115 protein-coding genes and 2 tRNA genes (2 of these 117 cut by a window edge) are annotated in these 112,847 nt (G+C 59.3%); 61 read left to right on the top strand and 56 right to left on the bottom strand.

Features of this window, described 5'->3' with window-relative positions; genetic code table 11:
* From M5G26_RS02400 to pcaR, 4 genes are all read right to left on the bottom strand, one after another.
* Positions 1–564, bottom strand: partial view of a CoA-transferase subunit beta gene (locus M5G26_RS02400; RefSeq protein ID WP_273914344.1) — the 5' portion only. The gene continues 216 nt to the left of window position 1, outside the view; 564 of the gene's 780 nt are visible here — the first part of the coding sequence; it begins with the start codon at positions 562–564; the stop codon falls past the left edge of the window.
* Positions 564–1,421: a CoA transferase subunit A gene (locus tag M5G26_RS02395; protein WP_099758203.1), complete on the bottom strand. Its 858-nt coding sequence runs from the start codon at positions 1,419–1,421 to the stop codon at positions 564–566. Before M5G26_RS02395 ends, M5G26_RS02400 begins: the two co-directional genes overlap by 1 nt.
* A gap of 262 nt (positions 1,422–1,683) precedes the next feature.
* Positions 1,684–3,030: an MFS transporter gene (locus tag M5G26_RS02390; RefSeq protein WP_038358202.1), complete on the bottom strand. Its 1,347-nt coding sequence runs from the start codon at positions 3,028–3,030 to the stop codon at positions 1,684–1,686.
* A 294-nt stretch (positions 3,031–3,324) separates the two neighbouring features.
* On the bottom strand, positions 3,325–4,167 hold the full coding sequence (pcaR, locus tag M5G26_RS02385; RefSeq protein WP_007917109.1) for a pca regulon transcriptional regulator PcaR: 843 nt from the start codon (positions 4,165–4,167) through the stop codon (positions 3,325–3,327).
* A 653-nt stretch (positions 4,168–4,820) separates the two neighbouring features.
* Between pcaR and M5G26_RS02380 the strand changes: the two genes are divergently transcribed.
* Positions 4,821–5,021, top strand: a complete 201-nt coding sequence (locus tag M5G26_RS02380; protein ID WP_008080067.1) for a hypothetical protein — start codon at positions 4,821–4,823, stop codon at positions 5,019–5,021.
* A gap of 373 nt (positions 5,022–5,394) precedes the next feature.
* A complete protein-coding gene (locus tag M5G26_RS02375; RefSeq protein WP_007917114.1) occupies positions 5,395–6,870 on the top strand; it encodes an inorganic phosphate transporter in 1,476 nt (491 codons plus the stop codon).
* Between the two features lie 910 nt (positions 6,871–7,780).
* Here the strand turns inward: M5G26_RS02375 and ccoM are convergent.
* The 3 genes from ccoM to M5G26_RS02365 all read right to left on the bottom strand — a co-directional run bounded on the left by ccoM (position 7,781) and on the right by M5G26_RS02365 (position 8,659).
* On the bottom strand, positions 7,781–7,894 hold the full coding sequence (gene ccoM / locus M5G26_RS29460) for a cytochrome c oxidase subunit CcoM (RefSeq protein WP_003222396.1): 114 nt from the start codon (positions 7,892–7,894) through the stop codon (positions 7,781–7,783).
* Between the two features lie 145 nt (positions 7,895–8,039).
* On the bottom strand, positions 8,040–8,201 hold the full coding sequence (locus tag M5G26_RS02370) for a hypothetical protein (RefSeq protein WP_273914343.1): 162 nt from the start codon (positions 8,199–8,201) through the stop codon (positions 8,040–8,042).
* A 116-nt stretch (positions 8,202–8,317) separates the two neighbouring features.
* Positions 8,318–8,659, bottom strand: a complete 342-nt coding sequence (locus M5G26_RS02365; protein ID WP_003222394.1) for a hypothetical protein — start codon at positions 8,657–8,659, stop codon at positions 8,318–8,320.
* 251 nt (positions 8,660–8,910) lie between these two features.
* On the opposite strand from M5G26_RS02365, the gene rapA reads away from it, so the two are divergent.
* Positions 8,911–11,757, top strand: coding sequence for an RNA polymerase-associated protein RapA (gene rapA, locus M5G26_RS02360; RefSeq protein ID WP_273914342.1), 2,847 nt, complete (start codon positions 8,911–8,913; stop codon positions 11,755–11,757).
* A 192-nt stretch (positions 11,758–11,949) separates the two neighbouring features.
* Here the strand turns inward: rapA and M5G26_RS02355 are convergent, their stop codons facing one another.
* Positions 11,950–13,299 (bottom strand): spinster family MFS transporter, encoded by a 1,350-nt coding sequence (locus M5G26_RS02355; protein WP_134176812.1) that lies wholly within the window; start codon positions 13,297–13,299, stop codon positions 11,950–11,952.
* A gap of 301 nt (positions 13,300–13,600) precedes the next feature.
* On the opposite strand from M5G26_RS02355, the gene M5G26_RS02350 reads away from it, so the two are divergent.
* Both M5G26_RS02350 and M5G26_RS02345 read left to right on the top strand, forming a co-directional pair.
* A complete protein-coding gene (locus M5G26_RS02350; protein WP_038358192.1) occupies positions 13,601–13,969 on the top strand; it encodes a YkgJ family cysteine cluster protein in 369 nt (122 codons plus the stop codon).
* Positions 13,970–14,119: 150 nt separating this feature from the next.
* Positions 14,120–16,402, top strand: a complete 2,283-nt coding sequence (locus tag M5G26_RS02345; RefSeq protein ID WP_273914341.1) for a putative bifunctional diguanylate cyclase/phosphodiesterase — start codon at positions 14,120–14,122, stop codon at positions 16,400–16,402.
* Here M5G26_RS02345 and M5G26_RS02340 read toward each other — a convergent pair.
* Entirely contained in the window at positions 16,293–17,189 is an 897-nt protein-coding gene (locus tag M5G26_RS02340; RefSeq protein WP_273914340.1) for an NAD(P)-dependent oxidoreductase, read from the bottom strand. The two genes, M5G26_RS02345 and M5G26_RS02340, sit on opposite strands and share 110 nt — an antisense overlap.
* Before the next feature lie 196 nt (positions 17,190–17,385).
* On the opposite strand from M5G26_RS02340, the gene M5G26_RS02335 reads away from it, so the two are divergent.
* On the top strand, positions 17,386–19,584 hold the full coding sequence (locus M5G26_RS02335; protein ID WP_007918508.1) for a hypothetical protein: 2,199 nt from the start codon (positions 17,386–17,388) through the stop codon (positions 19,582–19,584).
* A 303-nt stretch (positions 19,585–19,887) separates the two neighbouring features.
* Here the strand turns inward: M5G26_RS02335 and M5G26_RS02330 are convergent, their stop codons facing one another.
* A complete protein-coding gene (locus tag M5G26_RS02330; RefSeq protein WP_038358184.1) occupies positions 19,888–20,208 on the bottom strand; it encodes a DUF2288 domain-containing protein in 321 nt (106 codons plus the stop codon).
* A gap of 352 nt (positions 20,209–20,560) precedes the next feature.
* Between M5G26_RS02330 and M5G26_RS02325 the strand changes: the two genes are divergently transcribed.
* The 9 genes from M5G26_RS02325 to M5G26_RS02285 all read left to right on the top strand — a co-directional run bounded on the left by M5G26_RS02325 (position 20,561) and on the right by M5G26_RS02285 (position 28,280).
* Positions 20,561–21,688 carry a branched-chain amino acid ABC transporter substrate-binding protein gene (locus M5G26_RS02325; protein ID WP_007918518.1) on the top strand — a complete coding sequence of 376 codons (1,128 nt, stop codon included), beginning with the start codon at positions 20,561–20,563 and terminating at the stop codon, positions 21,686–21,688.
* 231 nt (positions 21,689–21,919) lie between these two features.
* On the top strand, positions 21,920–22,843 hold the full coding sequence (livH, locus tag M5G26_RS02320) for a high-affinity branched-chain amino acid ABC transporter permease LivH (RefSeq protein ID WP_007918526.1): 924 nt from the start codon (positions 21,920–21,922) through the stop codon (positions 22,841–22,843).
* A complete protein-coding gene (locus M5G26_RS02315) occupies positions 22,840–24,096 on the top strand; it encodes a high-affinity branched-chain amino acid ABC transporter permease LivM (protein ID WP_038358181.1) in 1,257 nt (418 codons plus the stop codon). The genes livH and M5G26_RS02315 overlap by 4 nt, the downstream gene beginning before the upstream one ends.
* Entirely contained in the window at positions 24,093–24,860 is a 768-nt protein-coding gene (livG, locus tag M5G26_RS02310) for a high-affinity branched-chain amino acid ABC transporter ATP-binding protein LivG (protein ID WP_027621149.1), read from the top strand. The genes M5G26_RS02315 and livG overlap by 4 nt, the downstream gene beginning before the upstream one ends.
* On the top strand, positions 24,861–25,562 hold the full coding sequence (locus tag M5G26_RS02305; RefSeq protein WP_007918536.1) for an ABC transporter ATP-binding protein: 702 nt from the start codon (positions 24,861–24,863) through the stop codon (positions 25,560–25,562).
* 271 nt (positions 25,563–25,833) lie between these two features.
* Positions 25,834–26,139 carry a BufA1 family periplasmic bufferin-type metallophore gene (locus M5G26_RS02300; protein ID WP_273914339.1) on the top strand — a complete coding sequence of 102 codons (306 nt, stop codon included), beginning with the start codon at positions 25,834–25,836 and terminating at the stop codon, positions 26,137–26,139.
* 25 nt (positions 26,140–26,164) lie between these two features.
* Positions 26,165–27,052 (top strand): MNIO family bufferin maturase, encoded by an 888-nt coding sequence (gene bufB / locus M5G26_RS02295; RefSeq protein ID WP_273914338.1) that lies wholly within the window; start codon positions 26,165–26,167, stop codon positions 27,050–27,052.
* Positions 27,049–27,807 (top strand): HvfC/BufC N-terminal domain-containing protein, encoded by a 759-nt coding sequence (locus M5G26_RS02290; protein ID WP_273914337.1) that lies wholly within the window; start codon positions 27,049–27,051, stop codon positions 27,805–27,807. Before bufB ends, M5G26_RS02290 begins: the two co-directional genes overlap by 4 nt.
* The gene (locus M5G26_RS02285; protein ID WP_273914336.1) at positions 27,804–28,280 is read left to right on the top strand and encodes a DoxX family protein; all 477 of its coding nucleotides are present in this window, start codon (positions 27,804–27,806) and stop codon (positions 28,278–28,280) included. Before M5G26_RS02290 ends, M5G26_RS02285 begins: the two co-directional genes overlap by 4 nt.
* A gap of 115 nt (positions 28,281–28,395) precedes the next feature.
* On the opposite strand, the gene M5G26_RS02280 is transcribed toward M5G26_RS02285, so the two are convergent.
* Entirely contained in the window at positions 28,396–29,310 is a 915-nt protein-coding gene (locus tag M5G26_RS02280) for a LysR family transcriptional regulator (RefSeq protein ID WP_102902694.1), read from the bottom strand.
* Positions 29,311–29,415: 105 nt separating this feature from the next.
* On the opposite strand from M5G26_RS02280, the gene M5G26_RS02275 reads away from it, so the two are divergent.
* The 3 genes from M5G26_RS02275 to M5G26_RS02265 all read left to right on the top strand — a co-directional run bounded on the left by M5G26_RS02275 (position 29,416) and on the right by M5G26_RS02265 (position 32,439).
* Positions 29,416–30,015 (top strand): short chain dehydrogenase, encoded by a 600-nt coding sequence (locus tag M5G26_RS02275; RefSeq protein ID WP_122600752.1) that lies wholly within the window; start codon positions 29,416–29,418, stop codon positions 30,013–30,015.
* A 59-nt stretch (positions 30,016–30,074) separates the two neighbouring features.
* Positions 30,075–30,728 (top strand): COG3650 family protein, encoded by a 654-nt coding sequence (locus M5G26_RS02270; protein ID WP_273914335.1) that lies wholly within the window; start codon positions 30,075–30,077, stop codon positions 30,726–30,728.
* 97 nt (positions 30,729–30,825) lie between these two features.
* Entirely contained in the window at positions 30,826–32,439 is a 1,614-nt protein-coding gene (locus tag M5G26_RS02265) for an NAD(P)/FAD-dependent oxidoreductase (protein ID WP_134176824.1), read from the top strand.
* A gap of 115 nt (positions 32,440–32,554) precedes the next feature.
* Here M5G26_RS02265 and M5G26_RS02260 read toward each other — a convergent pair whose 3' ends face one another.
* A complete protein-coding gene (locus M5G26_RS02260; protein ID WP_273914334.1) occupies positions 32,555–33,649 on the bottom strand; it encodes a PLP-dependent cysteine synthase family protein in 1,095 nt (364 codons plus the stop codon).
* Positions 33,650–33,900: 251 nt separating this feature from the next.
* Here M5G26_RS02260 and nhaA point away from each other — a divergent pair, with 251 nt between their 5' ends.
* The 7 genes from nhaA to M5G26_RS02225 all read left to right on the top strand — a co-directional run bounded on the left by nhaA (position 33,901) and on the right by M5G26_RS02225 (position 38,457).
* Complete coding sequence (nhaA, locus tag M5G26_RS02255; RefSeq protein ID WP_108225273.1) at positions 33,901–35,088, top strand: Na+/H+ antiporter NhaA; 1,188 nt, start codon at positions 33,901–33,903, stop codon at positions 35,086–35,088.
* Between the two features lie 122 nt (positions 35,089–35,210).
* Positions 35,211–35,480, top strand: coding sequence for a hypothetical protein (locus M5G26_RS02250; RefSeq protein ID WP_034154984.1), 270 nt, complete (start codon positions 35,211–35,213; stop codon positions 35,478–35,480).
* Positions 35,477–36,217, top strand: a complete 741-nt coding sequence (locus M5G26_RS02245; RefSeq protein WP_038358152.1) for a zeta toxin family protein — start codon at positions 35,477–35,479, stop codon at positions 36,215–36,217. The genes M5G26_RS02250 and M5G26_RS02245 overlap by 4 nt, the downstream gene beginning before the upstream one ends.
* Positions 36,218–36,406: 189 nt before the next feature.
* A complete protein-coding gene (locus M5G26_RS02240; RefSeq protein WP_273914333.1) occupies positions 36,407–37,621 on the top strand; it encodes an S-type pyocin domain-containing protein in 1,215 nt (404 codons plus the stop codon).
* A gap of 7 nt (positions 37,622–37,628) precedes the next feature.
* Positions 37,629–37,883, top strand: a complete 255-nt coding sequence (locus M5G26_RS02235; RefSeq protein WP_273914332.1) for a colicin E3-like toxin immunity protein — start codon at positions 37,629–37,631, stop codon at positions 37,881–37,883.
* Positions 37,884–37,934: 51 nt separating this feature from the next.
* Entirely contained in the window at positions 37,935–38,180 is a 246-nt protein-coding gene (locus M5G26_RS02230) for a colicin E3-like toxin immunity protein (protein ID WP_273914331.1), read from the top strand.
* 25 nt (positions 38,181–38,205) lie between these two features.
* Positions 38,206–38,457, top strand: coding sequence for a pyocin S6 family toxin immunity protein (locus M5G26_RS02225; protein WP_273914330.1), 252 nt, complete (start codon positions 38,206–38,208; stop codon positions 38,455–38,457).
* Between the two features lie 75 nt (positions 38,458–38,532).
* Here M5G26_RS02225 and M5G26_RS02220 read toward each other — a convergent pair whose 3' ends face one another.
* Entirely contained in the window at positions 38,533–38,997 is a 465-nt protein-coding gene (locus M5G26_RS02220; RefSeq protein WP_007918566.1) for a glycine zipper 2TM domain-containing protein, read from the bottom strand.
* 180 nt (positions 38,998–39,177) lie between these two features.
* Here M5G26_RS02220 and M5G26_RS02215 point away from each other — a divergent pair, with 180 nt between their 5' ends.
* Entirely contained in the window at positions 39,178–39,414 is a 237-nt protein-coding gene (locus M5G26_RS02215) for a hypothetical protein (RefSeq protein WP_273914329.1), read from the top strand.
* Positions 39,415–39,419: 5 nt separating this feature from the next.
* Here the strand turns inward: M5G26_RS02215 and pdxH are convergent, their stop codons facing one another.
* The 5 genes from pdxH to dinG all read right to left on the bottom strand — a co-directional run bounded on the left by pdxH (position 39,420) and on the right by dinG (position 47,369).
* Positions 39,420–40,067 carry a pyridoxamine 5'-phosphate oxidase gene (gene pdxH, locus M5G26_RS02210; protein WP_273914328.1) on the bottom strand — a complete coding sequence of 216 codons (648 nt, stop codon included), beginning with the start codon at positions 40,065–40,067 and terminating at the stop codon, positions 39,420–39,422.
* Positions 40,068–40,091: 24 nt separating this feature from the next.
* Complete coding sequence (locus M5G26_RS02205) at positions 40,092–41,198, bottom strand: OmpA family protein (protein ID WP_273914327.1); 1,107 nt, start codon at positions 41,196–41,198, stop codon at positions 40,092–40,094.
* A 113-nt stretch (positions 41,199–41,311) separates the two neighbouring features.
* Positions 41,312–42,457, bottom strand: a complete 1,146-nt coding sequence (locus tag M5G26_RS02200; protein ID WP_273914326.1) for a serine hydrolase domain-containing protein — start codon at positions 42,455–42,457, stop codon at positions 41,312–41,314.
* A gap of 191 nt (positions 42,458–42,648) precedes the next feature.
* Positions 42,649–45,129, bottom strand: coding sequence for a beta-galactosidase (locus tag M5G26_RS02195; RefSeq protein WP_273914325.1), 2,481 nt, complete (start codon positions 45,127–45,129; stop codon positions 42,649–42,651).
* A gap of 95 nt (positions 45,130–45,224) precedes the next feature.
* Positions 45,225–47,369 carry an ATP-dependent DNA helicase DinG gene (gene dinG, locus M5G26_RS02190; protein WP_273914324.1) on the bottom strand — a complete coding sequence of 715 codons (2,145 nt, stop codon included), beginning with the start codon at positions 47,367–47,369 and terminating at the stop codon, positions 45,225–45,227.
* 99 nt (positions 47,370–47,468) lie between these two features.
* Between dinG and M5G26_RS02185 the strand changes: the two genes are divergently transcribed.
* Entirely contained in the window at positions 47,469–47,933 is a 465-nt protein-coding gene (locus tag M5G26_RS02185) for a CopD family protein (protein ID WP_273914323.1), read from the top strand.
* Positions 47,934–48,153: 220 nt separating this feature from the next.
* On the opposite strand, the gene M5G26_RS02180 is transcribed toward M5G26_RS02185, so the two are convergent.
* From M5G26_RS02180 to M5G26_RS02165, 4 genes are all read right to left on the bottom strand, one after another.
* Positions 48,154–48,912: a collagen-like protein gene (locus M5G26_RS02180; protein ID WP_150749385.1), complete on the bottom strand. Its 759-nt coding sequence runs from the start codon at positions 48,910–48,912 to the stop codon at positions 48,154–48,156.
* A complete protein-coding gene (locus M5G26_RS02175; RefSeq protein ID WP_273914322.1) occupies positions 48,905–49,186 on the bottom strand; it encodes a DUF1145 domain-containing protein in 282 nt (93 codons plus the stop codon). The genes M5G26_RS02180 and M5G26_RS02175 overlap by 8 nt, the downstream gene beginning before the upstream one ends.
* Positions 49,187–49,348: 162 nt before the next feature.
* Positions 49,349–50,071, bottom strand: a complete 723-nt coding sequence (locus M5G26_RS02170; RefSeq protein ID WP_273914321.1) for an OmpA family protein — start codon at positions 50,069–50,071, stop codon at positions 49,349–49,351.
* Between the two features lie 91 nt (positions 50,072–50,162).
* Positions 50,163–50,858 carry an OmpA family protein gene (locus M5G26_RS02165; RefSeq protein ID WP_273914320.1) on the bottom strand — a complete coding sequence of 232 codons (696 nt, stop codon included), beginning with the start codon at positions 50,856–50,858 and terminating at the stop codon, positions 50,163–50,165.
* Positions 50,859–51,057: 199 nt separating this feature from the next.
* Between M5G26_RS02165 and M5G26_RS02160 the strand changes: the two genes are divergently transcribed.
* From M5G26_RS02160 to M5G26_RS02145, 4 genes are all read left to right on the top strand, one after another.
* The gene (locus tag M5G26_RS02160) at positions 51,058–51,555 is read left to right on the top strand and encodes a DUF6231 family protein (protein ID WP_273914319.1); all 498 of its coding nucleotides are present in this window, start codon (positions 51,058–51,060) and stop codon (positions 51,553–51,555) included.
* A 4-nt stretch (positions 51,556–51,559) separates the two neighbouring features.
* A complete protein-coding gene (locus M5G26_RS02155; protein WP_273914318.1) occupies positions 51,560–52,036 on the top strand; it encodes a YchJ family protein in 477 nt (158 codons plus the stop codon).
* 112 nt (positions 52,037–52,148) lie between these two features.
* Positions 52,149–52,643: an LEA type 2 family protein gene (locus M5G26_RS02150; protein ID WP_273914317.1), complete on the top strand. Its 495-nt coding sequence runs from the start codon at positions 52,149–52,151 to the stop codon at positions 52,641–52,643.
* Complete coding sequence (locus M5G26_RS02145) at positions 52,640–52,843, top strand: SEC-C metal-binding domain-containing protein (RefSeq protein ID WP_034154967.1); 204 nt, start codon at positions 52,640–52,642, stop codon at positions 52,841–52,843. Before M5G26_RS02150 ends, M5G26_RS02145 begins: the two co-directional genes overlap by 4 nt.
* A gap of 147 nt (positions 52,844–52,990) precedes the next feature.
* Here the strand turns inward: M5G26_RS02145 and M5G26_RS02140 are convergent, their stop codons facing one another.
* Positions 52,991–53,548 (bottom strand): cysteine hydrolase family protein, encoded by a 558-nt coding sequence (locus tag M5G26_RS02140; RefSeq protein WP_273914316.1) that lies wholly within the window; start codon positions 53,546–53,548, stop codon positions 52,991–52,993.
* Between the two features lie 191 nt (positions 53,549–53,739).
* Between M5G26_RS02140 and M5G26_RS02135 the strand changes: the two genes are divergently transcribed.
* The 10 genes from M5G26_RS02135 to pdeM all read left to right on the top strand — a co-directional run bounded on the left by M5G26_RS02135 (position 53,740) and on the right by pdeM (position 67,236).
* Positions 53,740–56,190, top strand: a complete 2,451-nt coding sequence (locus tag M5G26_RS02135; protein WP_273914315.1) for a penicillin acylase family protein — start codon at positions 53,740–53,742, stop codon at positions 56,188–56,190.
* 477 nt (positions 56,191–56,667) lie between these two features.
* Positions 56,668–57,702, top strand: a complete 1,035-nt coding sequence (locus M5G26_RS02130) for a ligase-associated DNA damage response exonuclease (RefSeq protein ID WP_134176844.1) — start codon at positions 56,668–56,670, stop codon at positions 57,700–57,702.
* The gene (locus tag M5G26_RS02125) at positions 57,699–59,387 is read left to right on the top strand and encodes an ATP-dependent DNA ligase (protein ID WP_273914314.1); all 1,689 of its coding nucleotides are present in this window, start codon (positions 57,699–57,701) and stop codon (positions 59,385–59,387) included. Before M5G26_RS02130 ends, M5G26_RS02125 begins: the two co-directional genes overlap by 4 nt.
* A 337-nt stretch (positions 59,388–59,724) precedes the next feature.
* Positions 59,725–60,507 (top strand): transporter substrate-binding domain-containing protein, encoded by a 783-nt coding sequence (locus tag M5G26_RS02120; protein ID WP_007918608.1) that lies wholly within the window; start codon positions 59,725–59,727, stop codon positions 60,505–60,507.
* A 56-nt stretch (positions 60,508–60,563) separates the two neighbouring features.
* Complete coding sequence (locus M5G26_RS02115) at positions 60,564–61,292, top strand: ABC transporter permease (RefSeq protein WP_007918609.1); 729 nt, start codon at positions 60,564–60,566, stop codon at positions 61,290–61,292.
* Entirely contained in the window at positions 61,289–61,999 is a 711-nt protein-coding gene (locus M5G26_RS02110; RefSeq protein ID WP_016986412.1) for an ABC transporter permease, read from the top strand. The genes M5G26_RS02115 and M5G26_RS02110 overlap by 4 nt, the downstream gene beginning before the upstream one ends.
* A gap of 13 nt (positions 62,000–62,012) precedes the next feature.
* Positions 62,013–63,131 carry a succinylglutamate desuccinylase/aspartoacylase family protein gene (locus M5G26_RS02105; protein ID WP_273914313.1) on the top strand — a complete coding sequence of 373 codons (1,119 nt, stop codon included), beginning with the start codon at positions 62,013–62,015 and terminating at the stop codon, positions 63,129–63,131.
* Positions 63,132–63,144: 13 nt separating this feature from the next.
* Positions 63,145–63,909, top strand: coding sequence for an ABC transporter ATP-binding protein (locus M5G26_RS02100; RefSeq protein WP_007918612.1), 765 nt, complete (start codon positions 63,145–63,147; stop codon positions 63,907–63,909).
* Between the two features lie 184 nt (positions 63,910–64,093).
* Positions 64,094–66,583, top strand: coding sequence for a ligase-associated DNA damage response DEXH box helicase (locus tag M5G26_RS02095; protein ID WP_273914312.1), 2,490 nt, complete (start codon positions 64,094–64,096; stop codon positions 66,581–66,583).
* Positions 66,580–67,236 (top strand): ligase-associated DNA damage response endonuclease PdeM, encoded by a 657-nt coding sequence (gene pdeM / locus M5G26_RS02090; RefSeq protein ID WP_038358102.1) that lies wholly within the window; start codon positions 66,580–66,582, stop codon positions 67,234–67,236. The genes M5G26_RS02095 and pdeM overlap by 4 nt, the downstream gene beginning before the upstream one ends.
* Positions 67,237–67,282: 46 nt before the next feature.
* Here the strand turns inward: pdeM and M5G26_RS02085 are convergent, their stop codons facing one another.
* The gene (locus tag M5G26_RS02085; RefSeq protein ID WP_038358100.1) at positions 67,283–67,492 is read right to left on the bottom strand and encodes a hypothetical protein; all 210 of its coding nucleotides are present in this window, start codon (positions 67,490–67,492) and stop codon (positions 67,283–67,285) included.
* A gap of 106 nt (positions 67,493–67,598) precedes the next feature.
* On the bottom strand, positions 67,599–68,165 hold the full coding sequence (dcd, locus tag M5G26_RS02080) for a dCTP deaminase (RefSeq protein ID WP_007918616.1): 567 nt from the start codon (positions 68,163–68,165) through the stop codon (positions 67,599–67,601).
* Between the two features lie 355 nt (positions 68,166–68,520).
* Between dcd and M5G26_RS02075 the strand changes: the two genes are divergently transcribed.
* Complete coding sequence (locus M5G26_RS02075; RefSeq protein ID WP_002554837.1) at positions 68,521–68,730, top strand: cold-shock protein; 210 nt, start codon at positions 68,521–68,523, stop codon at positions 68,728–68,730.
* 163 nt (positions 68,731–68,893) lie between these two features.
* Here the strand turns inward: M5G26_RS02075 and M5G26_RS02070 are convergent, their stop codons facing one another.
* Positions 68,894–69,901: a DUF481 domain-containing protein gene (locus M5G26_RS02070; protein ID WP_038358096.1), complete on the bottom strand. Its 1,008-nt coding sequence runs from the start codon at positions 69,899–69,901 to the stop codon at positions 68,894–68,896.
* Between the two features lie 137 nt (positions 69,902–70,038).
* Here M5G26_RS02070 and M5G26_RS02065 point away from each other — a divergent pair, with 137 nt between their 5' ends.
* The 4 genes from M5G26_RS02065 to M5G26_RS02050 all read left to right on the top strand — a co-directional run bounded on the left by M5G26_RS02065 (position 70,039) and on the right by M5G26_RS02050 (position 74,838).
* Positions 70,039–70,419 carry an MGMT family protein gene (locus M5G26_RS02065; protein ID WP_401045952.1) on the top strand — a complete coding sequence of 127 codons (381 nt, stop codon included), beginning with the start codon at positions 70,039–70,041 and terminating at the stop codon, positions 70,417–70,419.
* Between the two features lie 43 nt (positions 70,420–70,462).
* On the top strand, positions 70,463–72,022 hold the full coding sequence (locus tag M5G26_RS02060; RefSeq protein ID WP_134176850.1) for an AmpG family muropeptide MFS transporter: 1,560 nt from the start codon (positions 70,463–70,465) through the stop codon (positions 72,020–72,022).
* A gap of 129 nt (positions 72,023–72,151) precedes the next feature.
* Complete coding sequence (locus tag M5G26_RS02055) at positions 72,152–73,867, top strand: proline--tRNA ligase (protein ID WP_034154951.1); 1,716 nt, start codon at positions 72,152–72,154, stop codon at positions 73,865–73,867.
* 17 nt (positions 73,868–73,884) lie between these two features.
* A complete protein-coding gene (locus M5G26_RS02050; protein ID WP_016985278.1) occupies positions 73,885–74,838 on the top strand; it encodes a hypothetical protein in 954 nt (317 codons plus the stop codon).
* A gap of 102 nt (positions 74,839–74,940) precedes the next feature.
* Here M5G26_RS02050 and dinB read toward each other — a convergent pair whose 3' ends face one another.
* A complete protein-coding gene (gene dinB, locus M5G26_RS02045) occupies positions 74,941–76,002 on the bottom strand; it encodes a DNA polymerase IV (RefSeq protein WP_134176851.1) in 1,062 nt (353 codons plus the stop codon).
* A gap of 280 nt (positions 76,003–76,282) precedes the next feature.
* Between dinB and M5G26_RS02040 the strand changes: the two genes are divergently transcribed.
* The 5 genes from M5G26_RS02040 (at position 76,283) to M5G26_RS02020 (ending at position 81,854) form a co-directional block, all read left to right on the top strand.
* Positions 76,283–76,359: transfer RNA gene (locus M5G26_RS02040), tRNA-Met, on the top strand.
* A gap of 221 nt (positions 76,360–76,580) precedes the next feature.
* Positions 76,581–76,657: transfer RNA gene (locus tag M5G26_RS02035), tRNA-Met, on the top strand.
* A 279-nt stretch (positions 76,658–76,936) separates the two neighbouring features.
* The gene (mprF, locus tag M5G26_RS02030) at positions 76,937–79,576 is read left to right on the top strand and encodes a bifunctional lysylphosphatidylglycerol flippase/synthetase MprF (protein WP_095119227.1); all 2,640 of its coding nucleotides are present in this window, start codon (positions 76,937–76,939) and stop codon (positions 79,574–79,576) included.
* On the top strand, positions 79,576–80,871 hold the full coding sequence (locus M5G26_RS02025; RefSeq protein WP_095119228.1) for a virulence factor family protein: 1,296 nt from the start codon (positions 79,576–79,578) through the stop codon (positions 80,869–80,871). The genes mprF and M5G26_RS02025 overlap by 1 nt, the downstream gene beginning before the upstream one ends.
* Before the next feature lie 656 nt (positions 80,872–81,527).
* The gene (locus M5G26_RS02020; RefSeq protein WP_273914311.1) at positions 81,528–81,854 is read left to right on the top strand and encodes a DUF3077 domain-containing protein; all 327 of its coding nucleotides are present in this window, start codon (positions 81,528–81,530) and stop codon (positions 81,852–81,854) included.
* Positions 81,855–82,016: 162 nt separating this feature from the next.
* Here M5G26_RS02020 and M5G26_RS02015 read toward each other — a convergent pair whose 3' ends face one another.
* Positions 82,017–83,858: a potassium transporter Kup gene (locus M5G26_RS02015; RefSeq protein ID WP_443218371.1), complete on the bottom strand. Its 1,842-nt coding sequence runs from the start codon at positions 83,856–83,858 to the stop codon at positions 82,017–82,019.
* 350 nt (positions 83,859–84,208) lie between these two features.
* Here M5G26_RS02015 and rimO point away from each other — a divergent pair, with 350 nt between their 5' ends.
* The 6 genes from rimO to tsaA all read left to right on the top strand — a co-directional run bounded on the left by rimO (position 84,209) and on the right by tsaA (position 89,672).
* Positions 84,209–85,546, top strand: coding sequence for a 30S ribosomal protein S12 methylthiotransferase RimO (gene rimO, locus M5G26_RS02010; RefSeq protein ID WP_095188906.1), 1,338 nt, complete (start codon positions 84,209–84,211; stop codon positions 85,544–85,546).
* Between the two features lie 459 nt (positions 85,547–86,005).
* Positions 86,006–86,479: a GNAT family N-acetyltransferase gene (locus M5G26_RS02005; RefSeq protein ID WP_273914309.1), complete on the top strand. Its 474-nt coding sequence runs from the start codon at positions 86,006–86,008 to the stop codon at positions 86,477–86,479.
* Positions 86,480–86,635: 156 nt separating this feature from the next.
* Positions 86,636–87,346, top strand: a complete 711-nt coding sequence (locus M5G26_RS02000) for an rRNA pseudouridine synthase (RefSeq protein ID WP_077571376.1) — start codon at positions 86,636–86,638, stop codon at positions 87,344–87,346.
* A gap of 72 nt (positions 87,347–87,418) precedes the next feature.
* A complete protein-coding gene (locus M5G26_RS01995) occupies positions 87,419–87,889 on the top strand; it encodes a DUF1456 family protein (RefSeq protein WP_007908719.1) in 471 nt (156 codons plus the stop codon).
* A gap of 129 nt (positions 87,890–88,018) precedes the next feature.
* The gene (locus tag M5G26_RS01990; protein ID WP_093436415.1) at positions 88,019–88,789 is read left to right on the top strand and encodes an SDR family oxidoreductase; all 771 of its coding nucleotides are present in this window, start codon (positions 88,019–88,021) and stop codon (positions 88,787–88,789) included.
* A 184-nt stretch (positions 88,790–88,973) separates the two neighbouring features.
* Positions 88,974–89,672 (top strand): tRNA (N6-threonylcarbamoyladenosine(37)-N6)-methyltransferase TrmO, encoded by a 699-nt coding sequence (tsaA, locus tag M5G26_RS01985; RefSeq protein ID WP_273914308.1) that lies wholly within the window; start codon positions 88,974–88,976, stop codon positions 89,670–89,672.
* A gap of 165 nt (positions 89,673–89,837) precedes the next feature.
* On the opposite strand, the gene fpr is transcribed toward tsaA, so the two are convergent.
* Positions 89,838–90,617 carry a ferredoxin-NADP reductase gene (fpr, locus tag M5G26_RS01980; protein ID WP_007908723.1) on the bottom strand — a complete coding sequence of 260 codons (780 nt, stop codon included), beginning with the start codon at positions 90,615–90,617 and terminating at the stop codon, positions 89,838–89,840.
* 133 nt (positions 90,618–90,750) lie between these two features.
* On the opposite strand from fpr, the gene M5G26_RS01975 reads away from it, so the two are divergent.
* A complete protein-coding gene (locus tag M5G26_RS01975; RefSeq protein ID WP_038358063.1) occupies positions 90,751–91,677 on the top strand; it encodes a LysR family transcriptional regulator in 927 nt (308 codons plus the stop codon).
* On the opposite strand, the gene M5G26_RS01970 is transcribed toward M5G26_RS01975, so the two are convergent.
* The gene (locus tag M5G26_RS01970) at positions 91,674–92,036 is read right to left on the bottom strand and encodes a diacylglycerol kinase (protein ID WP_003222276.1); all 363 of its coding nucleotides are present in this window, start codon (positions 92,034–92,036) and stop codon (positions 91,674–91,676) included. The genes M5G26_RS01975 and M5G26_RS01970 overlap by 4 nt on opposite strands.
* Positions 92,037–92,110: 74 nt before the next feature.
* Positions 92,111–92,761, bottom strand: a complete 651-nt coding sequence (erdR, locus tag M5G26_RS01965; RefSeq protein WP_093436424.1) for a response regulator transcription factor ErdR — start codon at positions 92,759–92,761, stop codon at positions 92,111–92,113.
* On the opposite strand from erdR, the gene M5G26_RS01960 reads away from it, so the two are divergent.
* The gene (locus tag M5G26_RS01960; protein WP_157786312.1) at positions 92,754–92,912 is read left to right on the top strand and encodes a hypothetical protein; all 159 of its coding nucleotides are present in this window, start codon (positions 92,754–92,756) and stop codon (positions 92,910–92,912) included. The two genes, erdR and M5G26_RS01960, sit on opposite strands and share 8 nt — an antisense overlap.
* Before the next feature lie 72 nt (positions 92,913–92,984).
* On the opposite strand, the gene M5G26_RS01955 is transcribed toward M5G26_RS01960, so the two are convergent.
* Positions 92,985–93,731 (bottom strand): tRNA-uridine aminocarboxypropyltransferase, encoded by a 747-nt coding sequence (locus tag M5G26_RS01955; protein WP_273914307.1) that lies wholly within the window; start codon positions 93,729–93,731, stop codon positions 92,985–92,987.
* Between the two features lie 189 nt (positions 93,732–93,920).
* Between M5G26_RS01955 and M5G26_RS01950 the strand changes: the two genes are divergently transcribed.
* On the top strand, positions 93,921–94,346 hold the full coding sequence (locus M5G26_RS01950) for a PA3611 family quorum-sensing-regulated virulence factor (RefSeq protein ID WP_008077172.1): 426 nt from the start codon (positions 93,921–93,923) through the stop codon (positions 94,344–94,346).
* Here M5G26_RS01950 and M5G26_RS01945 read toward each other — a convergent pair whose 3' ends face one another.
* Positions 94,347–94,541, bottom strand: coding sequence for a hypothetical protein (locus M5G26_RS01945; RefSeq protein WP_034154934.1), 195 nt, complete (start codon positions 94,539–94,541; stop codon positions 94,347–94,349).
* Between the two features lie 350 nt (positions 94,542–94,891).
* Here M5G26_RS01945 and M5G26_RS01940 point away from each other — a divergent pair, with 350 nt between their 5' ends.
* Complete coding sequence (locus tag M5G26_RS01940; protein ID WP_273914306.1) at positions 94,892–96,010, top strand: TIGR00730 family Rossman fold protein; 1,119 nt, start codon at positions 94,892–94,894, stop codon at positions 96,008–96,010.
* A gap of 54 nt (positions 96,011–96,064) precedes the next feature.
* On the opposite strand, the gene recX is transcribed toward M5G26_RS01940, so the two are convergent.
* The 23 genes from recX to M5G26_RS01825 all read right to left on the bottom strand — a co-directional run.
* Positions 96,065–96,535 (bottom strand): recombination regulator RecX, encoded by a 471-nt coding sequence (gene recX, locus M5G26_RS01935; protein WP_273914305.1) that lies wholly within the window; start codon positions 96,533–96,535, stop codon positions 96,065–96,067.
* Positions 96,536–96,543: 8 nt separating this feature from the next.
* Complete coding sequence (gene recA / locus M5G26_RS01930) at positions 96,544–97,599, bottom strand: recombinase RecA (protein ID WP_007908746.1); 1,056 nt, start codon at positions 97,597–97,599, stop codon at positions 96,544–96,546.
* 83 nt (positions 97,600–97,682) lie between these two features.
* Complete coding sequence (locus M5G26_RS01925; RefSeq protein WP_273914304.1) at positions 97,683–98,183, bottom strand: CinA family protein; 501 nt, start codon at positions 98,181–98,183, stop codon at positions 97,683–97,685.
* A gap of 67 nt (positions 98,184–98,250) precedes the next feature.
* Positions 98,251–98,769 (bottom strand): lysis system i-spanin subunit Rz, encoded by a 519-nt coding sequence (locus M5G26_RS01920; protein ID WP_273914303.1) that lies wholly within the window; start codon positions 98,767–98,769, stop codon positions 98,251–98,253.
* Positions 98,748–99,314, bottom strand: coding sequence for a glycoside hydrolase family 19 protein (locus M5G26_RS01915; RefSeq protein ID WP_273914302.1), 567 nt, complete (start codon positions 99,312–99,314; stop codon positions 98,748–98,750). The genes M5G26_RS01920 and M5G26_RS01915 overlap by 22 nt, the downstream gene beginning before the upstream one ends.
* A gap of 36 nt (positions 99,315–99,350) precedes the next feature.
* The gene (locus M5G26_RS01910) at positions 99,351–99,569 is read right to left on the bottom strand and encodes a hypothetical protein (protein WP_095119244.1); all 219 of its coding nucleotides are present in this window, start codon (positions 99,567–99,569) and stop codon (positions 99,351–99,353) included.
* Positions 99,570–99,579: 10 nt separating this feature from the next.
* Positions 99,580–100,782 (bottom strand): carbohydrate-binding protein CenC, encoded by a 1,203-nt coding sequence (locus tag M5G26_RS01905; protein ID WP_273914301.1) that lies wholly within the window; start codon positions 100,780–100,782, stop codon positions 99,580–99,582.
* A gap of 32 nt (positions 100,783–100,814) precedes the next feature.
* Complete coding sequence (locus M5G26_RS01900) at positions 100,815–101,255, bottom strand: phage tail assembly chaperone (protein WP_273914300.1); 441 nt, start codon at positions 101,253–101,255, stop codon at positions 100,815–100,817.
* A gap of 2 nt (positions 101,256–101,257) precedes the next feature.
* Positions 101,258–102,178 (bottom strand): gp53-like domain-containing protein, encoded by a 921-nt coding sequence (locus M5G26_RS01895; RefSeq protein WP_273914299.1) that lies wholly within the window; start codon positions 102,176–102,178, stop codon positions 101,258–101,260.
* A 121-nt stretch (positions 102,179–102,299) separates the two neighbouring features.
* Positions 102,300–102,866: a tail fiber assembly protein gene (locus tag M5G26_RS01890; protein WP_273914298.1), complete on the bottom strand. Its 567-nt coding sequence runs from the start codon at positions 102,864–102,866 to the stop codon at positions 102,300–102,302.
* A 7-nt stretch (positions 102,867–102,873) separates the two neighbouring features.
* Entirely contained in the window at positions 102,874–103,971 is a 1,098-nt protein-coding gene (locus tag M5G26_RS01885; protein WP_273914297.1) for a phage tail protein, read from the bottom strand.
* Between the two features lie 57 nt (positions 103,972–104,028).
* Entirely contained in the window at positions 104,029–104,454 is a 426-nt protein-coding gene (locus M5G26_RS01880; protein ID WP_141128791.1) for a phage tail assembly chaperone, read from the bottom strand.
* A 1-nt stretch (position 104,455) separates the two neighbouring features.
* Positions 104,456–105,187 (bottom strand): hypothetical protein, encoded by a 732-nt coding sequence (locus M5G26_RS01875; protein WP_141128792.1) that lies wholly within the window; start codon positions 105,185–105,187, stop codon positions 104,456–104,458.
* A gap of 14 nt (positions 105,188–105,201) precedes the next feature.
* The gene (locus tag M5G26_RS01870; protein ID WP_122608703.1) at positions 105,202–105,801 is read right to left on the bottom strand and encodes a YmfQ family protein; all 600 of its coding nucleotides are present in this window, start codon (positions 105,799–105,801) and stop codon (positions 105,202–105,204) included.
* Positions 105,789–106,835, bottom strand: coding sequence for a baseplate J/gp47 family protein (locus M5G26_RS01865; protein WP_273914296.1), 1,047 nt, complete (start codon positions 106,833–106,835; stop codon positions 105,789–105,791). Before M5G26_RS01865 ends, M5G26_RS01870 begins: the two co-directional genes overlap by 13 nt.
* Positions 106,825–107,223, bottom strand: coding sequence for a phage GP46 family protein (locus tag M5G26_RS01860; protein ID WP_134176877.1), 399 nt, complete (start codon positions 107,221–107,223; stop codon positions 106,825–106,827). Before M5G26_RS01860 ends, M5G26_RS01865 begins: the two co-directional genes overlap by 11 nt.
* On the bottom strand, positions 107,223–107,732 hold the full coding sequence (locus M5G26_RS01855; protein WP_122600811.1) for a phage baseplate assembly protein V: 510 nt from the start codon (positions 107,730–107,732) through the stop codon (positions 107,223–107,225). The genes M5G26_RS01860 and M5G26_RS01855 overlap by 1 nt, the downstream gene beginning before the upstream one ends.
* 114 nt (positions 107,733–107,846) lie before the next feature.
* A complete protein-coding gene (locus M5G26_RS01850; protein ID WP_273914295.1) occupies positions 107,847–108,893 on the bottom strand; it encodes a phage baseplate assembly protein in 1,047 nt (348 codons plus the stop codon).
* 3 nt (positions 108,894–108,896) lie between these two features.
* On the bottom strand, positions 108,897–110,132 hold the full coding sequence (locus M5G26_RS01845; RefSeq protein WP_077571352.1) for a DNA circularization protein: 1,236 nt from the start codon (positions 110,130–110,132) through the stop codon (positions 108,897–108,899).
* Positions 110,119–111,894, bottom strand: coding sequence for a phage tail protein (locus tag M5G26_RS01840; protein WP_273914294.1), 1,776 nt, complete (start codon positions 111,892–111,894; stop codon positions 110,119–110,121). The genes M5G26_RS01845 and M5G26_RS01840 overlap by 14 nt, the downstream gene beginning before the upstream one ends.
* Positions 111,895–112,024: 130 nt before the next feature.
* Positions 112,025–112,321, bottom strand: coding sequence for a phage tail assembly protein (locus M5G26_RS01835; protein ID WP_007908778.1), 297 nt, complete (start codon positions 112,319–112,321; stop codon positions 112,025–112,027).
* A complete protein-coding gene (locus tag M5G26_RS01830) occupies positions 112,318–112,665 on the bottom strand; it encodes a phage tail tube protein (protein ID WP_007908779.1) in 348 nt (115 codons plus the stop codon). Before M5G26_RS01830 ends, M5G26_RS01835 begins: the two co-directional genes overlap by 4 nt.
* A gap of 67 nt (positions 112,666–112,732) precedes the next feature.
* Positions 112,733–112,847: the end of a phage tail sheath subtilisin-like domain-containing protein gene (locus tag M5G26_RS01825; RefSeq protein WP_122608697.1), read on the bottom strand. The gene runs 1,382 nt beyond the window's last position; only the last 115 of its 1,497 coding nucleotides appear in the window; its start codon lies beyond the right edge, outside the window; its stop codon occupies positions 112,733–112,735.

Here is a 112,847-nt window from a genome sequence, read left to right as displayed (position 1 = left end):
GCACAGGTCGGTGATGATCCCGACTGGACCGGCGCCCGGCAGGCCCAGACGTTTGCGCGAATCGCCGCCCTCGCCGTGACCGACCGAGGTGATGAAATCGAGCTTGTCGACAAACGAGCGCGCCGACTGTTTAAGGATGATCAGAACGCTTTTCGCCGAACCGGCAATTTCCGGCGCGCCACCGGCACCCGGCAGGCGCACTTTCGGCGAGAAGTAATCGCCAACCACGGTGGTGTTGATGTTGCCGAAACGGTCGACCTGCGCGGCGCCGAGAAAACCGACGTCGATGCGCCCGCCCTGCAACCAATAGCGAAAAATCTCACCGGTCGGTACGACGGTGTCGGCAGTTTCCGCCAGTTCGCCGTCACCGATCGACAGCGGCAGCACGCTTGGCTTGGCGCCAATCGGACCCGATTCGTAGATCAGCACTACGTCCGGCGAAGAAGTCAGGCGCGCCAGGTTGGCGGCTTTCGACGGCAGGCCGATGCCGACGAAGCACACCGAGCCGTTCTTCAGACGACGGGCCGCAGCGACGGTCATCATTTCATTGGTGGTGTAAGTCATTACTTGGCCTCCGAAGCAGCGGCCAACTTGGCCTGGAACGCGCTGAAATCAGCGCAGCCATGGATGTATTCGTTGATCCACGCAGTAAACGTCTCACGGTCACGGGCAATCGGATCCCACGCCTGATAGAAACGATTGTCACGCTCGGTGTAACCGTGGGCGTAGGACGGGTGCGCGCCGCCAGGTACGTGGCAGACCGCGCTCAAGGCCCAGGTCGGCAGGACACAGGCGTTCATCGGCGCGTTGAGGTCATCGACAATTTCTTCGACGGTGACGATGCAGCGCTTGGCGGCCAGTGCGGCTTCTTTCTGCACACCGAGAATGCCCCACAGCAGCACGTTGCCCTGGCGGTCGGCTTTCTGCGCGTGGATCACGGTCACGTCCGGACGCACCGACGGCACCGCCGCCAGTACTTCACCGGTGAACGGGCAGGTCACGGTTTTGATCAGCGGATTGACCTTCGGCAGGTCGGAGCCAGCGTAGGCACGCAGCACCGCGAATGGCAGGCCGGATGCGCCTGCGACGTAGGCATTGGCCAGGTCGGCGTGGCTGTGCTCTTCGATTTCGAGAGCGTGCGGCCATTGCTTCTCGACCGCGTCACGCAGACGGTGCAGCGAACCCACACCCGGGTTGCCGCCCCAGGAGAAAATCAGTTTGCGTGCGCAACCGGCGCCGATCAGTTGGTCGTAGATCAGGTCAGGCGTCATCCGCACCAATGTCAGATCTTTCTTGCCCTGACGAATGATTTCATGACCGGCGGCCGTAGGGATCAGGTGAGTGAAGCCTTCGAGTGCGACGGTGTCGCCGTCGTTGACGAATTGCTTCACCGCGTCGTGCAGCGAAAGGATCTCAGCCATGGAGCGGGCTCCTGTTTTTGTAATGAATCGCCAGTGATAAAAAGGCGCGAGGTTCAGCGCCGAAGTCACTGCAGATTAAGCCTGGGAAAATCGCCAAACAATCCGATAATCGACTGAGTGTTCGTTTATCGAACAGATTGTTGTCAGCCTATCGGTTCGTGTTGCCTGCAAAAGATCGCAGCCTTCGGCAGCTCCTACAGGGTTACGCGTTCACATGTAGGAGCTGCCGAAGGCTGCGATCTTTTCGCTTTACATCGAAATATCAGGTCGCATCCGCATGACTGACCATGCCTTTGATCACCACCGCCGTGGTGGCCAACGCCGCCGGAATCACCAACGCCGTCAACACCTGCTCGAAATTCCAGCCCAGCCCCAGCAACGTAGCGCCCATCCACGCTCCGAGAATCGCGCCAAAGCGGCCAATCCCCAGCATCCACGAGACCCCGGTCGCCCGCCCCTGAGTCGGATAAAACCGCGCCGCCAGTGATGGCATCGCCGATTGCGCGCCGTTCACGCACATCCCCGCCACCAGTACCAACGTCGCCAGCAACGTAATGTTGCCCAGGCTCTGCCCCACCGCGTAGGCAAACACCCCGGCCAGCAGGTAGAACGTGCCGATGACCTTGTGCGGATTGAAGCGGTCCATCGCCCAGCCCACCGCCACTGCGCTCAATACCCCGCCGAACTGGAACAACGCACCGATAAATGCCGCCTGTTCCATGCTCGCGCCGCTGTCACGCATCAGCGTCGGCAGCCAACTGGTCAGCAGATAAACAATCACCAGGCCCATGAAATAGGTCAGCCACAGCAACAAGGTGCCGGTGCTGTAGGTGCCGGAGAAGATCACCGCGAACACATTGCGCGCCTTGACGGTTTTTTGTTCCGGCACGCTGAAGCTTGCGGCCTGGGCGACGGTGGCCGGATCGATCGGCGCCAGGGTTTTGCGGATTTTGTCGGTGCCACGGTTGCGGACTACAAGGTAGCGCGCCGATTCCGGCAGCCAGAACAGCAGCACCACGGCGAGGATCAACGGCAGAACCCCGCCAATCAGCAACAGACTGTGCCAGCCGAATGCCGGAATCAGTTTGGCGGAAATAAACCCGCCACCGGCCATGCCGAGGTTGAAGCCGCAGAACATGCTGGTCACCAACAGCGACTTCTTGCGCTCCGGGGTGTATTCCGAGAGCAGTGTGGTGGCGTTGGGCATGCCGGCGCCCAGACCCAGACCGGTGAGGAAACGCAACACCAACAGTTGTTCGACGTTGGTGCTGTACGCCGACGCCAGGCTGAAGGCACCGAACAGCACCACAGCGCCGACGAGTACGACTTTTCTCCCAAAGCGGTCAGCCAATGGACCGGAACCCAGTGCGCCGAAGACCATGCCGATCAACGCAGCGCTCATCACCGGGCCGAGGCTGGCGCGGTCGATACCCCAGTCCTGCGACAACGCCGGGGCAATGAAGCCCATCGCGGCAGTGTCGAGGCCGTCGAGGAAGACAATCAGGAAACACAGAATCACCACCCGCCACTGGTAGCGCGAGATCGGTTGGGCATTGATGAAGGTCTGCACGTCGAGGCAGTTACCTACAGCGGACTGAGGCTGGTTCATTATTTTTATTCCACGCAGAAAACGCAGTCGAACGGCGGCCGGCCAAAACGCGGCACGGTCACAAGAATAGAAGGTCTGGATCAGGCGTTGCGGGAAACCCGGCAACAGCGGGTGGAGCGGAGACAGTCGGGGAGCATGCGCATGGTGAGTTGCCTCTTGTCATTATTATGGGAGTCGACAGTCCGGCGGGCTCATTCACATCAGCGCCGGATGACGCTGCCGCGACATTAATGATCCGAGGGTTTTAGCGTCAATTCGATAAACGCAACACTGTGCGTTTATCGAACAGCTTCATCAGGCGAACAGCTGTGCACTGAGGTCGCGACTGGCACTGAGCAGGCCCGGCAGGAAGCGCTGCTCCAGCTCGGTGCGACTGACGCGACCGGCGTGGGTACTGACGTTGAGCGCCGCGACCACCTGGCCGGAAGCGTCGTAGACCGGCACGGCAATCGAACGCAGGCCCTGTTCCAGTTCCTGGTCAACGATGCACCAGCCCTGCTGCCGCACTTCCTGCAGGCATTCGAGCAACGCATCAGGGGTGTGGATCGTGCGGCTGGTCTTGGCGACCAGTTCGGCATGATCGAGGTATTCACGCAGCGACGTGTCGTCCAGCGCCGCCAGCAGAATCCGCCCCATCGACGTGCAGTACGCCGGCAAACGACCGCCCACCGACAAGTCCACCGAAATCAGCCGCTGGGTGGTTGCCGAGCGGGCGATGTAGAGAATGTCGTCGCCTTCGAGCGTGGCCATGTTGCAGGCTTCGTGCAGTTGCTCGCTCATGCGGTCGAGGTACGGCTGGGCCGACACCGCCAGCGGCGTCGAAGACAGATACGCGTGGCCGAGGGTCAGCACTTTGGGCAGCAATGAATAAGTGCGACCGTCCGTGGTGGCATAGCCAAGTTTGATCAGCGTGTGCAGGCAGCGCCGCACGGCCGCGCGGGGAATCTCGGTGCGGTGGCTGATTTGCGCGATGGTCAGATGCCGTTTGCGCTCCTGAAAGGCCTGCACCACCGCCAGACCACGGGCCAGCGAGGTCATGAAATCCGGATCACCGGTCAACGCCTGGATGCGTTTGGCCGGTGAGGCGACGATCGGCGGCGCCACGGAGGTGAAAGAGTTGCGCATCTGATCGTTCATTTATTGTCCTTTTATCCGGCACGGATCAATGGGCTATACAAGCGGCTCGTCGAGAAATGCACAAGCGTCGAACCAGCAACATTGGGCGATTATCGAACCGTCGCCCGATAATCGCAATCGACTATGCGGCTCGTGGCAAACGCTCCAAGGGTTCGGCTGAACTTTGGCTTTTATCTGAATCACGGCCTTAGTTGTTCGACTAAATGGCGCCAAAAACAGATCGCTCGCTAAATAGTGGTCGTCCTGCACTTCAACTTGCGAGAAAAGTTGCGAGTAACAAAACAATCACACATCCGGAACCGTTTTTAACTTGGCAAAGATAGTCATTCCCGAATCGACCGCTATAATGCACCTCAGTGGCGCCTCGTTTTTAATGGCCGAGGTCGCCACCCGCTGAGGCGATGTCCATCGCCAACAGCCCGGCAAGCGCCTGACGCGCATCACTCATGCAACGCCTGCGCTCGCTGAAAACAGGAAACTGATGCTGCGTCAGTTTTTATCTGGTGCCGTAGCCGCCTGTAACACGGAAGTCTTGATCGCCCCACCGATTACACCAATGCCTTTTCCGGCGTTGAACTCGCGGTGGCCCCGTTCAATCGATTCGTTGCAGTGCGTTTCACCAGACACTTAACTCAACTCATACAGGTAGCACTGTGACGAAAGACGAACTGCGCGCGGAACTTGAGCGCCAGGAACAACGTTACAAGGAAGTTTACGGCGGGGAAGTCACCACCTACGCCGCTCAGCCCGAACCGGAACGCAAAGCATGGCGTAAACGCCCTACCGTTCAGGATCAGGTCTTCAAGCAAGAAATCGAAAAGATCGAAAAGGAACTCAAAGCCGAAGAGCCTTGAGCGACGGTTTTCGAATCTTTTGAGGTTTGCGTCCACACCGGTTACAAGCGCGGTGGAACGACGATGCCTTGCGCGCCCGCTACCCGCGGGCAGCGGCCATCAACCGGTCTGGCAGACTGAGGACGGGCGTCCTACACGTTTCACAGATATTTCAGACAAGCGTTTGAGACCCTTGCGCATGGCCGAAATCACCTGCAAAACAATGCTTTTACTAACAAAATCAATGGCTTGAAAAACCCTGCAAAACGCTAGGTTTTCATGTGCTGCAACAAATTAAATCGAAGAAGTGTGTAACCGATGAGCAGGTAGGGGATCGATTTCCAGTCTTTTCTGGCATAATCGCGCCCCCTTACGACCGGGTCAGAAAACCTTCATGATCGATTTATTCAGCGGACTGGATGCTTGGGTGCTTGTGAGCCTCTTGCTCGCCCTGACGTTTGTCCTCGCCTTCGAGTTCATCAATGGATTTCATGACACCGCTAACGCGGTAGCCACTGTTATCTACACCAAAGCCATGCCGCCCCACCTGGCGGTGTTCTTTTCCGGTGTGTTCAATTTCCTCGGCGTGCTGCTGGGCGGCGTTGGCGTGGCGTATGCCATTGTCCATTTGCTGCCGGTTGAGCTGCTGATCAATGTGAACACCGGCCATGGCCTGGCGATGGTGTTCTCGTTGCTCGCCGCGGCAATCGCCTGGAACCTTGGCACCTGGTACTTCGGTATCCCGGCTTCCAGCTCGCACACCTTGATCGGCTCGATCCTCGGTGTCGGCCTGGCCAACGCCCTGATCAACGATATTCCGTTGGCCGACGGCGTGAACTGGCAGAAAGCGATCGACATCGGCGCCTCGCTGGTGTTCTCGCCAATGGCCGGTTTCCTGATCGCCGCACTGATCCTGATCGGGCTGAAGTGGTGGCGTCCGCTGTCGAAGATGCACAAGACACCGGAACAGCGCCGCAAGATCGACGACAAGAAGCACCCGCCGTTTTGGAACCGCCTCGTTCTGGTGATCTCGGCCATGGCCGTAAGCTTCGTGCACGGTTCCAACGATGGCCAGAAAGGCATCGGCCTGATCATGCTGGTGCTGATCGGTATCGTCCCGGCGCAGTTCGTCCTCGACCTGAACAGCACCACGTATCAGATCGAACGCACCCGCGATGCGACCCTGCACCTAAGCCAGTTCTACCAGCGCAACGCCGATTCGCTGGGTGAATTCCTGGCCCTGGGCAAGAGCGTGGAAGGCGACCTGCCGGAGAAATTCCGCTGCAACCCGCAGCAGACCGAACCGACCATCAGCGCCCTGCTGCACACCCTTAAAGGTGTAGCGGACTACCACTCGCTGTCGTCGGAAAGCCGCATCGAAGTGCGTCGTTACCTGCTCTGCCTGGACGACACCGCGAAGAAGGTTGGCAAGCTGCCTGGCCTGGAAGCTCGTGAAAAGGCTGACCTCGACAAGCTGCGCAAAGACCTGACCACCACCACCGAATACGCCCCGTTCTGGGTGATTCTGGCGGTTGCTCTGGCTCTGGGCCTGGGCACCATGGTTGGCTGGAAGCGCGTGGTACTGACCATCGGCGAGAAGATCGGCAAGCAAGGCATGACCTATTCCCAGGGCATGTCGGCACAGATCACTACTGCCAGTTTGATCGGTATGGCCAACATCTTCAGCCTGCCGGTGTCGACCACGCACGTTCTGTCTTCGGGCGTGGCGGGCACCATGGTCGCCAACAAGAGCGGCCTGCAGGGTGGCACGGTGCGCACCATTCTGTTGGCGTGGGTGTTGACCTTGCCGGCGACTGTTGCGCTGTCGGCTGGCTTGTTCTGGCTGGCGTCGAAGGCGCTGGGTAGTTGATAGATAGCGGGACATGAGAAAGGCGCGATTCGAGAGGATCGCGCCTTTTTTTGTTTTTGGTTTTTTGGGATTGGGGGCATATCCGTTGCTGCGGGTGTTGCCGCTGGCGGTTTCGCTCTTACAGCGAGTCACCTTTTCCAAACGCCGGAGTGCCGGCCCAGCGAAAAGGTAACCCAAAAGGCTTTGCCCCGGCGTACGGCACTTCGCTGAGGCTCAGTGTTCCCTCGCTACGGTGTCCATCCGGGGGCATCGCCTACGGTTTGCTTCGCTGCACCTCCTCTCGATGAATGCGGCTTCGCCGCACGGCGCTGCGCGCCTAACCCCCGGATGAACACCTCCACTCGGCCTGCCGAAGGGGCAAAAGATCAAAAGCCAAAGCCAGAGCAAGATCAAAAACCAGATCAAGAGCCCCTCACCCTAGCCCTCTCCCAGAGGGAGAGGGGACTGACCGTGGTGTTTGGGGAAGGTACGCCGACGTGCGATTCCGCGTTGAACTCAGATCTTGAAAAGCCCACAAATCGGCTCCCTCTCCCTCGGGAGAGGGCTGGGCGGGCGGCGTTCCGATGAGGGGCAAACCCACCACAAATCGAAAGACAAACATCCGCTCTTCACCACTCAATAGGCCGAGTGTCAGCTCGCCTGCTCTTGATCTTGATCCACGGGCGACGTCGGAAGGCTGAGTGGAGGGATTGATCCGGGCGTGGGGAGCAAGCCTTTTGGGTTACCTTTTCGGCGTTTGGAAAAGGTGACCCGCCGTAAGGGCGGAACCCTAAGCCGCCATCACCCAAAAAACGGATATACCCCCAAAACCACCCAAAGCATGGTCGGCCCAAAGGCCGCCAAGACACAAAAAAAAAGGGGCAACCGAAGTCGCCCCAAAATGCCTTGCGTGCTCATCAATCCAGAAGAATCACTTCTTGCGCTTATTCGCATCCTTCCAGATAAAAAATCCAAACCCTGCAAAAAACAGAACCATCAGCCCTACAGTCAGGACCCCGGCAAACACCACGTTATCGAAAAACATGACTGGCCTCCTGGCCCCTGCTCTGCTGCGATGGAACTAAGTTACCAAACACACAGGCGCACAAATTGACCGGGATCAATACCAGCAACGAAGGAGAGTAAAGGAGGAAAAATAACTGACCTGCATCAACGGATGCAGGAGGAGATCAACGCTTTTTCGGCTTGTTTTTCGACTTTTTCCTGGCTTTTCCCAACGGCATCGCCTGTTCGAACGCCTGGCGCACTTCGTTCAGCCGCTTCTCGTTGAGGTCGTGCACACGCTTGGCGCGCTCAGTGCTGAGGTCAATCAGTTTGTCGTCTTGGCTCATGGCGTCAGTACATCACTTGAAAGAATCACAACTGCCACATCACCGGCAGGACTGCGCCAATAATGCAGCCTCAGCCGCGCGCTGACCAGTCGGCTAGCCTCACGCGGTACAACGACTCAGATCTCGATATCGACCCACAAGCCCTGACGCGGCTGATCTTCCATCAGCGGAACCACCGGCACGGTGTTGTCGGCGTTCAGTTCGGTGCCGGGCACGGCGAGATGTTCTTCCGGGTCCTCATCGGCTTCGCGACGACGGCGATCACGTTCTTGCTGACGGCGCTGCTCTTCACGCGCCAGCAATCGATCCTCTTCCGGATCGCGCTTTTGCAGATCGATCGTGCTTTCGTTGGAGCTTTCCTGCACCGGCACCACCGGAGGAATGTCCGGCCGCTGGCGGATCGGATCCTGCTGGGAAGTGATCGGCACAGCGCTCAGGGGGAGCATCGGTGGCAACATATAAAGGGTCTCCTGTCAGCAGGCTATCGGCTGCGGCAAAGGCGCCTTGAGCCATCGGTCGCAAATCTGTGACGCACTTGGCACCTGTAGGAGCTGCCGCAGGCTGCGATCTTTATCAGACAGCTCAAACCTCAAGGGTTCTCAAAGATCAAAAGATCGCAGCCTTCGGCAGCTCCTACCCAGTAATCTTTGGCCCTGAGGCCCTCATTCCGTTAAGATAGCCCGCTTTTTCAAGGTGGGAGTCAGGCAGCATGGCGCAGCAGTATCAACCGGGGCAACGCTGGATCAGTGACAGCGAAGCAGAGCTTGGTTTAGGCACCGTTCTGGCACAGGACGGCCGCTTGTTGACCGTGCTTTACCCGGCCACTGGCGAAACCCGCCAGTACGCGCTACGGAATGCGCCCCTGACCCGCGTGCGGTTCTCGCCGGGCGACAGCATTACCCACTTCGAAGGCTGGAAGATGACCGTGCAGCAAGTCGACGATGTCGACGGCCTGATGGTCTATCACGGCCTCAACGGGCAGAACGAAGCCGTCACCCTGCCGGAAACCCAGCTGTCGAACTTCATCCAGTTCCGTCTGGCCAGCGACCGTCTGTTCGCCGGCCAGATCGATCCGCTGGCGTGGTTCTCGCTGCGTTACAACACCCTCGAACACACCAGCCGCCAGCTGCAATCTTCGCTCTGGGGCCTGGGTGGCGTTCGCGCGCAGCCAATCGCACACCAATTGCACATCGCCCGTGAAGTCGCCGATCGCATCGCGCCGCGCGTTCTGCTGGCGGACGAAGTGGGTCTGGGTAAAACCATCGAAGCCGGTCTGGTGATCCATCGCCAACTGCTCTCGGGCCGCGCCAACCGCGTGCTGATCCTCGTTCCGGAAAACCTCCAGCACCAGTGGCTGGTCGAAATGCGTCGCCGCTTCAACCTGCAGGTCGCGCTGTTCGACGAAGAACGCTTCATCGAAAGCGATGCCGCCAACCCGTTCGAAGACACCCAACTGGCGCTGGTCGCGCTGGAGTGGCTGGTCGACGACGAGAAGGCGCAAGACGCGCTGTTCGCCGCCGGTTGGGATTTGCTGGTGGTCGACGAGGCGCACCACCTGGTCTGGCACGAAGAGAAAGCCAGCGCCGAATACTCGCTGGTCGAGCAACTCGCCGAAGTCATCCCCGGCGTGCTGCTGCTCACCGCCACCCCGGAACAACTCGGTCAGGACAGCCACTTCGCCCGTCTGCGCCTGCTCGATCCGAACCGCTTCCATGACCTGGCCGCGTTCCGTGCCGAGAGCGACAACTATCGCCCGGTGGCTGAAGCCGTTCAGGAGCTGCTCGACAAGGGCCGTCTCTCGGCCGAAGCGCACAAAACCATTCAGGGTTTCCTCGGCAACGAAGGCGAAGCGCTGCTGACCGCGGTCAACGATGGCGACACTGAAGCCAGCGCCCGCCTCGTGCGTGAACTGCTTGACCGTCACGGCACCGGCCGCGTGCTGTTCCGTAACACCCGCGCCGCCGTGCAGGGTTTCCCGGAGCGCAAACTGCACCCGTACCCGCTGCCGTGCCCGGACGAATACCTCGAACTGCCGCTGGGCGAACACGCCGAGCTGTACCCGGAAGTCAGCTTCCAGGCGCAACCGGAGGCCAGCGAAGAAGAGCGCTGGTGGAAATTCGACCCGCGCGTCGAATGGCTGATCGATCAGCTGAAAATGCTCAAGCGCACCAAAGTGCTGGTGATCTGCGCCCACGCCGAAACCGCGATGGACCTGGAAGACGCCCTGCGCGTGCGTTCCGGCATTCCGGCCACGGTGTTCCACGAAGGCATGAACATCCTTGAGCGTGACCGCGCCGCCGCTTACTTCGCCGACGAAGAATTCGGCGCGCAAGTGCTGATCTGCTCGGAAATCGGCAGTGAAGGTCGCAACTTCCAGTTCGCTCACCACTTGGTGCTGTTCGATCTGCCGTCGCACCCGGACTTGCTCGAGCAGCGGATCGGGCGTCTCGACCGGATCGGCCAGAAACACATCATCGAACTGCACGTGCCGTACCTGGAAACCAGCCCGCAAGAGCGCCTGTTCCAGTGGTACCACGAAGCGCTGAACGCGTTCCTCAACACCTGCCCGACCGGCAACGCCTTGCAGCATCAGTTCGGCCCGCGCCTGCTGCCGTTGCTCGAAGAAGCCGACGACAGCGAGTGGCAAGCGCTGATCGACGAAGCGCGCACCGAGCGTGAGCGTCTGGAAGCCGAGCTGCACACCGGTCGTGACCGTCTGCTGGAACTCAACTCCGGCGGCGCCGGCGAAGGTGAAGCGCTGGTCGAGGACATCCTCGAACAAGACGATCAGTTCGCCCTGCCGATCTACATGGAAACCCTGTTCGACGCGTTCGGCATCGACAGCGAAGACCATTCGGAAAACGCCCTGATCCTCAAGCCGAGCGAGAAGATGCTCGACGCCAGCTTCCCGCTGGGCGACGACGAAGGCGTGACCATCACCTACGACCGCAATCAGGCGCTGTCGCGCGAAGACATGCAGTTCATCACCTGGGAACACCCGATGGTGCAGGGCGGCATGGATCTGGTGCTGTCCGGTTCGATGGGCAACACCGCCGTCGCGCTGATCAAGAACAAGGCGTTGAAGCCGGGCACCGTGCTGCTGGAACTGCTCTACGTCAGCGAAGTGGTCGCGCCGCGTTCGCTGCAACTGGGCCGTTACCTGCCGCCGGCCGCCCTGCGCTGCCTGCTCGATGCCAACGGCAACGACCTGTCTCCACGGGTCTCGTTCGAAACGCTGAACGATCAGCTGGAAAGCGTGCCGCGTGCCAGCGCCAACAAGTTCATCCAGGCGCAGCGCGATCAGCTGACGCCACGGATCAACGCCGGTGAAGACAAGATTGCCCCGCGTCACGCCGAGCGCGTGGCCGAGGCCCGTCGCCGTCTGGCGGCCGACACCGACGAAGAACTGGCGCGCCTGACCGCGTTGCAAGCGGTCAACCCGACTGTACGTGACAGCGAACTGGATGCGTTGCGCCAACAGCGTGAGCAGGGTCTGGCGATGCTGGATAAGGCTGCGTTGCGTCTGGAAGCGATTCGGGTGTTGGTGGCGGGCTAAACCGCCCTGCTCCACAGCTGAAAACAGAAAGGCCCGCAGTGATGCGGGCCTTTTTTGTTTGCCTGTGATTTTTCAGCTGATGCTGATGGCCTCATCGCTGGCAAGCCAGCTCCCACAGGTTTCGGGTCGTTTACAGATTATGTGTACGACTCGGTCACTGTAGGAGCTGCCGAAGGCTGCGATCTTTTGATCTTAAGCAGTCGCTACTGCAACCTCTGGCTCAACCACAGCCACCAACCCTTCCTTCATCCGCTGCGCATCGCGCACAAAACACCGCGCCGCCAGAAACAGAAACACCATCGTCAAAAACAGCGCCACCGGAATCAGGTACATCGCATCATGCAGCCCGACTGCCTTGAACGCCTCGGTCATCTGCTCAGCCCCCGCCGCCGCCATCGCGGTATGCGCAAAGTGATCGGACAAACCACCGACCACCACCGGCCCCAAACCACCACCGAGCAAATACAACCCGGCAAAGAACAACGCCATCGCCGTGGCCCGCAGGCGCGGTTCGACGACGTCCTGAATCGCCGTATAAACACAGGTATAGAAGTTGTAGGCAAACAGCCAGCCAACACTGAACACCGCGACAAACACACCAATCTCGATGCGCCCGGAATGCAGCGCCCACGCCGTGCACAACGTCGAAACAATCAGACTGAACGCGGCGAACAACAGCCGCCCGTTGGCCACGCGCTGGTGAATCTTGTCAGCAATCCAGCCACCCAAGGTCAAGCCGACCAGCCCGGTCACACCAACAATGATCCCGGTCGCCACCGCCGCTTCCTGCAACGGCATGAGGAAATAGCGTTGCAGCATCGGCACCAGAAACGAGTTACAGGCATAGGTGGCGAAGTTGAAGCACAACCCGGCCATCACCAGCCAGAGAAAGGTCGGCACCGCCAGAATCCGGCGGATTGGCTTGTCGACTTTCTCTTGCGAAACCTGCACGGTCTCCGCGGCGCCGCGCTTCGGCTCTTTGATAAAGAACATGAAAATCGCCAGAAGCAGACCCGGCACCGCTGCAATAAAGAACGGCGCCCGCCAGCTGTCAAACGCCTTCACCATCCAGCCAATGGTGAAGAACGCCAGCAACAGGCCCAACGGCAAACCGAGCATGAAGATGCCCATCGCCCGCGCCCGCCGGTGCGCCGGAAACAGATCGCCAATCAGCGAGTTGGCCGCCGGTGCATAACTGGCCTCGCCGATGCCGATGCCCATGCGCACGATCAGGAAGCTCCAGAAACTGCCGACCAGACCGTTGACGGCGGTCAGCGCACTCCACGTTGCCAGGCCCCAGCCCATCAGTTTGCTGCGCGAACCGGTATCGGCCATCCGCCCCAATGGCAGGCCGGCAATGGCATAAACGATGGTGAACGCGGTGCCGACGATGCCCAGTTGAAAGTCGCTGAGGTGCCATTCCATGCGGATCGGCTCGATGATGATCGCCGGAATGGTGCGGTCGAAGAAGTTGAACAGGTTGGCGAGGAACAGCAGGAACAGAATGCGCCAGGCATTCGCCGCTTGGGTCGAGTTCTGCATGGGTCCGTCTCTTTATTGTTATGGGGCTTCACTGCCAACGCATCCGAGCCCGGAACCTGCAATCTAGTCAGCCATGAGAAGCCTGTCTGTGATCATTCGTCTGCCTGATATCGGGCCATGGCACTGTAACGAAACGTAAGCCTTTGATAAGCCTGTAATCCCCCGAAAACCGGGGCTTTTGCGGCAAAACCTTGCCACAAAAAAATAGTTTCGCGCCCCCCTTCCCAAGTTCGTGGCGAAGCCTAGAATGGCGGCCGGATCCGTCCGGATCTCCCGATCAATCCCTTTGATACCCTCGCCCATGTCTGAAGTCAGTCCGTGTCTGAATTGCGGTGCCTGCTGTTCCCATTTTCGCGTGTCTTTCTTTTGGGGTGAGTGCTCATCTTCCGGCGGCACGGTGCCAGATGAGCTGGTCACGCAAATCAGCCCGAGCCGGGTGGCGATGAATGGCACCGACTGCAAATCGCCGCGCTGCACGGCGTTGGTCGGCGAAGTGGGCAGCGAGGTGAAGTGCTCGATTTATGAATTGCGCTCCAGCCCCTGCCGTGAATTCGAATCGTCCTGGGAAAACGGCGAACAGAATGTCGACTGCGATAAGGCCCGCGCGCGTTTCGGCTTGCCGCCGCTGCAACCGGACTGGGCGCAAATCCCTTTAGAACAGATCGCTTGAGCCTTTTAGCGCCAATCGCTATGACGCTAATGCCGAAATCATTAGCGCCAATGTGCCACTACCCCTTGCACCCCGAAATCGGCCTCTATACTCCTGACATTCAACTGCGTTCAACGCGCACTCGGGACGACTTCAGAAACGGGGCATGCTATGGAGTGGCTTGGTTTGCAGTTTGTTACCGAGCTGCCGGAGAGCGGGCAGGTCATTTTAGATTGCACACATAATCCCTTGTTGGTGCTGGTGGCCTATCTGGTCGCCTGTGCGGCGAGCTTTGCCACTCTCGACATGGCCGAACGGGTCGCGCACGCAGAAGATCCCGGCTCGCAACGCCTCTGGCGCTGGATCGGCGCGACCTGTCTGGCCGGCGGCATCTGGGCCATGCATTTCATCGGCATGCTGGCGTTCCAGGCGCCGATCGAAATCCACTACGATCTGCCCATCACGCTGTTCTCCCTACTGATCGCCCTGCTCGCCTCATGGCTGGCCATGCACACGCTGAGTGAACCGCAGCCCAGTCTTTTGCGGTACCTGAAAACCGCCATCGTCATCGGTCTGGGCATCGCCGGCATGCATTACGTCGGCATGGCGGCGATGGAGTCGAGCGCCACGGCCTACTACCAGCCAACGCTGTTCGTGCTGTCGATCGCCATTGCCATCGGCGCCAGTTTCGCCGCGCTGTGGGTCGCCGGTTATTTGCGTGAAGGCAGCGGTCTGGGTCATCAGATGCTCAAGTACAGCGCCGCACTGATTCTCGGCGCCGGTATTTTCAGCATGCATTTCACCGGGATGGCCGCGCTGAATCTGGTCTTGCCAGCCAACAGCCTGCCGTCGATAGCGGCCGAAACCAGCCATATGCAGTTGGGCCTGACGGTCGCGCTGATCACTTTGCTCATCCTTGGCAGTGCGATCAGTGCGGCGCTGGCCGACAAGAAACTGCAGAACAAAGAAGAGGATCTGCGTCGCGTCAACGCCCTGCTCAGCCAGCTCGATCAGGCGCGCATGTCGCTGCAACAAGCGGCCAACTACGACGCCCTGACCAACCTGATCAACCGCCGCGGGTTCAACCAGATCTTCGCCGAGAAACTCTGCCAGAAAGCCACCGAGGGCGGCATGCTCGCGGTGATGTTTCTCGACATCGACCACTTCAAGCGGATCAACGACAGCCTCGGTCACGACGCCGGTGACGAACTGCTTAAGGTTATCGCCAATCACATCAAAGGCTCGGTTCGCAGCCATGAAGACGTGGTCGCGCGCTTCGGTGGCGACGAGTTCTGCATCCTCATTAACCTGCGTGAGCGCGAAGAAGCCCGCAGTATGGCGCAGCGCATCATGCTCAAAATGAAGGAGCCGATCGAACTGGCCGGGCGCCGCATGGTGATGACCACCAGCATCGGCATCAGTCTGTTTCCGGAGGACGGCAGCACCTGCGAGGAACTGCTCAAGCACGCCGATCTGGCGCTGTATCAATCCAAAGGCGCAGGGCGCAACGGCCTGCATTTTTTCAGTTCCAACCTCAAGACCCGCGCCAGCTTCGAGCTGCAACTGGAAGAAGAATTGCGCCACGCCTTGCGCGAAGAAAACGGCCTGACGCTCTATTACCAACCGATCTTCGAACTGAAGACCGGTCGCGTCACCAAGCTCGAAGCGCTGATCCGCTGGCAACATCCGCTGCACGGTTTGCTGACCCCGGATCGCTTTATCTCCATCGCCGAAAACAACGGCTTGATCGCCGAACTGGACAACTGGGTACTGCGCCGCGCCTGCAAGGATCTGGGCGAATTGTCGCGACATGGCTGCGAAGAACTGAAAATCGCCTGGAACTGCTCGCCGCTCAATCTCGCCCGGGAAGAACTGGCCACTGAAATCGAAAGTGCCTTGCGCACTGCAGGGGTGGCGCCGGAGCGGCTGGAGCTGGAAGTCACCGAAAATGCGTTGATGGGCAACATCGCCAACACCCTGGTGCTGCTGCGGCAGATTCGTGCCTTGGGCGTCTCACTGTCGATCGACGACTTCGGCACCGGCTACTCGTCGCTGGCCTACCTCAAGCGCCTGCCACTCAACACCTTGAAGATCGACCGCTCGTTCATCCTCGATATTCCCACGGCGACCGCCGACATGGAGATCGTCCAGGCGATCATCGTCATGGCGCACACCCTGCATTTGCAGGTGGTCACCGAAGGCGTGGAAAGCCTGGAACAGTACGAATTCCTTGAACGCTCAGGCTGCGACTTCATTCAGGGTTACCTGCTCAGCCGCCCGGTGCCGCTGGACGAACTGCGCCCGGTACTGGAAGAAATCAATCAGCGCAAACACTCACACGCGGTCAATCCGTTGATTCTGGCGCGCGGTACATTTGCACCAGTGTCGCTGGATCCTGCGCCAAATAGCCTTGCGCCCCATGCAGGCGCATCAGTTGTGCGGCCAATCCGCTGATCGGCGTCGCCGAGCCCTGCTCGCGTGAGAACTTCACAGCAGTGTCGAGATCCTTGAGCAACGTGCGTACGTGCCACTTGATCGGCTCGAAACGGCTTTCGGCCATTTGCGGGGCGAGGATCTGCAACGGTTTCGAATCGGCGAAACCGCCGGCCAATGCTTCGGCGATCAGACTCGCATCGACCCCGGCCTGCTCCGCCAGCGCCACCACTTCGGCGATCACCAGTGCGTTGCAAGCGACGATCATCTGGTTGCAGGCCTTGGTCACCTGCCCCGCGCCGACGCCGCCCATGTGCGTGACACGTTGACCGAGGTTGAGCAATACCGGGCGCACACGCTCCAGATTTGCCGCATCGCCGCCGACCATGATCGCCAGACTGCCCGCCTCGGCACCGCCCACGCCGCCGGACACCGGTGAGTCCAGCCAGGCCATGCCGGTTTTCTCCGCAAGCGTCGCCGCCATTTCGCGAGTGGCCGTCGGTTCAAGGCTGGAAAAATCCACCAGCAACTGGCCGCTTTTCGCCCCTTCGGCGATACCGCCAGCGCCAAACACCACCTCACGAACCACTGTCGTATCGGCCAGACACAACATCACCACGTCGGCGTGTTCGCACAATTCAGCGGCGGTCGCCACCTGCCGGGCACCGGCCTCGACCAGTGGCGCGCACTTGGCCGGGTTGCGATTCCACACGGTCAGCGGGTAACCCGCGGCCAACAAACGGCGGCACATGGGCAGGCCCATCAGACCGATTCCGGCGAACCCCAACGAAGGTAGCGTTGACATCATTTTGCCTCTTTTCGATTAAAGATCGCCGAATAATGGCCGATTCATCAACGATCAGGAAAGGATTCCCCCCAGCGATAGTCAGGCCAAAACCCTGACGCTCGGGCTCAATTCGCGCAATTAAAAGACGCGAGATCTTATTCCGTGAGGTTCGTAGGCAAAGGCCAGCGAGCCAACCAGTCCAGGTATATGGCGCACAATGACTTCTAAAAATAATCCCGCCACTGCGGTATCCGATCTGACTTTGAGCCCCGCCGCCAACAGCCCGTCATCGTCAAAGCCATTGGTCCCGTCGCGTCCGCTGTCGACTCAGCAATACCTGTACTTCACCGAAACCAATACCGACCGCATCCTCGACAACCTCGACGGCCTGCGTGATCTGGTGTTCCCGCGCCCACCGCACCTGGAAGGCGACAACGAACAGCACAACGACCAGGAATTCCCCTCGGTGTGCCTGATCGGCCTCGGTCGCTGCGGCTCCAACATCGCCCTCGACGTCGCGGAGCTGGTGTACAACGCGCGCAAGTTCTACCTCAACGAGTTCAATAACGAAGACCGCGCGGCGGATCGCCGACTGGCCGACAAGGGTTACAGCCCGGCGCAGTGGATCAAGAACAACCTGCGCATCGGCCCGAACAAATCGACCAAACCGGTGTTTCTGGTCGAACCGCTGGTGATGCTCGGCGACCTCGACAAGGACATCGCCGGGCGCATCCGTTTCTCGCGCAAGGGCGAGAAAAGCGGCTTCCTGCGCGACTACAGCAAAATGAAGATCATGGACTTGTCCGAAGTCCACGCCGGTGGCGCCGGTAACGCGCCGATCCTCGGCCAGTACCTGGCGAAGATCATCCTCAACAAGGACACCCAGCGCTTCTCCAGCCCTGACTGGAAAATGATCCACTCGTACCTGATCGACAGCTGCGGCATCAAGGCCAACCAGTCGCGCCTGTATTTCTCGATCTTCAGTGCCGGCGGCGGTACCGGTTCCGGCATGGCTTCGGAATTCGGTCTGGCCCAGCAGCACTCGTACATGAACAAGACGTTCGACACCAAACCGATGGACGAGCATGACGGCAAGAGTGGTCATTCGTTTGTGTTCGAACCGATCTTCACCAGCGGCATCTGCGTGCTGCCGAACATTTCCGATCACCGCAGCGAAATGTCCGAGGCGCTGCACATCAACGCCGGTCGCCTGCTGTGCAAATACCTTTCGGAAGAATGGGATTTCTCCTACAACTTCGCCAATGAAGACAGCAGCGAAGCCAGCGTCATGGGGCGTATCCGCCCATGGAACGCGATGATGCTGATCTCCAACGACATCATGCGTTACGCCGAAGAAAGCGATGACGGCAACATCCAGAACATTGATGTCAATGCGATGGAAAAGCACGCTAACCAATACATCTCGCAGCAGATCTTCAACATTCTCACGGCACAGGCCGTCACCACGGACTACGACCAGAACTACTTCCGCCGCGCCGGCATCGACATTGGCGAAACCATTCGCCTCGACGCCAACGACCTGTTCATGAGCCTGGCCGGCCCGGTGGCGATTGCCTACGCCGAATCGGTGGTGCCGGAAACGCCGCCGCCGAGCAGCGACAAATTCAAGGTGTTCGACAAAGAGCCGCAGCGCCTGAACATCGACGACCTGTTCTTCCGCTCGATCGACCTGCCGCACTTCAACAAGGTCACGCAGGCCATCGAAGGCATCAGCCTGTTGCCGATCGAGTCCAAGCGTTATCGCGCTTCGCTGGAGCAGTACAAGAATTCCGGCTACGACGCCGCCGCGCTGCACGACCTGCACTTCTTCAAGAACTGCTCGTCGGTGGTCTCGATCGTTTCGCTGCCGAAAGACTACAAGCTGTCGTACATGGACCTGAACCGGTTGAAGACTCACCTCAACAGCCTGTTCCCCAACACCACGCTCAAGCGTTACGCACTGGTAATCGGCGCCTCGGCCAATCTCTCGCTGACCACGCTGATTGCGAAGAGCCCGTGCCTGTCGGACGACTTCCTGACCCTGATCGTCGCGTTTATCAAGCGTTGCTTCGCGAAGAACCCGTACCGTTTCGACGAGACGCTGGACAACTCGATTCTCGATTTCATCATTAACGAGGAGTTCGACGAAGACCGCATCGACGACCTGCTCAACGAGTTCGAAAACCCGGCGAAGATCCTCGACACCAACTGGTATGCGATCAAACCGATGTACGAGAAGAAGTACCGCGAACTGATCAACGACAAAGAGAAGTTTGTCTCGATCAATGACATTCGTTTGTCGCGCGATTGCGTGAAAAAGTCGATCAAGTATTTGCGCGAGATCTATCGTCACCGGATTGGCAAGACCAAGGTTATTTCGCTGAATAACCATACCGGCAAGTCGTTTTCGGTCTGATCGAAGGCCGAGTCGCCGCAATCACTGGCAAGCCAGCTCCCACAGGGTCCGGGTTTACACAATTATTGTGTAAACCACAAAACCTGTGGGAGCTGGCTTGCCAGCGAAGAGGCCCTGAAATTTACTGAAGATTTCAGCCTTTCCAATATCCAGAAACAATTAAGCAGCCGTTAGGCTGCTTACTAAACTGTTCCCGTTACGTTTACGTCACCGTGAGGCCACCCGCGCTTGTGGTGTTTCTCTACGGCAACGTGCCATCACGCTACTCCGCTACACACTTTTCGCTGACGACAGGTCGCACCATCAAGGTGCAACGTCAGAAGCGACTGCCCTTTCCTGGATCAGAATCCACGGCGAAACCACCACCGCCCACAACTGTGGATCGCGTTCGAAAAGATCCAGCGCCCGCGTTTCAGAGAGCTTGGCGACTTTGTCTGCGGCCAGCCACGCGGCCACTTTCTCGCCCTCATCCGAAGCCACGGCCTCGGCCGCCGCGATCAAATCCAGGTCAGGGTCGACCCACAATAGGGCACCCTTGGCGAAGAACGGCTCCAACTCTTTCCAGGTAATAGATGCGGTTTCACCAAGCAGCTTGGCATAGAGGGTGCTAGGTTCTTGATTCATGGGTGCTGTCCGGAAAAGAAATCGACGCGAATAATAACGTCGGTGGTCCGCCAGCAAAACCCGGTTGCAAATGGCTGCACCGAACGAAAAGAGCAGGAACGCCAGGGAATGCTGCTGATTGGGCTATATGCCCACGAACGCCCCGCCGCAATTCTGTCTTTTTCATTCAAAAATGCGACACCCCCAAGTTTTGCCCCTCGGCGCCCGCTTCCCAGGCTGACAACCGGCGCTCTACACTGTACCGGTACAGTTGCCGGGGGCATTTCCGGAGGGTATCGCAAAGATATCTGACCCGGTTCTGCTGCTACGGCGCCAGAACTCAAAAAAATTACAACAGTAAGAGTGGAGCACTATGACTAAGGCTACTAAGCAGATTTCCAAACTGTTTGCCGCTATGGTTCTGGCCGGGGTTGCCAGCCATTCGTTCGCAGCTGACACCATCAAAATCGGTATCGCCGGTCCTAAAACCGGTCCAGTAGCCCAGTACGGCGACATGCAGTTCAGTGGCGCAAAAATGGCCATCGAGCAAATCAACGCCAAGGGCGGCGTCGACGGCAAGAAACTCGAAGCCGTTGAATACGACGATGCCTGCGATCCAAAACAAGCGGTAGCGGTCGCGAACAAGGTCGTCAACGACGGCGTCAAGTTCGTGGTCGGTCACCTGTGCTCCAGCTCCACTCAACCGGCTTCGGACATCTACGAAGACGAAGGCGTGATCATGATCACCCCGGCTGCCACCAGCCCGGACATCACCGCCCGTGGTTACAAAATGGTCTTCCGCACCATCGGTCTGGACAGCGCCCAGGGCCCTGCCGCCGGTAACTACATTGCCGACCACGTGAAACCGAAAATTGTCGGCGTCCTGCACGACAAGCAACAGTACGGTGAAGGCATCGCCACCGCGGTGAAATCGACCCTCGAGAAGAAAGGCACCAAGGTTGCCGTGTTCGAAGGCGTCAACGCCGGCGACAAAGACTTCTCGGCGATCATCGCCAAGCTCAAGCAAGCCAACGTCGATTTCGTCTACTACGGCGGCTACCACCCGGAGCTGGGTCTGATCCTGCGTCAAGCACAGGAAAAGGGCCTGAAAGCCAAGTTCATGGGTCCGGAAGGCGTGGGTAACGACTCGATCACTCAGATCGCCAAGGACGCGTCCGAAGGCCTGCTGGTGACCCTGCCGAAATCCTTCGACCAGGATCCAGCCAACATCGCCCTGGCCGATGCATTCAAGGCGAAGAAAGAAGATCCGAGCGGTCCGTTCGTGTTCCCGTCCTACTCGGCGGTTGAAGTGATTGCCGAAGGCATCAAGGCAGCCAAGTCCGAAGACGCGACCAAAGTGGCTGAAGCCATTCACGCCGGTACCTTCAAGACCCCGACTGGCGACCTGAGCTTTGACGCCAAGGGCGACCTGAAAGACTTCAAATTCGTGGTTTACGAGTGGCACAACGGCAAACCTAAAACTGAAGTTTCGCCTCAGTAAGGCGCTGCCTGACTGACTGCCAATAAAGCCCACGGCGTGCCGTGGGCTTTGTTTTACGAATGTATTGGGCCGCGCTGGCGTGATCCGCCAGTCTCCCCACCTGAAAATCTCAAAACCGTCATCAGCGGTTCGCTGGCAAAACCCGGATTCGAAGTGGATAAAGATCCACGGGGCCGGGCGGGAAAATGACTCCACCAGTGAAATGCGTATCAGGTTTTTAGGAGCGCTGTAATGCCTGACATCTATCACTTCTTCCAACAGCTGGTTAACGGCCTGAACGTTGGCAGCATGTATGCCTTGATCGCCATCGGCTACACGATGGTTTACGGCATCATTGGAATGATCAACTTCGCCCACGGCGAGGTGTACATGATCGGCTCTTACGTGGCGTTCATCGCCATCGCCGGGTTGACCATGATGGGACTCGACAGTGTCCCGCTGTTGATGACGGCGGCGTTCATCGCCAGCATCGTCGTCACCAGTTCCTACGGTTACAGCATCGAACGGATCGCCTACCGCCCCCTGCGCGGCAGCAACCGTCTGATCCCGCTGATTTCCGCGATCGGTATGTCGATCTTCCTGCAGAACACGGTTCTGCTGGCGCAAGACTCCAAGGACAAAGCTATCCCCAACCTGATTCCGGGCAACATTGCCTTCGGTCCAGGTGGCGCACAAGAAGTGCTGATTTCCTACATGCAAATCGTGGTGTTCGTGGTGACCCTGATCGCCATGCTCGGCCTGACGCTGTTCATCTCCCGCTCTCGCCTGGGTCGCGCCTGCCGCGCCTGCGCCGAAGACATCAAGATGGCCAACCTGCTCGGCATCAACACCAACAACATCATCGCCCTTACCTTCGTCATTGGTGCCGCGCTGGCAGCCGTTGCGGCTGTGCTGCTGAGCATGCAATACGGTGTGATCAACCCGAACGCCGGTTTCCTCGTCGGCCTCAAAGCCTTCACCGCCGCAGTATTGGGCGGGATTGGCAGCATCCCCGGCGCCATGCTCGGCGGGCTGGTGCTTGGGGTGGCAGAAGCCTTTGGTGCCGATATCTTCGGCGACCAGTACAAGGATGTCGTGGCTTTCGGCTTGTTGGTTCTGGTGCTGTTGTTCCGTCCGACCGGCATTCTGGGCCGTCCGGAGGTTGAGAAAGTATGACTAGGAATCTTAAACAGGCACTGTTCAGTGCCTTGCTGGTGTGGGCCGTGGCCTACCCGGTACTCGGTTTGAAACTGACCATCGTCGGCATCAACCTGGAAGTGCACAACACCAGCCCGACCGTGCTGGCGACCATCGCCATCTGTTCGGTGCTGATGTTCCTGCGCGTGCTGTTCAACCAGCAGATCAGCAAAGCCTGGCGTGCGTCGCCGGGCCTGCCGCTGATTCCGGCCAAGGCGAGCAACTTCCTCACCCTGCCAACCACCCAGCGCTATTTCATCATTGCGCTGATCCTGGTGGCGCTGGTGTGGCCGTTCTTCGGCTCCCGTGGCGCGGTGGATATCGCGACGCTGATCCTGATCTACGTGATGCTCGGCCTCGGTCTGAACATCGTCGTCGGTCTGGCCGGTCTGCTCGACCTCGGTTACGTCGGTTTCTACGCCGTCGGCGCCTACAGCTACGCGCTGCTGTCGCACTACTACGGCCTGAGCTTCTGGATCTGCCTGCCGATTGCCGGCCTGATGGCGGCGACGTTCGGCTTCCTGCTGGGCTTCCCGGTGCTGCGTTTGCGCGGTGACTATCTGGCGATCGTGACCCTTGGTTTCGGTGAGATCATCCGTCTGTTCCTGCGTAACCTGACCGACATCACCGGTGGCCCGAACGGCATCAGCAACATCGAGAAACCGACGTTCTTCGGCCTGACCTTCGAACGTAAAGCGGCGGAAGGCATGCAAACCTTCCACGAATATTTCGGCCTGCAATACAACTCGATCAACAAGGTGATCTTCCTTTACCTGGTTGCGCTGTTGCTGGCGCTGGCGGCGCTGTTCGTCATCAACCGCCTGCTGCGCATGCCGATCGGCCGTGCGTGGGAAGCACTGCGTGAAGACGAAATCGCCTGCCGTGCGCTGGGTCTGAATCCAACGATCATCAAGCTGTCCGCGTTCACCCTCGGTGCTGCGTTTGCCGGTTTCGCCGGTAGTTTCTTCGCTGCCCGTCAGGGTTTGGTGACGCCGGAGTCGTTCACCTTCATCGAGTCGGCGATCATCCTCGCCATCGTCGTATTGGGTGGCATGGGCTCGCAGTTGGGCGTGATCCTGGCGGCCGTGGTGATGATCCTGTTGCCGGAAATGATGCGTGAGTTCAGCGAGTACCGCATGTTGATGTTCGGTGCGCTGATGGTATTGATGATGATCTGGCGTCCACAAGGTCTGCTGCCGATGCAACGCCCACACATGGAGTTGCGAAAATGAGCCGCGAGATCCTTAAAGTCGAAAACCTGAGCATGCGCTTCGGCGGTTTGCTCGCGGTCAACGGTGTGGCCCTGACCGTCAAAGAGAAACAGGTGGTTGCATTGATCGGGCCGAACGGCGCGGGCAAGACCACCGTGTTCAACTGCCTGACCGGTTTCTACAAGCCATCTGGCGGCAGCATCCTGCTCGATGGCGAACCGATCCAGGGCCTGCCGGGCCACAAGATCGCCCTCAAAGGCGTGGTGCGTACCTTCCAGAACGTGCGCCTGTTCAAGGACATGACGGCGGTCGAGAACCTGTTGATCGCCCAGCACCGTCACTTGAACACCAACTTCCTGTCCGGCCTGTTCAAGACCCCGGCGTTCCGCAAAAGCGAGCGCGAGGCCATGGAGTTCGCCGAGTACTGGCTGGAAAAGGTCAACCTCAAAGAGTTCGCCAACCGTACCGCCGGCACGCTGGCCTACGGTCAGCAACGACGTCTGGAAATCGCTCGCTGCATGATGACCCGTCCGCGGATCCTCATGCTCGACGAACCGGCGGCCGGTCTGAACCCGAAGGAAACCGAGGATCTCAAGGCGCTGATCAGCGTTCTGCGCGAAGAGCACAACGTCACCGTGCTGCTGATCGAACACGACATGAAACTGGTCATGAGCATTTCCGACCACATCGTCGTGATCAACCAGGGCACACCTCTGGCTGACGGCACGCCGGAACAGATCCGCGACAATCCTGAAGTGATCAAAGCCTACCTGGGGGAAGCGTAAATGCTGCAGTTCGAAAACGTTTCCACCTTCTACGGCAAGATCCAGGCCCTGCACAACGTCAACGTCGAAGTCCGTCAGGGCGAGATCGTGACCCTGATCGGCGCCAACGGTGCCGGCAAGTCCACACTGCTGATGACGCTTTGCGGTTCGCCGCAGGCGCACAGCGGCAGCATCCGCTACATGGGTGAGGAACTGGTCGGCCAGGACTCTTCGCAGATCATGCGCAAGAGCATCGCCGTGGTGCCGGAAGGTCGTCGGGTGTTTGCCCGTCTGACCGTTGAAGAAAACCTGTCCATGGGCGGCTTCTTCACCGACAAGGGCGACTATCAGGAGCAAATGGACAAGGTCCTCGGCCTCTTCCCACGCCTGAAAGAACGCTTCAACCAGCGCGGCGGCACCATGTCCGGCGGCGAACAGCAAATGCTCGCCATCGGCCGGGCGCTGATGAGCAAGCCGAAACTGCTGCTGCTTGACGAGCCGTCGCTGGGCCTGGCACCGATCATCATCCAGCAGATTTTCGACATCATCGAAATGCTGCGCAAGGATGGTGTGACGGTGTTCCTGGTCGAGCAGAACGCCAACCAGGCGCTGAAAATCGCTGACCGGGCGTACGTTCTGGAGAACGGCCGCGTGGTCATGCAAGGCACTGGTGAAGCACTGCTGACCGACCCGAAAGTACGCGAGGCGTACCTCGGCGGTTGATGCATTTCGCTGAACAAAAAAACGGCCTTCGGGCCGTTTTTTTATGCCTGCGAAATCCCCCTGTAGGAGCTGCCGAAGGCTGCGATCTTTTGATCTTGATCTTAAAAACAAAGATCAAAAGATCGCAGCCTTCGGCAGCTCCTACAGGTGATGCGCGTTTTTTCTGAAAAAGATCTGGTTGGGCTGTAACGCATCGCCATGAGCTTTCTCTAGAGGGACAAGCAAGCGCAATCGCGCTTGTAAAAACCCTGAACAAAACTGGAGAAACACCATGACTGCTACCACCCGCACCCTGTCCGCTACCGCCCTGGTTCTGGCCCTCGGTTCCGCTCTGAGCATCGCCACTGTTTCCACCGCCCAGGCCGCCGACGCCAACATGGAAAAATGCTTCGGCGTGGCCATGAAAGGCAAAAACGATTGCGCCGCTGGTGCAGGCACCACCTGTGCCGGCACCGCAAAAATGGACTATCAGGCCAACGCCTGGAAACTCGTTCCAAAGGGCACCTGCGCTACCACTGAAAGCAAAACCTCGCCGACCGGTTTCGGTCAGATGGAAGCCTTCAAAGCCAAGTCCTGATCGTTGGCCTGCCTGAGTGACGATCATGTTCACTATCAATGACCATGCCCAATCCCGCACTCAGGCAGCCCGCACCGGGCTCCCGTCCCGTGCCGGGCTGGGACTCAAGACCGGGCACTTTCGTGAAGTGCTCGGCTCACAACCGGACATCGGTTTCTTCGAAGTCCACGCCGAAAACTACATGGTGGCCGGCGGTCCGTTTCATCATTTTCTCGGTTTGATCCGCGAGCAGTATCCGCTGTCGTTGCACGGTGTCGGCTTGTCCATCGGTGCTGAAGGGCCGCTGGATAAACAGCATCTTCAACGCCTTGCCGAGCTGATTCAGCGCTATCAACCGCAAGCCTTTTCCGAACATCTGGCTTGGTCGAGCCATGGCCCGGTGTTTCTCAATGATCTGTTGCCGCTGGCCTATGACACGCCGACGCTGAATCGCGTCTGCGAGCATATCGATCAAGTGCAGAACACGCTCAAACGGCCCATGTTGCTGGAGAATCCGGCAACCTATCTGGCGTTTCAACGCTCAACCCTCGATGAGGCAGATTTCATCGCTGAGGTCATCCGCCGTAGCGGCTGCGGCCTGCTGCTGGACGTCAACAATGTCTACGTTTCTTGCGTGAACCATCAGCGTGACCCACTGGCGTATCTCGATGCGCTGCCACTACACACGGTGGGTGAAATTCATCTGGCCGGGTTCGCCGAAGATAGCGACAGCCTTGGCGATCGCTTGCTGATCGACGATCACGGCGCGCCGATCGATCAAGCCGTCTGGGGTTTGTACCGGCAAGTGCTGCAACGCATCGGCCCGGTGGCGACGTTGATCGAGCGCGACAATCACGTGCCGGCGTTTGCGGTGCTACTGGCGGAAGCTCAGCAAGCTGATGCACTTTTGCTGGATGCTGGAGCACGCACATGAGCACTCAACGCGCTTTCGCTGCCGCGCTCATCGACACGCGACTACCCTGCCCCGAAGGCCTGTGCAGCGCCAACGGTGCTGATCCGGCGAGCCGTTTCGCGGTGTATCGCAACAACGTACAGGGTTCGCTGATCAATGCGTTGAGCGACAGTTACCCGGTGGTTGCGCAATTGGTCGGCGATGAATTCTTTCGCGCCATGGCGGCCGTTTTCGTCCAACAGCAGCCGCCGCAGAGTCCGTTGATGAATCGCTACGGCGAGGTATTTGCGGACTTCATTGCAGCGTTTGAACCGGCCGGCGGCGTGCCTTATCTGGCAGACGTGGCGCGTCTTGAGCACTTGCGCACCCTCGCCTACCACGCGGCCGACGCCCTGCCCGTGCGCGCGGAACAGATCACGGCAGCACTGGCTGATGTGCAAACGCTGAGTGAGCTGCGCCTCAACCTTCATCCCTCCCTTCACCTGCTCGACTCAGCCTATGCCGTAGTCGCGATCTGGGGCGCACATCAACACGACTCGACGCTGGAGGGGATCGACGTCAACCAAAGGCAACACGCGCTGGTGTTGCGCAATGGCCTGGACGTCGAAGTGTTCGCCCTCGAACCCGGCGCCAGCGTGTTTATCCGCAATCTGATCGATGGACAGCCTCTCCTGGCAGCCGCTGAACACAGCCCTGAATTCGACCTCGCGCAAACCCTCGGCCTGCTGATCGCACACAACGCGATCACCCAAATGAACAACAAGGAATCGCCATGAGCCGCCTCATCACCCGCGCCATCGCGCTGCTGGAAAAAATCCCTCACAGCCTGATCGCCTTCATTGCGCGTTTCTCGATAGCCGCGGTGTTCTGGAAATCAGGGCAGACCAAGGTTGAAGGCCTGGCCATTGACCTGATCGACGGCAGCTTACAACTCGGCTGGCCACGTCTGGCCGACTCGACGATTCCGTTGTTCAAGAGCGAATACCACGTACCGCTGCTGTCGCCAGAGATTGCCGCGCACATGGCGGCGTTCGCCGAGCATTTCTTTCCGCTGCTGATTCTGATTGGCTTCGCTACGCGGTTTTCGGCGCTGGCATTATTGGGCATGACCCTGACCATTCAGCTTTTTGTCTACCCAGATGCCTATCCGACTCACGGTACCTGGGCGGCGGTGTTGCTGTACCTGATGGCGACGGGGCCGGGCAAGTTATCGATTGATCATCTGATCGCCCGCCACTTGGCCAACTGAACGCCGACCTGTAGGAGCTGCCGAAGGCTGCGATCTTTTGATCTTGCTTTGAAAAAAACAAAATCAAAAGATCGCAGCCTTCGGCAGCTCCTACATGGGGTTTATGTTCATATGATCAGCGCTGAAGTCGATCCAGCGCCTCGCCGCTGCGCTTGAACCAGCCGATCAGATAGTCAGCGAGTACCTGCGTGCGTTTTGGTAATCCGCCCTGATACGGATGCACCAGGTACATCGGCATACGCCGGGTCTGAAAGTCACGCAGGAGCCAGCGCAATCTGCCGTCAGCCAATTCCGCCTGCAGCAAGTAGGAAGGCAACCTCGCAATCCCGGCGCCACTGAGTGCAGCTTTCTTCAGCAAGTTGTAATGGTTGCTGGCAAACGGTCCTGATACTCGCACCCGTAACAATTCATGCTGCTGGTGATACAGCCATTCCTCACGCCCGCTGTAGTGGCTGTTGAGCAAACAGCGATGTTCGGCCAGAGCCTGTGGCGTCAGCGGTTCTCCGAAGCGCTCGAGATACGCCGGGCTGGCGCAGGTCATTTCCTGCCAGGCCAACAACGGCTTGGCCACTAGTCGTTCGTCATTGGCCACCTCGCTGCGGATCCCCAGATCAAAGCCGTCCCGGGACAGATCGCGGTAACTGTTGTTCAGCTCCAGCTCAATCTGCACCTCAGGGTATTGATGCGAGAACTCCAGCAACAAACCCTCAAAGAAGGTTTCACCCAGCGACACCGGCACCGTCATGCGCACCGGACCGGCCATATCGTCCTTCAATCGCGCCAAGGCCTGACGCGCCCTTTCCACCTGGACGACCAGCGCCTGGGCCTGCGGCAACAATGCTGCGCCGGCGGCGGTCAGGCTCAAGCGCCGGGTGGTGCGTTGCAACAACACCACAGAAAACTGCGCTTCGAGCTGGCTGATGCGTTTCGACAGCTGGCCCTTGCTGCAGCCCAATTGCTGCGCTGCCAAGGTGAAACTGCCCGCTTCAATCAACACCGCGAACGCCGCCAGATCATCCATCTCGCTCATGGATTGTTTCCATTTGAAAACCAAAGGTTGCCCATTAGTGCGCTTATCCGCAGAAAAAACCACTCTAGACTGAAACCTCGTTCAACCACTTGAGGTACAAGCTCGATGAAGATTCTGTTGATAGGCGCTGGCGGCACTATTGGTTCGGCGGTGGATAAAGAACTCTCGCAACGCCACGAAGTCATCCGTATCGGGCGCAGCAGCGGTGATTTGCAGGTGGATATCAGCGACAGCGCATCAATCCGCAAACTGTTCGAAAAAACCGGCAAGTTCGATGCACTGGTCTGCGCCGCCGGCAACGTCACCTTCGCCCCACTGGGTGAGATGACGGAAGACAGCTTCGCTCTCGGCCTCAAAGACAAGCTGATGGGCCAGGTCAATCTGCTGCTGATCGGCCGCGAATTCGCCAACGACGGCGCTTCGTTCACCTTCACAACCGGCGTGCTCAGCCACGATCCGATCCGCAGCGGCGCATCGGCAGCGCTGGTCAACGGTGCTCTGGACAGCTTCGTTCGCGCCGCCGCCATCGAATTGCCACGCGGCCTGCGAGTGAACTCGATCAGCCCGACCGTGCTGCTCGAAGCGATGGGCAGCTACGCCCCGTATTTCCGTGGCTACAAGCCGGTTCCTGCGGCAGATGTGGCATTGGCCTACGCGAAAAGTGTCGAAGGCCTGCAAACCGGTCAGACGTTTCACGTGGGCTAAACCCTTGTGATGAACGGTCAGGCTGCGTAACGTGGCGGCACTTGTCTGGAGAGCCGAAAATGCGTGTTGCCCGTTCGTTGGTCGTTGTTGCCCTGCTGCCGTTGTTTGCCGCTTGCCAGTTGTTCGATGGCCAGCGAGAAAGTGCCTCGCACGTCGGGCAGACGCGGATGCAGGGGCAACTGACCGCTGCTGACGGCAAACTGGTGTTCCAGCCATGTCAGGATCAGCGTCAACTGGTGGTCAATGACATCGGTGGCACCAGTATTCTGCAAGAGGCTGCTACCCTCGCCGACGAGCAAGGCAAACTTTTCGCCGATGTTCGCGGCAAAGTCGCCGGCGATCGACTCGACCTCACGCAGTTGTATCGCGTCGAGCGCTCCGGCACTGCCTGCGATGATCCGAATTTCAAACTGCTGATCCTGCGTGCCGCCGGCCATGGCCCGGAGTGGAATGTCAAAGTCAGCGGCAAAGGCATGGTCATCGACCGCGAAGGTCAGCCGCCACTTGCCGTGCCGTATATTGAAGATCAGTTGGGCGATGGCCGCTTCAATCTGAGCAGCGAAGTCAACAACCAGCGCATCGAATTGTGGGTCGCGCCGCAGCGCTGCGTCGACAGCAGCACCGGTAGCGTGCAGCACATGAGCGCCGAGTTGCGCATCGACGGCCAGGTGCAGCGTGGTTGCGGGTATTTCGGCGGATCGCGCAACGACTGAGCGTTTTAGCCTCACCGGATCCGGCCTTTGCGGCTTATAATCGCGGCCTTCAAACGCCCTGGCGCAGTTGTGCGCCCCGCGAACCCGGATCCTCGCCATGTTACGAATCACTGAACTCAAGCTGCCAATCGACCATCCCGAAGAAGACCTGCGCGTTGCCATCGTGCAACGTCTGGGCATCGCCAGCGATGATCTGCTCGATTTCACCTTGTTCAAGCGCAGCTACGACGCGCGCAAAAAGTCCTCCGAACTGTGCTTCATCTACACCATCGACCTCGAAGTGCGCGACGAGGCCAAGGTGTTGGGCAAGTTCGCCGACGACCGTAACGTCAACATGGCGCCGGATGTCAGCTACAAATTCGTCGGCCAGGCACCAAGCGACCTGAGCCAGCGCCCGATCGTTGTCGGTTTCGGCCCGTGTGGCATCTTTGCTGGCCTGCTGCTGGCGCAAATGGGCTTCAAGCCGATCGTCCTCGAACGCGGCACCGAAGTCCGCCAGCGCACCAAAGACACTTGGGGCCTGTGGCGTAAAAGCGTGCTCAACCCCGAGTCCAACGTGCAGTTCGGCGAAGGCGGCGCGGGCACGTTCTCCGACGGCAAGCTATACAGCCAGATCAAGGATCCGAAGTTCCTCGGCCGTAAAGTCCTGCACGAGTTCGTCAAGGCCGGCGCGCCGGAAGAAATCCTCTACGTCAGCAAGCCGCACATCGGTACATTCCGTCTGACCGGCATGGTGGAAAACATGCGCGAGCAGATCCGCGAACTGGGCGGCGAAGTGCGCTTCCAGGAACGCGTCACCGACGTGCTGATCGAGGACGGCCAATTGGTCGGCGTACAACTGGCCAGCGGCGAAACCCTGCATTCGAAACACGTGGTTCTGGCCCTCGGCCACAGCGCCCGCGACACTTTCCGCATGCTCCACAGCCGTGGCGTGTTCATGGAAGCCAAGCCGTTTTCGGTGGGTTTCCGCATCGAACACCCGCAATCGCTGATCGACCGTGCACGTCTGGGCAAATACGCCGGGCACCCGAAACTCGGCGCTGCCGACTACAAACTGGTGCACCACGCCAAGAACGGCCGTTCGGTCTACAGCTTCTGCATGTGCCCGGGCGGCACCGTGGTCGCGGCGACGTCCGAGCCGAACCGCGTGGTCACCAACGGCATGAGCCAGTACTCGCGTAACGAGCGCAACGCCAACTCCGGCATCGTCGTCGGCATCACCCCGGAAGTCGATTATCCGGGTGGCCCGCTGGCCGGGATCGAGTTGCAGGAGCGTCTTGAATCTCACGCGTTCATTCTTGGCGGCAGCGATTACAAGGCGCCGGCGCAACTGGTTGGCGACTTCATCAACGACATTCCATCGACCGAACTGGGTGAAGTCGAGCCGTCGTACAAACCGGGCGTGGCGCTGGGCGATCTGGCCCTGGCCTTGCCGGATTTTGCCATCGAGGCAATCCGCGAAGCCTTACCAGCGTTCGAGAAGCAGATTCGTGGTTACTCGCTGCACGATGCAGTCTTGACCGGGATCGAGACGCGTACTTCGTCACCGCTGCGCATCACTCGTAACGAAACGCTGCAGAGCATGAATGTGAAGGGCTTGTTCCCGGCCGGTGAAGGCGCGGGTTATGCGGGCGGGATTCTGTCGGCGGGTGTTGACGGGATTCGCATTGCAGAAGCCGTGGCGCGCGACATCCTCGGCCTCACTGACTGACACAAAACCCTGTAGGAGTGAGCCTGCTCGCGATAGCGGTAGTCCATTCAACATCAATGTTGAATGTTATTACGCCATCGCGAGCAGGCTCACTCCTACAGTTGATTTCGGTGTGTCAGATATTCGCGCGCAGGACTGAAGTCGGCAGCGGCTCACCGCGCTCGGCACTCGCAGTCACTGCTTCGATCAACCCTGCCAACTCATACCCCTGCGCCTTCAGCCAAACCTGATCGTAATAAGTGTCGGCATACCGCTCGCCACCATCGCACAAAATCGCCACGATCGACCCCGACTCCCCCGCCGCCTTCATCTGTTGCGCCGCCATCAAGGCGCCGATCAGATTGGTCCCGCTCGACCCGCCGACATGCCGTCCCAGACGTTTCGCCAGATAATGCATGGCCGCCAGTGACAAGGCGTCCGGCACTTTGACCATCGCATCGATCACCTTGGGCAGAAACGACGCTTCGACCCGTGGCCGGCCAATGCCTTCAATGCGCGAACCGCAATCCAGACGCAAACTCGCATCGCCGGTCTGGTAGTAATCGAAGAACACCGAACGCTCGGCATCCGCGCACAGCACGCGAGTGCAATGCTGGCGATAGCGCACGTAACGACCGAGCGTTGCGGTGGTGCCACCAGTGCCGGGGCTGGAAATCAGCCAGCTCGGTTCCGGGTGTTGCTCATAGCGCATCTGCTGGAAGATCGATTCAGCAATGTTGTTGTTCGCCCGCCAGTCAGTGGCACGTTCGGCGTAGGTGAACTGGTCGATAAAGTGGCCGCCATGTTCGCGGGCGAGACGCTCGGATTCGGCGTAGATCTGCGTCGGATCTTTCACCAGATGGCTCTGGCCACCGTAGAACGCGATCTGCGCGATCTTCTCTTTGGACGTGGTCGCCGGCATCACCGCAATAAACGGCAAGCCCAGCATCCGCGCGAAATACGCTTCGGAAATCGCCGTCGAACCGCTGGACGCCTCGATCACCGGCGCGCCGGGCTTGAGCCAGCCGTTACACAACGCATAGAGGAACAACGAACGGGCCAGGCGATGTTTGAGGCTGCCGGTCGGATGGCTGGATTCATCCTTGAAATACAACTCGATGCCCGCAAAACCCGGCAGCGGCAAAGGAATCAGGTGGGTGTCGGCGCTGCGCTGAAAATCCGCTTCGATGATGCGGATCGCTTCGCGGGCCCACTGTCGGTTGTCGCTCATGGTGATGGTTCTCGTTGAATCGGGCAGGAGATGAATGTGTACAAAAGGCTCACTCATCAGCTTAGGAAAAATCCTATAGCGCGCACAGATACAGCTGAGTCTCAATATGTCAGGCAACTGCTAGGCTCAGCGTGGCTTGAGCCAGACACCTTGTAACGACATATAACAAAAAAGAATATAACTTTTGTTTTAACAACTAACAGTACGGGTTAGGGTGTCCCACCTTTTTACTTTATCGATGGAGAGCGACCTTGCCTCTGCGTAGCACTTTCACGCGTTTCTTTCAGTTGGAAGCTGCCAGCGGTCTGTTATTGATCGCCGCGGCCATCCTGGCGCTGATTATCAACAACTCGCCACTGTCGTGGCTGTACACCGGCCTGCTCGACACTCCGGTGGTGGCGCAGATCGGTGCGTTGAAAATCGCTAAACCCCTGCTGCTGTGGATCAACGACGGTCTGATGGCGATGTTCTTCCTGCTCATCGGCCTGGAAGTTAAGCGCGAAGTCCTCGACGGCCAGTTGTCCAAGCCGTCACAGATCGTCCTGCCCGGTGCAGCCGCTATCGGCGGCATGCTGGTGCCAGCGCTGATTTACTGGTTCCTCAACCGCGACAATCCGGCAGCGCTCGACGGCTGGGCGATCCCGACCGCGACCGACATCGCCTTCGCCCTCGGCGTGCTGGCCTTGCTCGGCAAGCGTGTGCCGGTATCGCTGAAGCTCTTCCTGATGACCCTGGCAATCATCGATGACCTCGGCGCCATCGTGATCATTGCGATCTTCTACTCCGGCGAACTGTCGACCCTGTCGCTGGGTCTGGCGGCAGCGTGCATTGCAGCGCTGGTGGCGATGAATCGCTTGGGCGTGGTCAAACTCGGGCCGTACATGATCATCGGTTTGATTCTTTGGGTCTGTGTACTCAAGAGCGGTGTGCACGCCACGCTGGCGGGCGTAACCCTGGCCTTCTGCATTCCATTGCGCACGAAAAACGCAGAGCCGTCGCCGCTGCTGACCCTCGAACATGCGCTGCACCCATGGGTGGCCTACGGCATTCTGCCGCTGTTCGCCTTCGCCAACGCCGGCCTGTCACTGAGCGGTGTCACCGTGGAAAGCTTCACCCATCATGTGCCGATGGGCATCGCGGTAGGCCTGCTGTTGGGCAAGACCGTCGGCGTGTTCGGTCTGACCTGGCTCGCGGTCAAAACCGGCATCGCCGCCCTGCCCCAAGGCGCCAACTGGGGTCAGGTGCTGGGCGTGGCGATCCTCTGCGGCATTGGCTTCACCATGAGCCTGTTCGTTGGATCGCTGGCGTTTGAGCCTGGTGTGAGTGATTACGCTGGCATGGACCGAATGGGGATTTTGACCGGGTCGATTCTGGCGGCGCTGATTGGTTATGCGGTGACGGCGGCGGCGAGTCGCCGGAATACTCTGAAAAACGCTTGAGACGCATTTTTCTACAAAAGTCGAGGCCCTTCTATCCAGAGGGGCTTGGCTCTGAACCTCGCAAGTGTGCTATATCTTTGGTCGACAGCCGCACCTTCTCAGCACCGATTCTGGAGTCATCCATGTCACGTAAAGCAGAAAAACGCCCAATGACGGACGATCAGATTTCCATACAGGAGTCTCGGATTCCGGACATCGCTCTGAAGGCATTCAGCAACGCCTACAGAATGGCGCTCGCCAATGGTGCTGCAGTGCTCGTTGCTAAAGATGGTCAGCTATTTGAAGTGACAGAGAAGAGTTCTGTTGCTTTGCGCACAATAGGCACCTACGGAAATCTGAAAAGCGGCACTCGCCTGCACATCAACAAATCCTCGAAACAGGTTATTTCTTGAGCACACCGAGAATACGGATATTCGCAGGCCCGAACGGGTCAGGAAAAAGCACCTTCAATCGACTGGTTCCAGCGCATTTGCTGGGAAATTACATAAATCCTGATGACATAGAACGCTCAATCAAAGATACAGGGTATTTTGACTTCACCTCCTATCGCATCGAAGCTCACAAAGAAGACATCTTTGAATTCTTTCGTGAGCACGCTCTACTCAAGAAATCCCCTCACTCATTGGCAAAGCTGGATTCCCTGAAAATCGACGGTGAAAGGCTTAGCTTCGCAAATACTGTAATCGACTCCTACGTCGCATCAGCCCTTTCCGACTTCATACGAAGATCTTTGATCAAAGAGCGAATCAGCTTTACGTTTGAAACTGTCATGTCGTCCTCTGACAAGGTCAAACTGCTCGCCGAAGCTCATGCTTCCGGTTACCGGGTTTATGTTTACTACGTCGCTACCGCCGACCCTCAGATCAACATTGCCAGGGTTGCGTATCGTGTCAAACAAGGTGGGCACAGCGTTCCTCCTGAAAAGATAGAGGCACGGTACTGGAGATCTTTGGAGCTTCTGTCTGATGCCATCCTGACCTCCAACAGAGCCTACATTTTCGACAACTCGGATGAAGGTAGCGAAGGTCTCACCCAGATTGCGGAGATCACCGATGGCGATCTGATTGAGATCAAATCAGATACTCAGCCACCTTGGTTCAAAGAGTTCGTGCTCGACAAATTACTGTAGTGCGCTGAACAAATTTTTCCTGCGGGCTCAGTCCTCTGAGTCTCGAACAACAGCCAATCTACAAATCAGCATCCGTCGAACAATCCCCACGTCTTTAGCGACGCGTCCTACAGCCACCATTTTCCTGCTTCGTTAACGTTGCGCAGCCCTTTGCGAAGGGCTGTCGACGGATGAACGAAAGGACGATCAGTGGCTGGCAACAAGGACATTCCCCGGGTTTCCAACCCACCGCAAGGCGACGGGCATCACGTCACCTACCGCTACATGACGGCCACTGAACTGGCCGAACGCGACGCCAGACAGAACGCTTACGACGCCATGCTGGCGCGGCAGGAGGCTTTCGAGCGCAGCCGTGAGGTGGCGGTCAAAAAAGCCGATCCCGTGCGCGCTGGCTGCGTATTCGCCAAGTCCTGCAAATTGCCGGATGCGATTATCGATTACTCCAATCCTTCGGGGATGGTGCCGACTGACAGCCTGAAGGATTACGGCGAGCTGATTCTGTTGGGTGCGCGTGAGGCCGATGAAAGCGGCGCAGTTCCGCTCAAGAAAATCGGCGCAACCGCTATTCCGGCCGGATTTGGCAGTCTGGCTCTGGCGGGATCGGTGTTTGAAGCACTGCCCGCCGTGGTATCCAGCGCGGCTATTGCGCCTTTGGTTGGTTTGGTTGCGCTGTTCATGCCATCGAGCCTTGGTGACAGCGCGCTCTATACCGACGAACAACTGCGTGGACTTGCACAGGCGCGAACGCGTGTTCGGTTGAGGGTCGAACAGCAGGCCGACGGCAGCCTGAAGGGCTACGGCTTCTACACCGGCAAGAATCGCGATTGGGAAATGGTCGATGTCGCGCAGTTCACCGCGCGAGACAGCCAGTTCATTGCGGATCTGGGCGAAGGCGTCGAGCTGATCTGGACGCCTGCCGAGGATGGCTCAGATATCCTCGGTATTCCCGCGCTGGAGGCTGCACCGCAGGCACCGCACATCTGGGTTTATCCGCCGACGAAAGCGGCGGTTGGAATTCTGGTCAATCCGGTTTATCCGCCGGAGTACCGGGATTTCATTTTGGTTTTTCCCGTGGGGTCGGGAGTAAAACCGATTTACATTGTTGTCAGCGCTGCGAAAGGCACCGCCGAAGCGGGTCATACCTACCACCCGGCTCCTGAAACGGTAGATATCACAGCCTTTCCTGATTTGAGAAGAGCAAAAAAGAAAACACCATACAACGGAGGGCTTCGGGATCGCTGGATCAACGCGAAAGGCCGGATAATTTACGAATGGGACTATCTGCACGGCGAACTTGAAGCATACCGCGCAAGCGATGGGAGCCATTTAGGCTCTTTCGACCATAGGACCGGCGAACAGATAGATCCGCCCAAAAAGAACCGAAGTATCAAAAAATATTTATGAGGATTACATGGGACTGAAGGCCAGGCTTGAATGGTATGACAAGCAAACCGAACTGGGTGAAGGAGAGGAGTTGTCGAAAGATTTTGGTGAGGACTGCTCACTAATTGAAGCGTTAGGCCTGTCGCCTGCCAGAAACATAAATAATGGCGGATTTGATGTTAAATCCGATTGGTTAAAGATTCTTCAACCGTACTTCCAGCACTTCATCCAATATTCGTCTTACGACTATCAGATATCGTTCGTATACCGCAACAACTGGTAGCCCCCCATTCAATACCCGAAAAATATCAAAAAAGATATCTGTGAGGAAGAGGTGGGACTAGAACTGAGACTGGAATGGTACGACACAGCAACCCTGCAATTGCAGGGCGAGGAGTCGTCAAAAGATCTGGGGGATGATGAATCAGTACTGAATGCCTTAGGCATTCCGATAGAGGGCAACATCAATAATGGCAGCTTCAATGTTGTCGAAAAGTGGGTTGCTACCATTCAGCCGTACTTTCAACATCAAATCACCCTGAGTACTAACGACTATCAAATTTCGTTCGACTACAGCTAATAGCGAAAAAAGGCTGATTGACCGTATGCACTACCTTTCGATCACCGGATTTTTTCCTGATGAAGTTCAGGACGACTCCTTGCAATTCGAGCGGTACATCACCGGTAACGAGATGGATGAGCAAGTCGCGCAACTCATTGAGTCCAAGCCTGTAAGCGAACTGGAGCCCGGCGAGTTGTTATTGAGCACGGATCAAATAGCTGCTCTGGAAGCTCTTCTCAACGAGAGCTTCCCGAAAGGCTTGGATTACTTCATGGGAACCTGTTTCGATTACTGACTCAACGAGCTGGAAGCAATAAAGAAAAACCCCGACCAGTCACCTGATCGGGGTTTTCTTTACCCTGAATTCCGCTTAGTGCGAAACGCGGCTGGTCCCGCCAACGGTGGAGATGCGCACGCGTTCGCCAACGCGGAACACTTCGTTTTCCTGAACCTGCTGCACATAGGCACGCATGCTGCCGTCGTCTTCACGCACGGTGATTTCCACACCTTGGGTACGGGTCAGACCTTCTTCGGTTGCCGAACCGATCAGACCGCCCGCCACCGCACCGATGACCGCAGCAACGATGCTGCCCTTGCCGCCGCCGATGGCGCTGCCGCCGACGCCGCCGACCGCTGCACCAGCGAGGCCGCCGATCGGGGTTTTGGTGCCTTCGATTTTCACCGGGCGCAGGGATTCGATGGTGCCCATGCGAATCGTCTGCACACGACGCGCTTCGTCACGGGAGTAGGAGTCACCGGTCAGGCTCGATTGGCAGCCGGTAAGCAACATCGCCATCGTGGAAAAGGAAGCAACCAGCAGAACAGACTTACGCATAGCATCAACTCCAAAGAAACATATAGTCATTAAACTCCGTGGCTTGACGCCTGTCACGACACTGCCCGGATAAATTGGCTTTCATTCAGGCGCGGTACAGACACCTGCACGCTCTCCCTGATTTAGCCCCTACAGTAGCGCCAAATTACCGATTCTGCGCCACGGACACCAAGGATTTTCATGGATTACTTCATCATCGTCGTCACCACTGTCGCCGGTTTGTACTTCCATTGGTGGTTGTACGTGCGGATCAAGCGCTGGATGGATCGCGATCTGGCGTTGTCGCTGGCGGGCAAGGATGAAGGCAAACGCGCCTTCATGCTCGAACAGTTGGCGAACGCTCAGGCGCAGAGGATCAAGCGCCGGGATCTGCCGAAGTGGCTGGAGGCCGCTGCGGCAGACTATCCCGCTCGGTAGACTGCTCAGGGTGCCAGACGTTCAAGAATCCAGTCGGCGCCCTGCGCACGGTAGTTGAGGCGATCGTGCAGACGGCTCGGACGGCCCTGCCAGAATTCGATGCGCTCAGGCAGCAAGCGGTAACCGCCCCAGTGTTGCGGGCAGTCGGGCTGAGTATCGGAGAAGCGCTGCTCGGTGGCCTTGAGCAAATCTTCCAGTTCACCGCGCCCGTTGATCACTCGACTCTGCGGTGACGCCCAAGCACCGAGACGGCTGCCCAGCGGACGCACCTGATAATACGCATCCGACTCCGCGGGCGTGACCTTGACCACCCGCCCTTCGATGCGCACCTGACGCTCCAGGGTCGGCCAGAAGAAGGTCATGGCGGCGAACGGGTTAGCCGCCAGGTGCTGGCCCTTGGCGCTGTCGTAATTGGTGAAGAAGGTGAAGCCCTGCTCGTCCAGGCCCTTGAGCAGCAGAATGCGACAGTGCGGTCGCCCATCCTGGTCGACCGTGGCCAAGGTCATGGCGTTGGCTTCCACCGGTGCCTGTTCGGTGTTCACCGCGTCGGCGAACCACTGGTGGAACAGCGCAAACGGCTCGGCCGGGGCTTGCGCCTCGGTCAGACCATCCCGGGTGTAATCACGACGCATATCTGCCAGAGCCTGGGTCATGGCGCATTCCTTTTCGTTAGCGGATCACTTCTTGGTGGCATCGGTCGCGGCGACTTTCTTGTCGGTCGCGGCGGCTTTGGCTGGCGTGGTTTTCTTCGCTGGGGCCTTGGCCGGGGCCTTTTTAGCCGGAGCCTTGGCAGCGGCTTTCTTGGCCGGAGCCTTTTTGGTAGCCGGAACAGCTGCTTTCTTCGCGGCGGGGGCCGGGGTGACTGGTTTGGCGGCAGGCTTGACGTCTTGCGCAGCAACCATGGTCACTGGCTTCGGCGCTGGCATGTTGTACTTGCTCAGCAGGGCAACCATGGTGTTTTGCGGGGTCACCAGCAGTTCAACGCGACGGTTAAGCGCACGACCTTCAACGCTGTCGTTGGCTGCACGCGGCGCTTCGGAACCCATGCCACGCAGCATCAGGCGATCACGCTGCAGGCCGCTGAGACGGAAGATCGCCGCAATGGACTGGGCACGTTCCTGGCTCAGCTTGATGTTGGCAGGCGCTGCACCACTGGAATCGCTGTGGCCAAGGACCAGCACGGCCGTTTTCGGGTCGGCTTCAAGGATTTTCGCCACACGGGTGAACGGGCCGAGGGTGACCGGCAGCAGCATGGCTGGACGATCCGGGTTGAACGAGCCTTCGACCGGCGCGGTCACGACCAGCACGTTTTCACGGCGCTCGAGTTGCAGATTGCTGTCCTTGACCGCTTCACGCAGGCGCGGCTCGTAGTCGTCGAGCCAGGCCTGGGTCACTTTCGGATCCGGCATCGGCACGGCTTTGGTGGTGGGTTGATCCTTGCCGCCGAACGGCCACCACCATTTGCCACCCGCATCGGCTTCAGCTTTGGCCACGGTTGCCGGTTTTTTCGCTTCCGGGGCGACTTCAGCCTTCATGTCCGCTTTGACCGCTTCATCATCGGAACCGAACGGCCAGTACCACGGGCTGCTGCTTTCAGTCTTCGCCACGGGTGCAGTGGCCGCAGGTTTCAGCGGAGCCGGGGCCGGAGCCGGTTCCTTGGCTGCGACCTTGTCGGAAGAGCCGAACGGCCACCAACTACCGCCGTCCGCATCGTTTTTCGGGGTCTGTGCACAACCGGTGATCGCTACACACAGGGCCAGGGCGAGAGTCTTTTTAGATGACATTGAAAATCCACAAAATGAAGTAATGAAAAATCAGAGCACTTTCGCCCGGATAAACAGCCGTTTTGAATCGAAAAACACGCCGAGGTTCCGGCCCTGGAACTTCTATTGACGCTTTACAGACAAGTGGCAAGCACCCGCGCGAGCTTCTGCGCGCGCGGATCCATCAAGACGTACGGCCCAAGGGTATTTGTCACAAAACCGAAGGCAACATCATGCTCAGGATCAGCGAAACCGATGGAACCGCCCGCGCCGGGATGGCCGAACGCCTTGGAACCGAGACCGTAAGTGGCGTTGGGCACATCCGGTTGATCAAGCATGCAGCCCAGACCGAAACGGGTGCGGGTCAACAGTGTCTTGTCTTCGCCGAGGCTGTGTTCGCGGGTCAGCTCTTCGAGCATGTCGCTTTCGAGGAGGCTGCCGTCAAGCAGACCCGCGTAGAAACCGGCCAGACTGCGCGCATTGCCGTGACCATTGGCCGCCGGTTGCTGCATGCGGCGCCACTCCGGTTTGTTGGTGCTGGTGAGCACCGACGGCGGGTTGGTAAAAGCGCGGGTGGTCATCGCGGTGGGCTCGCGCATGGTCACCTGCAGCAACCGTTGCGCGGCGGCATCGCCAGCATTGCCCTTGCCGCGCGCAATGTGCGCCACACGGTGGAATTCTTCGTCAGCCAAGCCCACGTGGAAATCCAGGCCCAACGGTTTGGCGACACGGGCGACAATGGATTCGCCCGGCCCGCGACCGTCGGCACGGCGCAGCAATTCGCCGATCAGCCAGCCGTAAGTGATCGCGGCATAACCATGGCCAGTGCCCGGCGTCCACCACGGAGCTTCGACGGCGAGGGCATCGACCATGGTTTGCCAGTCATACAACGCTTCCGGCGCCAGCAATTCACGCAGCGCCGGCAAACCGGCCTGGTGGCAGAGCAATTGGCGCAGGGTCACGGATTCTTTGCCAGCGGCGGCGAATTCCGGCCAGTAGCGCGCAACTGGAACATCCAGTTGCAGCTTGCCTTCGCCGACCAGTTGCAGGGCGGTGACAGCTGTAAAGGTTTTGGTGCAAGAGAACAGGTTGGCGATGGTGTCGCTGTGCCAGGCTTCGGCGCCATCCTTGTCGGCAGTGCCGGACCAGAGGTCGAGGACGGTTTCTCCACCGACCTTGATGCACAGGGCTGCGCCGCGTTCCTGGGGATCGTCGAACAGTGCGGCAAAGGCTTCGCGCACCGCTTCGAATTGAAGCTCGTAATGTCCCTGAATCTGCACCCGCAACTCCCCCGCGAAAACGCTCTACAAAGTGGCCCGCATTGTTCCAGCCCTAGAGGGATTTGGGAACAGCTGCGGGCCAGACGGTTAAAAGCCAAGTCAAAAGATCGCAGCCTACGGCAGCTCCTACAGAGAAACGCGTTCCCATGTAGGAGCTGCCGCAGGCTGCGATCTTTTTAGAGCATCACAGGTTAGTGACCATTCCCCGAATGTCCACCGGCATGCCCTGCCCCCGGCCCTTTACCGGCCTCGCCTTTGCGCCCGCCCTCAGCCTCATGCCCCGCCGCTGCGGCCGCTTTCTCAGCCTCTTTGCCAAGCTGATCAATCGCCTGCAAATTGCTCTTGCGCACTGACTCGACGAAGCCCTGATACGGCAGATCCGTCACGCCCACCAGACCAAAGTGACCATTCTCGCCATCGAGCAAACGCCCGGTCACCGGTTGATCGAGATACTGGAACCAATGCACGCCGACAATCGACGGTTCGCTCAAGGCCTGTTTGAGGAAGTTGGCGTACGCCGGGCCGCGATCTTCTTCCTTGGCCACTTGCGTGACGCCGCCCCAGAATGGGCCACGATCCGCTGAGCCGAAGTTGAATTCAGTGATCAATACCGGTTTGTCCAAAGCACCCAGCGCGGCAAAGTCATAACCATCCTGCGGCTTCAGCGTGTACATGTTGAAGCTCAGTACATCGCAATACTGCGCGCAGGAGGCCACAGCTTCCGGGGTGCTGATGGCGAAGCGACCACCAAGCAGCAGCTGGTTCGGCGCGTGCCATTTCAGCGAGTCGGAGATAGTCTTGAAGTAAGTGTCGGCGAAGACTTTCTGGAAATATTTGAAGTCCGCCTCGATTTCCGGATGCTCGGGATTCGGCAGCGGTGGCACGAAACCCGGATCCTCCATCAACTCCCACGCCGGCAGATCGATGCCCCACGCCTTCGACAGCCCCGCCTGATTGCGGTACTTGTCGCGCAATTGCTTGAGGAATGCACGTTTGGCCGGTACGTCAGTGGTCATTTTCAGCGTGCCATAAGCCAACGCGTAGCGGGATTTCGGATCATCGCCGGGACCGGCCCACGCCAGTTCATTGTCGGCGTAGTAGCCGACCAGCCATGGATCGTCACGGTGATCGCGGGCAGCGATGGCGACGGCGCGCTCGGTGGCCATGGCGAAACGCGGATCGAATGGATCCGGCATACCGCCCCACCAGTCGCTGCCGGTGCTGATGCTGGTGTAGTCACCGACAATCGACAGCGGCAAGGTGTATGGCACGCGATCGGCATCACTCAGCGAATCGGCACTCCAGTTACCGACCGTGTTGAAGCCCCAGGCTTGCAGGCGATCGAGCGTGTGGCTGGCCCACTGCTGCTCATCGATGGTGGCCTTGCACGGTTCGGCAGCCTGTTCTGTCGTCGCTTGTACGGTTTCAGTCTTGGCCGCTTCAGCGACTCCGGACTTCGGCTCGGCAGGTACAGGGGCAGGCTCGGCGGCCTGGACGGCGGCCGTTTCAGCGGCTGCAGACTTGGCCGCTTCCGCTACCCCGGACTTGCTTTCACTGTCGGCTTTGCACGGCTCACCGTACACGCGCTGCAGGTTGGCGCCGTAGAAGTCGTACCAGCGCCCGTTGCCATAACCCCGGCCCTGATCAACACCATTGCCGCCACGGTTGTCACCTTCGCCAAAATGTCTGGCCAATGGCTCATCAGCTTTAGGCAAGGATTCGAACATGTACTCACGGCCGGCCACGTAGGTCTGGTTGACCTGCGGGCTGACGGTGTTCACACCCAGCGAGAAAAACGGGTGACCTTCAGGCGTGACCAGATACCAGCGGCCATCGCGCTTTTCAGTGCGGAAGAAACCACTGGCCTTGAACGCCGGGCCTTTGTTCCAGCCACCGAATTTGTCCAGCGAGGACTTTTCACGCTCGGCGAGCCAGGTTTTCAGCTGTTGCTGTTCCTTGGCGGCGGCGGATTTCAATTGTTCGTCGTTGCTGACCTTTTCCGGCCACTTGCTGCGGGTCGATTGCCCGTAGGCGTCGACCAGATTGCCGTAAACGGCTTGAGTGACCGAGTCGCCGTCCTGCACGCCAAAGCGTTCGAGCAGCAAACTCTGGGCAACTTTCGGCTGATCCATGGACAGGCTCACCGAGACCACTTGGCTGCGATCGATTTCGCCGCTGCTGGCGGCCAGCAGAATCCGCTGACCATCGACTGTCATCGGCATTGGCGGCCCGGCTTTCATGCCTTGGCTCAGCGGGCTAGACGCCACCAGCGGTACCAAAAGGGTTTGCGCAGGGCCGGCCGGCAGGTCGACGCGGCTGACCAGTGTGCGGCCGTCATTGCTCTGGATTTGCACATAAACCGTCACAGCCCAGTTCATCGCGCTCTGCAAGCGCAGGGTCATCATGCCCGACTGCGACCAGTCCCACGCGCCAGTCTGCGGCGTCAGACGCAAGGTCGGGCGAGCCACCGGATTGAACGTCACCCGGCGCAGCACTTCACCTTCCGGTGTCTGTTCGGCGTTGGCTTGCGGCAGATCGGCATTTTCGGTCGCGACTTTGACCACGTCGGCGGGGCGAACGAAGTTGAACAGGGTCTGCTGACCCGCAGGCGCCGCTAACAGCGGCGTGGCGAAGATCAAAGCGAAAACGGCAGGCAACGAACGGCGGATCATAAGAACGGAGTTCTCCCTAACGACCAACAATGGCCAATGGAAAAGCGATGGCAGAGAGATAGACAACACGGCGGGCAAAACTGCCCACCGTTGTCTCAGGATATTTCACGACGGAAAGGAGGCAACGCATTGAGGATCGCCTTGCCATAGCGCTGGGTGACCAGGCGCCGATCCAGCAAGGTGATGGTGCCGCGGTCTTCTTCGGTACGCAGCAGACGCCCGCAAGCCTGAACCAGCTTGAGCGAAGCATCGGGGACAGAGATCTCCATGAACGGATTGCCGCCACGAGCCTCGATCCACTCCGACAGCGCCGCTTCGACCGGATCATCCGGCACCGAGAACGGGATCTTGGCGATCACCACGTGCTCGCAGTAGGCACCCGGCAAGTCGACACCTTCGGCAAAACTGGCGAGACCGAACAGCACGCTGGAATCACCGCCATCGACCCGCGCCTTGTGCTTGTTCAGGGTTTCCTGTTTCGACAGGTTGCCTTGAATGAACACTTGCTTGCGCCAGTCGCGGTCCAGACCGTCGAACACGTCCTGCATCTGTTTGCGCGAAGAGAACAGCACCAGCGTGCCGCGCGAGCCTTCGACCAGATCCGGCAACTCACGGATGATCGCTGCCGTGTGGGCGGCGGCATCGCGCGGATCGGCCTTCAGATCCGGCACGCGCAACACACCGGCGTCGGCGTGATGGAACGGGCTCGGCACCACAGCGGTGACGGCTTTTTTCGGCAGACCGGCGCGCATGCGGAAGCGGTCGAAAGTGCCCAGCGCCGTGAGGGTCGCCGAGGTCACCAGACAGCCGTAAGCCACGTTCCACAGGCTGCGGCGCAGGGTTTCGGCGGCGAGGATCGGGCTGGCGTTGACCTCGATGTCGAACAGCGAGCCGCTCTCGGCCAGGGTCAGCCAACGGGCCATCGGCGGACTGTCTTCCGGGTCTTCGGCGGTAAACGCCGTCCACAGTTCCCAGTTGCCCGAAGCGCGGGACAACAGGCTGCCGAACAGCGGATACCACTCTTCAGCCTGATTGCTGGCGATGCCGATGTTGACCTCGCCGTCCATGCCTTCCTTGAGCAGGTCGGTCAGGCGCGTGAACAAATCGTTGAGGCGCGAAAAGCCTTTCTTCAGCTCGATGCCCATTTCGCGCATGTGCTCGGGAATCACCCCGGCGACGAAACGATGGCGCGGACGCTCACGGCCCTCGACATCTTCGCCGGGTTTGAAGTCGGCGACCTGCTCACAGGCGCTGAACATGAACTGTTGCTGGGCCTTGATCTCGCGCGCCAGCTCCGGCACCTGCTCGATCAACTTGCCAAGGTCGCCCGGCAGCGGGTGCTGGGCCAGCAGTTTGGTCAGGTTCTTCGCGGTGGTTTCCAGCCAGTCAGCGGTGGAGCGCAGGCGTGTGTAATGGGCGAAGTGGCCGATGGCCTTGTCCGGCAGGTGGTGGCCTTCGTCGAACACATAAATGGTGTCGCGAGGGTCGGGAAGCACCGCACCGCCGCCCAAGGCCAGGTCAGCCAGAACCATGTCGTGGTTGGTGACGATCACGTCGACCTTGCCCATGCCTTCGCGGGCCTTGTAGAAGGCGCACTGGCCGAAGTTCGGGCAATGACGGTTGGTGCACTGACTGTGATCGGTGGTCAGCCGCGCCCAGTCGGCGTCTTCCAGCGCATTCGGCCAGCTGTCGCGGTCGCCGTCCCATTTATTGCCGGCGAGTTTTTCGATCATGCTGGTGAATAGCTTCTGACTGGCCTCATCGACCTCGATCTTGAAGCCTTCTTCTTCGAACAGCTGGGCGGTGGCGGTTTGCGCGTGGCCTTCCTGCAACAGCATGTCGAGCTTGGACAGGCACATGTAGCGGCCACGGCCCTTGGCCAGCGCGAAAGTGAAATTCAGCCCGCTATTGCGCATCAGGTCGGGCAAATCCTTGTAAACGATCTGCTCTTGCAGGGCCACGGTCGCGGTGGCGATCACCAGGCGTTTGCCGGCCAGTTTTGCAGTAGGGATCGCTGCCAGGCTGTAGGCCACTGTCTTGCCGGTACCGGTGCCGGCTTCCACCGCGACAATCGCGGGGTCGCCACTGCGCCGGCCTTCGTCGTCGGTGTCGATATCCCCGAGGACTTTGGCGATTTCAGCGATCATCAGGCGCTGGCCGTAACGCGGCTTGAGGCTCTTGGCCTCTAGAAAACGCGAGTAGGCGCCCTGGATCGTGGTTTTGAGTTCAGTGCTGATCATTGAGTGTCGGGCGCAAAAAACGCTGGATAAATTTTCAGTGGTTTGGATCGGCGGCTATCATACCCCGCGAATCGATCCTGCGCAGAACGGAGTAACCCAATGACACTTTTTAGCCTCGTTTATCCCCTGCATGTTCTGTCCGCCCTGGTCTGGGTGGGCGGCATGTTTTTCGCCTGGATGGTCCTGCGCCCCGCGGCTGTGAAGGCCCTCGACGGCCCTGCCCGACTGACCTTGTGGGTGGAAGTGTTTCAGGGTTTTTTCCGTTGGGTCTGGGTCGCGGTGATCCTGTTGCCGATCAGCGGCGTGGGCATGTTGCATTTGCAGCAAGTCGGTTTCGAGACCGCGCCGAAGTATGTGCAGGTGATGATGGGCTTGTATGTGGTGATGACGGCACTGTTTATCCGCATTCAGGGGTTGATGCTGCCGGAGCTGCGTACGGCGGTGGAGGCTAAGGACTGGCCGGCAGGTGCGGCAGTGCTGGGGCGGATTCGCCGGGTGGTGGGGCTCAATCTGATTGTCGGGTTGGTGTTGGTGGCGATTGCGGCGGCTCGGCCGATATTCTGAAGATAGGGGCAAAGATCAAAAGCCCCTCACCCTAGCCCTCTCCCGGAGGGAGAGGGAACTGAATGGGGGATATTGAAGAGTTACGCCGACCTGAAGGATTAGCTTTGAATCCATAATCGACACGGTTTTTCAGGTCGATGGATAGCCTGAGTCACCTCGGTCGGCCCCCTCTCCCTCCGGGAGAGGGCTGGGCGGGCGGCGTTCCGATGAGGGTCTGTTTTTACAAGCGTTGCACAGTCACAGCCCCCGCCGCCCCCACCGGCCCAGGCTGTCCATCAGCCCCGGCCTTGCCATTCTTGCCGCCATCGGCGCGATACACCAGGCAACCCTTGGACTTGCCGCCCTTCCCTGCTTTGCCGCCAACACCCGCCGGGCCACCAGCACCGCCGGCGACATTGACCTTGATCAGCTCAGCCGGAAACTCGCGCGGCACTTCCAGCCGCACCAGCGCACCCGGTGCGCCCGGTTGGCCATCACTGCCGTTGCTCCCATCAAAACCATGCCCGGCCGAGCCATAAGTGCAGCCCGGGTCTTCACCGTTGCCGCCATCGAGGCCAACAAAACCTGGTGCGCCGGTGCCGCCACGGGCATCGACCAACAGTTGCGGCGCGTTCAACGCCTTGAATTGCAGATTCAGATTGCGCCCGGCACGGGCGGCTTTTTCATAAGTACCCGGTGCACCCCGTGCAGTAATCCGGCTGCCATCGCTCAGCTCTGCACGAACGACCTTCATCTCCAAAGCGTTCTCGCTCGGAACGATCGCAATACGGGCTTCATGGCCAAGACGCAACTCGCCCACGGTCAGTTCGGTCACATTGGCAGGAATCAGCAACGTGCCGTAATCGGCCACTTCCAGTTTTTCCAGCTGCAACGTACTGGCCGTATTGGGCAAACGCATCAGCGAGTTGGTTTCAACACTGACCACTTGGGCACAGGCCAATGGGCTGATGAATGCAGCGAGCAAGCAGAGTTTACGCATGGGAAGAAGCCTCCGGAGCGGCCGGGGCCGGGATGGTTTGCAGGTGGAAAACGCCAAACAACAGGATGCGACCACGGTCACGCCAAGGGTGCTCACGCCCCTTGAGGCTGCGATTGCTCAGCAGCACTTCGAGCACATGGATCAGCAACAACAGACCGCCAGCCAGATTGACCAGCAGATGCAGCGGATGTACGAACGGCACCAACTGATTGGCCAGCACCACGCAGCAGAACAGCAGGGTCAACAACCGCCCCAGCCCCCAGAACACTTTCATACGCCCCCCGTGTTGCGAATTATTCTTTGGGCGCACAGTAACGGCTTCTGCGGGGGATAAGCCAGAGGGATAAATGAAAAAACTTCCATCGTCTGCCAAATGGCTGCCGGGACGACGGTGATTATCGCCCGGCAGCTCTAGCCTGCGCCCTACAGACGCGTCCTATCGGTTGATGTGCAACTCCACACGACGGTTCTGCGCGCGCCCCTCATCGCTGGCGTTATCGGCAACCGGCTCACTTTCACCGCGCCCTTCACTGGTGAGTTTGTTCGGCGCCAGCCCTTGGCTCAGCAGATACGCGGCAACACTGCTCGCACGCCGTTCCGACAATGCCTGGTTGTAGGCATCCGAACCTTTGCTGTCGGTGTGGCCGATGACTTTGATGCTCACCACGTCGGCATTGCGCAGTTTGTCCATCAGCGTATCGAGCTGGGCTTTCGCCGCCGGCGTGAGATCGGACTTGTCGAAATCGAACAGCACGTTGCCGGCATCGCTGAGGGTGATGACTTCAGTTTGCGGTGCGGGCTCCGGCACTTTTTCCGTGACCGGATACTGCGGCAGCGGGCAACCACGATGATCGACCGGGGTATTTTCAGGTGTGTCCGGGCAACGGTCGCGGCGGTCGAACACGCCGTCGTCGTCTTCATCGCCGTCCTGGGCATAACAGATCAGTCCGCCGGTAAGAATCCCCAGCGCTGCGCCGCCACCGGCCCAGCCGCCACTTTCAATGGCGCCGAGACCGCCACCGACCAGCCCGCCGATAAGGCTGCAGATCGGCCACGTACGTTGATTGAGGGGTGCAGTGCCATCGCTGTGGGTGGCGCAACCGGTGAGCAAGCTGCCTAGCAGTAGCACCGGCAAGACGGACCTTGAGAAAACAGTCATTGTGAAAGCTCCTGTGTCACCGGCCCATACCGGTTACACAGGAGTAAAGACCCGCATCCGCGACTGCACAAGCCGCGGATGCGAGAGGGGCTTAACGCTGGATTTTGATTTCGGTACGACGGTTTTGCGCGCGACCGTCCGCAGTTTTGTTGTCGGCCACTGGCTGGCTTTCACCCAGACCGGACACCGAAACGAAGCTGGCGCGTGGCACACCTTGCTGGATCAGGTAGTCCACCACCGAATGCGCACGACGATCGGACAGTTTTTTGTTGTAGGCATCGCTGCCCACGCTGTCGGTATGACCGGTCACGGTCAGTTGCGCCGTCGAGGATTCCTGTTTCAGGCGGGTGGCGACCTTGTCGAGCACTTGCTTGTCAGGGCCGGTCAGCGTGGCTTTGTCGAACTGGAAGTGCACGTCACGGATAACAATGGTTTCTTCCTTGACCACTACAGCTTCTTCGACCACGGGTGCAGGCGCTGGTGGAGGGCAACCGTCGGCGTCGACCTGTACGCCTTTAGGCGTGCCCGGGCACTTGTCGCGACTGTCCGGCACGCCATCGCCGTCTTCGTCGCCATCACCGTGTACCCAGCAATAGGCCGCTGCCGTACCACCGACGATCAGCGCGCCGTAGCCCGCCCACGCCGAACTCTCGGTGGCGCCGAGACCGGCACCAACGACACCACCGACCGCCGCACAGGTCGGCCAGTCGGTTTTCTGCAAACCTGCGCAACCAGTCAACACACTGGTTAGCAGAATCAAAGGTAATGCTGTCCGAACTATGCTCATCTGGTTTTCTCCTGAGGGATCGGCTTAAAACCGATTCAGGGAGTAAAGACCGGAGTTTTAATCTCCGCCAGCAATAGGCCACCGCTGTTTGCGACCGTGTTCACAGGACTTTGGCGCTTTTGTCGGAAAGCCGCGTGACAGGGCGCTAGGCTCCGGTGATGGAGCGCGCTAGTCTTGGCGATCTGATTGAGGAGCTTCGATGAACGTCGCCATTTCTTCGCGCACGCCACAGCAGGCGTTGGCTGCTTTACTGGATCGTTACGCCCCGGCGCGCTTGCTGTTGATCGGCGCCAGCGAATTTCCGGCATTGAGTGCCTTCAAAGAGGCGCATCCTGATTGTGTTGTCGCGTATACCGCACCGGGCGCCCTGCCCGCGGCGCTGGCCGCGCAGCGTTACGATCTGGCGCTGATCGTCGACTGCCTGGAACATTTGCCCAAGCGCGATGGCCTGAATCTGTTGGGCGGGATTCGTAATCTCAACGCCAGCCGCATCGCCGTACTGGCGGATCTGGCGGCCAGCGGCTGGCAGGAAACCGACTTCTATTCGCTGGCGCTGCAAGCCAGTGAACGCTTTCAACGCGACGATCAAGTGCTGACCCTGTTCACCTACGATCTGCTTGACTACAAACAAGTCCCCGACTGGCTCAACTCACGTTTCTGGGCCAATCCGGAAAACTTCGGGAAATACTGGTGGTAATGCAATGAGTACAGCCATTTGCCCTTGCGGCAGCGGCAATCTGCTGGATGCCTGCTGCGGCCACTATCACGACGGCCATCCGGCACCTTGCGCTGAAGCGTTGATGCGTTCGCGCTACAGCGCCTATGTGCTGGGATTGATCGATTATCTGGTGATGACGACCCTGCCGGCTCAGCAAGCGGGACTGAATCGTCAGTCGATCAGCGACTGGAGTGCGCAGAGCACCTGGCTTGGTCTTGAGGTCGAGAGTTCGGAAGTGCTCGGAGGTCAGCCGGAACACGCCTTCGTCACTTTCACCGCGCGCTGGCACGATGATCAGGGTGAGCACAGCCATCGCGAGCGCTCATCGTTCGTGCAGAACGCCGGGCGCTGGTACTTCATCGACCCGACGGTGCAGTTGAAACTGGGGCGCAATGACAGTTGCCCTTGCGCCAGCGGGCAGAAGTTCAAGAAATGCTGTGCGGGGTATTTCGGCGCTTGAGGTCAAAAGATCGCAGCCTTCGGCAGCTCCTGCATGGAATGCGTTTCTCTGTAGGAGCTGCCGAAGGCTGCGATCTTTTAGCGTCTAGACTGGCACCAAAGGGAGTTAAATCATGCTCGGTTGCCAGCGCACATTACATTTTCTGTTTTTGATGCTGATCCTCAATCTCGGCGGCTGCGCGTCGTGGTTCAGCGATGACAGCGTCGAACCCGCCGTGCATCTGGTGAAAGTCGAAGTGGTGCGCGCCAAACTGCTCGAACAGAAATTCATCCTGCACTTTCGCATCGACAATCCCAACGACAGCGACCTGACCGTACGCGGCCTCGAATACCGTATTCATCTGGCGGACATGTTGCTGACTGAGGGCGAGCATGAACACTGGTTCACCGTCGGGCCGAAACGCAGCGCGTATTTCAAAGTGCCGATCCGCACCAACCTGTGGCCTCGGGTAAAAGACGTTGTGAAAATGCTGAAAAGTCCCAACCAGCAGATCCCCTATCGTTTGCAGGGCGAGATGGAAACCGGTTTATTCATCGCCCACTACGTGCACCTTGAGCGCAATGGCGTGATAATCCCCGCCGATTTAATTCCGGAGCAACACCGATGACCCAGCAACCTCATGTCCATGGCCCTGACTGCAACCACGATCATGACCATCATCACGAACATGACCACGGCCATGTTCACGGCCCGAACTGCGGCCACGCCCACCAGGAACCGGTGCGCAACGCCCTGAAAGACGTCGGCCGCAACGACCCGTGCCCATGCGGCAACGGCAAGAAATTCAAGAAGTGCCACGGCGCTTGATGTCCGGGGCGGACAGTCGTTTCGCCTGACAGACCGCTTTCGCGAGCAGGCTCACTCCTACAATTGACCGGGTTTCTTCAGTTGGAATGTGGTCCATTGTGGGAGCGAGCCTGCTCGCGAAGGGGCCGGCACATACGACGAAGTTTTTCAGCTAGCCACCAGAATCTGTAAAGCACTGACCACCGTCGCATACTCCCCGTGCAAATTCCCCAGCGACATCCCGTGCACCTCTTCAGCCGTGCGCAAGGTGCCAAAATAGTCGGCCTTGTCGAACGTGAAGCACGCATCCTCCGCCACCCACGCCGCAAACCCCAGATTCCCCGCCGTGCGCGCTGTCGACTCCACCGAGTTGTTGGTCGCCACACCGACGATGACCAACTGCCCGATTGCCGCCTGACGCAAGCGCGTCTCCAGGCCAGTGGCACAAAACGCATCCGGCACCTGCTTCTGAATCAGCCACTCGCCATCCTGCGGCAAAAACCGCTCCTGAAAATCCACCCCTTCCTGCTCAGGCCAAAACACCGAACCCGGCTCGCGCGACAGGTGTTGCACATGAATCACCGGCCTTGCAGTACGCCGCCATAACCCCAGCAGATCAAGGATTCGCTGTTCAGCCTGAGGATTATTCCTTCGCCCCAAACGCGGCTGCAGGATGCCTTTTTGCTGGTCGATGACGATCAGTGCAGCGTTGGCCTGAAGCTCCATGGTGTTTTTTCTCAATAAGGGGTCATTGAATTTTGCGCAGTTCAGCATCCCCCTCTCCAACCCTGCAAGGCATATCCAATGTGCACAGGTCGATCAGCGGGAAGAAATAAGCGCTCGCCCCGCTTGCGCGGCCACCTCCTGCTCACTAACGTAGCGCCTTTACTGACGCTACCCCCCGCAGGAGCTTTGCCATGGCCTCGCCAGCCCTTACTCATTTTCTTCCCCGGTTCGGCGTTGCCGCAGCAGTGGCCGGTGTTTTGGGCCTGTCCGGTTGCCAGACCTGGAACGCTCAGGACACCCTCCCGCCAACTTCCGGCGTGCAACCGCTCAAGGGCCTGGCGCAGAATGTTTCGGTGCGACGCAATGCCATGGGCATGCCGTTGATCGAGAGCAACACTTTCCACGACGCGCTGTTCAGCCTCGGCTACGTCCATGCCGGCGACCGCATCAACCAGATGGTCACCCTGCGCCTGCTCGCTCAGGGCCGTTTGGCGGAAATGTCCGGCGCGTCGATGCTCGACGCCGACCGCTACATGCGCGCGGTCAATCTGAAGAAAAGCGCCGGCGAGCTGTACAAAGCCTCGTCGCCACGCCTCAAGCGTTTCTTCGAAGTCTATGCGCGGGGTGTCAACGCCTACCTGTTCCGCTACGCCGACAAGTTGCCGGGCGACCTCGCTTCCAGCGGTTACAAGCCGGAATACTGGAAACCGGAAGATTCGGCGCTGATTTTCGCCCTGCTGAATTTCAGCCAGTCGGCCAACCTGCCGGAAGAAATTGAATCCTTGGTGCTCGCGCAAACCGTGACCAGTGACAAACTCGCCTGGCTGACGCCGTCCGCACCCGACGAAAACCTGCCACTGGCCGAGGCCGACAAGCTGCAAGGCCTCAAGCTCAACGGGCAGATCCCGGGGCTGACCGAGCTGAGCAACGCCAGCCAGCAACTGTCGGCGCTGAACCTGCTCGGCACCACGTCTTCAAACAACTGGGCGATCGCCCCGCAACGCAGCCGCAGCGGCAAGAGCCTGCTGGCCAGCGACGCCCATGGGCCGCTCGCCGCGCCATCGTTGTGGAGCTTCGTGCAGATTCGCGCACCGAAATATCAAGCCGCCGGCGTTACGGTGGCCGGTTTGCCGCTGGTCCTCGGTGGTTTCAACGGCAAAGTGGCGTGGAGCATGACCAGCGTGCTCGGCGACAACCAGGATCTGTTCCTGGAAAAAATCCGCCGCCAGGGCAGCAGCCTGACCTACGAGGTCAACGGCAAATGGCAACCGCTGGGCGTGCGCAACGAAACCTACTTCGTCAAAGGCCAGCGGCCGATTCGCGAAGCGGTGTACGAAACCCGTCACGGCGCGCTGCTCAACAGTGCTCAGGCAGCAGCGCAAGGCAACGGCTACGGTCTGGCCTTGCAGACGCCGAGCTTCACCGATGACAAATCGCTGGATGCGTTTTTTGATCTGACCCGTGCGCAAACGGTTGAACGTGCCTCGGATGCCAGCCGCGAGATCCGCGCCATCGCCTTGAATCTGGTGTTCGCCGATGCGAGCAATATTGGCTGGCAGGTCACCGGACGTTTCCCCAACCGCCGTGAAGGCGAAGGCCTGCTGCCGTCGCCGGGCTGGGAAGGTCGTTACGACTGGGACGGTTACGCCGACCCGATGCTGCACCCGTACGATCAGGATCCGGCGCAAGGCTGGCTCGGCACCGCCAACCAGCGTGTGATTCCTCACGGCTACGGCATGCAACTGTCCAACTCTTGGGCAGCGCCGGAGCGCGGCGAACGTCTGGCCGAACTGGCCGGCAGCGGCAAACACGACAGCCGCAGCGTGATCGCCATGCAGTACGACCAGACCACCACCTTCGCCGCCAAGCTGAAGAAAGTCTTCGAAGCGCCGGGTATGAAACAACCGCTGAAACAGGCGATCGATACCCTGCCGGAAGCGGATCGCAGCAAGGCACGCGAGGCGTTCACGCGGTTGATGGCATTCGACGGCAAGCTCAGCCCGACCTCGGCGGATGCGGCGATCTATGAGTTGTTCCTGCAGGAAAGCATGAAGCAGATCTTCCTTGACGAACTCGGCCCGGAATCGAGCCCGGCGTGGAAAGCGTTTATTGCCAATGGTGATTTGTCTTATGCGGCGCAGGCCGATCATCTGTTGGGGCGTGAAGACAGTCCGTTCTGGGATGACATTCGCACGCCGCAGAAAGAGGACAAAGCCGTGATTCTCGCCCGCAGCTTTGCCGCAGCGATCAGCGCGGGCGAGAGTCAGTTGGGTGGCGATCACAGAACCTGGCAGTGGGGCAAATTGCACAGCTATGTGTGGAAGAACAGCAATGGTCAGATCGTGCGTGGGCCGCTGGCGGCCGGTGGCGATCACACCACGTTGAACACTTCGGCGTTCGCTTGGGGTCAGGACTTCACCACCACCCGCGCGCCGTCGATGCGCTTCATCGTCGACTTCGGCCAGACTGAACCGTTGATGGGGCAGAACGGTACGGGGCAATCGGGTAATCCGGTCAGCCCGAATTACCTCAATGGCATCGATGCGTGGTTGAAGGGGCAATACATCGGCTTGCCGATGCAGCCGCAGAACTTTGATCGGGTGTATGGCAAAACCCGCCTGACCCTTACTCCCGGCAAATAAGCTGTAAATCAAGAGCCCCTCACCCTAACCCTCTCCCGGAGGGAGAGGGGACTGATTGGGGGATGCTTGAGTCATACGCCGACCTGAAAGGGCACTGCCGAATCCGGAATTTGCTCGGTTCAACTCGTCGGGCATCTCGGTCGGCCTTGTAAATCAAAAGCCCCTCACCCTAGCCCTCTCCCAAAGGGAGAGGGGACTGTTTGCGGGATGCGGCAGGTCTACGCCGACCTGAAACTGTTGTACCGAATCCGGAGTTAACTTGGTTCGTGCTCTGCAGAATCCTGAGTTAAGCCGGTTCATGCTCTGCCAAATCCATAATCGGCGCGGTTTTTCAGGTCGATGTAGCTCGCCAGCCACCTCGGTCGGCCCCCTCTCCCTCTGGGAGAGGGCTGGGGTGAGGGTTGCTCTTCAAAGTCGATAGAACTTCCGGACACGCGCCAGCCTCATAGCTAACAAGCCCTCCATTCTGGTAATGACATGGACCTTGTTATCGCCCGCCCCGAAGGCCTTTATTGCCCTGCGGGAGATTTCTACATTGACCCGTGGCGCCCCGTCGAGCGCTCGGTCATTACCCATGCCCACGGCGATCACGCCCGCACCGGCAACCAGCATTACCTCGCCAGCAGCGCCAGCGAAGGGATTTTGCGCGCGCGTCTAGGGCAGGACATCAACCTGCAAACCCTCGCCTATGGCCAGCGTCTGACGCACCACGGTGTCACCCTGAGTTTTCACCCCGCCGGCCACGTGCTCGGTTCGGCGCAAGTACGCCTGGAATACGGTGGCGAAGTCTGGGTCGCGTCCGGCGACTACAAGATCGAACCGGACGGCACCTGCGCCCCGTTCGAACCGGTGCGCTGCCACACCTTTATCACCGAATCGACCTTCGGCCTGCCGATCTACCGCTGGCAGCCACAGGCGCAGGTGTTCAGCGAGATCAATCAGTGGTGGGCTGCGAACATCGCCGCCGGCAAGGCCAGCGTGTTGTTCTGCTACTCGTTCGGCAAGGCCCAGCGAATTCTCCACGGCATCGACGAAAGCCTCGGCCCGATCCTCAGCCACGGTGCGGTCGAACCGCTGAACCGGGTCTACCGCGAGGCTGGTGTGTACCTGCCGCCGACGATCTACGCCGGCGACGTGAAAAAAAGCGATCCGATCATGCGCCAGGCCCTGGTCATCGCCCCGCCCTCGGCGGGAGGCAGCACCTGGATGCGCCGCTTCGGCGAGTTCAGCGACGCATTTGCCAGTGGCTGGATGCGATTGCGCGGCACCCGACGGCGGCGCGGTGTGGATCGCGGTTTCGTGCTCTCCGATCACGCCGACTGGCCCGGCCTGCTCTGGGCCATTGAGCAAACCGGCGCAGAGCGGGTGATGGTCACCCACGGCTCGATCGGTGTGCTCGTACGGCATCTGCGCGAAAAGGGCCTGGATGCCCAGGGTTTCAACACCGAATACGGCGATGACGAAGAAGAAAACATCGCCACCGAACCGACCATCGCCGAGATGCCAGCATGAAAGCATTCGCCGAGTTGTACGCCGAACTCGACGCGACCACGTCAAGCAACGCCAAACTGGCGGCGATGCAGGCTTACTTCGCCCAGGCCGAACCGCATGATACCGCGTGGGCGGTGTACTTTCTCTCCGGTGGCCGGCCCCGGCAACTGGTGCCGGTCCGAATTCTGCGCGAACTCGCCGTCTCAGTCTCCGGCCTAGAGCCGTGGCTGTTCGAGGAAAGCTATCAAGCAGTCGGCGACCTGGCGGAAACCATTTCCCTGGTACTCGCAGAAAACCCGCACAGCTCCGACGCCGGCCTCGCCGAATGGATCGAAGAAAAACTCCTGCCGCTGCGCGGTGAAACCCCAGAGTACTTGAGCCGACAACTGCCTGCCCTGTGGGCGCAACTGGATCGATCGAGCCTGATGCTGTGCATCAAATTGATCACCGGCAGTTTCCGCGTCGGTGTCTCGAAACTACTGGTCACCCGGGCTTTGGCCTCGATGGCCGGGCTGGACAGCAAACGTGTGGCGCAGCGCTTGGTCGGTTACACCGATCTGTCGAACCGGCCGAGCGCGGCCAGTTATCTGAAACTGATCGCCCCTGAGTCCAGCGATGAACATGCCCAGCGCGGTGGCCAGCCCTACCCGTTTTTCCTCGCCCACGCGTTGTCGCAACCGGTCGAAGAGTTTGAAACGCTGATCGGCCCTGCGAGCAACTGGCAGATTGAATGGAAATGGGATGGCATCCGCGCACAAGTGGTCAAGCGTGAAGGCCGGCTGTGGATTTGGTCGCGGGGCGAAGAACTGGTCACCGAGCGTTTTCCCGAACTGGATGTGCTGGTGCACGGCCTGCCTGACGGCACGGTGATCGACGGCGAGATCGTCGTGTGGAAAAGCACGCATCCGCGCACCGAAGACGCCTTTGATCCGCAATCGACCGAACCACCGGCGGTGCAACCCTTCGCCTTGCTGCAACAACGCATCGGCCGCAAAACCCTCGACAAGAAAATCCTCGAAGAGGTGCCGGTGGTGGTGCTCGCCTACGACTTGCTCGAATGGCAAGGTGAAGACTGGCGCAACCAGCCGCAGGCCAAACGCCGCGCGCAACTGGAAGAAGTCATCGCCCGCTGTAACAGCCCGGTACTGCTGCCCTCACCGGTGCTGACCGGCAGCGACTGGTTCGACCTCGCCCGCCAGCGCGAGTCATCGCGGCGCTTGGGTGTTGAGGGCATGATGCTCAAGGCGCGGGACTCCCTGTACGGGGTTGGCCGCACCAAGGACATGGGCGTGTGGTGGAAGTGGAAAGTCGATCCGTTCAGTGTCGATGCCGTGTTGATTTACGCGCAGCGCGGCCATGGTCGGCGGGCCAGTTTGTACAGCGATTACACCTTTGCCGTGTGGGACGGCCCGCCCGATTCGAGTCAGCGCGCGCTGGTGCCGTTCGCCAAGGCGTATTCGGGGCTGACCGATGAAGAGATGCGCCAGGTCGACAGCATTGTGCGCAAGACCACCGTGGAAAAATTCGGCCCGGTGAGCAGTGTGAAGCCGAGTCTGGTGTTTGAGCTGGGTTTCGAAGGCATCGCCCTCTCACGGCGGCACAAGAGTGGGATTGCCGTGCGGTTTCCGAGGATGCTGCGCTGGCGACAGGATAAAACCGTCGACGAAGCGGACAGCCTAGCCACTTTGCAAGACTTGCTGGCCTGACCCCTTTTCCCGGGACAACACATGACATGAGGATCGTTCCAACGCTCCGCGTGGGAATGCACCCTGGGACGCTCCGCGTCCCCTCCAGAGCCGAACGCGGAGCGTCCGTTGAGGCATTCCTTTGCTGCGCATGGGAACGATCGGCCACAAATCAGTGCACGCTTTCTGCGATGCCCATTTCCGGGCATTCAATCGCTCTCATCCCTCCCCGCCCAACCTTTTAAAACACTTGTTCGGGACTCTGGTTCGGAAATTGCTACTTTCTATAGGTCGTACGCGTTCCAGTAACAATAATTCTGCGCCACAAGCGCTCATATTGGTTCTTAGGGATTGAATAATGAAAAAAGCATTGCTGACCCTTTCTGCACTGGCGTTGTGCATGGCCGCTGGCTCCGCGCTGGCCAAGGAATACAAAGAGCTGCGCTTTGGCGTTGACCCTTCGTACGCACCGTTCGAGTCGAAAGCGGCCGACGGCAGCCTGGTGGGCTTCGACATCGACCTGGGCAACGCGATCTGCGCCGAACTGAAGGTCAAGTGCAAGTGGGTCGAAAGTGACTTCGACGGCATGATTCCGGGCCTCAAGGCCAACAAATTCGACGGCGTGATCTCGTCGATGACCGTGACCCCGGCCCGTGAAAAAGTCATCGACTTCTCCAGCGAGCTGTTCTCCGGCCCGACCGCTTATGTGTTCAAGAAAGGTTCCGGCATCACCGCAGACGTAGCGTCCCTCAAGGGCAAAACCGTCGGCTACGAGCAGGGCACGATTCAAGAAGCCTACGCCAAAGCCGTGCTGGACAAGGCCGGCGTGAAAACCCAGGCCTATCAGAACCAGGATCAGGTGTATTCCGACCTGACCTCCGGCCGTCTCGACGCGGGCATTCAGGACATGCTGCAAGCCGAACTGGGCTTTTTGAAGTCGCCACAGGGCGCCGACTATGACGTCAGCAAGCCAGTCGACAGCGAATTGCTGCCAGCCAAAACCGCTGTCGGTATTAAGAAAGGTAACACTGAGCTGAAAGCGCTTTTAGATAAAGGTATCAAAGCGTTACACGATGACGGCAAATACGCCGAGATTCAAAAGAAACACTTTGGCGATCTGAATCTGTACAGCGGCAAATAATGCCCCGGCGCCCATCCTTGATGGGCGCCTTTTCCATCCGCTCAGGTTGCTGATTTATGTTTGAAAACCTCTTACAAAATCTGGGGCTCTCTGCCTTCAGCCTCAAGGGTTTTGGCCCGTTGCTGTTGGAAGGCACCTGGATGACCATCAAATTATCGGCGTTGTCGCTGCTGGTGGCCGTGTTGCTCGGCCTGCTCGGCGCCAGTGCCAAACTGTCAAAAGTCAAACTGGTGCGCCTGCCCGCCCAGCTTTACACCACGCTGATTCGCGGGGTGCCGGATCTGGTGCTGATGCTGCTGATCTTCTACAGCCTGCAAACCTGGCTGACGTCCCTGACCGATTACCTGGAATGGGAATACATCGAAATCGACCCGTTCAGCGCCGGGGTGCTGACCCTGGGTTTCATTTATGGCGCGTATTTCACCGAAACCTTCCGTGGTGCGATCCTCGCGGTGCCACGCGGTCAGGTTGAAGCCGCCACCGCGTATGGCCTCAAACGCGGCCAGCGCTTTCGCTTCGTGGTGTTCCCGCAAATGATGCGTTTCGCCCTGCCGGGCATCGGCAACAACTGGATGGTGATGCTCAAGGCTACTGCGCTGGTGTCGATCATCGGTTTGGCCGATCTGGTCAAAGCCGCGCAGGACGCCGGTAAAAGCACTTATCAACTGTTCTACTTCCTGGTTCTCGCCGCGTTGATCTATCTGCTGATCACCAGTGCCTCGAATTTCATCCTGCGCTGGCTCGAACGTCGCTACGCCGCCGGCGCCCGGGAGGCCGTACGATGATCGAACTTCTGCAGGAATACTGGCGCGCCTTCCTTTATACCGACGGGCAGAACATCACCGGGCTGGCGATGACGCTGTGGCTGCTGAGCGCCTCGATCTTCATCGGGTTTCTAGTGTCGATTCCACTGTCGATTGCACGGGTTTCGCCGCACTTCTACATTCGCTGGCCGGTGCAGTTCTACACCTACCTGTTCCGTGGCACGCCGCTGTATATCCAGTTGCTGATTTGCTACACCGGGATCTACAGCCTCGCCGCCGTGCGTGCGCAGCCATTGCTCGACAGTTTCTTTCGCGATGCGATGAACTGCACGATCCTCGCCTTCGCCCTCAACACCTGCGCCTACACCACGGAGATTTTCGCCGGAGCGATTCGCAGCATGAACCATGGCGAAGTCGAAGCGGCCAAGGCTTACGGGCTGACCGGCTGGAAGCTGTATGCCTACGTGATCATGCCGTCGGCGCTGCGCCGTTCGTTGCCGTATTACAGCAACGAAGTGATCCTGATGCTGCACTCGACCACCGTGGCCTTCACCGCGACCATTCCCGACATCCTGAAAGTTGCGCGGGACGCCAACTCGGCGACCTTCCTGACCTTTCAGTCGTTCGGCATTGCCGCGCTGATCTACCTGACCATTACCTTTGCGCTGGTCGGCCTGTTCCGCCTTGCCGAACGCCGATGGCTGGCCTTCCTCGGCCCGACTCACTAGGACAACCCTGCAAATGCGCCACCTGATCCATGACTTGTTGGCCCCGCTGCCGGGGACCGCACGACAGATCCACAGCTTCCACTTCGGCCCGGAGCAGGCCAAGGGCAAGGTTTACATTCAGTCTTCGCTGCATGCCGACGAATTGCCGGGCATGCTCGTCGCCTGGCACCTCAAGCAACGTCTGGCCGAGCTGGAAGCCGCCGGCCGCCTGCGCAGCGAAATCGTGTTGGTGCCAGTGGCCAACCCGGTCGGCCTCGAACAAGTGCTGATGGACGTGCCACTGGGCCGCTACGAACTGGAGAGCGGGCAGAACTTCAACCGCTGGTTCGTCGACCTCAGCGAAGAGATCGGCAACGCCATCGAGGGCAAGCTGAACGACGATCCGCAGCACAACCTCGAACTGATCCGCACGCATCTGCGCAACGCTCTCGCCCGCCAGACCGCCAGCACGCAACTGCAATCCCAGCGTCTGACCCTGCAACGACTGGCCTGCGATGCGGATATGGTGCTCGACTTGCACTGCGATTTCGAGTCGGTGGTGCACCTCTACACCACGCCTGAAGCGTGGCCGCAGGTCGAACCGCTGGCGCGCTACATCGAGGCTCAGGCGAGCCTGCTGGCCACCGATTCCGGCGGCCAATCGTTCGACGAATGCTTCACTTTGCTGTGGTGGCAATTGAAGGAACGCTTCGGCGAACACTTTGAAATTCCGCTCGGCAGTTTCTCGGTGACCGTCGAGTTGCGCGGCCAGGGTGACGTTACCCATCCGCTGGCCAGTCGCGACTGCCAGGCGCTGATCGACTACCTGATCCAGTCCGATGCGATCGTCGGCGAAACCAAACCGCAGCCGCCATTGCCGTTCCCGGCCACGCCTCTCGCGGGAGTCGAACCGGTAACCACGCCGGTCGGCGGCTTGCTGGTGTACACCGCCACGGCGGGGCAAGTCCTGGAAGCCGGACAGCAGATCGCCGAAATCATCGACCCGATCCACGACCGGATCACCCCTGTTCATTGCACCAGCGCCGGCGTGATGTACGCCCGCTCGCTGCGCCGCATGGCCACTGCCGGCATGGTTATCGCCCACGTCGCGGGCGCTGAAGCCTATCGCAGCGGCTACCTACTTTCGCCTTGAGGATGTCTGTCCCATGTACAAACTGACCGTTGAAGGCCTGCACAAAAGCTATGGCGACCATCAGGTGCTCAAAGGCGTTTCGCTCAAGGCCAAGACCGGCGATGTGATCAGCCTGATCGGCGCCAGTGGCTCGGGCAAAAGTACTTTTTTGCGCTGCATCAACTTTCTCGAACAACCCAACGACGGCGCCATGAGCCTCGATGGCCAGGCGATCCGCATGGTCACCGACCGCCACGGCATGCACGTCGCCGATGCCGATGAACTGCAACGTTTGCGCACACGGTTGGCGATGGTGTTCCAGCATTTCAACCTGTGGAGCCACATGACCGTGCTGGAAAACATCACCATGGCCCCGCGCCGGGTGCTGGGTTGCAGCAAACAGGAAGCCGACGATCGTGCGCGGCGTTATCTGGACAAGGTCGGTTTGCCGGCGCGAGTGGCGGACCAATACCCGGCCTTTCTTTCCGGCGGCCAGCAACAGCGCGTAGCGATTGCCCGGGCGCTGGCGATGGAGCCTGAGGTGATGTTGTTCGATGAACCGACATCGGCGCTCGATCCGGAGTTGGTGGGGGAAGTATTGAAGGTGATTCAGGGTTTGGCCGAGGAAGGCCGGACGATGATCATGGTGACCCATGAAATGAGTTTTGCCCGAAAGGTCTCCAGTCAGGTGTTGTTCCTGCATCAAGGTCTGGTGGAAGAAGAAGGCGCCCCCGAGGAAGTCCTCGGCAACCCGAAAAGCGAACGCCTCAAACAATTCCTCAGCGGTAACCTCAAGTAGCCCACGTTCCCCTGTAGGAGCTGCCGAAGGCTGCGATCTTTTGATCTTGTTTTATAAAGATCAAGATCAAGATCAAGATCAAAAGATCGCAGCCTTCGGCAGCTCCTACACGGTCACCCTGATTAAACCTTTCGCCAACTGATGTGGTCACTGGAAGAACACCTCCAGAGCGCGCGCAGCCCGCATGGCGAAATCTTCCGACCTCGCAAAAACCTGGTTCAGCGCCCGCAACTGGAAGCCGTTCGCCTTTCAGAAACAGGTGTGGGCGGCGGTGAAAAACGGCGAATCCGGTCTGCTCCACGCCAGCACCGGTGCCGGTAAAACCTATGCGGTGTGGTTTGCCGCGCTCAATCGTTTCGCTCGCTCGCAGCCTTCCGTCGAAACATCGCGCAAACGCAAACAACCCGCCGAACCGCTGACCGTTCTGTGGATCACCCCCATGCGCGCCCTCGCCGCCGATACCGCGCGCGCCTTGCAAACACCGGTCGATGACCTGCAGATCCCATGGAGCATCGGCCTGCGCACCGGCGACACCAGCAGCAGCGAGCGTGCCCGCCAGAGCCGGCGCCTGCCGACCACGCTGATCACCACCCCGGAGAGCCTGACGTTGCTGCTCGCCCGTGCCGATGCGCAGGTGGCGCTGGCGAGTCTGCGCATGATCGTCGTCGATGAATGGCATGAACTGCTGGGCAACAAGCGCGGCGTGCAACTGCAACTGGCCCTCGCCCGTCTGCGCCACTGGCGACCTGAGCTGATCGTCTGGGGCGTGTCCGCCACCCTCGGTAATCAATCCCACGCCGAACAAGTGCTGATTCCACAGGGCGGCGGCATTAGCATTCAGGGGCAAAGCGAAAAATCGCTGAAGGTCGACACCCTCCTCCCTCCGGCCATCGAGCGTTTTCCTTGGGCCGGGCACATCGGTCTGAAGATGTTGCCGCAGGTCGTTGCCGAACTCGATGCCTGCGCCAGCAGCCTGGTGTTCACCAACACCCGGGCGCAATCGGAAATCTGGTATCAGGCGTTGCTCGAGGCCCGGCCGGACTGGGCGGGGCTGATCGCCTTGCATCACAGCTCACTGTCTCGCGAAACCCGCGACTGGGTAGAACAAGCCTTGAAGAACGGGCAACTGAAAGCCGTGGTCTGCACCTCAAGCCTGGATCTGGGGGTGGATTTCCTGCCGGTCGAGCGCGTGCTGCAAATCGGCTCGGCCAAAGGTGTCGCGCGTTTGATGCAACGTGCCGGGCGCTCGGGCCACGCGCCGGGGCGCACCTCGCGGGTAACACTGGTGCCCACGCACAGTCTTGAATTGATCGAAGCCGCCGCCGCCCGTGATGCCGTCGAGCAACGGCGCATCGAGCCGCGCCTGTCGCCGTACAAACCGCTGGATGTGCTGGTGCAGCATTTAGTCAGCATGGCCCTCGGCGGTGGCTTTGTTCCCGAGGATTTGTACGAAGAAGTCCGCGGCGCCTGGGCTTATCGCGACCTGACAGTCGCCGATTGGGCCTGGGCGCTGGCTTTCGTACGCCACGGCGGGATGTCTCTGACAGCCTATCCGGATTACCGCCGGGTCGAACCGGACCAGCACGGCGTCTGGCGCGTTCCGGATGCGCGATTGGCGCGGCGCCATCGCATGAGCATCGGCACCATTGTCAGCGACGCGAGCATCCATCTGAAATTCTGGAGCAAGGGCGGCGGTGGTAAACAGCTGGGCAGTGTCGAGGAAGGCTTTATCGCACGGCTCAAACCCGGTGATGGCTTTCTGTTCGCCGGGCGTTTGCTGGAGCTGGTGCGGGTGGAAAACATGACCGCTTACGTCAAACGCAGCACCGTGAAAAAAGCCGCGGTACCGCGCTGGAATGGCGGGCGGATGCCGCTTTCCAACGAACTCGCCGAAGCCGTCGTCAGACGTTTCAGCGCCGCCGCGCAGGGTGAGTTCGTCGGCCCGGAAATGCAGGCGCTGCAACCCTTGCTGGAAACCCAGGCACGCTGGTCCGGCTTACCAACCATTAATAGCCTACTGGCCGAAGTGCTGAAATCCCGCGAAGGCTGGCACCTTTTCCTCTATCCGTTCGCCGGACGGCAGGTGCATTTGGGACTGGCGAGCCTGCTGGCCTGGCGCGTCACTCAGCGCCAAGCCGTAACGTTCTCGATCGCGGTGAACGACTATGGCCTGGAGTTGCTCAGCGCCACGCCCGTGGACTGGACCGAGCATTTGAACGCTGAACTGTTCAATGCCGATCACCTGTTGATGGATGTTCTGGCCAGTTTGAATGCTGGGGAGCTGGCCCTGCGGCGCTTCCGTGAAATCGCGCGGATTGCCGGGCTGGTCTTCGCCGGTTACCCCGGTGCGCCGAAAAGTACCCGACAAGTGCAGGCGTCCAGCGGTTTGTTTTTCGAAGTGTTCAAGCAATACGACGCCGACAACCTGTTGCTGGCTCAGGCCGGGGAAGAAGTCCTACGGGAAGAACTGGATATTCGTCGCCTGGAACAGACATTGGAGCGGATCAACGGGATGAAACTGGACGTTCATCAGATCAAACGCCCTACGCCGCTAGGGTTTCCGCTGCTGGTGGAACGCATGCGCGAAAGCATGAGTTCGGAAAAACTCGCTGACCGGATCCGGCGGATGGTGGGTGATCTCGAGAACAGCGCCGACAAGGATAAATCCGCATGAATTCAGGCTATCCGGTGCGGCTGGCCGGCGAAGAACTTTGGCTTTTGCCGGAGAAAGCCATGTATTGGCCCGCGCAACAGGTGCTGCTGATTGCCGATGTGCATTTCGGCAAAGCCGCGGCTTACCGCAGTCTTGGTCAACCGGTCCCGCATGGCACCACGGCGAGCAATATCGCCGTGATTGATCGGTTACTGGCAAAGCTGCCCTGCCGCTTATTGATCTTTCTCGGCGATTTCCTACACGGACCCGGCTCTCATGCCCCAGGGACGCTGAGTGCGCTGGCGCAATGGCGTGCGCGCCACGCGGAGCTGCCGATGACGCTGATTCGCGGCAACCACGACAAACGCGCTGGTGATCCGCCTGAATCGCTGAACATCCGTGTGGTGCCGGAACCGCTGCTGCTCGGGCCATTCGCCTTGCAGCATGAACCTGACCCACATCCGGAAAGGCACGTGCTGGCGGGTCACGTGCACCCGGTCTATCGGCTGCACGGCAAGGGTCGACAAAGCTTGCGCCTGGCGTGTTTCAGGCTCGGCGAACGCATCAGTCTGCTGCCGGCATTTGGCGCCTTTACTGGGGGATATCCAGTCGAGAGGGATGAAAGCTGCAGGATTTTCGTCATCGGTGACAACGAAATATGGCCAGTCAGTTGAAGTCTCTGCAGACCTCATCTGACTGGCCATTCATTTTCAATGCAGATCAGGCAACCGGTGCCGGTGGCGGCTCGTCCGGAAGGGTTGGTTCGCCCGGCTCGGTCGGTTGTTCGTTGGGGGTATCGGGATCAGGTTGACCGGGAATTCCGCCGGCCATGTTCAGCGACGGATGCGCCAACAAGGACCAGGCCAATACGCCAATCTGATTGGGCTCGAGCCTTGCCAGTTCGGCAGTGATTTGCGGATCGATCTTCATAGGGCACTCCTCGGCGAAGGCCCGTTTCGCCGAAAGCAAAACGGGCAGTACACCCCATAGAGTGTCTGCCCGCCAAAGAATTCCCGCGATCTGTCGGATGGACCGATCAGGTACGCGGCAGGGTCACGCCGCGCTGGCCCTGGTACTTGCCGCCGCGATCCTTGTAGGACACTTCGCATTCCTCGTCGGATTCAAGGAAGAGCATCTGCGCCACGCCTTCGTTGGCGTAAATTTTCGCCGGCAGATTGGTGGTGTTGGAGAATTCCAGCGTCACGTGACCTTCCCACTCAGGCTCGAGCGGCGTGACGTTAACGATGATGCCGCAGCGCGCGTAGGTGCTTTTACCCAGGCAGATGGTCAGCACATTACGTGGAATACGGAAATATTCGACGGTGCTGGCCAGGGCGAAAGAGTTCGGCGGGATGATGCAGACGTCGCTGTGGACGTCGACGAAGCTGCCCGGGTCGAAGTTTTTCGGGTCGACGATGGACGAGTTGATGTTGGTGAACACCTTGAAGTGGTTGGTGCAGCGCACGTCGTAGCCGTAGCTCGACACACCGTAGGAGATCACTCGGCTGTCATCGCTGCCGCGCATCTGGCGCTCGACGAACGGTTCGATCATGCCGTGTTCCTGCGCCATGCGGCGAATCCACTTGTCCGATTTGATGCTCATGGCGGGGGGGTCCTGAATAGCGAGGTGGAAAAATTCTGTCCCGCATCTTACCGGGCGCGCCGCCGGGTTCAAAGTGCGCGGTGCAATTCTCGCCGAACACCCATGAAATACGGGCTTTGGCGACGAACCGTCACACCGCCGATCCCGAAAACAGAGAAACCTTCGCAAGAAGCATTGGCACTTCTCGGAAACTGGGTTAAGGTGGCGTCACTGTGTTGCTTGTGTCACTGAGAATCTCTACACGATATGTTGAATTTCGATCCAACCATCTACAAGAATTTTTCCTGCTCTTTGCACTCAGTCTCGGCCAGGGTTCTTCCTGAGTCGCAGTTATCTTTGTTCAAGGAGTTACACCATGTCTAATCGCCAAACCGGTACCGTTAAGTGGTTCAACGATGAAAAAGGCTTCGGCTTCATCACTCCACAATCCGGTGACGACCTGTTCGTTCACTTCAAAGCTATCCAATCCGACGGCTTCAAAAGCCTGAAAGAAGGCCAACAGGTTTCTTTCATCGCTACCCGCGGTCAGAAAGGCATGCAAGCTGAAGAAGTACAAGTTATCTAACTTGTAGCTTCTTTAGAAAAGAGCCCCGCCCTTAAAAGCGGGGCTTTTTTGTGGGCGTCTGTTTTCCGGGCGCAAAAAAAGATCGCAGCCTTCGGCAGCTCCTACAGGATGTACATCAATCCTCTGTAGGAGCTGCCGAAGGCTGCGATCTTTTGCTTGTGCCCTACCAGGCCACGCCAAACCCTGCGGTATAACGGGTCTTGTTCAAGTCAGCATCGTTGGTGCCGCTGATGATGTCGCGCTCGGCCTTGAGATTGAGCGACGCCCAATCGGTGACTTTGTAGCGCAGCCCCAACTCAGCATCCAGCGCATAATCGGCAACACCCGACAGCGGCTTACCCACCTCACCGTTGGTGAAGAACTCGACTTTCTTGCCAATCAGGTAGCGGTTGTAATCCCACTTCATCGCGACAGAATAGAAGTTGTCCTTGCTGCCATCGCGATACTCGTAATCGGTGCGGTTAAGCAGCGAGCCCAGCGAGAATGCACCCAACTCATCATCCCAGAACTGGTAGCCGGGACCGGTACCGACCACGCGCTGGCGCGCCAGCTCTTCGATGTGATCGCGTTTGTAGTTCAGGCGACCCTGCCAGAACCATTGATCGGTGAGAAAGCGGTCCAGTGCATATTCGGCGCGCCAATTGTTGGTGGTAGTTTCGTCGTCCTGCACTTCGCGGTTGTATTCACCTTCGGCGGTATGACGCCAGCGACCATGACGCGCCGTGGTCTTGAAGCCAACATCGTAGTCGTCGGTGTCCTTCTCGGCGCGCTGATAGTCCAGCGCCAGATCGACATTGCCCTTCCACACCAGATCCTCGACCACCGGTTTCGGCTTGAGAATCTGCTGAATGCTCGCCAGCTCCACGGTTTTCGGTGCTTCGCCGTTGGCCAGGGTGACCTTGCCATCTTCGGCGGCGGTCAGCGACTTGGACACTTCACCGGTGTAAGCGTCCTGCTTGACCAACAAGTGCTGATCGCTGTCCAGAGTCTTGACCTCTTTCCAGTCAATCGTGACCGCACCGGCGTACTTGGTCTGGATCAACAGCTTGCCGCCGTCGAACACGGTGATGGTGCCGCTCAACTTGTCACCGTTCTTCAACCAGACGGTGTCGGCAAGCAGGGGCGTGGACGCACTGAAAACAGCAAGGCACAGCAAGGATCTGGACAACATAAGCGAATCGAAGGCTCAAGTTTGCGAAAAAGGTCGGCATTATCCGTAGGAATAAGACCCTGACAAGGACTGACCGGACGATTTCCATTGAGTTCATTTCTCAACTACGCAGCGACGGATTACCCTTGAAGCATCAAATCCGCCAATGTTCAGGAACCGCGCCCGTGACAGAGCAGCCCCACGACCGTGACAGTGAAGCGCAAATCCGACGCACGGCGCTCTACTCCACCCTCGCTCAAGTGCCTGAAGGCAAAGTCGTCAGCTATGGTCAGTTAGCTGAACTTGCCGGGTTGGGGCGCGCCGCCCGCTGGGTCGGCCGCACCTTGAGTCAGCTACCCGGTGATACCAAGCTGCCCTGGCACCGAGTGCTGGGCGCCGGCGGTCGGATCAGCCTGCCGGTGGGCAGCCCGTCGGGCGATGAACAACGGGCTCGATTGCGCATGGAAGGCATCACCGTCCTGAACAATCGTGTGGATATTCAGCGCCATGGCTGGCGTCCGGTAGAGCACAGCGGTTAGAGTGCGCGCTTTGTTTTCGCAATCTTGAGGCAGACTTCAGCCCATGCCCCGTAAAACCTGGCGCGCCGCGCTAGCCGCTTATGCCAGTCCTTCGACGCTCGTGCTGTTGTTGCTCGGTTTCGCCGCCGGCCTGCCGTACATGCTGGTATTTTCAACGCTTTCCGTCTGGCTGCGTGAAGCCGGTGTGGCCCGTGAAACCATCGGCTACGCCAGCCTGATCGGCCTGGCCTATGCGTTCAAATGGGTCTGGTCACCTCTGCTCGACCAATGGCGCCTGCCGTTGCTGGGCAAGCTTGGCCGTCGCCGTTCGTGGCTGGTGCTCTCGCAGGCGCTGGTGATCCTCGGCCTGATCGGCATGGGTTTCTGTGATCCGCAGAAGCATCTGTCCTGGCTGATCGCCATTGCCGTTGTCGTTGCCTTCGCCTCCGCCACTCAAGATATTGCGGTGGATGCCTATCGCCTGGAAATCGCCGAAGACAACCGCCAGGCCGCTCTCGCCGCCAGTTATATGTCCGGCTACCGTGTCGCTGCACTGCTGGCGACTGCCGGCGCCTTGTTCTTCGCCGAAGGCTTCGGCTCTACCGGCTTCAATTATCAGCACTCAGCCTGGGCTGGCACTTACGCACTGTTCGGCGCGCTGATGATTCCCGCGCTGCTGACCACGCTGCTGATGCGCGAGCCGCCGGTACCGCTGCGCACTCAATTGCAGGCCGGGCGCTACACCTTCATGCATCAACTGATGTCGGTGTTTGTGCTGATTATCTTGCTGGTCTCGGTACCGGCGATGTTCACCCAGCTCTACAACACCGATTTTGCCAGTGTGCTGTTCGGTGACATGAGTCCGCTTGACCTGCTGCTCGAAGACCGCGCCTTCCTGCGCGCGATTCTCTATACGCTGCTGACCGGTCTGTGTCTGTCGACCATGGGTCGTCGCGGCCTCGCACCGGTGCTGACACCGGTCAACGACTTCATCCTGCGCTATCGCTGGCAGGCGCTGCTGCTGCTCGGCCTGATCGCCACCTATCGAATGTCGGACACGGTCATGGGCGTCATGGCCAACGTGTTCTACATCGACCAAGGCTTTACCAAGGATCAGATTGCCAGCGTCAGCAAGATCTTCGGCCTGATCATGACGCTGGTCGGCGCCGGCATGGGCGGACTGCTGATCGTGCGCTTCGGTATTCTGCCGATCCTGTTCATCGGCGGCGCGGCTTCGGCAGCCACCAACCTGCTGTTCGTCATGCTCGCCGACATGGGTCCAAATCTGCAGATGCTGATGGTGACCATTTCCCTCGACAACTTCAGTTCGGGTCTGGCGACGTCGGCATTCGTTGCCTATCTGTCGAGCCTGACCAACCTGAAGTTCTCCGCGACACAATACGCCCTGCTCAGCTCGATCATGCTGCTGCTGCCGCGCCTGATGGGCGGCTATTCCGGGGTCCTGGTCGAGAAGTTCGGTTACCACAGTTTCTTCCTGATCACCGCCCTGCTCGGCGTGCCGACGCTGGTGCTGATCGCCCTGCACTGGTTCCAGGAGAGCCGCCGCGAAGGCCCGACGCCAACGCCCGAGCCTGTGCCGACACCGGCCACAGAAGAATCGTAAGACGTTTCGCCAACGGCGGGAGGAATCCCGCCGTCGTGCCTCCCCACTGACCTCACGCCTGTACGTCGGCAAAACTCGCCGGTACACTGCGGAGTCATTTCCAGTCATAGCAACCGACAACGGCCAACCATGCGCACCAGTCAATTTTTGCTCGCCACACAGAAAGAAACGCCTTCCGATGCGGTCGTGATCAGCCATCAGCTGATGCTGCGCGCCGGCATGATCCGCAAACTCGCCTCGGGCCTGTACACCTGGCTGCCCATGGGCCTGCGGGTCATGCGCAAGGTTGAAGCCATCGTTCGCGAAGAGATGAACGCTGCCGGCTCTCTGGAAGTGTTGATGCCGAGCACCCAACCGGCCGAGCTGTGGCAGGAATCGGGGCGCTGGGAAGAATACGGCCCTGAGCTGCTGCGCATCAAAGACCGCCACGGTCGCGACTTCTGCGCAGGCCCGACCCACGAAGAAGTGATCACCGATCTGATGCGCAACGAGTTGAGCAGCTACAAACAGCTGCCAATCAACCTGTACCAGATCCAGACCAAATTCCGTGACGAAATCCGTCCACGCTTCGGTTTGATGCGCGGCCGCGAATTCATCATGAAGGACTCGTACTCCTTCCACGCGGATCAGGCATCGCTGCAGATCACCTACGACCGCATGCATGAAGCCTACTGCAACATCTTCACGCGTCTGGGTCTGAAATTCCGTCCGGTGGAAGCCGACAACGGTTCGATCGGTGGCGCCGGTTCGCACGAATTCCACGTACTGGCCGAGTCCGGCGAAGACGACATCGTCTTCAGCAACGGTTCCGACTACGCGGCGAACATCGAAAAAGCCGAAGCCGTGCCACGCGAAACCTCGCGCGCTGCTGCGACTGAAGAGCTGCGCCTGGTCGACACGCCAGACACCAAAACCATCGCGGCCCTGGTGGAAAAATTCAATCTGCCGATTGAAAAGACCATCAAGACCCTGATCGTGCGTGCCGAAGAAGAAGGCAAGCTGATCGCGCTGGTCATCCGTGGCGACCACGAACTCAACGAAATCAAGGCTGCCCAGCAACCTGGCGTGGCCAGCCCGCTGGTCATGGCCACCGACGCCGAACTGCGTGACGCCATCGGCGCCGGCGCCGGTTCGCTCGGCCCGCTGAACCTGCCGCTGCCAATCATCATCGACCGTTCGGTCGAGCTGATGAGCGACTTCGGTATCGGCGCGAACATCGACGACAAGCACTACTTCGGCGTGAACTGGGAGCGTGACCTGCCCGTTCCGACCGTGGCTGACCTGCGTAACGTGGTTGCCGGTGACCCAAGCCCGGACGGCAAAGGCACGCTGGAAATCAAGCGCGGCATCGAAGTCGGGCACATCTTCCAGCTGGGCAACAAGTACAGCAAGGCGATGAAGTGCGAAGTGCTGGGCGAGAACGGCAAGCCAGTCACCCTGGAAATGGGTTGCTACGGTATCGGCGTGTCCCGCGTGGTGGCTGCGGCTATCGAGCAGAACAACGACGAAAACGGCATCATCTGGAGCGACACCTTGGCGCCGTTCCAGATCGCTCTGGTACCGCTGCGCTATGAAACCGAGCAAGTACGCGAAGCCACCGACAAGCTGTACGCCGAACTGACGGCGGCCGGCTTCGAAGTCCTGCTGGACGATCGCGACAAGAAAACCAGCCCGGGCATCAAATTCGCGGACATGGAGCTGATCGGCATTCCTCACCGGATCGTGGTCAGCGACCGCGGCCTCGCCGAAGGCAACCTGGAATACAAGAGCCGTACCGAAGGCGAAGCGCAAGCATTGCCGGTGGCCGACGTATTGTCCTTCCTGCAGGCCCGTATCCGCCGCTGAAACCAGATAGAGACGTCATGTTCAAGCGAAACACCTTAGGCCTCGGTGGCACCGCCCTGTGCGGTGCCCTGCTGGTCAGCGGCTGTGCCAATCACATGTCACAACGCAGCGAGCACGAAGAGCGGGTCGAGCGAAAGTTGCTCGACCATAGCCTGCAAATTGATGTCGGTGAGCCTAAGGCGCTTGAGCTGCCGCAGCGACGCGTGAAGATCAACGAACAGAAGACTTTTGAAGTCACCGAGTTCGAAGTGACGCGTCGCTACGATCGCTACACGCCCTACCAGCCTTGGCGGGAGGTCTACGAGATCCCGCTGGGCGTGGTCGCCGTGGTCGGTGGCGTCGGCGCTAACGTGGTTAACGTGTTCGCCCTCGGCAATCTGCCGGACAGCGTGACCAAGGACTGGCTGAGTTACGGTTTCGCCGGGCTCAACCCGTTCATGAACGTGCAGTCCAACGGTCGTGCGCAGCAGAATCTGGCCGGCATCGATGAAGTCCAGCGCGACAAGCGCACGGAGTATTCGAGCCTGCCGTGGAGCGAGCGTCCGGTGCAAGTCAAGGCTGGCAAGCAGACCTTCGACATGACCACCGATCGCAACGGTGTGCTGCGTCTGAACCTGCTCGACAGTCCGTTTGCCGAAAATGATCTCAATCACGTCGGCAAACTGCAGATCAGCGTCGAAGATGCCAAGGATGACGTGCATTCTGATTCATCGCTGATGATCAGCAGTCATCTGCGTGGCAAGTTGCTGGAAGCGCACGGGCTGATTTACGACGACCTGGAAGACGACGAAGTGAGCCAGTGGGTGCACCGGGTCAAGCGCCTGTCGGAACTGGGTCTGGAAGAAGAAGCCAGCGAGCTGGAACAAAGCCTGATCGAACTGACGCGCAACGATCCTGAGCTGCAGACCGAGTTTCTCAAGTCGCTGACCAAGGATGCCGGGCGCCTGGTGGCTGATCCGGGACCGAATTAAGGCCTATTAAAAGATCGCAGCCTGCGGCAGCTCCTACATTGGAACGCATTTCAATGTAGGAGTGAGCCTGCTCGCGATGAGACCCTGACAAACACCGCAAATCTACCGCTCAAACAACTCCATCTGCTCAAACCCGCCGCGCAAATCCTCCAGCCTCACCCCAACCCCCAACAACCGCACCGGTTTCCCGCCGCGATTGAACGCCTGCGTCAGCATCAACTGATAACTGCCCAGATCCCGCCCTGCCCCGGCCTGCTCCAATGTCGTCTGGGTAAAGTCATGAAACTTCACTTTGACGAACGGCTTGCCCGGCCGATAACTGCTGTCGATCCGCGCCATACGGGTTTTCAGGGTTTCCAGCAGCTCCGGCAATTTATCCAGGCAACTGCGCAGATCCGGCAGATCAACGTCGTAGGTATTTTCCACGCTGATCGACTGACGCCGACTGTCGTTGTGCACCAGCCGGTCATCGATCCCACGAGCCAGACTCCACAGTCGCTCGCCAAAACTGCCGAATTCGCGCACCAGCGCCAATTTGTCCCACTCGCGCAACTGTGAGCAATCGACAATGCCGAACTTGCCCAGCTTGTCGGCGGTGACCTTGCCGACGCCGTGCAACTTGCTCACCGGCAAACCGCTGACGAAGTCCTCGACCTGATCCGGGGTAATAACGAACAGCCCGTTGGGCTTCTTCCAGTCGCTGGCGATTTTGGAAAGAAACTTGTTCGGCGCCACACCCGCAGACACGGTGATGTGCAATTGATTGGAGACTCGCCGACGGATGTCTTGGGCAATCCGCGTGGCACTGCCGCCAAAATGCGCACTGTCCGATACATCCAGATAAGCCTCATCCAGCGACAACGGCTCGATCAGGTCGGTGTAATCGGCAAAAATCGTATGAATCTCTTTCGAAGCCTCGCGATACGCATCCATACGCGGCTTGACGATGGTCAGGTCCGGGCACAGTTTCAAGGCGTGCCCCGACGCCATCGCCGAACGCACGCCATATGCCCGCGCTTCATAATTGCAGGTGGCAATCACCCCGCGCCGGTCCGCCGAACCACCCACTGCCAACGGCTTGCCGGCCAGACGCGGGTCATCGCGCATCTCGATGGCGGCGTAGAAACAGTCGCAGTCAATGTGGATGATTTTTCGCTGAGTCATGTCAGAAAAGGAAACGTGGCGAACCGGATCGGCAGTATCTCACTGACACCTGTATATAGCACCAGTGGTATGAATGTTCTTTCCAGGCGGTAGGAAATGTCCTTTGAATTTATTTTCTCAATCGACGAGCGGCCGCCAATAGAGCTGAAAGCCTTGCCCCGCCTGACCTGTAGCGTGACAAACACCCGAAAAAAAGCGCTAACCGATTGAACCTCAACAGTTTTTATCCAGATTGCGGGTTGACACCCCGGCGTTCCTCTGTAGAATGCCGACACACAGACGCGGGATGGAGCAGTCTGGTAGCTCGTCGGGCTCATAACCCGAAGGTCGTCGGTTCAAATCCGGCTCCCGCAACCAAACATCAAAAAAGGCTACTCGAAAGAGTGGCCTTTTTTGTGCGCGTCTTTTTTGTAGATTTCCTCTTCTTATAGAGAAGGATCGCCAAACAGGAATTCGTTGCATTTCCGAAACTTAACGCATCACCTGCGACCGTTTGACGCGATTGCACACTTATTTGACCCTTTATGGGATTAGCGGTTGACACCTCGCCGTTCGCCTGTAGAATGCCGCCACACAGACGCGGGATGGAGCAGTCTGGTAGCTCGTCGGGCTCATAACCCGAAGGTCGTCGGTTCAAATCCGGCTCCCGCAACCAAACATCAAAAAAGGCTACTCGAAAGAGTGGCCTTTTTTGTATCTGTTGAAAAAGTCCTTTCGCAACAATGATCTGTCACTGTGCAGTGAACCGCTTGGGATCTTCAGAAGTGCTGACTTGCGACTATGCTTGAGTCGCAGGCCAGGCCTCTGCAATCCAGGAACTGCCCTCGCCGATACCCGGTGAGAGGCGTAGTATTTTGTGATTATTTTTTTCTACAGGGATTGGTAACTTGGCTGGATACCTCCATCCTGTCGCGCACAATCCAAGAGGTGATTGATGCGCGCCAACTCGTCTGATCCACAAGACACCGTCACAGCGGAACATCCGATCAAACCCGAGCGTCTGCGCTTGCTGGATCGGTTGAGCAAATACCGACAACCGATTGGTCTGGCGGTGACTTTGCTGCTGTTCGCCATTGCGCTGATTGCCTGTCGTCATCTGCTCGCCGAACTCGATCTCGATGCGCTGCACGACTCGATTCTCGACGTACCGAAACCCGCGCTGATCGGCGCCTTCGGTGCAACCGTGGTCGGTTTCATTATTCTGCTCGGCTACGAATGGTCTGCCAGCCGCTATGCCGGCGTGACCTTGCCACCGCGCACATTGGCGCTGGGCGGATTCACCGCGTTTGCGATTGGCAATGCAATCGGTCTGTCGCTGCTGTCCGGCGGCTCGGTTCGCTACCGTTTATATGCGCGACTGGGTCTGGGGGCGTCGGAAGTCGCGCACATGACCTTGTTCGCCAGTTTGTCGCTAGGCTGCGCCTTGCCGCCGCTGGCTGCATTGGCAACCCTGAGTGACCTGCCTGCTGCCTCCCAGGCCTTGGGGCTTTCCGAAGGCCTGCTCGGCACGGTCGCCGCTGTCGTGCTGGCGCTTGGCGCCGTACTGGCAATCGGTATCTACCGTCGGCGCCTGCCGGAACAACCGTTGCGCGACAACCTGCTGGTCAGGGTTGGCCGCCGCACGCTGCGCTTGCCGGGGCGTCGCCTGACTTTCCTGCAACTGATCATTACCGCCCTCGACGTTGCGGCTGCCGCCACGGTCCTTTATCTGTTGCTGCCGGAAGCGCCGCCGTTCGGCGCGTTCCTGCTGGTGTACCTGCTGGCATTGGCTGCCGGCGTGCTCAGCCACGTACCCGGCGGCGTGGGTGTGTTCGAAGCGATTCTGCTGGCCGCTTTCGCCGACAAGCTCGGTGCCGCACCACTGGCCGCGGCGCTGCTGCTGTATCGCCTGATCTACGTGGTGCTGCCGCTGCTGGTGGCCTGCGTATTCCTGCTGATCAACGAAGGTCAGCGCCTGTTTCAGACCCAAACCATGCGCGCCGCGTCTGGTCTGGCCGCGCCGATTCTGGCGGTGCTGGTGTTCCTCTCCGGTGTGGTGCTGCTGTTTTCCGGCGCGACTCCCGAGATCGACACACGCTTGGAGCACATCGGCTTTCTGATCCCGCATCGTCTGGTCGACGCTTCGCACTTCGGCGCCAGCCTGATCGGCGTGCTCTGCCTGATGCTCGCTCAGGGCTTGCGTCGGCGCCTGTCGGCCGCGTGGATGCTGACCACCATTCTGCTGCTGGTCGGCGCCCTGCTCTCGCTGCTCAAAGGCTTCGACTGGGAAGAAGCGACGCTGATGACCCTCACCGCAGCGTTGCTCGGTGTGTTCCGTCGCTCGTTCTATCGCCCGAGCCGCCTGACCGAACTGCCCTTCTCGCCGCTGTACCTGGTAGCCAGCCTGTGCGTGCTCGGTGCCTCGACGTGGCTGCTGCTGTTCGCCTATCAAGACGTGCCCTACAGCCATCAACTGTGGTGGCAGTTCACCCTCGACGCTGACGCGCCACGTGGCCTGCGTTCGCTGCTCGGCGCTGCCGTGCTGCTGCTGGTAATCGCCCTCACCTGGCTGCTGCGCACCGCGCGCCCGGTCATTCACCTGCCAACGCCTGACGAACTCGATCGTGCGGCGAAGATTCTGATGGCCTCGTCACAACCCGACGGCGGCCTCGCGTTGACCGGTGACAAGGCGCTGCTGTTTCACCAGAACGACGAAGCGTTCCTGATGTACGCGCGCCGTGGCCGCAGCCTCGTGGCGCTGTACGACCCGATCGGCCCCGGCCAGCAGCGCGCCGAGATGATCTGGCAGTTCCGCGACCTCTGCGATATTCACCACGCCCGCCCGGTGTTCTACCAGGTGCGCGCGGAGAACCTGCCGTACTACATGGACATCGGCCTGACCGCTATCAAACTGGGCGAAGAAGCCCGGGTCGACCTGCTGCGCTTTGACCTGGAAGCCAAGGGCAAAGAGATGAAGGACCTGCGTTACACCTGGAACCGCGGCACCCGCGACGGGTTGTCGCTGGAGATTCACGAGCCGGGTCAGGCACCGATGGACGAGCTGAAAGTGATTTCCGATGCGTGGCTGACCGGCAAGAACGTGCGTGAGAAAGGCTTCTCCCTCGGCCGCTTCAGCGATGATTACCTGAAGCATTTCCGCATCGCGGTGATTCGCTTCGAAGGTCGCCCGGTGGCGTTCGCCAACTTGCTCGAGACCTACAGCCATGATCTGGCCAGTCTCGACCTGATGCGCGCGCACCCGGACGCCCCCAAGCTGACCATGGAATTCATGATGGTCGGCCTGATTCAACACTATAAGAGTCACGGATACGCGCGCTTCAGCCTGGGCATGGTGCCGTTGTCGGGGTTGCAACCCCGGCGTGGTGCACCGCTGACCCAGCGTCTGGGCTCGATGGTTTTCCGCCGTGGTGAGCAGCTCTACAACTTCCAAGGCTTGCGCCGCTTCAAAGACAAGTTCCAGCCTGACTGGGAACCCCGTTATATGGCCGTGCCCGCCGGACTCGATCCGCTGGTGGCGCTGGCCGACACTGCTGCCCTGATCGCGGGCGGCTTGACTGGATTGGTGAAACGCTGATGATTCAACGCTCCCTGAAGTACATCCTGGCCGCACTGATCGTGCTGGCCGTGATTGCCGGCGGCGGTTTCTGGTACCTCAAACGTCCGGCACCGGAACCAACGCTCGAACCTGTTACGGCGGCAGACGGCACCGTTTTGACCCGCGTCATCCCCGGCACCAAACCCAAGGCGCAGGTGCTGGTCGCGGTCAACGACGACCAGAAACTCTCTGAAAAACAACTGACCACCCTGAGCCGCAGCGCCTCGGCGCAAATCGTTCAGGTGATTCTGCCCAAGGACTGCCTGCTGCAAAGCCGCGCACTGCAAACCGGTCTGCGCGAACTGAACGGCCCGGCTACGCTGGTCAGCGGTATCGGCCCCGGCGCGGTACTGGCCTGGCGTTGGTTGTCCGAGCAAAAGGACGACAAGGCCCAAGCGATTTCCGTGGACCTGGCGCTGGAAAAACCCGGCTGCACTCACCTGTTGCCGAAATCCGCCGCCCACGGCCACTGGCTGGTGGCGTGGAACGATAACCCGGACGACGCCAGCGCAGGTTTCGTACGCGATCAACCGAACGCCGAAACCAGCATCAGCGACTACGACATCAACCTGCCGCAAGTGCTGAACAACGAACTGCGCAAGATCCTCGTCGGCGGCGACAAGGCCAACGGCGGTCTGGCGATCCCGGTGGTTGAAGTGCCGGCCGGTCAAGCCAAGGACACCGTGACCCTGTTCCTTTCCGGTGACGGCGGCTGGCGCGACCTCGACCGCGACGTGGCCGGTGAAATGGCCAAGATCGGCTACCCGGTGGTCGGCATCGACACCCTGCGCTACTACTGGCAGCACAAGAGCCCAGAGCAAAGCGCGCTGGACCTGACCGAACTGATGCAGCACTACCGGCAGAAATGGGGCACCAAGCGCTTCATCCTCACCGGTTATTCGTTCGGCGCTGACGTACTGCCAGCGATCTACAACCGCCTGCCGGACACCGAGCAGCAACGCGTCGACGCGATCATCCTGCTGGCCTTCGCCCGCACCGGCAGCTTCGAAATCGAAGTCGAAGGCTGGCTGGGTAACGCCGGCAAAGAAGCCGCCACCGGCCCGGAGATGGCCAAACTGCCAGCGGCCAAGGTCGTGTGCATCTATGGTGAAGAAGAGACGGATGAAAGCGGTTGCACGGACAAGACTGCAGTGGGTGAAGCGGTGAAACTGCCAGGCGGCCACCACTTCGATGAGAACTACCCGGCGCTGGCCAAGCGTTTGGTGGATTTGATCGAGAAGCGTCAGAGCAAGGACTCGGTCGCCGAAGAGTGATCTGAGCCACGCCCATAAAAGGCCCCCGCAACTTCGCAGTTGCGGGGGCTTTTTACATCTCGGACGATGAACCCATTCCCCTGTAGGAGTGAGCCTGCTCGCGATAGCGGAGTGTCAGCCACCTATTTGCCAACTGATACACCGCTATCGCGAGCAGGCTCACTCCTACAATGGAATTGCGCTGGATTCAGAAACTTTATACATGCACTCGTAAATATCTTGACTCTCGATGAAGCCAAAAACGGCAGGTGTCCACATTCCATAAAATGTGGACACCTGCATCGTCGGCAACATTGAATCGTCAACCCCGAAAATCACCAGTGGCGTGTAGTTTCGTTTACTTCCAGTCTCGCAATATCAGATGACGCCGACAGACCTTGTAGGCAAACTCCGAATCGCGTGTTGCGGAGCCTTGCCGCCCTGTTGTGCTGTTTTTTGACGGGATACTCTCCGGACGTCGCTGACCCATTCAGCGATCGGGTGTGGTAACCCGGAGAAACCATCGCAACAGCGCGCTCCTCAAGTTATGGCGGCTGTGCGTGGGACGCTTTCGGGCGTGCCGGTTTCCTTGGTTCCCGGTTTACCACCCTGCGTACAGTTGCCTCCCTTTCGCGTGGTAACGAAAGTCGCGGCACTTCGAACTAAGGAGTAACACGATGACCGAAACTGATCTGCACGGACTTGCAAACGCTAAAACCATCGGCTTCACCCCTTTCCTCTACAACGCGGATCAAGCGTTCTTCAACGTCCGCGCCGGCATCCCGATCATCGATGCCTTGTCCCAATCCTCCGACCTGCTGTCCCTCGCCAAATCCTTCGCAGAAGACGCTGCCTTCATCAGAGACACCGACCGCCATGCCTGGGCTGCGCATTACCTGACGGTGATGGGCAAAGCCTTGATTGATGATGTGATTCAGGCGTTGATGCCACGACCTGCGCGGACGAAGACCGAGTCTGAATCAGAGATGCCTGAAAGCTTGTAGAGGTTTGAAGATCAAAAGATCGCAGCCTTCGGCAGCTCCTACATGGAATGCGAAACCTGTAGGAGCTGCCGAAGGCTGCGATCTTTTGATCTGAAGTCACCGCCCACAAAAAAGCCCCCGCCAACCACAAGGCTGACGGGGGCTTTTCAGTTGAGGCCAGGCTTACATTTCTACCTGCGTGCCGAGCTCAATCACCCGGTTCAGCGGCAGATTGAAGAACCGCAAATTCCCATTGGCATTCTTCAACATGAACGCAAACAGCGCCTCACGCCAACGCGCCATGCCTTCCAGTTTCGAGGCAATCACCGTTTCGCGGCTGAGGAAGTAAGTCGTGCGCATCGGGCTGAAATCCAGATCATCCAGATGACACAGCTTCAGCGCTTGCGGCACGTCCGGCTCGTCGGTGAAGCCGAAGTGCAGGATCACCCGGAAGAAGCCCTCGCCGTGCGCTTCGACTTCGAAGCGCCGCGATGGCGGCACACGCGGGATGTCTTCGTAGACCACGGTCAGCAACACCACTTGCTCGTGCAGCACCTGGTTGTGCAGCAGGTTGTGCAACAAGGCGTGCGGCACGGCGTCGGAGCGCGCGGTGAGGAACACCGCGGTGCCCTGCACGCGATGCGGTGGTTGCACGCGGATGCTGCTGATAAAGATCGGCAGCGGCAGTGCGCCTTCGTCGAGACGATCGACCAGCAGCTCCTTGCCGCGTTTCCAGGTGGTCATCAGGATGAACAGCACAATCCCCGCCAGTACCGGGAATGCACCGCCCTGAATGATCTTCGGCACGTTGGCCGCGAAGAACAGGCCATCGACCAGCAGGAAGCCAATCAGAATAGGCACCGCCAACAGCGGCGGCCATTTCCACAACAGCAGAATCACTGCCGACACCAATATGCTGGTGATCAGCATCGTGCCGGTCACCGCCACACCGTAAGCCGACGCCAGCGCTCCCGAGGATTCGAAGCCAATGACCAACAGGATCACGCCGACCATCAGCGCCCAGTTCACCGCACCGATGTAAATCTGGCCCTGTTCGGCACTGGAAGTGTGCTGTATGTGCATGCGCGGAATGTAGCCAAGCTGGATCGCCTGACGGGTCAACGAGAACGCGCCGGAAATCACCGCCTGCGAAGCAATGACCGTGGCCAGGGTCGCCAGTACCACCAGTGGCACCAGTGCCCAGCTCGGCGCCAGCAGGTAAAACGGGTTACGCGCCGCTTCCGGGTTTTCCAGCAGCAACGCGCCCTGACCGAAGTAATTCAGCACCAGGGCCGGAAGCACCAGAACCAACCAGGCGCGGGCGATAGGCTTGCGGCCGAAGTGGCCCATGTCGGCATACAGCGCTTCGGCACCGGTCAGCGCCAGCACCACCGCACCGAGGATCGCTACGCCCATGCCAGGATGTACGATGAAGAAACGCACGCCCCATATCGGGTTCAACGCGCTCAGCACTTCAGGGTGTTTGACGATACCGTTGACACCCAGAGTGCCCAGCACCAGAAACCACGCCACCATTACCGGGCCAAACATCTTGCCGATGCGATCGGTGCCGTGTTTCTGAATCAGGAACAAGGCCACCAGTACGATCAACGACAGTGGCACCACCCAACGTTCAAGCCCGTCGAAAGCCAGCTCCAGACCCTCAACCGCCGACAATACGGAGATGGCCGGCGTGATCATGCTGTCGCCGTAAAACAGCGCGGCACCGATCAGCCCCAGAATCACCAGCACCGCCTGCAGTTTCGGGTAGCGGCCGGATGCACGTCGCGCCAGAGCGGTCAGCGCCATGATCCCCCCTTCCCCCTGGTTGTCAGCGCGCAGTACGAACAACACGTACTTGATCGTGACCACCCAAATCAGCGACCAGAAAATCAACGACAGAATCCCGAAAACTCCGTCGTGGTTAACCGGCACCCCATAGTGACCAGCGAAAACTTCTTTGAGGGTGTACAACGGGCTTGTGCCGATGTCGCCGTAAACCACCCCGACTGCCGCGACCAGCATGCTCAGCGGTTTGGTGGCCGAACCCTCGGCGCCTGCCGCATGACTACTTGCCTGACCCATCCAACACTCCTACTTCTCAGAACCGGCTTCTTTGAATGAAGCACTATGCTTTGTGGTGCAGCATGCGCTGTTTTACCTGTTGTTACAGACGTTTTGTTGACTGTAAAAAATTGGTAAAGCTCAACGGCGCGAAGCATAGCGCAGCACTCGTCGTATTTCCCTGCATAAAGCTGGTCAAGTGCGTTGCCCGCCGCTAGAATTGCGCACTTTTTGATCAGAGGCGCGCCCTAAGCGCCCGTCCGTCGGCTTTCGCACCAAGAAAGCGATGTCACAAAATACCGAGGTTAGACATGTCCACCACTCCTGCGCCGGCCAATCCAAAGGTTGGCTTTGTATCTCTGGGTTGCCCGAAAGCACTGGTCGACTCCGAGCGCATCCTGACCCAGCTGCGCATGGAAGGCTATGACGTGGTGTCCACCTATCAGGACGCCGACGTTGTAGTCGTCAACACCTGCGGTTTCATCGATTCGGCCAAGGCTGAGTCGCTGGAAGTGATCGGCGAAGCGATCAAGGAAAACGGCAAGGTGATCGTCACCGGTTGCATGGGCGTGGAAGAAGGCAACATCCGCAACGTGCACCCGAGCGTGCTGGCCGTGACCGGTCCGCAGCAGTACGAGCAAGTGGTCAACGCCGTGCACGAAGTGGTGCCGCCGCGTCAGGATCACAACCCGCTGATCGACCTGGTGCCGCCGCAAGGCATCAAGCTGACCCCACGCCACTACGCCTACCTGAAGATTTCCGAAGGCTGCAACCACAGCTGCTCCTTCTGCATCATCCCGTCGATGCGCGGCAAACTGGTCAGCCGTCCGGTCGGTGATGTGTTGGACGAAGCTCAGCGCCTGGTCAAATCCGGCGTTAAAGAGTTGCTGGTCATTTCGCAAGACACCAGCGCCTACGGCGTCGACGTGAAATACCGCACCGGTTTCTGGAACGGCGCGCCGGTGAAAACCCGCATGACCGAACTCTGCGAAGCGCTGAGCACCCTCGGCGTCTGGGTCCGTCTGCACTACGTTTACCCATACCCGCACGTTGACGAGCTGATCCCGCTGATGGCCGCCGGCAAGATCCTGCCGTACCTGGACATCCCGTTCCAGCACGCCAGCCCGAAAGTGCTGAAGTCGATGAAACGCCCGGCTTTCGAAGACAAGACCTTGGCGCGCATCAAGAACTGGCGCGAAATCTGCCCGGACCTGATCATCCGTTCGACTTTCATCGTCGGCTTCCCGGGCGAAACCGAAGAAGATTTCCAGTACCTGCTCAACTGGCTGACCGAAGCCCAGCTCGACCGCGTCGGCTGTTTCCAGTACTCGCCGGTAGACGGCGCGCCAGCCAATGATCTGGATCTGGAGATCGTACCGGACGACGTCAAGCAGGATCGTTGGGATCGCTTCATGGCGCACCAGCAAGCGATCAGCTCGGCGCGCCTGCAAATGCGTATCGGCCGTGAAATCGAAGTGCTGGTGGACGAAGTCGACGAGCAAGGCGCGGTTGGCCGCTGCTTCTTCGATGCCCCGGAAATCGATGGCAACGTGTTTATTGATAACGGCAGCAATTTGAAGCCGGGCGATAAGGTCTGGTGCAAAGTGACTGACGCTGACGAATATGATCTGTGGGCTGAGCAGATCTGATCTGATCTGATCTGAAGATCAAAAGCCCCTCATCGGAACGCCGCCCGCCCAGCCCTCTCCCAGAGGGAGAGGGAGCTGACCGTGTTGTTCTTTCGAGGTACATCGACCTGAGCTATCCGGTCGAACTCAGGTTTGAAAAGCACGAAGTTCAGCTCCCTTCCCCCTCGCCCTCTCTGGGGGAGAGGGGACTGATCGAGGTGCTCTTCAGAATGACGGCGACTTGAAATATCGAGTCGAACTCAGGTTTTGAACAGCATGAAGATCAGCTCCCTTCCCCCTCGCCCCCTTGGGGGAGAGGGTTGGGGTGAGGGGGAGAGATCTTGCTGGCGACAGAAGTATCCAGCCAGACACCGCAGCAAATACAAAAAGCCCCACTCTTTTTACGAGATGCGGGGCTTTTTTACGGCTATCGTTTAGCGGGGGACGGACTCCCTTGAAACGGACAAGAGGCAGACGGGCATGCGTCACCATTCGGTCATCCACACGCCGAAACTCAGCGATTACCAGGAACTGACCCGGGTCTGGGAGGCCTCGGTTCGCGCGACACATGATTTTCTGCCGGACAGCTATATCGAGCTGCTGCGCAATCTGGTGCTCACCCGCTATCTCGATGCAGTGATGCTGATCTGCACCAAAGACGCCAATCAGCGCATCACCGGGTTTGCCGGTGTCGCGGCGGGCAAGATTGAAATGCTGTTCATCGACCCCGCCCATCGCGGCCAGGGACTGGGCAAGAAACTCCTGAATTACGCCCTGCAACATTTGAATGCCGATGAACTCGACGTCAACGAACAGAACCCACAGGCGCTGGGGTTCTACTTCAAGCAGGGTTTCGAAGTGATCGGCCGCTCGGAGGTGGATGGCATGGGCCAGCCGTATCCGTTGTTGCACATGCGTTTGCGCCAGAACCAGCAGCGCTCCAGCCACGCCTGACACACCACCGTACCCTTGTAGGAGCTGCCGAAGGCTGCGATCTTTGCTTTTTAAAGATCAAAAGATCGCAGCCTTCGGCAGCTCCTACAAATGGAACCGGGCTTAACCGGCGCCACACAGGTACAATGCCCACCCCTTTTTTGTTACGGCCCTGTCATGACTGACCCGATTCGCCTCTCCAAACGCCTCATCGAACTGGTCGGTTGCTCCCGCCGGGAGGCCGAGCTGTTCATTGAGGGCGGCTGGGTCACCGTGGACGGCGAAGTGATTGACGAGCCGCAATTCAAGGTCGGCGACCAGAAGGTCGAGCTCGACAAGGACGCCAAGGCCACTGCGCCGGAGCCGGTGACCATACTGCTCAACGCGCCGGCTGGCATGGATGTCGAGACCGCCATGCAATCGCTGAGCGCCGAAACCCTCAGCGAAGAACACCGCTTCAGCAAGCGCCCGTTGCGCGGGCACTTCCTGCGCCTGACCGCCAGCGCCGACCTGCAAGCCAAGGCTAGCGGCCTGCTGGTGTTCACTCAGGACTGGAAAATCCTCCGCAAGCTCACCGCCGACGCCGCCAAGATCGAGCAGGAATACATCGTAGAAGTCGAAGGTGACATGGTCGCCCACGGCCTCAACCGTTTGCAGCATGGCCTGACCCACAAGGGCAAGGAGCTGCCGCCGGTCAAGGCCAGCTGGCAGAACGAAAACCGTCTGCGCTTCGCCATGAAAAACCCGCAGCCGGGGATCATCGCCCAGTTCTGCGAAGCGGTCGGCCTGAAGGTCATCGGCATTCGCCGCATCCGCATCGGCGGCGTCTCGATCGGCAAGGTTCCGGTCGGCCAATGGCGCTACCTGTCCGGCAAAGAGAAGTTCTAAGGCTTCCACTGCCGCCACACATTCCGGCAGCGCGCCTGCGTGCTGCCCACAACGCTTATCAGGATTACTCACATGATTCATAACGACGTATTGCGCAGCGTGCGCTACATGCTCGACATCAGCGACAAGAAGGTTGTCGAGATCATCAAACTTGGCGGCATGGAAGTAGCGCTCGCCGATGTAGTGACCTGGCTCGACAAGAAAGAAGAAGACGAAGAAGGTTTCGTGCGCTGCCCGGACGAAGTCATCGCGCACTTCCTCGACGGTCTGGTGATCTTCAAGCGTGGCAAGGACGAAAGCCGTCCGCCGCAGCCGATCGAAGTGCCGGTGACCAACAACATCATCCTGAAAAAGCTGCGCGTGGCCTTCGAACTGAAAGAAGACGATATGCACGCGATCCTCAAAGCCGCCGAGTTCCCGGTGTCCAAGCCTGAGCTGAGTGCGCTGTTCCGCAAGGTCGGCCACACCAACTACCGCCCGTGCGGCGACCAGTTGCTGCGCAACTTCCTCAAGGGTCTGACCCTGCGCGTTCGCCCGGCCTGATGCCTTTGTGCGGTGGCGACTGATGGTCGCCGCCGCAACGCATGACCGCTCATTCCCTCTGAAAATAGTGGCTCCGCTTTTCGCGGCTGACGACTAGGGTGTATTGATCCCTAGCACTCAGGACTCGCCATGCACCCGTATTTCTCCCTGCAAGGCCGCACCGCTCTGGTGACCGGCGGCACCCGTGGTATCGGCAAAATGATCGCCAAAGCCTTTGTCGAGGCTGGTGCCCGTGTCTATGTCTGCTCGCGCGATGCCGAAGCCTGCCATCAAACGGCTGAAGAACTCAGCGCTTTGGGCAAATGCCACGGCGTGGCGGCGAATCTGGCGACGGAAGAAGGCGTGCAGGAACTGGCCGCGCGCTTGGGCGAGCAGATCACGCATCTGGATATTCTGGTGAACAACGCCGGCACCACCTGGGGCGCGCCGCTGGAGAGCTACCCGGTCAAGGGCTGGGAAAAGGTCATGCAGCTCAACGTGACCTCAGTGTTCAGCTGCATCCAGCAGTTTCTGCCGTTGTTGCGCAAGGCCGGGTCGGCGGCGAATCCGGCGCGGATTATCAATATTGGTTCGGTGGCAGGAATTTCTTCGTTTGGTGAGCAGGCGTATGCCTATGGGCCGAGTAAAGCGGCCTTGCATCAGTTATCGCGAATTCTGGCTCGGGAGCTGGTGAGCCAGCACATCAACGTCAACGTGATCGCACCGGGGCGTTTTCCGAGCAAGATGACGCAGCATATTGGCAATGATCAGCAGGCGTTGGCTGAGGATACGGCGTTGATTCCGATGAAGCGCTGGGGGCGCGAGGAAGAAATGGCGGCGTTGGCGATCAGTCTTGCCAGCACCGCCGGGGCTTACATGACCGGGAATATTATTCCTCTTGATGGCGGGTTTAGCCTCTGATATCGGCAGCGCGACCATCGCTGGCAAGCCAGCTCCCACAGGGTTCTCGAGTGTCCGCACGATTTGTGTAAGGCACCAAAACCTGTGGGAGCTGGCTTGCCAGCGATGGCGTCCGCCCGACCACCGCCAGACTTGAGACGGGACGGGTTATCATGCCCGCCCTGCCCCGCTTCGAATGCAAACCATGACTTACAGCGTCTCCCCCATCGGCTTCGTGCGCTCCTGCTTCAAGGAGAAATTCGCCATCCCCCGCCAACCGCAACTGGCCCCCGCCGCCCGTGGCGTGCTGGAACTGGTGGCACCGTTCGATCAGGGTGACGCGGTGCAGGGCCTGGAACAGGTCAGTCATGTCTGGCTGCTTTTCCTGTTCCATCAGGCACTCGAAGACAAACCACGGCTGAAAGTGCGTCCACCGCGGCTGGGTGGCAACAAGTCCATGGGCGTGTTCGCCACACGCGCCACACACCGGCCAAACGGCATCGGCCAATCCGTGGTGAAACTGGACAAAGTCGAAGCCAACCGGTTGTTTATCTCCGGGATCGACTTGCTCGACGGCACACCGGTTCTCGACATCAAACCCTACGTGCCTTACGCGGACATCATTCCCGAGGCCTCCAACAGTATCGCCAGCGCCGCGCCGCAGTTGATTGATGTGCAGTGGACAGACTCGGCGCTGAAACAAGCGCACACACACGCTCAGCGCCTCGACGAGCCGTTGGTTGAGCTGATTGAACAGTGCCTGGCGCAGGATCCGCGTCCGGCGTATCAAACCCCGGCGCCTGAGCGCGAATACGGCGCGCAATTCTGGGATCTGGATGTGCGCTGGCATTACCCGACGCCTGAGCAGATCCGCGTGCTGGAAGTCATTCCAGCCATGGTCTGAAACCGCGCCCAATGTAGGAGCTGCCGCAGGCTGCGATCTTTTGATTTTGCTCTTCAAAAGCAAGATCAAAAGATCGCAGCCTTCGGCGGCTCCTACAGGTGAATGTCGCGGGCATAAAAAAGCCCCCATTGCCAATTCAGGCAATGGGGGCTTTTTCAGTGGGGCTTACTTCTCGACGAACGCACGCTCGATCAGGTAATCACCCGGCTCGCGCATCCGCGCCGAGATCTTCAGGCCGAAGCTATCAAGCACTTCGCTGGTCTCGTCGAGCATGCTCGGGCTGCCGCAGATCATCGCGCGGTCGTCCTGCGGGTTGATCGGTGGCAGGCCGATGTCGCTGAACAGCTTGCCGCTGCGCATCAGGTCGGTCAGGCGGCCCTGATTCTCGAAAGGCTCGCGGGTCACGGTCGGGTAGTAGATCAGCTTGTCACGCAGCGCTTCGCCGAAGAACTCGTTCTGCGGCAGGTGCTCGGTGATGAATTCGCGGTAGGCGACTTCGTTGACGTAACGCACACCGTGAACCAGGATCACTTTCTCAAAGCGCTCGTAGGTTTCCGGGTCCTGAATCACGCTCATGAACGGCGCCAGACCGGTACCGGTGCTCAGCAGATACAGGTGCTTGCCCGGGTTCAGGTCATCCAGAACCAGGGTGCCGGTAGGCTTTTTCGAGATGATGATCTCGTCGCCTTCCTTCAAGTGCTGCAGCTGCGAGGTCAGCGGGCCGTCCTGCACCTTGATGCTGAAGAATTCCAGATGCTCTTCCCAGTTCGGGCTGGCGATCGAGTAAGCGCGCATAAGCGGGCGGCCGTTGGGCTGTTGCAGGCCGATCATCACGAACTGACCGTTCTCGAAGCGCAGGCCCGGATCGCGGGTGCACTTGAAGCTGAACAGAGTGTCGTTCCAGTGATGAACACTGAGGACACGCTCGTGGTTCATGTTGCTCATGTACGTTTGACTCCTGGAGATTGGGTCTGCGCTGGCTTTTGAAGGCGACGGTGCGCAATTGCATCGCATTCTAATAGCGACGACAATATCTGTTAACTGGATTATTAAGATAAGGGTTATCGGTTATATCGATATGCGATTTACTCTCCGTCAACTGCAAGTCTTCGTCGCTGTCGCCCAGCAGGAAAGCGTATCCCGTGCTGCGGGTCTGCTCAACCTCTCGCAATCGGCCGCCAGCACCTCGATCACCGAGCTCGAGCGCCAATCCAGCTGCCAGCTGTTCGATCGCGCCGGCAAACGGCTGAGCCTCAACGCCCTCGGCAAACAGCTGTTGCCGCAGGCGGTGGCGCTGCTCGATCAGGCCAAGGAAATCGAAGACCTGCTCAACGGCAAATCCGGTTTCGGCTCACTGTCGGTGGGCGCGACGCTGACCATCGGCAATTATCTGGCGACTCTGCTGATCGGCAGCTTCATGCAGCGCCACCCGGAAAGCCAGGTGAAGCTGCACGTACAGAACACTGCCAATATCGTGCAACAAGTCGCCCATTACGAAATTGATCTGGGTCTAATCGAGGGTGATTGCAGCCACCCGGACATCGAAGTGCAGAGCTGGGTCGAGGATGAGCTGGTGGTGTTCTGCGCGCCGCAGCATCCGCTGGCGCAACGCGGCAGCGCGACCATGGAAGAGCTGACTCATGAAGCGTGGATTCTGCGTGAGCAGGGTTCCGGCACACGCCTGACCTTCGATCAGGCCATGCGCCACCATCGCAGTGCACTGAACATTCGTCTGGAGCTTGAGCACACTGAAGCGATCAAACGCGCAGTGGAATCAGGACTGGGGATTGGCTGCATCTCGCGGCTGGCGCTGCGGGACGCGTTCCGACGCGGCAGTCTGGTGCCGGTGGAGACGCCGGATCTGGACCTGGCGCGACAGTTCTACTTCATCTGGCACAAGCAGAAATACCAGACTTCGGCGATGCGCGAATTTCTCGATCTGTGCCGCGCTTTCACCGCCGGGGTGCAGCGCAGCGACGAGATCGTTTTGCCGACAATCGCTTAAAGCAGAATCACTGCCCACACCAGCGCGATCATGCTCAATGCCACGAACTGAGCGGCGCTGCCCATGTCCTTGGCGTTCTTCGACAGCGGGTGCAGCTCCAGCGAAATGCGGTCGATGGCCGCTTCCACAGCCGAGTTCAGCAACTCGACGATCAGTGCCAACAGGCACACGGCAATCAGCAAAGCCTGTTCGACACGGCTGACATTCAGGAAAAACGTCAGCGGAATCAGCACGACATTGAGCAGCACCAGTTGACGGAATGCCGCCTCACCGGTGAAGGCTGCGCGCAGACCGTCCAGCGAGTAACCGGAGGCATTGAGGATGCGTTTCAGGCCGGTCTGGCCCTTGAAAGGTGACATAAAGTAGAAACCAACCAAAAAGGAGTGGGAAAACTAGATCAACAAAAGTCAAAAAAGCGTGAAGACGCCAGCCATTATTGGCTCGGAATTGACTCAAGTTGTTGCAGCAGTAAAGCCGCTTGCGTACGGGTGCGCACATTCAGCTTGCGAAAGATCGCCGTGACGTGGGCCTTGATGGTCGCTTCCGACACGCTCAGCTCATAGGCAATCTGTTTGTTCAGCAGGCCTTCGCAGACCATGGTCAACACGCGGAACTGCTGCGGCGTCAGGCTGGCAAGGCCATCGCTGGCAGCTTTGGCTTCGTCGGAAACGGCAACGGCTTCGAACGCCTGCGGGGGCCAGAACACATCGCCATCAAGCACTTTGCGCACGGCTTCCTGAATCACGCTGAGGTCGCTGGACTTGGGAATAAAACCACTGGCGCCGAACTCACGGGATTTGACCATCACCGAAGCTTCTTCCTGGGCCGAAACCATCACCACCGGAATCTGCGGATATTGGCCGCGAAGCATGACCAACCCGGAAAACCCGAAAGCGCCGGGCATGTTCAGGTCCAGCAGGACCAGATCCCAGTCAGCCTTTTCGGTCAGGCGCGCTTCCAGTTCGGCGATGCTCGCCACTTCCACCAGTCGCACATCCGGGCCAAGGCCCAGCGTCACCGCTTGATGCAGGGCGCTACGAAACAGAGGGTGATCATCGGCAATCAGGATGTCGTATGTGGCCATTTTTCAAATGATCCTGTTTTTGATGGCAGACCCGGAGCATTCCGGTCTGGCCAAAGCAACTCAAGATGCCGCTTTCAAGCGATATCCACAGGGGCACGTTCAACGCCAATCAACAGCAAACACGGCGTTTCAAACCTTGGCCGCACCCTAAACGGCGCCAAGCATGCCCAGCGAAGACGGGGTGGTCAAGCAGCACGGCCGCCGCTGCGTACAGTATGGGCCACTATTGCGCCAACTCTGGCTGCGGCTTTCGTATATAGCGCAGCAACTCGGCGTGAGCAGGAGTGGACTCATTCATGTCGACCTGCTGTTTGGCGCCGAGGTAATGCTGGCTGAACACGTCGAAATAGGCGTCCAGCGCAGAGGCGGCGTCGCTGTCACCGGCCAGTTCCAGACACAACGCGGCGACTTCGGCAGTGCACAAGTGCTCGCTACGGGTCGAGCGGCGCAAGCGATAGCGCGAAAGTTTGTCGGGCAACAGGCTCAAGATCGGTAAACGATCGAAATACGGGCTCTTGCGAAAGATCTTCCGTGCTTCCGTCCATGTGGCGTCGAGCAGAATGAACAGCGGCCGCTTGCTGTTATCGATCGCGACGGTGTTGGTCACTCGCGACGGCTCCACGTATTCACCGGGAAACACCAGATACGGCTGCCACTGGGGATCGTTGAGCAGCGCCAGCATCTGCGGATCGGGCTCGGTACGCGACCAGATGAATGCGTGGTTATCGCGCACCACATCGGCAATCAGCCAACCGGTGTTGCTCGGTTTGAACACTTCCTTGCCGGTCATGATCAGGCATACGCCGGAACGCGTTTCGACGCTCGGCCGCCACGCGCACAGGCAATGGCTGATAATCACCCGGCAGTCGCGGCAACGCTCGGAGCGAAAGCCACGAGCCTGAATCGGCTTGATGCCTTCATCTTCGCGCTGATCGCGCAGACGGGCGACGGCGTTAGGGGCATGGTTCATCGCGGAAAACGCCGAAAAGCAGGAAAACTCGACACGAACAACACTCGGCAGGGCAATAAAGGCCGGCAGTTTACCAGAGCGACGGGCACAAGCCTGTACCCTCCCGACCGGCTCCCCTATAATTCGCCGCCACTGAACGCACAGTCACGTGGCTGGTCGAACCACCAGTCACTGAACCAGGAGAGTTTCATGCTGCGCCTTATCGTTCCCACCGCTGCCATTCTGCTGGCGTCGTCCTTCACCGCTCAGGCTGCATCCCTGAGTGAGCAGAATCTGAACCGCGAGCTGCGCAACGTCGCCGCCCAAAGCAGCGTCGGCACGCCACGCGCCATCAGTGAAGACATTCTTGATCAGGGCTTTACCGTTGAAGGCACTCAGTTGATCAACCACCTGAGCGTGCAAAAGAGCCACGCTGACAAGATGCGCGCTGACCCTAAAGCCGTGTATTTCCAGCTGGGCGCCTCGGTGTGCAACAACCCATCGTTCCGCAAGCTGATGGCCAAGGGCGCGATCATGCGTTACGACTTCACGGAAGTGAAAACCAATAAAGCGATCGGCTCCGCCAGCTACCAGGAATCGGATTGCCCGAAAGCCGGCCCGGCGAAGAAAAAGTAATCATCGCGAATTGGCGCGCCGCTGTTCATCCTCGGCGCGCAGTTCGGCCAGCAAGGCCTGTAGATAGTGCGAACGGCGCTCGCCGCCGGCCAAGCGCCGGCAGCACTCCTCTTCGAGACTGAGATGATTGGTCTCGGCTGATGCCTTCAACATTCGATACAGCTGCGTATCGATCTCCAGAATCACTCTGGCCATGTGTCCCGCCTCCTTGCCACCCGCAAATCCTTGAATAGCATGCACCTTGCGTACGCTCATGACGCAAAGTTGTCGTACGGCGCCTGTAAGTTAGTTAATCAGAGGCTTTGCTGTTCGGCGCACGTTCGGACGAGCGGTGAAGGAACCGGCGGAAAATCAATAAACGGTTGCCAGGCAAAACGTTGCGGCGCAATGATCAAGTCAGCGCGATTGCGCGCAAGGGTCTAGATTCAGAGTATTCCCGGTCATTTTTCAACGGCAGACAAGGAACTGCCGATCGTGTGTTTTTTGCAGCGCGGCACTGACGCCGCTCGTCAGGGCCAACCGCTCTGTGCAGAAGGAGACGTTGAATGCCTTACCAACCGAATGACCTCTTGAGCCGTCATTTTCAGGAAAGCGGTCCCGACCTCATCAGTAAGGTCGAAGAACAACTCAACCGTGTTTCCCCCAGCAGCCCGAATATCCCCATCTACCGCGACATGATCCTGACCGTGCTGCGCATGGCCCAGGAAGACCACAACCGCTGGAACGCCAAGATCACCTTGCAAGCCCTGCGCGAACTGGAGCAGGCCTTTCGGGTACTGGAGCAATTCAAGGGCCGACGCAAAGTCACGGTGTTCGGCTCGGCGCGCACGCCGGTCGAACATCCGCTGTATGCGATGGCCCGTGAACTCGGCGCAGCGTTGACCCGCTCAGGGATGATGGTCATCACTGGCGCCGGGGGCGGCATCATGGCCGCCGCGCACGAAGGCGCCGGGCGCGATCACAGCCTCGGGTTCAATATCACCCTGCCCTTCGAACAACATGCCAACCCCACCGTAGATGGCACCGGTAATCTGCTGCCATTCCACTTCTTCTTCACGCGAAAACTGTTTTTCGTCAAAGAAGCCGACGCACTGGTTTTGTGCCCCGGCGGATTCGGCACACTGGACGAGGCACTGGAGGTGCTGACATTGATCCAGACCGGTAAAAGTCCACTGGTGCCGGTGGTGCTTCTGGATGCGCCGGGCGGCACATTCTGGCAAGGCGCGATGGACTTCATCCGCCAGCAACTGGAGGAAAACCATTACATCTTGCCGACCGATCTGAAACTGATGCGACTGGTTTACACCGTTGAGGAAGCGGTGGAGCAGATCAACCAGTTCTACAGTAACTTCCACTCCAGCCGCTGGCTAAAGCGCCAATTCGTGATCCGCATGCATCACAAGCTCAGCGATCAGGCGTTGGCGCACATGCAGGAAGCATTCGCCGATTTGTGCCTGAGTGACCAGTTTCATCAACACGCCTACGCCGGCGAGGAACACGATGAAGCGCAGTTCAGTCATCTGGCGCGACTGGCCTTCGCCTTCAATGCCCGCACTCACGGGCGTCTGAGGGAGTTGATTGATTACATCAACCTGCCGGAAAACTGGGCTGATTCAAAACCGCAAACGGCGCAACGTTCGCGCGAACCCTCAAAAGTAATTTGAGGGCAAAAAAAAACGGCCCGCTATTTTCATAGCGGGCCGTTTTTATTGAATCGGTTAATCGTCCATGCCTCGACCGCCGAACAAGCGGTTGATCATCTCCATCGAGAACCCTCGATACGCGAGGAACCGGCCTTGCTTGGCCCGTTCTTTCGCATCAATCGGTAAATGCCCGGAGAACTTCCGGCGCCAGGTTTCCTGAAGTTGCTCCTGCCAGCTGATACCGCTTTCGCGCAGGGCGAGTTCGATATCGGCGCGCTGCAAACCGCGCTGGCTCAGTTCCTCACGAATCCGCAGAGGGCCATAGCCGGAGCGGGCGCGGTAGGAAACAAAGCTCTCAAGGTAACGGGCTTCGGAAAGCAGCCCTTCTTCCGTCAAACGGTCGAGGGCTGTTTCGATCATATCCGCCTCGGCGCCGCGCTGACGCAGTTTGCGCGTCAGCTCGACTCGACCGTGCTCACGGCGTGCGAGCAGGTCCATGGCGGTTCGCCGCACAGCGACGAGGGTATCGAGTACGGCGGTGGTCATCGCTGCAATCAGATGTCAGCGTCGGCCAGGTCGTCTTCAGTCTCTTTGACTGCAGAAGCCTTGGAGTCGATCACTGCAGGAGTCAGCAGTTTGTCACGCAGTTGCTTCTCGAGCTTCGCGGCGATTTCCGGGTTGTCTGCCAGGAACTTGGCCGAGTTGGCCTTGCCCTGACCGATCTTGGTGCCTTCATAGGCATACCAGGCGCCGGACTTCTCGACGAAACCGTGCAGCACACCCAGATCGATCATCTCGCCATTGAGGTAGATGCCTTTGCCGTAAAGAATCTGGAACTCGGCCTGACGGAACGGCGAAGCCACCTTGTTCTTCACAACCTTGACGCGGGTTTCGCTGCCGACCACTTCGTCGCCTTCCTTCACCGCGCCGGTACGGCGGATGTCGAGACGAACCGAAGCATAGAACTTCAGCGCGTTACCACCGGTGGTGGTTTCCGGGCTACCGAACATCACGCCGATCTTCATACGGATCTGGTTGATGAAAATTACCAGGCAATTGGCGTTCTTGATGTTACCGGTGATTTTACGCAGCGCCTGGGACATCAGACGGGCTTGCAGGCCCACGTGCATGTCACCCATTTCGCCTTCGATTTCGGCCTTCGGTACCAGTGCAGCCACGGAGTCGACGATGATCACGTCAACGGCGTTGGAGCGCACCAGCATGTCGGTGATTTCCAGCGCCTGTTCACCGGTGTCCGGCTGCGACACCAGCAGGTCGTCGACGTTGACGCCCAGCTTGCCGGCGTACTCAGGGTCGAGGGCGTGTTCGGCGTCGACGAATGCGCAGGTCGCGCCGGCTTTTTGAGCCTGGGCGATCACGGACAAGGTCAGTGTGGTTTTACCGGAGGATTCAGGACCGTAGATTTCAACGATACGGCCTTTTGGCAGGCCGCCAATGCCGAGCGCGATGTCCAGACCCAGAGAGCCAGTCGAGATAGCCGGGATCGCCTGACGGTCTTGATCGCCCATACGCATCACGGCACCCTTGCCGAATTGACGTTCGATCTGACCCAGGGCCGCAGCCAAGGCTTTCTTCTTGTTGTCGTCCATTAAAGTCCTCACGTAATCAATAAGGCCTGACGGCCAACACCTGTATAAGTAGCCAGTATTATTCCACAGCGTTCGCGGATCGCCTACCCCTGATTTTCGATTTCTCGTGCCGCTAGTCGCAGGAGCCCCTCTAGCGCGGCCTTCACCGTTTGTCGGCGAACGTCATCGCGGTTGCCGGAGAAGTGCTGAACCTCGCTGGTCACTGCCTCGCCAACGCCCCAGGCCAGCCACACCGTGCCGACCGGTTTGTTCGGCGAGCCGCCGTCCGGCCCCGCTACGCCGCTGACCGCCACGGCAAATCGCGCCAGACTTTTGTCCTGCGCGCCACGCACCATCGCTTCGACCACTTCGCGACTGACCGCACCCACCGACTCGAACAATTCACCCGGCACATTCAATTGCTGGGTTTTCTGTCGATTGGAGTACGTGACGTAGCCCGCCTCGAACCACGCCGAACTGCCGGGAATCCGTGTGATGGCTTCGGCAATCCCGCCACCGGTACACGACTCGGCGGTGGTGACGTGGGCATTGAGCAGTTGCAGACGTCGGCCAAGGTCGGCGGCCAGTTGAGTGATCTCTTTCACGGCGTGCTCCGGATCGTGTGGAATGCCTCCACCGTACACGACCCGGTTGCGCTTTCAATACACAGACTCATTCAAAATGTTCGGGCGCCAGCGCTCTGACATACGCCTGACACGCCTGCAAGGCGATCAGTCCACGGTCGCCGGTATCGGTGATGGCGACAATTCGTTGAGCATGCGCCGGGTCAAGTCGGGCGCGTACGGTTGCATGATCCACGCTGCCGGCGCCGGCGGTGGCTGGCACGTTGCAGCCTGGGGCAACGTCGCCAGCGTCGAGAAGGACTGACAGGCGCACATCAGCAGTGGCAAGGCGATCGCGCAGGCGATCCTGATCACGTTGGGCATCGCTCAGTGCTCGATAGTGGGTTTGTTCACTGGCGGCGAGTCGTTGTTCCAGCGCCAGGCGTTTATCCTGATCGGCCTGTTGCGCGGTGGCGGCGGTCTGCGTCAGTTGATTGAGGGTTTCGGCGTTTAACCGTGCCTGCTCGGCCAATTGCCGCCCGTAGCGCCAGTCCTGAAACTGCCAAGCCCCGGCAAAAGCACCAGCGGCCAGCAACAGGATGCCGATCATTCGCCAGGGGATTGGCATAGCACCGCCCTCGCCCGCGCCCAGATTTCCAGACGATCCTGCAAGCCGTTCAACCCGCCGTTGATGCGACGGGTAATGGTGTTGAACTCGTCGCGGTCGGCCAGTGCGTTCAAACCTTTCTGCTCCCAGAACCATGCCGCGGACTCGGCGGCCCATTGCGGTTGTTCGAGGAGTTCGGGCAACGACAGCAAACGCTCATCGCCGAACAGACCGAGGCTGCACTGGCGATAGTTCGAACGGCCAGTAATCTGGATCAACCCGCGTCCTCGATACTTTTGCCCGTCGCCGTCAGCCTCCGGCGTGTTGCCCAGACGCAAGGCCAACGTACCCGTGTCGTACTTGCTCAGGTATTGGTTGTTGCCCAACTCGCGCACGTAGCGCAATTGACCCGACTCGTGTCCGACTTGCGCAAGGAACGCCGCGATACGTTTCGGCGAATCGATATGGCGGCGTTCCATGGCACTGTTGAGCGCCGAAACAAAAACGCCCGCTTGGGAGCGGGCGTTGGGCATGATGTCGATAAGGTTGTTTTCAGTTATTTGCATAATGCTTGATCCTCCCTGGATATTGCCCCGATTGAATCACGGTTGACGGACAACAGCCCCCAGCCATTTTTTTGCCAGACTTGTCACTGAGCTGGCCGGGGCTGCGTTTTCGAGGGTTTCATTCAATGGCAGGACTTGGCCGCCAGATAACAGCCAGGCTTGATAGTCAAGCCAGTCGCGATTGGTTGGATCCTGCGGGATAAACGAAGAGTCCTCCGTGCGCAGTACTCCGCAAGTGGTCAGTTGATAGGTCATGGGTTCACTCCTAGATCTCAGCGTCCGCTGTCCATTCAATCTGCAATCCGTTACCGGGCTGACTGTTTACAGGCGTCACAGTGCCGATAGCGAAACTGCGCTGTGTCACACTTTGCACAATGGTGCCTGTGCAAGGCACTCCCTGCGAATAGTTCCAAATCTGATTACTTGCATTTCCAGGGCAATACAGGACAACAGTAGGCTGCACTCTTTTCTGAGTCTGCATGTCTACGACCATCCCGTATTGACCGGTATTTCCAGGCGCAGCCTGAGTAAACGAGACGATGCAGGTCCCAGTGCCGTTGTTTGCACGAATCGGTAAACGGTTGGCAAAAGACTTTTCGAAATAACGCTGACACAACGTCAATTCTTCGCCAGAAAGACGGTATTCGAATGGCGTGGAAACCGGTCCCTCTTCCAATTGCACCTGAGTCAGGTCGACGGTTTGCAAAACGTTGAGCGGCAAATCAAAAGCCAAGCGCAAATAATCATTGGCACCGAGCATTTTCCCCGCGATCGATGGCACCTGGAAGGTTGCGCTGTACTTGCCCCATGCAGTGCTCAATGGAAAAACATCGACTACTTTGACGACGGCTTCCGAACCACCATTGCCAAAGTACTGGCCGATCGTCACTTTCAATGAGCGTGTGGCATCGGAGCGCGCCCAAAAGGTCACGGTGGCGGTTCGTCCGGCCAGAGTCCTGACCGACTCAACGCTTTGGGAAATCTTGTGCTCGGTAGCGCCGACACCCGCTGAGGTTTGCTGCCAGCGTAAAAAATAACCCGGCTCGCCTGTCACTTCTGTCTGCCCCGGAGCAAAGTCCTGGCGAGAGATGGTCACGGCAGCATTGCCATTCCAGTCGCAGCGAAAACGATCCGCTACATAGCCACCGATATTTGGCCCTTGGTTGGTCGTGCCGCGCTGCCAGATATCGAACCCGCCATTGATCAGCACATTCCTGCGATACACCTGCACAGGAAACTGCTGTAGCGGATCAGGCCTGGACAATTGACGGATCGCCTGTGCCAGTTGATCGGTCTGGTTTTCATCGGGTTTCAGACCCGCTGCGGTAATCGCGCTGAGAATCTCTTGGGTAACACTGTTGCCCCAACTCGCAGGGATCAACGATCCCGGTGTTCCCGCGATGGCATCTTCATCGACAAACTTGCCGTCGACCAAGCCTGAGCCCGGGACGTTTTTTGGGTAATCCATGTATATCTATCCTTGATGGAAGGGCGAACCGCTCAGCCATGGGTCCGCAGCAAATCTTCAAGCCAGTCAGGTTCGACCGGGCGCGAGCGGGCATCCGGGAAGTCCGGCTGATTGGGCCAGTCGCGCAATGCTTGCCGGTAGGCGAGGAGCTCTTTGAACTCCTCGGTACGCAAGGTTGTGCCGCCGCCAACTTCAAGCTCTTCAGCATCGCGAAACACCAGCCATTGGGTGTTTTGAAGCACATGGTTGCGCCATGCACGCTCATCGCTGGCACGCTCTATAGGAGCAATGAGCGGATCGGTCAGCACAGGTTGGCCAGAGGCACTGGCACTGATGACTTTGCCGTTTGCCTGCCCGGCAAACAGCTCGGCGTATTGCGCCTGGGTGATTTCCACCGCGCCTTCAGGCAGTTCGGGAAGTGCACTGTCGACCCGATCAAAGCCCAGGCTTTGTGCATAAAAGTAAATCGTCATGCTCAGTACCCCCATACCAGAATGCGGCCTGAGATTCCCGGCTCGGCCTTTACACTTGAAGCCAGTACGTTTCGGACCCGAGCCACCACTGTCGTTGTCGTGGAGTTCGCACCGTCAAATGCCCAAACGGTGACGTTGGAGCTCCCCCAACCTGCCGGATAGCCTTCATTGGCAACACCGCCGAGGACAGCGTTGGGAAACCTGATCGGCAACGACACCGTCATGTTGCCATTCGCATCGGAGCCCCCCGTCACCCACTGCACGATCAAACCGCTGGGAAATTTTTGATATCCCGATGTAGCGAACTGCGCGGCATAATTGGCTGAATACTTCAGCGCAGCGGTGCCATACACCACCCACACTCCAGACTCCCTGACGAAGTTTGCACTCTCCCCATTGTTCATCACGATCGACGCCAGATAAGCCCCTTGCGGACTGATCTGCGCACCGGTTTTACTGGCCACCGTGACGGGCGCACTATTACGGCAATGCAGGCTGATCGTGGCGCCGCTCGGCACCGCAGCGGCATCCGGCAGCGTCACGGTGTAAGCCGCGTTGCCGCCCAGACCGATCGAGCAGCCAACGTCGGCCAAGGTCAATTGCGTGGCGGTGGATATTCCGCGAGCACTGGCATAACTGCCCAGCGCCCGCTGCACAAACTCGGACGTTGCTGCCGAGCGTCCGCCATCAAACTGCGGTGCGGTCATGAACAATGCCGGGCTGCGCAATGCTCCCAGCAACTGATTGTTCGACGATTCGTTCGGCGTCAGGCCGGCCGCCTGAACGACGTTAAGAATTTCTTGCGTGACGCTGTTGCCCCACGTCGCCGGGATCAGCGAACCGGGTTTACCGGCGATCGGGTCCTCATCGACAAACTGGCCATTGACCAGGCCGACACTGGGCACACTCTTGGGATAATCCAAGGTTTATCTCCTTAATCTGAAAATACATTGGGCGCAGGCCTCAGCCGCTTGAAGCGGCTAGCCACACCGAGGCCGAAGACCGGGAAACGGTCAAAGGAACAAACGTTTCCTTGTGCAGATATCAATCGGTCACGACAGCGCCGGGAATTGCCGGCCAAGTGACGCCCTCGGGAAAGCCGCCCTGCTTTTCAATGCGGTTCAGCTCTACGCTGTAGAGCTTCCATTCCATCAGCAAAAGCTGTTCGTCATGGCTGGCATCGCCGATGTCTTCGGCGTACTGCAGGGGCGCGATTCTCAGCACGGCATCGCGAAGCAACGCATCACGTTTAGCGAGAATGACGCGTTTGCGATCCGCCAGTTGCGCGATGTCATCGACCCGCCAGGCGTGATCCACCCAGATGTGAAAGCCACCCGGCCAAGGCAACCGGGTGAAGCCCTCCGGCAATTCGCCAAGCGCGTTCCAGGTTTCCCGAATGCCTGTGTCAGTGCGATAGACATCCCCACGACAATCGATCTTCTGTTGCAACGAACCCTTGTCATAGGCCCAGGCAAACCCCTCAGGCGCTGGGGAGAGTTCGATGCTCAGCGTCACCGCATTGCTTGGCAGTTGCAGACCGATCCCGGGCACCAGCGGAAACTCGACAGGCCCGGTCAATGCACCGCTGTCATCTATCAGATAATTGAACATGTGCACCTCAGATCAGTTTGATTCGCGCGGGATAAGCGATGTTTCGCGGTCGGGTTTCGCCAGCGAAATTGCCGATATTGCCGATGTAGGCATCATTGTCGAATGCAGGGTTGGGATAGGTCGTTGCCACCGTTGCTGAAGTCGGTAAAAAATTGACGTTGGTGGTAACGTCCCAGGCGGTATCCGGAATCGCTGGAGCAGGCTTGAATGTCGCCCCGGTTCCCGTCGGCAGATAATGGTTGTGGCTTTGCAAAGCGTGCATTTGCAGACTGCCTGTTACACGTCCAGCATCAACGTTTCTGTTCTCACTCAGCACCCGCAAAAATTCGCCCCGAATCTCGGGAATTCGAAAGTTCGAAGCGCCATCGCCACTGGTCCAGCCACCTTCTCTGCCCACTCGGGCCGCTTCGGTCGTCAATGCCCCGGACGCCTGAGCAAAATCCCACAGCCACGGCCATTCGGCCCGCTTGAACAGATCACCGTTGGGAACGCCATAACCACCCGGGTTAAGCGTTGTGGTGGTCTCGAACAACGGGCGGCCCAAGGCGGTATTGTCGAAGCGTCCGATCGGCCACCAGCTCCCGGCTCCGTCACTGCGCAGATGCCACCAGTCACCTCCCCCCATCAACACCAGAAACGGATAACCGCTGGCCGACAGGTAGGTGTGAAAGCGAATCCTGTCGGTGCCGGATGCTTGAACAACGAGGCGATTGCCGCTGTTGTCGACACGACGAAGAATCACATCGCGTACACCCAGAGCAAGATCCGCCGGAGGTAAAGTCAGGGTCACGGGAGCGGGACTGCCATCGATCAAAACGAGACCGAGTTCCTGCTCGGCCAGTGACTTGGAAGCTGCAAGCCGGGTAATCACCGAACGCATCGGACTAGCGCTACCAACAATCGATTGAATCGCCTTGAATAGTTGGCCGGTATCCGTCTCGGAAGCCACCAACCCCCCCCCTGTAATCACACTCAGAATTTCCTGAGTGACACTGTTGCCCCAAACCGCCGGAATCAACGAACCCGGCGTTCCCGCCACCGGGTTTTCATCGACGAAACGACCATCGACCAGACCGACGCTGGGGACGCTTTTTGGATAGTCCATAATTGGTTTTCCTGTACCTGGAATATTGATAGGCGATGCCGACAAAGCAGCATCCAGTCACTCGGCAGTCATCCAGGCAGGCTTTTTCGGTCGAGAGCGTTTGGCGGGAAATTTCTTCGCTTGGGGCCACTTGCGCAGCGCCTGCAGGTAGGTCAGCAGCGTCAGGTATTCAGCGTCGGACAGCGTGGTGATCTTCATCAGTTCCACTTCGTCACGGTGACGATCGCGCAACCAGACAATCCGGTTGAATTCCTGATCGCGCCACGCCTTGGCTTCGGCCGATGTTTGCTCTTCAGAAAGAGCTGTCGACTCGACCAGGATCGGCAGACCTTGCTCGTCATGGGATCGCTCGGTACCCGCTACAGGATTTGCGATGACCGACTCATAACGCGCCTCGTCGATTTCAACGGCATCGTCTGGAAGGCTGGTGTGATAACCCGACAAATAGGTGTTGCCGGTGGTGCGGCTATAGAAACGTTTCATTTCAGTTACCCACTCCCAGGACAGTGACAAAACCGGAGCCACCGGAATTACTCAAGACTTGAACCTGGCTGGGATCAAAGTAGGTCACCAAGGGTGGAGTGACGATATCGAAAAAGGGTGCGTTGCCGCTGTGCGAGTAACTTGCCCAGGTAGCGGCGCACTGGGTCTTGAAAGCCACCGGCCAGGGTTTTGCAACATAGGTTTTATCTGTAGCGATGGTGATCATGACCCACTGAATCATGAAGCCCCCCAACCAGCTCGGAAAAGCGATATAGCCGTTCGCGCCAATGCTGTAGGAAACACCAAACCAGAGTTTTTTCGGCGTGACGAAAGTGGTGTCATCCGTCCCCGCATTGACCTGGGCTTGAGTCGCGATCCGCGCCCAGCCAAAAACCGTTTCAGTGGCTTGCACCACTTTCTTTTCGATCGCCTGGAACACCCGCTGCGGAGTCATCAGACGGCTGCTGCTGGTACCCGCCTCGGCCTCATCCTTGCTTGCCAGAGAATCACTTTTGTTCTTTTCGACAATTGCCGAAATCGCCGCTTTGAGTTGCGTAGTGTCGCCCTCGTCGGGGGCTAGTCCGGCGGCAGTGATCACATTGATGACTTCATCGGTAACGCTGTTGCCCCATCGCGCCGGAATCAATGAGCCCGGCGTTCCCATCAATGGGTTTTCATCAACAAATTTGCCATTCACCAGCCCGGAACTGGGCACACTCTTCGGATAATCCATCCCCTCATCCCTCCCTAGTCATAATTGATGTGCACCTTAGTATGCGCCGGCGCACTGCGGTGAATCAGGCATTCCAGTGCAGAGCCCGGGTTGACGCCGAAACGCTCGCCCCAGTAGCTCGCGCCGTAACGCCGGCCTAGCAGCAAGCGTCCGCCAGTATTGAGCGTCCACATGAACTGCGCCTCCCACGTGCCCCAATGCGCCGAGCCGAAACGCGAGCGGCCCATGCGCGGTGCTTCGAGTTCGGTGATGGTCGCGTTGGGGTAACCCTGGCTTTTGGCGATGTCGATGTAGTAACCGACAGCCTGGCTGCCGACCGCCAGCAAGCGTCGGCGTACGGCGAGGCGGCGGTCGTCGAACAGCGGTGTGGCGCCCAAGCACGGGTCGGGCAGGTTCATCACCTGTTCCCAGTCCGGCACCAGTTCGCTGACGCCGGCCGGGTCCATCTCGTTGAGCAGGTCGGCGGCGCGGGCATCGAGGCGGGCCAGTTCGACGGCGACGCCTTGCAGAACTTCTTCCAGTTCCGGCACGCGCTCCGGGTCCCACGCCGGGCCGCTGGGCAGCAAGGCGCGCAATTGCGCCTGATATTGCGCGGCGGTTCTTATGCCCCCCATACGCAACCTCCGAAGGTCAGCAGTTCGCTTTGCCCGGCGGGCACGTCAGCGGCTGGCGCGGTCAGCGTGTGATCGTACTCACCACCAGCGCTGCTAATGGCTTCGCGGATATGACTGATCAGCAACGGCACACCCAGATCGGCTTCGCGGTTGTGCAGGTCGCGCAGTTGCGCCTCAACCGCAGCGCGCACGGCGCTGGTGTCCGGGTTGACGCTCTTGAAGCGATACACCACCGGCACCTGAATCGGCCGCTGCACGTGCACTTCCGCGGTCACCGGACGCAGCGGTTCGATGTACGCCTGAACCTCCGCCAATTGCTCATCGTTGGGCACCGGTTGCGGGTCTTCATCACGCATGATGAACACCGTCACCGTGCCCGGCCCGAGCAGGCCGCCACGACACCAGGCGCGGGTCACACCCGGCACTTCCAGCGCCCAGGTCTCGTAATCACTGGCCGAGCCGCCATGGGGAATAACGCGGTAAGAACGAATCACCCGCGAGCGCAGCGACTCCAGACTTTCCCGTGCCACGCCGCCGCTGAGTCCCGGCGCCAGCACGACAAAGCTGTTGCCGACCACACCGGCAATCGGCTGCACCGGTGTCAGCGCCAGCCCGGCGTCGGCATTGCCGAGGCTGCCGGCATCCAGAGCGGCGATGGTGGTGGTGTTGCTGCCATTAGCCGTAGTGCGTGCGGCGGTGACTTTGTAGGTGCGGCCGTCATTGGTTTGCAGCAGCGTATCGACGTCCAGCACCGCGCCTGCAGTAGCGGTAAAACTGACGCTGCCGGTGGCCACTTGCGCGGGTTTGCGCGGTTGATTCAGACGTAGAGCGGCAATGCGTTCCAGGGTCGACTCATCGGCTTTATCGGGCAGGATCTGCTCGGCAATCCAGTCGAGATAACCGTACAAACCATAAGCTGCGCCACCGAGGGTACGGGCCAGCACTTGCGCATCGGACTGGCGCAGCGAATCGCCGGCCAGGTCGCTTTGGGTGCGTTTGATCAGCACCGGCAGCGAAGGGGTTTCAAACGGCATAGATCACCTGCCAACTGTTATCGGGGTTGATGTCCAGACGTTCGCCGTCGGCCAGGGTCAGGACCGTGCGCAGGTTCAAACGCTGGGCGTCGAGGCGTTCGCTGATGATGTCGATGGCGCTGCAGTGGCCGTCGTCGATCAGCCATTGCAAGGCTTCGCGGGCATAGAACTCGGCGTCCATCTGCGTTTGTCGGGTCAATTTCACCCGGCGCAGCAGCCATAGCCGTGAGCCGATGCGGTCGTCGGCAACGGTGGGAAATGTGTCGCCCCACCAGCCGAAACGTTCGTCGTCGTCGAGGGCGTCGTCATCGGCGGCACGGCGCCAGGTGAACAGGCTGATGAGCACGGCGCGGGTCAGTGCGGCGTGGAGGTTCTGACTGATGAACATCATTTGCCTCCCGCCGGCGCGCCGGTCTGGCCGCTGCCGGCCTGTACGCCGACATGCACGTGTTTAATCTGGCTGATGCCACCGGCGAGTTGATCGCCGCTGGACACGATCTTGCCGGTCTGATTGATCACCGGCGTATCGAAGTTCACCGCGCTGCTCGCGCGGATGTTCAGCGTGGCGGTTTCGATGTCGATGATCCGCCCACGCTTGAAGTGAATCTTGTCGCCCTCGTCGGTGTAGATCGCCACTTCGCCCGATGCCAGCGATTGCAGGCGATAGCGGCGGTCGGCGATGACCAGAGCGATGGCGTGGGAACGGTCGCCGCCGATGAACGTGACGACCCCTTCCGCACCGGCCAGCGGGTGGCTGGTGAAACCGTAGGGTTCGAAATGCTCGAGGTCGTCGTTCACTTCGCCGGCGGTGAGGCGCATTTGCAGCGATTGCAGCTTGGATGCCGAATTGGCGAGCACGACAGTGCCGCGCGCCAGCAGGCGTGTCAGTAGGCTCATGCTTGGTTCCTGTAAGAAACGGGCCGACGTCAAAAGATCGCAGCCTTCGGCAGCTCCTACATGAGATCGGCGTACACCTGTAGGAGCTGCCGAAGGCTGCGATCTTTTCAGGGCCTATGTGGTTTTTTTCGGGGGGCTGGGATTGGCATCGAAGGTATGCGGCGGCGCCACTTGCAGCGTGGTCACCGAGCCTTGTGCCGACAGCGAATAAGTGACCTTGGAGATCAGCATGTCGCCATCGAACCCAAGCACCGGATCCGTGACTTTGACCAGCGTGTTGTGCCGCCAAAGATCACCGTTGGCCTGGCGCCAGCCCTGCACCCGATACGTGGTGGTCTGCGCCCGCCCCATACGGGTGGCGCACTCCCACTGGGCGCGTTGCTGGGCCAGTTCGAACGTCAGCGCGGTGCCCTCGTTGATGATGGTGGTGCGTCGACGTTTGAAGCTCAGATCGGTCGCGCTGGATTCAACCTCGCTGACCGCCGCCCCGCTCTTCTTGTCCGAACCTTTCTGCTGGCCGATCACCCGGTATTCGGAGAACACCTGGCTCTGATCCATGGGGGCGTTGGCCGACAGGATATTCTTGCCCAGCTCCAGCGCATCACTGGCCCGCCCACCGCTGCCAGGCTTGGCCAGCACCAGCCGGCCCTGCTCGTCATCGGTGGAAAACACCCGGAACAGCGAGAGTAACCGGTCGATCGACTGGAACACCGTTTCACCCGGCACGATGGTGTGCTTGGCGAGCCGCGCGGTTTCGGGAATTTCATTGACCACCATCAGCCCGTACTCCATCGCCAGCGCCTGCACGATGCTCAACAGCGGTTGCTCCTGCCACTGGTTCGGCTGGTTTCTGGCGGCGCAATCGACCAGATCCTGGGTCTTGGAACTGCCCTCGATGCTCAGGCTGATCTGACGTCCGTCATAGCTGATCGGCGCCTTGAACACGTAGCCGGTGAGCACCAGATCCTGGCCGATTTTCACTTCGCAGGGGTCACCCGGCTTGATCCGCTGGTCCACCGTCTGCCCCGGCCACTGCCAGGTGATGTCAAGTTTGAACGTGCGGAACTGGCGCTCCAGATCGGCCGTGATTTCCACGCTTTTCCAGCCGCCGTATTCCATGTTGTTGACGGTCAATGTGACGCGGTTATCCATCTCGCTCATGGCTCACTCCCTGGACACTTTCACGTCGTTGGGTGAAAAGCCCGGATGGTTCATCGCGTTACTCTGAGTCACTTGGGTCACCCGTGTCGCATCGGCAAATTGCTTGTAGGCCACAACCAGCGCCGGCAGGCTTTCCTGGAACGATTTGGTGACCTGGCGCACACCGGATGACGCCACTGCCTTGAGATGCGCCAGCAACGCTTCCTTGACATCGTTGATTGCCTGGTGGTGCTTGGGATCGGCCTTGTCCAGCATCGGGTCAATGGCCACCCCGACAGCTTTCTGCAGCGCTTTCATTTCATCGGTCACCGGTACTTCCGGACGGGTCACGGGTTGATCCGCCTGCTGCGCCACCGAAGGTGTCGACGACAGTTTCACTGCGGGGGTCGCCACTGGCATCGACGCCACCCACTGCGCCACTTTGACCAGCATCGTGTCCTGCACCAGATCGGCCATGGCTTGCGCCGCAGCATTGGTGTCCTTGCCGGTGGTGATCTTCGGCGCATCCGCCTTGCGAATCGCTTCGAGTTGTTGCGACACGTCGGCAATCACGCCACGGTAGCCCTCCTTCGCAAACTCCTTGAGCTCCTTGATATCGCCGAGCAGGCCTTTGAACTCCGCCGCCACTTCCTTGGGCAACTCCTTGACCGCTTTGACCAGTTCGGTGATCTGCCGATATTGCTCGATCAGCGGTTTGAGCTGCTCTTTGATCACCTCATAGACTCCGGTCAGGCTGTTGCGCAGATTGGCGATGCCGATCCGCGCAGCCTTGATAAGCGTCATCGCCTGTTCGAAGCGTGCCACCGCCGAACCCAACAGCGTGTCGGCCTTGGCCAGCAACACTTTCTGTGTGCTGACGGTAGCGGTCGGAAACGGCAACGGTTGGTCTGGATAGAACTTCAGGGTAAAGGTCACCAACCCGCCGTCCTGGCGGGTGTGGGTCATGTCGCATTCACCGACCTTGACTTGCAGGCGCCCGAGCCACGGATGCACCAGTTCACCACTGCCCGCCTCCAACGCCTTGAGCAACTTGTCGCGCTGCTCCAGGCAATCGGCGCCAATGATGAATGCGGTGACATCGTGAATCCTGGCCTGCTGGCCGAGATCTTCGAAATACGGCAGGTCGCGCTGCGGATACTCGTGCAACTGACCTTTGCGACCGACCGGGGTTTTCGCCTGATCGATCCAGAAACCGACACCGCGAAAGGATGCCGGCAACAAACGGTCACGCCAGTTCATTGGAACCTCCTGCCGACAGCGAGCGATAGCCAATGCGCGAAGACAGCGCCAGGCCCGGTTGATTGCTTTGCGGTTGATCGGTACGCAACCCGGCCGGCGCATTTTCGAAGCGCACGGTCAAGCCGCCTTCGAGTTGCGTGCGGTTGTTGGCTGCGCTTTGTTGAATCAGTGCGCCGGAGCTTTGCGGCAGTGAGCCGCTCTGCAATGCACCGTTACCCGCTGCTTGCGGCGTTGCTCCGAAGAACGCCGGCGCCAGCTCTCCTTTGCCTTCGGCATTGGTCTGGCGTTGCGCTTCGGTGAACGTTTCAACCTTGCCGGTAACCTTGGCGATCAGTCCGGCAAAGCCGCCGTCGAACAGCTCTTTGATCGGCGCAATCACGGTTTGCAGCTTTTGCCACAACTCGCCGAACCACTCGGTGATCGGCCCCCAGTTCTTGATGATCTGCCCCAACGGTGTCCATTCGAACATGTTGTGCAGAAACTCCAGCACTGGCGCGGCCAACGCCTGCACCACGCCCCACAGCGCCGAAAACACTTCGCTGATCGGCTGCCAGTACATCGCGATCTGTTCCAGCGGCGACCATTCGAACAGGCTCTGGAAGAAGCCTTTGATCTGCTGCGCCGACGCTTGCAGCGCGGCCCAGATCGGTTCGAAGAAGGTCACGATGCTGCCCCAGTTGTTGACGATCATGCCCAGCGGGGAGTAATCGAACAACGTGCCAAAGAAGTCCTTGATGGCTTGTGCCGCCGGTTGCAATGCCGTCCAGATCGAGGCAAAAAATCCGGTGATCGCCCCCCAGTTGTTGATGATCATCCCCAACGGCGTCCAGTCGAACAGACCTTTGAGGAACGCCATCACCGGCACACTCAAGGCCTTGAGCAAGTCCCAGATCGCCGAAAACAGACCGGTCAGCGGCGCCCAGTTTTCCAGGATCATGCCGGCGGGCGTCCAGGAGAACACCGATTTGAAGAAGTCGATCACTGGCGCGGTGACCGCTTTGACCTTGTCCCAGATCCCGGAGAAGAATCCCGCGATCGGTGACCACAGCGCCGCCAGTGCATCCAGCGGTCGCCAGTCAAGGATCGAGCGCAACGTCGCCATCGCACTCACACCGATATTTTTCACGCCCTCCCACATGTCCTTGAAGAAAGCGCTGATCGGCGTCCAGTTGGCATAAATCAAACCGGCCGCCAGCGCGATGCCCATCGCGATCAGCATGATCGGGTTGGTCTTGAGCACCATGCTCATCACGTCCATCACCTGAGTCATACCCGTGACGGCGGTTTGCATGGCGGAGAAAGCAATCGCCCCCGCCGCCAGGCCTTCGACCAGTTTCGGGTTGTCGGCGAGTAGGCTGCCGACCTGGGTCAGCATCGGTTCCAGCCCGACCACCAACGCCCCTACCGCCGGCACCAGCGCGGCGTCGACGGCCGCCGAAACCTTCTCCATCGACGCACTGAACACATTCATGTTTTGCGCAGCGACTTTCGGTGTGGCGGGCAAGTCGACGGTTTTTGCCGTGTCGCCCACTTCGGTCAATTTGCCCTGAAACGCCGCCGCCGATTTGATCCCGTCCACGAACGGCGTGATCACACTGCCGCCCTTGAACAGCCCGCTGATGTCCAGTTTGTCGAGGCCGACCTGCTCGAGATTTTTCTTGAAACTGCCGACCTTTGCCTGAAGGGCGCCGAGCTTGGACGATAGCTCATCGATGCCCGTGATCAGCACCGGAGTTTTTACTTTCGTTTCTTCGTCTGCCATCACTGCACCTGCTGCATCGCATTGATCCGTTGCGCGTGCTCCAGCGATTCGCGGAGCACATCCAGTGGCCTGGCCATCATCTGTTCGGGGTCAACCTTCCAGAACCAGGCCAGGTCATAGGCGACGGCGATCAGGTCGGTGATGGCGCCGACGCCGCACTCATGAAAAAACTCGCAACGGCCCAGCTCAGCGCATTGAGGTCAGCCAGATCCAGCTGGTTGACCGACGACGGCGGAATGCCGGCGCACACGGCGATGTATTTGGCCGCCACGTCCATGTCGAGGCTGACTTCTTCGCTCTTGTCGATCTTGTACGGCAGCGCCTTGATCGCTCGCACCTCCTGCACCGTCGGACGGCGCAGGACGAGTTCGGTCAGGGGCTCGCCGTGAGCTTCGATCGCAACCTGAAGCTTCACGGCGCCGCTCATTGCCAGGTCCCCTTGATGCCTTCGAATTTCAGCTCGATGGTGGCGTCATCGCCCTTGGAAACTGGTTCTTCGACCAGATAGGCACCGGCCAGTACGTAGACTTTGCCGTTGCTGAATTCGCAGGTGACGGTGATGTCGGTGCCTTCGATCAGCTTCTTCAGCGGGAAATCGGCGGTGTGCAGCGCGGTCACTTTGAACGACGGCGCAATATCGGTTTCCTTGTAGAAACCGGGTACGACGGTTTCGCGTTTGACCGCCATCAGCGGGGCTTCGCAGCCGCCATTGATGGTCAGTTGTGCGCCGTCGACTTTGACGTAGCAGGTGCCTGCAATAAGTTGACCCATGGTGTTACTCCCTTGCATAAAAAAGCCCACGCGCGGTGGGCTGAAAACTTGCCGTCAAACGCGCGGATCAAGCCGCGTCGTCGTACTGCAGACGGAATTGGTTGAGCAGTGCGAACACGCGCAGACCGTTGATGTAATCCGGCGGGAACAGCACGTTCACGCGGCTCGGGTCCTGCACGTCA

It is taken from the genome of Pseudomonas sp. TNT2022 ID642, from assembly GCF_028656995.1.
Taxonomy (GTDB): domain Bacteria; phylum Pseudomonadota; class Gammaproteobacteria; order Pseudomonadales; family Pseudomonadaceae; genus Aquipseudomonas.
The sequence above is the reverse complement of the archived record's forward strand: the minus strand, read 5'-3'. Positions and strand labels throughout refer to the sequence as shown.

Bases quoted from the DNA above. Each gene is read 5' to 3' on its own strand.
- M5G26_RS02395 (WP_099758203.1), bottom strand. From the start codon at position 1,421: ATGGCTGAGATCCTTTCGCTGCACGACGCGGTGAAGCAATTCGTCAAC.
- M5G26_RS02390 (WP_038358202.1), bottom strand. From the start codon at position 3,030: ATGAACCAGCCTCAGTCCGCTGTAGGTAACTGCCTCGACGTGCAGACC.
- pcaR (WP_007917109.1), bottom strand. From the start codon at position 4,167: ATGAACGATCAGATGCGCAACTCTTTCACCTCCGTGGCGCCGCCGATC.
- M5G26_RS02375 (WP_007917114.1), top strand. From the start codon at position 5,395: ATGATCGATTTATTCAGCGGACTGGATGCTTGGGTGCTTGTGAGCCTC.
- ccoM (WP_003222396.1), bottom strand. From the start codon at position 7,894: ATGTTTTTCGATAACGTGGTGTTTGCCGGGGTCCTGACTGTAGGGCTG.
- M5G26_RS02370 (WP_273914343.1), bottom strand. From the start codon at position 8,201: ATGAGCCAAGACGACAAACTGATTGACCTCAGCACTGAGCGCGCCAAG.
- M5G26_RS02365 (WP_003222394.1), bottom strand. From the start codon at position 8,659: ATGTTGCCACCGATGCTCCCCCTGAGCGCTGTGCCGATCACTTCCCAG.
- rapA (WP_273914342.1), top strand. From the start codon at position 8,911: ATGGCGCAGCAGTATCAACCGGGGCAACGCTGGATCAGTGACAGCGAA.
- M5G26_RS02355 (WP_134176812.1), bottom strand. From the start codon at position 13,299: ATGCAGAACTCGACCCAAGCGGCGAATGCCTGGCGCATTCTGTTCCTG.
- M5G26_RS02350 (WP_038358192.1), top strand. From the start codon at position 13,601: ATGTCTGAAGTCAGTCCGTGTCTGAATTGCGGTGCCTGCTGTTCCCAT.
- M5G26_RS02345 (WP_273914341.1), top strand. From the start codon at position 14,120: ATGGAGTGGCTTGGTTTGCAGTTTGTTACCGAGCTGCCGGAGAGCGGG.
- M5G26_RS02340 (WP_273914340.1), bottom strand. From the start codon at position 17,189: ATGATGTCAACGCTACCTTCGTTGGGGTTCGCCGGAATCGGTCTGATG.
- M5G26_RS02335 (WP_007918508.1), top strand. From the start codon at position 17,386: ATGACTTCTAAAAATAATCCCGCCACTGCGGTATCCGATCTGACTTTG.
- M5G26_RS02330 (WP_038358184.1), bottom strand. From the start codon at position 20,208: ATGAATCAAGAACCTAGCACCCTCTATGCCAAGCTGCTTGGTGAAACC.
- M5G26_RS02325 (WP_007918518.1), top strand. From the start codon at position 20,561: ATGACTAAGGCTACTAAGCAGATTTCCAAACTGTTTGCCGCTATGGTT.
- livH (WP_007918526.1), top strand. From the start codon at position 21,920: ATGCCTGACATCTATCACTTCTTCCAACAGCTGGTTAACGGCCTGAAC.
- M5G26_RS02315 (WP_038358181.1), top strand. From the start codon at position 22,840: ATGACTAGGAATCTTAAACAGGCACTGTTCAGTGCCTTGCTGGTGTGG.
- livG (WP_027621149.1), top strand. From the start codon at position 24,093: ATGAGCCGCGAGATCCTTAAAGTCGAAAACCTGAGCATGCGCTTCGGC.
- M5G26_RS02305 (WP_007918536.1), top strand. From the start codon at position 24,861: ATGCTGCAGTTCGAAAACGTTTCCACCTTCTACGGCAAGATCCAGGCC.
- M5G26_RS02300 (WP_273914339.1), top strand. From the start codon at position 25,834: ATGACTGCTACCACCCGCACCCTGTCCGCTACCGCCCTGGTTCTGGCC.
- bufB (WP_273914338.1), top strand. From the start codon at position 26,165: ATGTTCACTATCAATGACCATGCCCAATCCCGCACTCAGGCAGCCCGC.
- M5G26_RS02290 (WP_273914337.1), top strand. From the start codon at position 27,049: ATGAGCACTCAACGCGCTTTCGCTGCCGCGCTCATCGACACGCGACTA.
- M5G26_RS02285 (WP_273914336.1), top strand. From the start codon at position 27,804: ATGAGCCGCCTCATCACCCGCGCCATCGCGCTGCTGGAAAAAATCCCT.
- M5G26_RS02280 (WP_102902694.1), bottom strand. From the start codon at position 29,310: ATGAGCGAGATGGATGATCTGGCGGCGTTCGCGGTGTTGATTGAAGCG.
- M5G26_RS02275 (WP_122600752.1), top strand. From the start codon at position 29,416: ATGAAGATTCTGTTGATAGGCGCTGGCGGCACTATTGGTTCGGCGGTG.
- M5G26_RS02270 (WP_273914335.1), top strand. From the start codon at position 30,075: ATGCGTGTTGCCCGTTCGTTGGTCGTTGTTGCCCTGCTGCCGTTGTTT.
- M5G26_RS02265 (WP_134176824.1), top strand. From the start codon at position 30,826: ATGTTACGAATCACTGAACTCAAGCTGCCAATCGACCATCCCGAAGAA.
- M5G26_RS02260 (WP_273914334.1), bottom strand. From the start codon at position 33,649: ATGAGCGACAACCGACAGTGGGCCCGCGAAGCGATCCGCATCATCGAA.
- M5G26_RS02250 (WP_034154984.1), top strand. From the start codon at position 35,211: ATGTCACGTAAAGCAGAAAAACGCCCAATGACGGACGATCAGATTTCC.
- M5G26_RS02235 (WP_273914332.1), top strand. From the start codon at position 37,629: ATGGGACTGAAGGCCAGGCTTGAATGGTATGACAAGCAAACCGAACTG.
- M5G26_RS02225 (WP_273914330.1), top strand. From the start codon at position 38,206: ATGCACTACCTTTCGATCACCGGATTTTTTCCTGATGAAGTTCAGGAC.
- M5G26_RS02220 (WP_007918566.1), bottom strand. From the start codon at position 38,997: ATGCGTAAGTCTGTTCTGCTGGTTGCTTCCTTTTCCACGATGGCGATG.
- M5G26_RS02215 (WP_273914329.1), top strand. From the start codon at position 39,178: ATGGATTACTTCATCATCGTCGTCACCACTGTCGCCGGTTTGTACTTC.
- pdxH (WP_273914328.1), bottom strand. From the start codon at position 40,067: ATGACCCAGGCTCTGGCAGATATGCGTCGTGATTACACCCGGGATGGT.
- M5G26_RS02205 (WP_273914327.1), bottom strand. From the start codon at position 41,198: ATGTCATCTAAAAAGACTCTCGCCCTGGCCCTGTGTGTAGCGATCACC.
- M5G26_RS02195 (WP_273914325.1), bottom strand. From the start codon at position 45,129: ATGATCCGCCGTTCGTTGCCTGCCGTTTTCGCTTTGATCTTCGCCACG.
- dinG (WP_273914324.1), bottom strand. From the start codon at position 47,369: ATGATCAGCACTGAACTCAAAACCACGATCCAGGGCGCCTACTCGCGT.
- M5G26_RS02185 (WP_273914323.1), top strand. From the start codon at position 47,469: ATGACACTTTTTAGCCTCGTTTATCCCCTGCATGTTCTGTCCGCCCTG.
- M5G26_RS02180 (WP_150749385.1), bottom strand. From the start codon at position 48,912: ATGCGTAAACTCTGCTTGCTCGCTGCATTCATCAGCCCATTGGCCTGT.
- M5G26_RS02175 (WP_273914322.1), bottom strand. From the start codon at position 49,186: ATGAAAGTGTTCTGGGGGCTGGGGCGGTTGTTGACCCTGCTGTTCTGC.
- M5G26_RS02170 (WP_273914321.1), bottom strand. From the start codon at position 50,071: ATGACTGTTTTCTCAAGGTCCGTCTTGCCGGTGCTACTGCTAGGCAGC.
- M5G26_RS02165 (WP_273914320.1), bottom strand. From the start codon at position 50,858: ATGAGCATAGTTCGGACAGCATTACCTTTGATTCTGCTAACCAGTGTG.
- M5G26_RS02160 (WP_273914319.1), top strand. From the start codon at position 51,058: ATGAACGTCGCCATTTCTTCGCGCACGCCACAGCAGGCGTTGGCTGCT.
- M5G26_RS02155 (WP_273914318.1), top strand. From the start codon at position 51,560: ATGAGTACAGCCATTTGCCCTTGCGGCAGCGGCAATCTGCTGGATGCC.
- M5G26_RS02150 (WP_273914317.1), top strand. From the start codon at position 52,149: ATGCTCGGTTGCCAGCGCACATTACATTTTCTGTTTTTGATGCTGATC.
- M5G26_RS02145 (WP_034154967.1), top strand. From the start codon at position 52,640: ATGACCCAGCAACCTCATGTCCATGGCCCTGACTGCAACCACGATCAT.
- M5G26_RS02140 (WP_273914316.1), bottom strand. From the start codon at position 53,548: ATGGAGCTTCAGGCCAACGCTGCACTGATCGTCATCGACCAGCAAAAA.
- M5G26_RS02135 (WP_273914315.1), top strand. From the start codon at position 53,740: ATGGCCTCGCCAGCCCTTACTCATTTTCTTCCCCGGTTCGGCGTTGCC.
- M5G26_RS02130 (WP_134176844.1), top strand. From the start codon at position 56,668: ATGGACCTTGTTATCGCCCGCCCCGAAGGCCTTTATTGCCCTGCGGGA.
- M5G26_RS02125 (WP_273914314.1), top strand. From the start codon at position 57,699: ATGAAAGCATTCGCCGAGTTGTACGCCGAACTCGACGCGACCACGTCA.
- M5G26_RS02120 (WP_007918608.1), top strand. From the start codon at position 59,725: ATGAAAAAAGCATTGCTGACCCTTTCTGCACTGGCGTTGTGCATGGCC.
- M5G26_RS02115 (WP_007918609.1), top strand. From the start codon at position 60,564: ATGTTTGAAAACCTCTTACAAAATCTGGGGCTCTCTGCCTTCAGCCTC.
- M5G26_RS02110 (WP_016986412.1), top strand. From the start codon at position 61,289: ATGATCGAACTTCTGCAGGAATACTGGCGCGCCTTCCTTTATACCGAC.
- M5G26_RS02105 (WP_273914313.1), top strand. From the start codon at position 62,013: ATGCGCCACCTGATCCATGACTTGTTGGCCCCGCTGCCGGGGACCGCA.
- M5G26_RS02100 (WP_007918612.1), top strand. From the start codon at position 63,145: ATGTACAAACTGACCGTTGAAGGCCTGCACAAAAGCTATGGCGACCAT.
- M5G26_RS02095 (WP_273914312.1), top strand. From the start codon at position 64,094: ATGGCGAAATCTTCCGACCTCGCAAAAACCTGGTTCAGCGCCCGCAAC.
- pdeM (WP_038358102.1), top strand. From the start codon at position 66,580: ATGAATTCAGGCTATCCGGTGCGGCTGGCCGGCGAAGAACTTTGGCTT.
- M5G26_RS02085 (WP_038358100.1), bottom strand. From the start codon at position 67,492: ATGAAGATCGATCCGCAAATCACTGCCGAACTGGCAAGGCTCGAGCCC.
- dcd (WP_007918616.1), bottom strand. From the start codon at position 68,165: ATGAGCATCAAATCGGACAAGTGGATTCGCCGCATGGCGCAGGAACAC.
- M5G26_RS02075 (WP_002554837.1), top strand. From the start codon at position 68,521: ATGTCTAATCGCCAAACCGGTACCGTTAAGTGGTTCAACGATGAAAAA.
- M5G26_RS02070 (WP_038358096.1), bottom strand. From the start codon at position 69,901: ATGTTGTCCAGATCCTTGCTGTGCCTTGCTGTTTTCAGTGCGTCCACG.
- M5G26_RS02060 (WP_134176850.1), top strand. From the start codon at position 70,463: ATGCCCCGTAAAACCTGGCGCGCCGCGCTAGCCGCTTATGCCAGTCCT.
- M5G26_RS02055 (WP_034154951.1), top strand. From the start codon at position 72,152: ATGCGCACCAGTCAATTTTTGCTCGCCACACAGAAAGAAACGCCTTCC.
- M5G26_RS02050 (WP_016985278.1), top strand. From the start codon at position 73,885: ATGTTCAAGCGAAACACCTTAGGCCTCGGTGGCACCGCCCTGTGCGGT.
- dinB (WP_134176851.1), bottom strand. From the start codon at position 76,002: ATGACTCAGCGAAAAATCATCCACATTGACTGCGACTGTTTCTACGCC.
- mprF (WP_095119227.1), top strand. From the start codon at position 76,937: ATGCGCGCCAACTCGTCTGATCCACAAGACACCGTCACAGCGGAACAT.
- M5G26_RS02025 (WP_095119228.1), top strand. From the start codon at position 79,576: ATGATTCAACGCTCCCTGAAGTACATCCTGGCCGCACTGATCGTGCTG.
- M5G26_RS02020 (WP_273914311.1), top strand. From the start codon at position 81,528: ATGACCGAAACTGATCTGCACGGACTTGCAAACGCTAAAACCATCGGC.
- M5G26_RS02015 (WP_443218371.1), bottom strand. From the start codon at position 83,858: ATGCTGGTCGCGGCAGTCGGGGTGGTTTACGGCGACATCGGCACAAGC.
- rimO (WP_095188906.1), top strand. From the start codon at position 84,209: ATGTCCACCACTCCTGCGCCGGCCAATCCAAAGGTTGGCTTTGTATCT.
- M5G26_RS02005 (WP_273914309.1), top strand. From the start codon at position 86,006: ATGCGTCACCATTCGGTCATCCACACGCCGAAACTCAGCGATTACCAG.
- M5G26_RS02000 (WP_077571376.1), top strand. From the start codon at position 86,636: ATGACTGACCCGATTCGCCTCTCCAAACGCCTCATCGAACTGGTCGGT.
- M5G26_RS01995 (WP_007908719.1), top strand. From the start codon at position 87,419: ATGATTCATAACGACGTATTGCGCAGCGTGCGCTACATGCTCGACATC.
- M5G26_RS01990 (WP_093436415.1), top strand. From the start codon at position 88,019: ATGCACCCGTATTTCTCCCTGCAAGGCCGCACCGCTCTGGTGACCGGC.
- tsaA (WP_273914308.1), top strand. From the start codon at position 88,974: ATGACTTACAGCGTCTCCCCCATCGGCTTCGTGCGCTCCTGCTTCAAG.
- fpr (WP_007908723.1), bottom strand. From the start codon at position 90,617: ATGAGCAACATGAACCACGAGCGTGTCCTCAGTGTTCATCACTGGAAC.
- M5G26_RS01975 (WP_038358063.1), top strand. From the start codon at position 90,751: ATGCGATTTACTCTCCGTCAACTGCAAGTCTTCGTCGCTGTCGCCCAG.
- M5G26_RS01970 (WP_003222276.1), bottom strand. From the start codon at position 92,036: ATGTCACCTTTCAAGGGCCAGACCGGCCTGAAACGCATCCTCAATGCC.
- erdR (WP_093436424.1), bottom strand. From the start codon at position 92,761: ATGGCCACATACGACATCCTGATTGCCGATGATCACCCTCTGTTTCGT.
- M5G26_RS01955 (WP_273914307.1), bottom strand. From the start codon at position 93,731: ATGAACCATGCCCCTAACGCCGTCGCCCGTCTGCGCGATCAGCGCGAA.
- M5G26_RS01950 (WP_008077172.1), top strand. From the start codon at position 93,921: ATGCTGCGCCTTATCGTTCCCACCGCTGCCATTCTGCTGGCGTCGTCC.
- M5G26_RS01945 (WP_034154934.1), bottom strand. From the start codon at position 94,541: ATGGCCAGAGTGATTCTGGAGATCGATACGCAGCTGTATCGAATGTTG.
- M5G26_RS01940 (WP_273914306.1), top strand. From the start codon at position 94,892: ATGCCTTACCAACCGAATGACCTCTTGAGCCGTCATTTTCAGGAAAGC.
- recX (WP_273914305.1), bottom strand. From the start codon at position 96,535: ATGACCACCGCCGTACTCGATACCCTCGTCGCTGTGCGGCGAACCGCC.
- recA (WP_007908746.1), bottom strand. From the start codon at position 97,599: ATGGACGACAACAAGAAGAAAGCCTTGGCTGCGGCCCTGGGTCAGATC.
- M5G26_RS01920 (WP_273914303.1), bottom strand. From the start codon at position 98,769: ATGCCAATCCCCTGGCGAATGATCGGCATCCTGTTGCTGGCCGCTGGT.
- M5G26_RS01915 (WP_273914302.1), bottom strand. From the start codon at position 99,314: ATGCAAATAACTGAAAACAACCTTATCGACATCATGCCCAACGCCCGC.
- M5G26_RS01910 (WP_095119244.1), bottom strand. From the start codon at position 99,569: ATGACCTATCAACTGACCACTTGCGGAGTACTGCGCACGGAGGACTCT.
- M5G26_RS01905 (WP_273914301.1), bottom strand. From the start codon at position 100,782: ATGGATTACCCAAAAAACGTCCCGGGCTCAGGCTTGGTCGACGGCAAG.
- M5G26_RS01900 (WP_273914300.1), bottom strand. From the start codon at position 101,255: ATGACGATTTACTTTTATGCACAAAGCCTGGGCTTTGATCGGGTCGAC.
- M5G26_RS01890 (WP_273914298.1), bottom strand. From the start codon at position 102,866: ATGTTCAATTATCTGATAGATGACAGCGGTGCATTGACCGGGCCTGTC.
- M5G26_RS01885 (WP_273914297.1), bottom strand. From the start codon at position 103,971: ATGGACTATCCAAAAAGCGTCCCCAGCGTCGGTCTGGTCGATGGTCGT.
- M5G26_RS01880 (WP_141128791.1), bottom strand. From the start codon at position 104,454: ATGAAACGTTTCTATAGCCGCACCACCGGCAACACCTATTTGTCGGGT.
- M5G26_RS01875 (WP_141128792.1), bottom strand. From the start codon at position 105,187: ATGGATTATCCGAAGAGTGTGCCCAGTTCCGGGCTGGTGAATGGCAAA.
- M5G26_RS01870 (WP_122608703.1), bottom strand. From the start codon at position 105,801: ATGGGGGGCATAAGAACCGCCGCGCAATATCAGGCGCAATTGCGCGCC.
- M5G26_RS01865 (WP_273914296.1), bottom strand. From the start codon at position 106,835: ATGCCGTTTGAAACCCCTTCGCTGCCGGTGCTGATCAAACGCACCCAA.
- M5G26_RS01860 (WP_134176877.1), bottom strand. From the start codon at position 107,223: ATGTTCATCAGTCAGAACCTCCACGCCGCACTGACCCGCGCCGTGCTC.
- M5G26_RS01855 (WP_122600811.1), bottom strand. From the start codon at position 107,732: ATGAGCCTACTGACACGCCTGCTGGCGCGCGGCACTGTCGTGCTCGCC.
- M5G26_RS01850 (WP_273914295.1), bottom strand. From the start codon at position 108,893: ATGAGCGAGATGGATAACCGCGTCACATTGACCGTCAACAACATGGAA.
- M5G26_RS01845 (WP_077571352.1), bottom strand. From the start codon at position 110,132: ATGAACTGGCGTGACCGTTTGTTGCCGGCATCCTTTCGCGGTGTCGGT.
- M5G26_RS01840 (WP_273914294.1), bottom strand. From the start codon at position 111,894: ATGGCAGACGAAGAAACGAAAGTAAAAACTCCGGTGCTGATCACGGGC.
- M5G26_RS01835 (WP_007908778.1), bottom strand. From the start codon at position 112,321: ATGAGCGGCGCCGTGAAGCTTCAGGTTGCGATCGAAGCTCACGGCGAG.
- M5G26_RS01830 (WP_007908779.1), bottom strand. From the start codon at position 112,665: ATGGGTCAACTTATTGCAGGCACCTGCTACGTCAAAGTCGACGGCGCA.